Source organism: Flavobacterium sp. KMS (assembly GCF_000813005.1).
In the GTDB taxonomy this organism is placed as follows: Bacteria; Bacteroidota; Bacteroidia; order Flavobacteriales; family Flavobacteriaceae; genus Flavobacterium.
Window position 1 is genome coordinate 115,344 of record NZ_JSYP01000001.1, and the last position, 115,343, is coordinate 230,686.

General features: G+C 32.8%; 89 protein-coding genes. 36 read left to right on the forward strand and 53 right to left on the reverse strand.

Features of this window, described 5'->3' with window-relative positions; all coding sequences use genetic code 11:
• Nucleotides 1-3: 3 nt before the first annotated feature.
• Nucleotides 4-1,164: an MFS transporter gene (locus OA93_RS00515; RefSeq protein ID WP_039111130.1), complete on the reverse strand. Its 1,161-nt coding sequence runs from the start codon at nt 1,162-1,164 to the stop codon at nt 4-6.
• 276 nt (nt 1,165-1,440) lie between these two features.
• Here OA93_RS00515 and OA93_RS00520 point away from each other — a divergent pair, with 276 nt between their 5' ends.
• The 4 genes from OA93_RS00520 to OA93_RS00535 all read left to right on the forward strand — a co-directional run bounded on the left by OA93_RS00520 (nt 1,441) and on the right by OA93_RS00535 (nt 8,728).
• Entirely contained in the window at nt 1,441-3,861 is a 2,421-nt protein-coding gene (locus OA93_RS00520) for a TonB-dependent receptor (protein ID WP_039111131.1), read from the forward strand.
• A 46-nt stretch (nt 3,862-3,907) separates the two neighbouring features.
• A complete protein-coding gene (locus tag OA93_RS00525) occupies nt 3,908-4,630 on the forward strand; it encodes a DUF4198 domain-containing protein (protein ID WP_039111132.1) in 723 nt (240 codons plus the stop codon).
• A 211-nt stretch (nt 4,631-4,841) separates the two neighbouring features.
• Nucleotides 4,842-7,097: a TonB-dependent siderophore receptor gene (locus OA93_RS00530; RefSeq protein WP_039111133.1), complete on the forward strand. Its 2,256-nt coding sequence runs from the start codon at nt 4,842-4,844 to the stop codon at nt 7,095-7,097.
• Between the two features lie 317 nt (nt 7,098-7,414).
• Nucleotides 7,415-8,728 (forward strand): amino acid permease, encoded by a 1,314-nt coding sequence (locus tag OA93_RS00535; protein WP_039111134.1) that lies wholly within the window; start codon nt 7,415-7,417, stop codon nt 8,726-8,728.
• Nucleotides 8,729-9,085: 357 nt separating this feature from the next.
• On the opposite strand, the gene OA93_RS00540 is transcribed toward OA93_RS00535, so the two are convergent.
• The gene (locus OA93_RS00540) at nt 9,086-11,719 is read right to left on the reverse strand and encodes a valine--tRNA ligase (protein ID WP_039111135.1); all 2,634 of its coding nucleotides are present in this window, start codon (nt 11,717-11,719) and stop codon (nt 9,086-9,088) included.
• A 240-nt stretch (nt 11,720-11,959) separates the two neighbouring features.
• Between OA93_RS00540 and OA93_RS00545 the strand changes: the two genes are divergently transcribed.
• Entirely contained in the window at nt 11,960-12,343 is a 384-nt protein-coding gene (locus tag OA93_RS00545) for a DUF1573 domain-containing protein (RefSeq protein WP_035619044.1), read from the forward strand.
• A 363-nt stretch (nt 12,344-12,706) separates the two neighbouring features.
• On the opposite strand, the gene OA93_RS00550 is transcribed toward OA93_RS00545, so the two are convergent.
• The 4 genes from OA93_RS00550 to OA93_RS00565 form a co-directional block, all read right to left on the reverse strand.
• Nucleotides 12,707-14,830 carry an OmpA family protein gene (locus tag OA93_RS00550; RefSeq protein WP_052259349.1) on the reverse strand — a complete coding sequence of 708 codons (2,124 nt, stop codon included), beginning with the start codon at nt 14,828-14,830 and terminating at the stop codon, nt 12,707-12,709.
• Nucleotides 14,831-14,840: 10 nt separating this feature from the next.
• Nucleotides 14,841-15,776 carry a type IX secretion system membrane protein PorP/SprF gene (locus OA93_RS00555; protein WP_039111136.1) on the reverse strand — a complete coding sequence of 312 codons (936 nt, stop codon included), beginning with the start codon at nt 15,774-15,776 and terminating at the stop codon, nt 14,841-14,843.
• A 23-nt stretch (nt 15,777-15,799) separates the two neighbouring features.
• Nucleotides 15,800-18,439 (reverse strand): T9SS C-terminal target domain-containing protein, encoded by a 2,640-nt coding sequence (locus OA93_RS00560; protein ID WP_039111137.1) that lies wholly within the window; start codon nt 18,437-18,439, stop codon nt 15,800-15,802.
• A gap of 151 nt (nt 18,440-18,590) precedes the next feature.
• On the reverse strand, nt 18,591-19,913 hold the full coding sequence (locus tag OA93_RS00565) for an aspartyl protease family protein (protein WP_039111138.1): 1,323 nt from the start codon (nt 19,911-19,913) through the stop codon (nt 18,591-18,593).
• 121 nt (nt 19,914-20,034) lie between these two features.
• Between OA93_RS00565 and OA93_RS00570 the strand changes: the two genes are divergently transcribed.
• The 6 genes from OA93_RS00570 to lgt all read left to right on the forward strand — a co-directional run bounded on the left by OA93_RS00570 (nt 20,035) and on the right by lgt (nt 32,675).
• Nucleotides 20,035-21,231 carry a pyridoxal phosphate-dependent aminotransferase gene (locus OA93_RS00570; protein WP_039111139.1) on the forward strand — a complete coding sequence of 399 codons (1,197 nt, stop codon included), beginning with the start codon at nt 20,035-20,037 and terminating at the stop codon, nt 21,229-21,231.
• A 321-nt stretch (nt 21,232-21,552) separates the two neighbouring features.
• Nucleotides 21,553-28,647 carry a T9SS type A sorting domain-containing protein gene (locus OA93_RS00575; protein WP_039111140.1) on the forward strand — a complete coding sequence of 2,365 codons (7,095 nt, stop codon included), beginning with the start codon at nt 21,553-21,555 and terminating at the stop codon, nt 28,645-28,647.
• Between the two features lie 412 nt (nt 28,648-29,059).
• Nucleotides 29,060-29,731, forward strand: coding sequence for a GTP cyclohydrolase I FolE (gene folE, locus OA93_RS00580; RefSeq protein ID WP_039111141.1), 672 nt, complete (start codon nt 29,060-29,062; stop codon nt 29,729-29,731).
• 137 nt (nt 29,732-29,868) lie between these two features.
• On the forward strand, nt 29,869-31,350 hold the full coding sequence (cysS, locus tag OA93_RS00585) for a cysteine--tRNA ligase (protein ID WP_039111142.1): 1,482 nt from the start codon (nt 29,869-29,871) through the stop codon (nt 31,348-31,350).
• Between the two features lie 83 nt (nt 31,351-31,433).
• Nucleotides 31,434-31,682, forward strand: coding sequence for a membrane protein insertion efficiency factor YidD (gene yidD / locus OA93_RS24400; RefSeq protein ID WP_082001743.1), 249 nt, complete (start codon nt 31,434-31,436; stop codon nt 31,680-31,682).
• 63 nt (nt 31,683-31,745) lie between these two features.
• Complete coding sequence (gene lgt / locus OA93_RS00590) at nt 31,746-32,675, forward strand: prolipoprotein diacylglyceryl transferase (RefSeq protein ID WP_039111143.1); 930 nt, start codon at nt 31,746-31,748, stop codon at nt 32,673-32,675.
• Nucleotides 32,676-33,141: 466 nt separating this feature from the next.
• Here lgt and secDF read toward each other — a convergent pair whose 3' ends face one another.
• The 8 genes from secDF to OA93_RS00630 form a co-directional block, all read right to left on the reverse strand.
• Entirely contained in the window at nt 33,142-36,120 is a 2,979-nt protein-coding gene (secDF, locus tag OA93_RS00595) for a protein translocase subunit SecDF (RefSeq protein WP_039111144.1), read from the reverse strand.
• Between the two features lie 224 nt (nt 36,121-36,344).
• Nucleotides 36,345-37,280: a malate dehydrogenase gene (gene mdh / locus OA93_RS00600; protein ID WP_035619016.1), complete on the reverse strand. Its 936-nt coding sequence runs from the start codon at nt 37,278-37,280 to the stop codon at nt 36,345-36,347.
• A 122-nt stretch (nt 37,281-37,402) separates the two neighbouring features.
• Nucleotides 37,403-39,346, reverse strand: coding sequence for a DNA topoisomerase (ATP-hydrolyzing) subunit B (gene gyrB / locus OA93_RS00605; RefSeq protein ID WP_039111145.1), 1,944 nt, complete (start codon nt 39,344-39,346; stop codon nt 37,403-37,405).
• A gap of 257 nt (nt 39,347-39,603) precedes the next feature.
• A complete protein-coding gene (gene asnB / locus OA93_RS00610; protein ID WP_039111146.1) occupies nt 39,604-41,220 on the reverse strand; it encodes an asparagine synthase B in 1,617 nt (538 codons plus the stop codon).
• 161 nt (nt 41,221-41,381) lie between these two features.
• A complete protein-coding gene (gene asnB / locus OA93_RS00615) occupies nt 41,382-43,058 on the reverse strand; it encodes an asparagine synthase B (RefSeq protein ID WP_039111147.1) in 1,677 nt (558 codons plus the stop codon).
• 223 nt (nt 43,059-43,281) lie between these two features.
• Complete coding sequence (locus OA93_RS00620; RefSeq protein WP_039111148.1) at nt 43,282-43,731, reverse strand: hypothetical protein; 450 nt, start codon at nt 43,729-43,731, stop codon at nt 43,282-43,284.
• Between the two features lie 228 nt (nt 43,732-43,959).
• Complete coding sequence (locus OA93_RS00625; RefSeq protein WP_039111149.1) at nt 43,960-45,732, reverse strand: TonB-dependent receptor; 1,773 nt, start codon at nt 45,730-45,732, stop codon at nt 43,960-43,962.
• 88 nt (nt 45,733-45,820) lie between these two features.
• Nucleotides 45,821-48,835: a tetratricopeptide repeat protein gene (locus OA93_RS00630; protein WP_039111150.1), complete on the reverse strand. Its 3,015-nt coding sequence runs from the start codon at nt 48,833-48,835 to the stop codon at nt 45,821-45,823.
• Nucleotides 48,836-49,072: 237 nt separating this feature from the next.
• On the opposite strand from OA93_RS00630, the gene OA93_RS00635 reads away from it, so the two are divergent.
• The 3 genes from OA93_RS00635 to OA93_RS00645 are packed head-to-tail and all read left to right on the forward strand — an operon-like array spanning nt 49,073 to nt 51,572.
• Entirely contained in the window at nt 49,073-49,756 is a 684-nt protein-coding gene (locus OA93_RS00635; protein ID WP_039111151.1) for an ATP-binding cassette domain-containing protein, read from the forward strand.
• Nucleotides 49,756-50,640: a glycosyltransferase family A protein gene (locus OA93_RS00640; RefSeq protein WP_039111152.1), complete on the forward strand. Its 885-nt coding sequence runs from the start codon at nt 49,756-49,758 to the stop codon at nt 50,638-50,640. The genes OA93_RS00635 and OA93_RS00640 overlap by 1 nt, the downstream gene beginning before the upstream one ends.
• 5 nt (nt 50,641-50,645) lie before the next feature.
• Nucleotides 50,646-51,572 carry a glycosyltransferase family A protein gene (locus OA93_RS00645; protein WP_039111153.1) on the forward strand — a complete coding sequence of 309 codons (927 nt, stop codon included), beginning with the start codon at nt 50,646-50,648 and terminating at the stop codon, nt 51,570-51,572.
• Here the strand turns inward: OA93_RS00645 and OA93_RS00650 are convergent.
• Together OA93_RS00650 and OA93_RS00655 are read right to left on the reverse strand one after the other, a co-directional pair.
• A complete protein-coding gene (locus tag OA93_RS00650) occupies nt 51,555-51,971 on the reverse strand; it encodes an FdtA/QdtA family cupin domain-containing protein (RefSeq protein WP_039111154.1) in 417 nt (138 codons plus the stop codon). The two genes, OA93_RS00645 and OA93_RS00650, sit on opposite strands and share 18 nt — an antisense overlap.
• Nucleotides 51,964-52,785, reverse strand: a complete 822-nt coding sequence (locus OA93_RS00655) for a glycosyltransferase family A protein (protein ID WP_039111155.1) — start codon at nt 52,783-52,785, stop codon at nt 51,964-51,966. The genes OA93_RS00650 and OA93_RS00655 overlap by 8 nt, the downstream gene beginning before the upstream one ends.
• Nucleotides 52,786-52,827: 42 nt before the next feature.
• Between OA93_RS00655 and OA93_RS00660 the strand changes: the two genes are divergently transcribed.
• Entirely contained in the window at nt 52,828-53,958 is a 1,131-nt protein-coding gene (locus OA93_RS00660) for a glycosyltransferase (RefSeq protein ID WP_039111156.1), read from the forward strand.
• Between the two features lie 33 nt (nt 53,959-53,991).
• Here OA93_RS00660 and OA93_RS00665 read toward each other — a convergent pair whose 3' ends face one another.
• From OA93_RS00665 to OA93_RS00695, 7 genes are all read right to left on the reverse strand, one after another.
• Nucleotides 53,992-54,888 (reverse strand): hypothetical protein, encoded by an 897-nt coding sequence (locus tag OA93_RS00665; protein WP_131474438.1) that lies wholly within the window; start codon nt 54,886-54,888, stop codon nt 53,992-53,994.
• Nucleotides 54,889-54,911: 23 nt separating this feature from the next.
• Nucleotides 54,912-56,351, reverse strand: a complete 1,440-nt coding sequence (locus OA93_RS00670; RefSeq protein ID WP_039111158.1) for an MBOAT family O-acyltransferase — start codon at nt 56,349-56,351, stop codon at nt 54,912-54,914.
• 72 nt (nt 56,352-56,423) lie between these two features.
• Nucleotides 56,424-56,789: a hypothetical protein gene (locus tag OA93_RS00675; RefSeq protein ID WP_039111159.1), complete on the reverse strand. Its 366-nt coding sequence runs from the start codon at nt 56,787-56,789 to the stop codon at nt 56,424-56,426.
• A 12-nt stretch (nt 56,790-56,801) separates the two neighbouring features.
• A complete protein-coding gene (locus OA93_RS00680; protein WP_039111160.1) occupies nt 56,802-58,076 on the reverse strand; it encodes an O-antigen translocase in 1,275 nt (424 codons plus the stop codon).
• A gap of 2 nt (nt 58,077-58,078) precedes the next feature.
• Nucleotides 58,079-59,179 (reverse strand): DegT/DnrJ/EryC1/StrS family aminotransferase, encoded by a 1,101-nt coding sequence (locus tag OA93_RS00685; protein WP_039111161.1) that lies wholly within the window; start codon nt 59,177-59,179, stop codon nt 58,079-58,081.
• Nucleotides 59,176-60,123 (reverse strand): GNAT family N-acetyltransferase, encoded by a 948-nt coding sequence (locus OA93_RS00690; RefSeq protein ID WP_039111162.1) that lies wholly within the window; start codon nt 60,121-60,123, stop codon nt 59,176-59,178. Before OA93_RS00690 ends, OA93_RS00685 begins: the two co-directional genes overlap by 4 nt.
• Nucleotides 60,124-60,155: 32 nt before the next feature.
• On the reverse strand, nt 60,156-60,761 hold the full coding sequence (locus tag OA93_RS00695; protein WP_039111163.1) for a trimeric intracellular cation channel family protein: 606 nt from the start codon (nt 60,759-60,761) through the stop codon (nt 60,156-60,158).
• 178 nt (nt 60,762-60,939) lie between these two features.
• Here OA93_RS00695 and OA93_RS00700 point away from each other — a divergent pair, with 178 nt between their 5' ends.
• The 6 genes from OA93_RS00700 to nudK all read left to right on the forward strand — a co-directional run bounded on the left by OA93_RS00700 (nt 60,940) and on the right by nudK (nt 68,299).
• Complete coding sequence (locus OA93_RS00700; RefSeq protein ID WP_039111164.1) at nt 60,940-61,737, forward strand: RNA methyltransferase; 798 nt, start codon at nt 60,940-60,942, stop codon at nt 61,735-61,737.
• A 10-nt stretch (nt 61,738-61,747) separates the two neighbouring features.
• Nucleotides 61,748-63,292, forward strand: a complete 1,545-nt coding sequence (locus OA93_RS00705) for a serine hydrolase (protein ID WP_039111165.1) — start codon at nt 61,748-61,750, stop codon at nt 63,290-63,292.
• 219 nt (nt 63,293-63,511) lie between these two features.
• On the forward strand, nt 63,512-65,734 hold the full coding sequence (locus OA93_RS00710) for a RelA/SpoT family protein (protein WP_039111166.1): 2,223 nt from the start codon (nt 63,512-63,514) through the stop codon (nt 65,732-65,734).
• A 92-nt stretch (nt 65,735-65,826) separates the two neighbouring features.
• Nucleotides 65,827-66,282 (forward strand): transcriptional repressor, encoded by a 456-nt coding sequence (locus tag OA93_RS00715; protein WP_035618963.1) that lies wholly within the window; start codon nt 65,827-65,829, stop codon nt 66,280-66,282.
• A 106-nt stretch (nt 66,283-66,388) separates the two neighbouring features.
• Nucleotides 66,389-67,660, forward strand: a complete 1,272-nt coding sequence (locus OA93_RS00720; RefSeq protein ID WP_039111167.1) for an adenylosuccinate synthase — start codon at nt 66,389-66,391, stop codon at nt 67,658-67,660.
• Between the two features lie 57 nt (nt 67,661-67,717).
• Nucleotides 67,718-68,299 (forward strand): GDP-mannose pyrophosphatase NudK, encoded by a 582-nt coding sequence (gene nudK, locus OA93_RS00725; protein WP_039111168.1) that lies wholly within the window; start codon nt 67,718-67,720, stop codon nt 68,297-68,299.
• A 10-nt stretch (nt 68,300-68,309) separates the two neighbouring features.
• Here nudK and OA93_RS00730 read toward each other — a convergent pair whose 3' ends face one another.
• From OA93_RS00730 to OA93_RS00765, 8 genes are read right to left on the reverse strand one after another with little or no spacing between them, the layout of a single operon-like run.
• Entirely contained in the window at nt 68,310-69,029 is a 720-nt protein-coding gene (locus OA93_RS00730) for a sulfite exporter TauE/SafE family protein (RefSeq protein WP_052259328.1), read from the reverse strand.
• A 5-nt stretch (nt 69,030-69,034) separates the two neighbouring features.
• The gene (hypD, locus tag OA93_RS00735; RefSeq protein ID WP_039111169.1) at nt 69,035-70,111 is read right to left on the reverse strand and encodes a hydrogenase formation protein HypD; all 1,077 of its coding nucleotides are present in this window, start codon (nt 70,109-70,111) and stop codon (nt 69,035-69,037) included.
• Nucleotide 70,112: 1 nt separating this feature from the next.
• The gene (locus tag OA93_RS00740; RefSeq protein WP_052250167.1) at nt 70,113-70,739 is read right to left on the reverse strand and encodes an FKBP-type peptidyl-prolyl cis-trans isomerase; all 627 of its coding nucleotides are present in this window, start codon (nt 70,737-70,739) and stop codon (nt 70,113-70,115) included.
• 3 nt (nt 70,740-70,742) lie between these two features.
• Nucleotides 70,743-73,016 carry a carbamoyltransferase HypF gene (gene hypF / locus OA93_RS00745; RefSeq protein WP_082001745.1) on the reverse strand — a complete coding sequence of 758 codons (2,274 nt, stop codon included), beginning with the start codon at nt 73,014-73,016 and terminating at the stop codon, nt 70,743-70,745.
• A gap of 3 nt (nt 73,017-73,019) precedes the next feature.
• On the reverse strand, nt 73,020-73,535 hold the full coding sequence (locus OA93_RS00750; RefSeq protein ID WP_240474642.1) for a HyaD/HybD family hydrogenase maturation endopeptidase: 516 nt from the start codon (nt 73,533-73,535) through the stop codon (nt 73,020-73,022).
• Nucleotides 73,536-73,543: 8 nt separating this feature from the next.
• Entirely contained in the window at nt 73,544-74,311 is a 768-nt protein-coding gene (cybH, locus tag OA93_RS00755) for a Ni/Fe-hydrogenase, b-type cytochrome subunit (protein WP_039111170.1), read from the reverse strand.
• 15 nt (nt 74,312-74,326) lie between these two features.
• Nucleotides 74,327-76,063 carry a nickel-dependent hydrogenase large subunit gene (locus OA93_RS00760; protein ID WP_039111171.1) on the reverse strand — a complete coding sequence of 579 codons (1,737 nt, stop codon included), beginning with the start codon at nt 76,061-76,063 and terminating at the stop codon, nt 74,327-74,329.
• 19 nt (nt 76,064-76,082) lie between these two features.
• Complete coding sequence (locus OA93_RS00765; protein WP_039111172.1) at nt 76,083-77,210, reverse strand: hydrogenase small subunit; 1,128 nt, start codon at nt 77,208-77,210, stop codon at nt 76,083-76,085.
• Between the two features lie 196 nt (nt 77,211-77,406).
• Here OA93_RS00765 and OA93_RS00770 point away from each other — a divergent pair, with 196 nt between their 5' ends.
• The 5 genes from OA93_RS00770 to OA93_RS00790 all read left to right on the forward strand — a co-directional run bounded on the left by OA93_RS00770 (nt 77,407) and on the right by OA93_RS00790 (nt 81,264).
• Entirely contained in the window at nt 77,407-77,748 is a 342-nt protein-coding gene (locus tag OA93_RS00770) for a hydrogenase maturation nickel metallochaperone HypA (protein WP_039111173.1), read from the forward strand.
• A gap of 6 nt (nt 77,749-77,754) precedes the next feature.
• Entirely contained in the window at nt 77,755-78,621 is an 867-nt protein-coding gene (hypB, locus tag OA93_RS00775; protein WP_039111174.1) for a hydrogenase nickel incorporation protein HypB, read from the forward strand.
• A 4-nt stretch (nt 78,622-78,625) separates the two neighbouring features.
• Entirely contained in the window at nt 78,626-78,862 is a 237-nt protein-coding gene (locus tag OA93_RS00780; RefSeq protein ID WP_039111175.1) for a HypC/HybG/HupF family hydrogenase formation chaperone, read from the forward strand.
• Between the two features lie 9 nt (nt 78,863-78,871).
• Nucleotides 78,872-79,888 (forward strand): hydrogenase expression/formation protein HypE, encoded by a 1,017-nt coding sequence (gene hypE, locus OA93_RS00785; RefSeq protein ID WP_039111176.1) that lies wholly within the window; start codon nt 78,872-78,874, stop codon nt 79,886-79,888.
• A gap of 179 nt (nt 79,889-80,067) precedes the next feature.
• The gene (locus tag OA93_RS00790) at nt 80,068-81,264 is read left to right on the forward strand and encodes a hypothetical protein (protein WP_039111177.1); all 1,197 of its coding nucleotides are present in this window, start codon (nt 80,068-80,070) and stop codon (nt 81,262-81,264) included.
• 62 nt (nt 81,265-81,326) lie between these two features.
• Here the strand turns inward: OA93_RS00790 and guaB are convergent, their stop codons facing one another.
• The 5 genes from guaB to OA93_RS00815 all read right to left on the reverse strand — a co-directional run bounded on the left by guaB (nt 81,327) and on the right by OA93_RS00815 (nt 86,308).
• Nucleotides 81,327-82,799, reverse strand: a complete 1,473-nt coding sequence (gene guaB / locus OA93_RS00795; protein WP_039111178.1) for an IMP dehydrogenase — start codon at nt 82,797-82,799, stop codon at nt 81,327-81,329.
• A gap of 245 nt (nt 82,800-83,044) precedes the next feature.
• Entirely contained in the window at nt 83,045-84,445 is a 1,401-nt protein-coding gene (locus tag OA93_RS00800; protein WP_039111179.1) for a DUF5723 family protein, read from the reverse strand.
• Entirely contained in the window at nt 84,442-84,993 is a 552-nt protein-coding gene (locus OA93_RS00805; protein WP_039111180.1) for a hypothetical protein, read from the reverse strand. Before OA93_RS00805 ends, OA93_RS00800 begins: the two co-directional genes overlap by 4 nt.
• Before the next feature lie 94 nt (nt 84,994-85,087).
• Entirely contained in the window at nt 85,088-85,420 is a 333-nt protein-coding gene (locus OA93_RS00810) for a hypothetical protein (protein WP_039111181.1), read from the reverse strand.
• Between the two features lie 21 nt (nt 85,421-85,441).
• Complete coding sequence (locus OA93_RS00815; RefSeq protein WP_039111182.1) at nt 85,442-86,308, reverse strand: hydroxymethylglutaryl-CoA lyase; 867 nt, start codon at nt 86,306-86,308, stop codon at nt 85,442-85,444.
• A 359-nt stretch (nt 86,309-86,667) separates the two neighbouring features.
• On the opposite strand from OA93_RS00815, the gene OA93_RS00820 reads away from it, so the two are divergent.
• Both OA93_RS00820 and OA93_RS00825 read left to right on the forward strand, forming a co-directional pair.
• On the forward strand, nt 86,668-87,279 hold the full coding sequence (locus tag OA93_RS00820; protein WP_039111183.1) for a hypothetical protein: 612 nt from the start codon (nt 86,668-86,670) through the stop codon (nt 87,277-87,279).
• Nucleotides 87,276-87,989: a DUF3307 domain-containing protein gene (locus OA93_RS00825; protein ID WP_039111184.1), complete on the forward strand. Its 714-nt coding sequence runs from the start codon at nt 87,276-87,278 to the stop codon at nt 87,987-87,989. The genes OA93_RS00820 and OA93_RS00825 overlap by 4 nt, the downstream gene beginning before the upstream one ends.
• Here OA93_RS00825 and OA93_RS00830 read toward each other — a convergent pair.
• Nucleotides 87,975-88,994 carry a quinone-dependent dihydroorotate dehydrogenase gene (locus tag OA93_RS00830; protein WP_039111185.1) on the reverse strand — a complete coding sequence of 340 codons (1,020 nt, stop codon included), beginning with the start codon at nt 88,992-88,994 and terminating at the stop codon, nt 87,975-87,977. The genes OA93_RS00825 and OA93_RS00830 overlap by 15 nt on opposite strands.
• 155 nt (nt 88,995-89,149) lie before the next feature.
• Here OA93_RS00830 and OA93_RS00835 point away from each other — a divergent pair, with 155 nt between their 5' ends.
• On the forward strand, nt 89,150-90,289 hold the full coding sequence (locus OA93_RS00835; RefSeq protein ID WP_039111186.1) for a formylglycine-generating enzyme family protein: 1,140 nt from the start codon (nt 89,150-89,152) through the stop codon (nt 90,287-90,289).
• Nucleotides 90,290-90,414: 125 nt separating this feature from the next.
• A complete protein-coding gene (gene pepT, locus OA93_RS00840) occupies nt 90,415-91,692 on the forward strand; it encodes a peptidase T (protein ID WP_039111187.1) in 1,278 nt (425 codons plus the stop codon).
• A gap of 132 nt (nt 91,693-91,824) precedes the next feature.
• Here the strand turns inward: pepT and OA93_RS00845 are convergent, their stop codons facing one another.
• Both OA93_RS00845 and OA93_RS00850 read right to left on the reverse strand, forming a co-directional pair.
• Nucleotides 91,825-92,781, reverse strand: coding sequence for an aldo/keto reductase (locus OA93_RS00845; protein ID WP_039111188.1), 957 nt, complete (start codon nt 92,779-92,781; stop codon nt 91,825-91,827).
• Between the two features lie 180 nt (nt 92,782-92,961).
• Nucleotides 92,962-93,564 carry an HdeD family acid-resistance protein gene (locus OA93_RS00850; protein ID WP_039111189.1) on the reverse strand — a complete coding sequence of 201 codons (603 nt, stop codon included), beginning with the start codon at nt 93,562-93,564 and terminating at the stop codon, nt 92,962-92,964.
• A gap of 292 nt (nt 93,565-93,856) precedes the next feature.
• On the opposite strand from OA93_RS00850, the gene OA93_RS00855 reads away from it, so the two are divergent.
• Nucleotides 93,857-94,363 carry a C40 family peptidase gene (locus tag OA93_RS00855; RefSeq protein ID WP_039111190.1) on the forward strand — a complete coding sequence of 169 codons (507 nt, stop codon included), beginning with the start codon at nt 93,857-93,859 and terminating at the stop codon, nt 94,361-94,363.
• 175 nt (nt 94,364-94,538) lie between these two features.
• Here OA93_RS00855 and OA93_RS00860 read toward each other — a convergent pair whose 3' ends face one another.
• Together OA93_RS00860 and OA93_RS00865 are read right to left on the reverse strand one after the other, a co-directional pair.
• Nucleotides 94,539-96,119: a L,D-transpeptidase family protein gene (locus tag OA93_RS00860; protein WP_039111191.1), complete on the reverse strand. Its 1,581-nt coding sequence runs from the start codon at nt 96,117-96,119 to the stop codon at nt 94,539-94,541.
• Nucleotides 96,120-96,280: 161 nt separating this feature from the next.
• Nucleotides 96,281-96,688, reverse strand: a complete 408-nt coding sequence (locus OA93_RS00865; RefSeq protein WP_039111192.1) for a DUF1573 domain-containing protein — start codon at nt 96,686-96,688, stop codon at nt 96,281-96,283.
• Between the two features lie 170 nt (nt 96,689-96,858).
• On the opposite strand from OA93_RS00865, the gene OA93_RS00870 reads away from it, so the two are divergent.
• The gene (locus OA93_RS00870; RefSeq protein WP_039111193.1) at nt 96,859-98,121 is read left to right on the forward strand and encodes a HAMP domain-containing sensor histidine kinase; all 1,263 of its coding nucleotides are present in this window, start codon (nt 96,859-96,861) and stop codon (nt 98,119-98,121) included.
• Complete coding sequence (locus OA93_RS00875) at nt 98,118-98,807, forward strand: response regulator transcription factor (RefSeq protein WP_039111194.1); 690 nt, start codon at nt 98,118-98,120, stop codon at nt 98,805-98,807. The genes OA93_RS00870 and OA93_RS00875 overlap by 4 nt, the downstream gene beginning before the upstream one ends.
• A gap of 329 nt (nt 98,808-99,136) precedes the next feature.
• On the opposite strand, the gene OA93_RS00880 is transcribed toward OA93_RS00875, so the two are convergent.
• The 7 genes from OA93_RS00880 to OA93_RS00910 form a co-directional block, all read right to left on the reverse strand.
• A complete protein-coding gene (locus OA93_RS00880) occupies nt 99,137-101,368 on the reverse strand; it encodes a radical SAM protein (RefSeq protein ID WP_039111195.1) in 2,232 nt (743 codons plus the stop codon).
• Between the two features lie 126 nt (nt 101,369-101,494).
• Nucleotides 101,495-102,019, reverse strand: coding sequence for a hypothetical protein (locus OA93_RS00885; protein WP_039111196.1), 525 nt, complete (start codon nt 102,017-102,019; stop codon nt 101,495-101,497).
• Between the two features lie 35 nt (nt 102,020-102,054).
• Nucleotides 102,055-102,744: a peptide chain release factor H gene (gene prfH / locus OA93_RS00890; protein ID WP_039111197.1), complete on the reverse strand. Its 690-nt coding sequence runs from the start codon at nt 102,742-102,744 to the stop codon at nt 102,055-102,057.
• Nucleotides 102,732-103,337 (reverse strand): hypothetical protein, encoded by a 606-nt coding sequence (locus OA93_RS00895; protein ID WP_039111198.1) that lies wholly within the window; start codon nt 103,335-103,337, stop codon nt 102,732-102,734. Before OA93_RS00895 ends, prfH begins: the two co-directional genes overlap by 13 nt.
• A gap of 14 nt (nt 103,338-103,351) precedes the next feature.
• On the reverse strand, nt 103,352-104,743 hold the full coding sequence (locus OA93_RS00900; RefSeq protein ID WP_039111199.1) for an RtcB family protein: 1,392 nt from the start codon (nt 104,741-104,743) through the stop codon (nt 103,352-103,354).
• A gap of 8 nt (nt 104,744-104,751) precedes the next feature.
• Nucleotides 104,752-105,528 (reverse strand): hypothetical protein, encoded by a 777-nt coding sequence (locus tag OA93_RS00905; protein WP_052259330.1) that lies wholly within the window; start codon nt 105,526-105,528, stop codon nt 104,752-104,754.
• A 555-nt stretch (nt 105,529-106,083) separates the two neighbouring features.
• Nucleotides 106,084-107,361 carry an MFS transporter gene (locus tag OA93_RS00910; RefSeq protein ID WP_039111200.1) on the reverse strand — a complete coding sequence of 426 codons (1,278 nt, stop codon included), beginning with the start codon at nt 107,359-107,361 and terminating at the stop codon, nt 106,084-106,086.
• Between the two features lie 320 nt (nt 107,362-107,681).
• Between OA93_RS00910 and bshC the strand changes: the two genes are divergently transcribed.
• The 3 genes from bshC (at nt 107,682) to OA93_RS00925 (ending at nt 111,284) form a co-directional block, all read left to right on the forward strand.
• Nucleotides 107,682-109,271 (forward strand): bacillithiol biosynthesis cysteine-adding enzyme BshC, encoded by a 1,590-nt coding sequence (gene bshC, locus OA93_RS00915; protein ID WP_039111201.1) that lies wholly within the window; start codon nt 107,682-107,684, stop codon nt 109,269-109,271.
• Between the two features lie 157 nt (nt 109,272-109,428).
• Nucleotides 109,429-110,700, forward strand: coding sequence for a DUF5009 domain-containing protein (locus OA93_RS00920; protein WP_039111202.1), 1,272 nt, complete (start codon nt 109,429-109,431; stop codon nt 110,698-110,700).
• A 164-nt stretch (nt 110,701-110,864) separates the two neighbouring features.
• On the forward strand, nt 110,865-111,284 hold the full coding sequence (locus tag OA93_RS00925; protein WP_039111203.1) for a nucleoside-diphosphate kinase: 420 nt from the start codon (nt 110,865-110,867) through the stop codon (nt 111,282-111,284).
• A 106-nt stretch (nt 111,285-111,390) separates the two neighbouring features.
• On the opposite strand, the gene OA93_RS00930 is transcribed toward OA93_RS00925, so the two are convergent.
• The 5 genes from OA93_RS00930 to ftsY all read right to left on the reverse strand — a co-directional run bounded on the left by OA93_RS00930 (nt 111,391) and on the right by ftsY (nt 115,144).
• The gene (locus tag OA93_RS00930) at nt 111,391-112,110 is read right to left on the reverse strand and encodes a hypothetical protein (protein WP_039111204.1); all 720 of its coding nucleotides are present in this window, start codon (nt 112,108-112,110) and stop codon (nt 111,391-111,393) included.
• Between the two features lie 305 nt (nt 112,111-112,415).
• Nucleotides 112,416-112,889 (reverse strand): hypothetical protein, encoded by a 474-nt coding sequence (locus OA93_RS00935; protein WP_039111205.1) that lies wholly within the window; start codon nt 112,887-112,889, stop codon nt 112,416-112,418.
• Nucleotides 112,890-112,906: 17 nt separating this feature from the next.
• Nucleotides 112,907-113,203, reverse strand: coding sequence for a DUF721 domain-containing protein (locus OA93_RS00940; protein ID WP_039111206.1), 297 nt, complete (start codon nt 113,201-113,203; stop codon nt 112,907-112,909).
• Nucleotides 113,184-113,627 (reverse strand): hypothetical protein, encoded by a 444-nt coding sequence (locus tag OA93_RS00945; RefSeq protein ID WP_039111207.1) that lies wholly within the window; start codon nt 113,625-113,627, stop codon nt 113,184-113,186. Before OA93_RS00945 ends, OA93_RS00940 begins: the two co-directional genes overlap by 20 nt.
• 563 nt (nt 113,628-114,190) lie before the next feature.
• Complete coding sequence (ftsY, locus tag OA93_RS00950; protein ID WP_039111208.1) at nt 114,191-115,144, reverse strand: signal recognition particle-docking protein FtsY; 954 nt, start codon at nt 115,142-115,144, stop codon at nt 114,191-114,193.
• Nucleotides 115,145-115,343 lie beyond the last annotated feature (199 nt).

Genomic DNA, 115,343 nt, shown 5'->3' on the forward strand with positions numbered 1-115,343 from the left:
AAACTATTCGTTCTCCCCGATCTTATTGACCATAAAAATCATAAGTCCGCCTAGACAAGCCATAATCAAGAAGGCCCATTTCATGTTTAGAAATTCGGATATAAAACCAACCATTGGTGGCACTATTAAAAAACCAAGATATCCAATAGTCGAAATAGAGGTTAATGCTGAGCCATTACTCAAGGTTTTTGATTGTCCGGCAATACTAAAAACCAACGGAACAACACAAGAAACTCCAATCCCAATTAAGAGATATCCAAATATTGTTGGGTAAATAAAAGGGAATAAAAAGCAAATTAAAAATCCTATTGTGATAAAAATTCCGCTGTAAAACAAGATGCGTTTTACACCTAGTTTTTGTACTGCATAATCTCCAAAAAAACGACCTAAAGTAACAGCTGTCATAAAAAACACAAATGCTGCCGTAGTAAGTTTTGAAGAAGCGTGTAATACATTCTGGAAATATATTCCGCTCCAGTCATACATCGTATTTTCGCATGCCATCGAAACAAAACAGATTAAAGCAAACTTTATCAGGTTTTTATCTGGCATCGAAAAGAATTTCTTTTTATCCGGAATTGGTTCTGTATGAATACTCATTGGGTAAAAACAGGCTGTAATCGCCATCATAGCAATACTTATTCCTAGTAAATGATATGATGCTGCAATATTTTGAGCCACCATAACATATCCTAAACCTGCTCCTGCAAATCCTGCCAAACTCCAAACGGCATGAAATCGTGTCATAATCGATTTTGGATACAGTTTCTGAACTTCTAAAGCTTGTGCATTCATAGACAAATTAAGGATGTTCCGCGAAGCTCCAAATATCAATAGGATAATTACCAACTGCCAAACAAAAGCGCTAAACCCAGGTAATGCCAAAACAATATTAAATAAAACTGCCCCAAGAAGCATACAATACCTACTGCTGTATTTATTTAATAACTTTCCTGTAAATGGCATTGTAAACATTAAGCCTATCGGAAATGCAAATAAAACAGCTCCAAATTCTGCTTCGCTCAAACCTAATTGTGCTTTTATATTTGGGATACGAGACGCCCAAGATGAATATCCGAATCCTGATACAAAGAAAAATACGGTATTGGCTAGTCTAAATCCTTTTGGGGAATTCTGTAATTTCTTAAAATAAGATACAATCATCTTGCAAATTTCAATTTATAAAAGCTGCAAAATTAAGCTTTATTAAGTGTTATCCCATTGCTTACTGAAAGTAAAAGAAGTAACTACCTCATAAATAAAAATATAATTCGCCTATTTTTTTAATTCAATCTTAAAATTTTCATATAAATATTTCAAAATATTATTAATAATTAGTCTAAATAAGCATTGTTAAACAAATATTAAATTTTACATTTGCTGCATATTTCAAAAACCAAACACAATTTAAACCTAAAACTAAATTTTATATTTTAAATAATGAAATATCTAAACCAACAAATAACTAAAATATTATTTATTGTAGTTTTATTTTTCTTTGCAATAACAGCCGTTTCTGCTCAGGAATCTGGTAACATCAAAGGAAAAGTCCTTACAAACGACAACAAACCTGCCGAAGGAGTATCTATCTCTATTAAAGGGGTAAACAAAGCAACTATCGCAGATAATGATGGTGTTTTCGAAATAAAAAAGGTACCTGTAGGAACACAAACATTAATTATAACCTTGGTAGGATATAATGATGTTGAGCAAGAAGTTACTGTTGCTGCTGGAGAAACGATTACTACAAATGTTCAACTTACTTTATCTAATACGGAGCTAAACCAAGTTGTGGTTTTAAGTAATAAAAGTGCTTTTAAGACTAACAGAGTTTCATCATCACTTCGCTTACAATCGGCAATTATAGAAATCCCGCAAAACATTCAGGTTATTACTGGAAAATTAATTCAAGACCAACAAATTTATGATATGCTCGAAGGAGTTACTCGTAATGTGAGTGGTGTAACAAGGGTAGAACATTGGGACACTTATGCCAATATCATGATGAGAGGTAGCCAGGTTGCAGCTTTTAGAAATGGTATGAACGTAAGTACCGATTGGGGACCTCTTACTGAAGATATGAGTATGGTAGAACGTATTGAATTTGTAAAAGGACCAGCTGGATTTATGATGGCTAACGGAAACCCAAGCGGATTTTATAATGTGGTTACCAAAAAACCAAGCGGACGTACAAAAGGAGAAATGAATCTTACTTTGGGAAGCTTTGATATGTATAGAGGAACTCTTGATCTTGATGGAAAATTATCTAAGGATGGGAAATTATTGTATCGAATCAATGTAATGGGACAAATGAAAGAAAGTCACCGCGATTATGATTACAACAACCGCTACTCTATTGCGCCTGTATTAAAATATCTTGTTGACGATAAAACATCTATTACTTTAGAATATACTCAACAATTCTCGCAAGTAAATATAATTGGTTCTAACTATGTTTTCTCTAATAAACAGTTTGCCGAATTGCCTAGGAGTTTCACAACTGGAGAACCTAATTTTGATCCAACCAACATGAATGACAAAAGCATTTTGGCAATTTTAGAACATAAACTTGATCAAAATTGGAAATTCACTGCTCAAGGTGCTTATTTTAATTACAAGCAAGAAGGAATGTCGATGTGGCCAGCTTGGAATGCATTCGATCCAGATCCTAGCCTAGGCGTTAAAAGTGGTATTTTGCATCGTAAAGTTTCTATATGGGATGTTTTAGGAATAACCAAAACGGGACAAATGTTTGTAAATGGCGAAGTAAAAACTGGTCCTATAAACCACAAAATATTAGGTGGACTAGACATGAGCGATAAATTATATTATCATGACTGGAGCCAATCTGCGGATCTTAATGGTTATGATGCAGATGGAAACATTGTTCCTTTTGATATTTACAACCCGATACATGGAAATGTTCCTGCTGATAAAATGCCTAAATTCGACAGAAGCAAAGATATTAGAGAAAGAGGTGTTCAATACCAAAATGGATACACTGGTTTTTATGTACAAGATGAACTTGGAATGTTTGAAGATAAACTTCGTGTAACAGTTGCAGGGCGTTATACAACTTTAAAAACTTCAACTGCTTATACAGGTTCTTTTAAAGATAGTAAATTTACTCCACGTTTAGGAATTAGTTATTCTATCGATAAAAATACTGCCGCTTACTTTGTAAGAGACGAAGCTTTTACCGAAAACTACGGAACCGACTGGCAAGGGAATAGTTTTGACCCTCAAACAGGGACAAATATAGAATTAGGATTAAAAAGAGATTGGCTAAATGGAAAATGGAATTCTGTAATTTCGGCTTACCAAATCACTAAAAATAATGTACTAACTGCAGATCCTGAACATTCGACTAGTGCTAAACAATATAGCAGACAAAGCGGACAACAAAAAGTAAAAGGATTTGACCTTGATATTAGAGGGCAAATTATTCGTAATGTAGATGTAGTTATCAATTATGCCTTTACCCAAGCAAAAGTTACTCAAGATTCTGATCCCGCTTTAGTAGGTACACAAGTTCCAGGTACATCAAAACACATCCAAAACACTTGGATTAATTATAAAATGGATCACGGTGCATTAAATGGTTTTGGACTTTCATTAGGATACCAATATCAAATAGACAGATCTCCTTGGTTTGTATCTAATAGTTCTCAACAAAACTTACCAGATTATTTCCGTTTAGATGGTGGTGTTACTTACCAAAAAGGAAAAATCTCTTTTAACGTAATAGTAAACAACATTTTAAACAAATATCTATATTCAGGAGGAATCTATAACGGTTACTATGATTGGCAAACCGAAGCAGGAACCAATGCACGTTTAACTGTTGCCTATAAATTTTAATCCCCATAAAAATTAAAAACAAAAATTAACTTAAATATTTTACATCATGAAATTAAGCTCTTTAAAAACGCTATTAGTATTATTAACCCTTATACTAAGCCCACAATTATTTGCTCACGCTCTTTGGATCGAAACTAAAGCAACTGGAACAAAAGGGAAACCACAAGAAATTTCAATATACTTTGGTGAATTCTCAGATAATGATATTACTCCTGCTGCTAAATGGTTTTCTGATTTAAAAGATTTCTCTTTAGTATTGATAAGCCCATCTAAAAAAGAAATCAAATTAACTCCAACAGCTTTAGAGAAAAAATACCAAGCCTTTTTTACTCCAGAGGAAGATGGAGTTTATACAGTAGTAATGCAACATACTGTAAAGGATGTATACGGTACAATGAAATTAGATTATAACTCAAGCGCCAATGTTGTTGTTGGGAACAAAACTGCAGGTAATAATGCTACAGCAAACAAAAATACAATCGGTGTGTTTTCTGAAAGTGCTGATGTAGCTAAGAAAAATGTAAAAATATCTGGATTTGCATTATATGAAGGTGCTGCTGCCAAAAAACAAAAAATTAAAGTAATTGCTCCAAACGGTTGGGAAAAAGAATTATATACTGACGAAAAAGGACAATTTGAATTCACTCCTATTTGGTCTGGTCAATATATGGTAGAATTTGCTCATACAGAAACAAGTGCTGGAGAACACAATGGAAAAAAGTATGACGAAATCTGGAAAATGGCAACTTACTCAATTGAAGTTAAATAACTTAATTCCTTAAAAAGGAGTTTTTATAGCATCTTTTTATATAAAAAAAGTAAAACCTTGTTTGTATAAACAAGGTTTTGTTATTTATACGCTAAACCAAACCTTAAAAATTTGTTAAAAACTATGCGTAATTAATCTAAATAAGCTTTGATTATTCAATCATAGACATTACTTTTGCGGCGTTATTTTTTTTTATTCCAAATAAACAAACATGAAACATATTTTATTGCCTACTCTAGGCTTATTATTCGGTCTAACAGGTTTTGCACAAGGGAGAGCAAACACAGTCGAAAATCGTGATACTGCCACAGCAATTACTGATACTGTAAAAAACAAAAAAGGAGAAATTCTTAACGAAGTTGTAATTACAGCCAATAAACAAAGAAAACCCGTAACTGCAGTACGTTCAGGCATCAAAGTTATGGATCTTCCACAAAGTGTACAAGTAATAGACAATGTAGTAATCGAACAACAACAAGCTATTAGATTAAGCGACGTAATAAAAAATGTAAATGGAGTTTATGTAGGATCAGCTCGTGGTGGTGCTCAGGAATCTTTTTTCTCCAGAGGTTACGATATGTCTACAAATAATATGTTTAAAAACGGATTCCGCGTAAACAGTGGAGTTATGCCTGAAGTTTCTTCTCTTGAAAAAGTAGAAGTCTTAAAAGGAGGCTCGGCTTTATTATTTGGAAATGTTAATCCAGGGGGAATCTTAAACATGGTTACCAAAGCACCTTCTTTTAAAAGTGGTGGAGAAGTATCTATGCAAATGGGAAGCTACTCATTTTACAAACCAACAGTTGATTTTTATGGCCCTTTAAGTGATGTTGTTGCCTATAGATTTACTGGTTCTTACGAAAATTCAGAAAGCTTTAGAGATATAGTAAAAAGAGAACGTTATTACATCAATCCCTCTTTCTTATTTAAAATAAGTAATAAAACAGACATTACATTACAAGGAGATTATTTGCATGATGATTGGACTCCAGATTTTGGAACAGGTGCAATAGATAAAGATATTGCTGATGTACCTCGTAATAAATATTTAGGCGCATTGTGGTCTAATGGAACGACACAACAAACTACTATTTCGGCATTATTAAATCATAATTTTAATGACAATTGGAAATTCAATTTCAATACTTCATTCCAGAATTTTGACAGAAAATCTAAAGGAACTGAACGTGTCTCAATTGATCCTAAAATACCTAATTACGTTTATGGTGACTGGAACAGACCATTAGGACAAAATAAAGCTTTAGAACAAATAATTGGTGAGCAATTTAGTTTACAAGGAACTTTTAATACTGGAAGAGTAAAACATCAATTATTTACAGGAGTTGATTTAGAGAATTCATATACACAAGCATTTACATATGCTTTTAATCCTGCAATCTATGATAAGATAAATATTTTTAACTTCAATTACGACCAAGAGAGGACTGACATCCCAAATGCAGATATCACAAAGATTGTAAAAACAGATACAAATCGTTTTGGTATTTATTTCCAGGATTTAATTTCAATCACAGAACAGTTCAAAGTTTTAGCAGGATTACGTTGGTCTTGGCAAGAAGCAAAAGCCGAAACGCAACAACTTAATGTAAAAACTAAGCAACTTGAAACTTTACCAGAAGTTGCTCCTTTGACTGATCAAGCATTCTCTCCAAAAGTGGGATTAATTTATCAGCCTACTAAAGACATGTCTTTATTTGCAAGTTACTCAAGCTCATTTACTCCAAATATAGGATTTACATATAATAACGAACCTCTAGATCCTTCAATTATTGATCAATATGAAGTTGGTGTGAAAAAGGATTTTTGGAACGGAGCATTAAGTACAAACATTACTGTTTACCAAATCACAAATGATAATTTAGTTCAGACTGCTGAGCTAAATCTTGATGGTACACCTAACACAAATGCTAACCTAAAAGTGTTAAGTGGAGAAACAAAAAGTAAAGGTATAGAGATTGATATTACAGCAAGACCTGTTGACGGTTTAAGCATCATCGCTGGTTATAGCTATAATGACATGCGTTATACCAAAACATCTGGAAAACCTGGAAGTTTTGTAGAAGGAGACCGTTTGGCAAGAACTCCAGCAAATACTGCTAACTTAAGCTTTTTCTATACATTACAAACTGGCTTGTTAAAAGGTGTTTCTATTGGAGCAATCGGAAATTATATCGGAGATAGAATTGGTGGTTGGAATAGCCAATATGTTGAAGTTGTTGACCCAAATGACTCTACAGCCAAAATACTTACAATCAACGACAGAGAAATTCCTTTAAAAGGATATACTACAATTGACGTATCAGCAGGTTACGAATGGAACAAATTCTCAATCTTATGTAAATTATCAAATATTACAAACGAATTAAACTATACAGTTCACGAGAATTATAGTGTGAATCCAATTGCACCTCGTCAAGTAATGACAAGCTTAAGATATAAATTCTAAGAAACATTTAGTTTCTCTTAATAAAAACCTTTTTCTGAAATTTTCATTTAATGAAAATCAGAAAAAGGTTTTTGATTTTAGTCAAATATAAATATTCAACCAAGGTTAGCTTTAAACTCAGAAATTAGAAACTAGCATCGAACGTTTTTCCCGCTTGCATTCTTGTTTTTACTAGCTTAATTCCTATTCCTTATCATAAAGATTCAACCTCGTTTATTACTAAACGAGGTTTTTTGTTTTAAAGAAAAGTACATTTAATTATATTACTTTTGCCAAGCAAATAATCCGAACCTCAACATCCGACAAAAATTCTAAATATGATAGACTCCAAAAAGAACCAATTAAAAAAAAGCCTTGGGCTAAGTTTTAATATTGCGGTATTAATTGGAGGTACTATAGGAGTTGGAATTTTGCGCACACCGGGTACAATTGCGGGATTATTAGATAATTACTGGCTCATTATAGCTTCTTGGCTTTTTGGAGGATTGTTTGTCTTAATTGGAGCCAATTCCTATGCCGAACTAGCTACTATGCTCCCTAAAGCTGGAGGATCCTATAATTATATAAAAAGAGCTTTTGGCAACTATGCAGGTTTTCTCTCGGGTTGGTTTGATTATATTACCAATGTAATTCCGCCTGCTTTTTACTGTATTGTTATCAGCGAATATATCATTATTTTATTTCCAAGTCTGCAAAACTACTCAACAACAATTGCCATCTCATTATTAATAGCATTTGTATTATTACATTTAAGTGGCGTAAAAAATGGGAGTATTATCCAACAAATTACCAGCTTCATTAAAGTGATTTGTTTTGTTGCCTTAGTGGTTGCTTGTTTTATGTATTCGGGAGTAAAATTAGCTCCGATTCAAAAAGATAATTCAATCTTTCAGATTGGTATTTTATTTGGATTATTTAAATCACTTCAGCTTATTATCGGAACATATAACGGCTGGAATAGCGTTTGCTTTTTTGCAGAAGAAAATGATGATCCGAGTAAAAACATTCCGAAATCATTATTTAGCGGCGTACTGCTTGTAATTGCTATTTATGTTTTAGTAAACATTGCTTTTTTACATGTTTTACCACTTGAAACTGTGGCAAAATCTAATTTGGTTGCTGCCGATGTGGCAAATATTATCTTCGGAAAAAATGGTGCTATAATAGTAACAGTCATTTCTATTTTTTCTCTAATTAGTATCTTGAATGCATTCATGATGATACCGCCAAGAATTTTATACGGATTAAGTCGTGATGGTTTTTTTATCAAAAAAGGAACTGCGGTAAACAAAGGAGGAACTCCAATTGTTGCTCTTTTGGTTTCCTCATTATTTAGTTTATTCTTAATTTGTATCGGCTCGTTTGAAGTCTTATTTTCCTTTGCAGCCTTCACCTCTATTATTGTTTGGGGATTAGCTTATTTTTCGCTTCTTAAACTAAGAATTTCAGAACCTGATTTACCAAGAACTTATCGTTCTTTTTGGTATCCATGGACTACTATTTTGGCTATTTTGGTATCGTTAGCACTATTAATAGGATTTATATATAGCGATCCTAAAAGCTTTATAATTATAGTTGGTATCACCTTGATTTCTTATCCTTTATTTTTGGTTTTGACTAAAAAGAAGTAAAAGATTCATTTATATCCATATATGGGCATAAACTAGTCATTTCTAACAAAGTATATAGAACCTATTTTACACGTTCCCAATACTCTCAAACTTGTCTTTCTGAGGTACGAAGAATCTCCATAAGTAGCTCCGCATAGAAAAGAATTCAATCTTTATAGAGTTTCTCGCGGAGATTCTTTGTACCTCAGAAAGACAATATTGTGTCTACTTTATAGAATTACTTGCTGAATTGCTCATGGCGTTACTTCCTAAATTCATTTTCACTTCTTTTCTCCTACTATAAAAACAAATAATAGCAAAAAAAAGAGAGACTGTCTTTAAGGGACAGTCTCTCTATATTAAAAGAAAATCTAGTTCTTATTTCAAACCAGCAATACTTTGCTCAATTGTAGCAATTTTTGCTAATGCATCTGCTTCCTTTTGTTTTTCGTTTGCCAAAACTTTCTCTGGCGCACCTGCAACAAATTTCTCATTTGCTAATTTAGACTGAACCGATTTCAAAAATCCTTGTGTATAAACCAACTCTGCAGTAAGTTTCGCAATTTCTTCTTCAACATTAATATTTCCTGTTATCGGAATAAAATATTCATTCGATTTTACTCTAAAAGATAATGCTCCATCTACTTTATCCGAAACATATTCTAATGAAGTAATGTTCCCTAATTTGGTTACAACCGAATCAAAATAAGTAGAAGCTTTATCGTTGTTTACAATTTTTAATTCGATAACATCTTTAAACGGAATATTCTTGTCTTTACGAATTGTTCTTATTCCTGAGATTACCTCGCTTGTGTTTTCAAAATCAGCAATTAATTTAGCATCAAATGGTTTTAATTCTGGCCAAGTCGAAACTATCAAGGCCTCTTCTGGAGTTCTGTCAGCAATTATATGCCAAATTTCCTCCGTTAAGAAAGGCATAAACGGATGCAACAATTTCAAGTTGCTTTCTAACATTTCTATTGCTTTCGCAAAAGTAGCACTGTCAATAGGTTGTTGGTATGCTGGCTTGATCATTTCAAGGAACCAAGAACAGAAATCATCCCAAACTAATTTATAAATCCCCATTAAAGCATCAGAAATTCTATATTTCTCAAAATTATCTTCAATGTCAACCAATGTTTGTTGCAATTTAGCTTCGTACCATTCGATTGCTACTTTTGATGATTCTGGTTGCGGAATAGTATCCGAAACCTCCCATCCTTTGATCAATTTAAAGGCATTCCATATTTTATTAGAGAATCCTTTTCCTTGATTACATAATTCTTCATCAAACATGATATCGTTTCCTGCAGAAGCACTTAAAAGCAATCCTACACGAACTCCATCGGCACCAAATGTATCAATTAAATCTAATGGATCAGGTGAATTACCTAATGATTTAGACATTTTACGACGTTGCTTATCACGTACTAAACCTGTTAAATATACATTTGTAAATGGTTTTTCGCCTGTATATTCATACCCTGCAATAATCATTCTGGCAACCCAGAAAAACAAAATATCCGGACCTGTAACCAAGTCATTTGTTGGATAATAATATTTAAAATCTTCGCTTTCTGGATCCATTATTCCACCAAAAACTGACATTGGCCATAACCAAGAGGAAAACCAAGTATCTAGTGCGTCAACATCCTGTTTTAAGTCAGATGTCTTTAGTGAATCGTTAGATGTTTTTTCTTGAGCTAATTTTAAAGCGTCCTCGATGTTTTCTGCAACAACAAAATCTTCTTTTCCGTCTCCATAAAAATAAGCCGGAATTTGTTGTCCCCACCATAACTGACGAGAGATATTCCAATCGCGAATATTATTTAACCAATGCGCGTAGGTATTTTCAAAACGTTTTGGGTGTAATTTAATATCACCATCAACTAAAACAGATTTAATTGCTGGTTTTACTAAATCTTCCATTTTAAGAAACCATTGATCAGATAATCTTGGTTCAATAACTGCTTTCGTTCTTTCAGAAGTTCCTACTTTATTAAGGTGTATCTCAGTTTTCGCCAAAGCACCAATTTCTTCTAATTCTTTTGCAATCTCAGTACGAACTACAAAACGATCTTTTCCTTGATAATGCAATCCGAAACTATTAAGTGTAGCATCTTCATTAAAGATGTCTACAATTTCCAGATTATGCTTCTCTCCTAGCGCTTTATCATTCATATCGTGCGCAGGAGTAACTTTAAGACATCCTGTTCCGAACTCTACATCCACATATTCATCTTCTATAATAGGAATAACTCTTCCTGAAATAGGAATAATAGCTTTTTTACCTTTTAAATGTGTAAAACGCTCATCATTTGGATTAATACAAATAGCAGTATCTCCAAAAATAGTTTCAGGTCGCGTTGTGGCAACGGTCAAAAATTCCTCAGTTCCTTCGATTTTATATTTAAGGAAAAATAATTTTCCTTGCTGTTCTTCATAAATAACTTCTTCATCAGATAAAGTAGTTTTTGCCTCAGGATCCCAGTTTACCATTCGGTATCCTCTATAAATTAATCCTTTGTTATATAAATCTACAAATGATTTAATTACAGATGCTGACATATCTGGATCCATAGTAAACTTAGTTCTTTCCCAGTCGCAAGAAGCTCCTAGTTTTTTTAACTGATCTAAGATTACACCACCATATTTATCTGTCCATTCCCAAGCGTGAGCCAAGAATTCTTCACGAGTCAAATCATTTTTATTGATTCCTTCGGCTTTTAATTTAGCAACAACCTTAGCTTCAGTAGCAATCGATGCATGGTCTGTTCCTGGTACCCAACAAGCATTGAATCCTTTTAGACGCGCTCTTCTTATCAATACATCCTGAATAGTATTGTTAAGCATATGCCCCATGTGTAAGACTCCTGTAACGTTAGGTGGAGGGATTACAATAGTATAAGGTGTTCTATGATCTGGCTCTGAATGAAAATAATTATTTTTCATCCAATAGTCATACCATTTGTTCTCGATTGTTTTAGCGTCAAATTGTGCTGGAATTGTCATTTTATCTTGGATATGTTTTATCGTTAATTTGTTTAATTACTAAATTGTCTAATCGTTTTTACCTCAGCAAAATAACCGATCAGGCAGCTTAACAAATAACCCTTTTATACTTTGGTTTGATTTTTGTATTTATAATAGAGAACAAAAGTAAATAATTAAGTACACTATAAAAAGCGAATTAATAATTTGTGTATTAATTAAAAGAAAGTATATTTACTTAATAACTTAAAACAATTTCAAATGAAGAAAGCAGCCTCATTTATAGCAATCCTTATGGTAACAACCATCGGTCTTGCTCAAAACGGCCCAAAAATTGATTTTGCTGCCAAGGACAATACGATTGATTATGGTACAGTAAGTAAAGGTGATAACGGGGCCAAAGCCTTTGAATTTACTAACTCTGGAGATGCACCATTAATGATTACATCAGTACAGTCTACAGCAGGTATTAGTATTGTATCTAAACCAAGTGCGGCAATTATGCCTGGAAAATCAGGAAAAATTGAAGTTAAATTTAATATGGCTCCAGGGCCAATAAGAAAAACAATTACTGTAGAAACGAATGCAGTAAACTACCCTGAGGGTCGTGTAGCTTTAAAAATCAGAGGAGAAGTAGCGAACTAACGTTCAAATCAAACTTCTTATAAATACAAATCGCTTCCTAAAATTTTAGGAAGCGATTTTTTTTAGTTTGGCACGAATTGGCTACAAAGGAACGCAGATGAAACGGATTTTTAAAAACAATAGATAGAAAATCCGTTTTTATCTGTGTTTTCGCGATAGCGAATCCGTTTCATCCGCGTTCCCTTTTACGCGAAAACCAAACCTTTGTCACTTTGTACCTCAAAACCTAAGAGCCTTCTTTTGAACCTTTGCGGTTAAAATTTTTGCCACAGATTAAAAGGATTAAATAGATTTAAAGCTTTGCGAGCTTCGCGTAAACCTTTGCTAACTTTGCGGTTAGTTTCCCCACCAAATAAATAATTCTTATAAATTCTTAATCACAAATTCGCTTCGACGGTTTAACTCATGTTGTTCTTCGTTACAAGCATCATCGGTTTTACATTTTATGATCGGCACAGATTCTCCATAACCTTTGGCTACAATTCTCTTTGTATCAATCCCGGAATCTACCAGATATTCTTTGGTTGATTGTGCTCGTTTTTGAGATAAATCGGCATTGTACTTATCATTACCTCTAGAATCGGTATGAGAACCTATTTCGATAACCATATCAGGATATTTCTTCATTAATTCTAAAACTCTGTTTAAGATAACTTTAGATTCTTTTCTTATATACCATAAATCGTAATCAAAATAAATAGGATCGGTCTTGATAATTAATCGGTCTTTATCTCTTATAACATCTTTTTCCTGCGCAATAATCTTCTCTACTTTTTCTTTTTGATCTGTAATAGCTTTGGCTGCCTTCTCTTTTTTCTTGATTTCAGCTTGTGCAAGTTCATTTGCTTTAGTTTTTGCCTCTTTTACTTTTAAAGCTACCAACTCTAGAGCTTCTTTTTGTTTTTTCTGCTCTTCAAGTTCTTTTTCTTCTTGTTTTACGACCTCAAGAGATTTAAGCGCCATCGATGCATCGTTACTTTTCCCTCTTGTTTTATCAAGAACTAAGATTCTGGAATTACTCGTATAATTTTCTTTAGATGCCGATATTGTATAGGCTAACTCACAAGCTACTTTAAAATTAAACTTTCCATCGGCAGCCGTTACAATCGTACGCAATTGTTTGCTTTCTTCCTGCTGAAGTATAACCACCGCATTTTCTAGCGGTAATTTTGTATCAACATCGGTAATTATCCCTGCAATAAGTTGCTTGCAATCTTCAATCAGCAATGGTTTAATTTCATTTAACTGATAGATATCGTCACTTCCTTTTCCTCCTACTCTGTTCGAGGCAAAATATCCTTCTTTGGTATCTGAATCTATATTAAAAGAGAAATCATCTAAATTTGAATTTAATGGTAAACCTACATTCAAGGGTTTTGTAAATGTTCCCTCTTTAATCTCGGATACAAAAACATCGAGAGATCCGTAGCCCAAATGTCCATCAGAGGAGAAATAGAGTTTATTATCTTTTGATGCAAAAGGAAACTGTTCTCTTTTATCGGTATTTATTAATGCCCCTAAATTTTGAGGATTACCATACGCACCTTCGTTTATTGCCACCGAAAATATATCAAATGAGCCTAATGTTCCTGGCATATCTGAAGCAAAATATAATGTCTTTTCATCAGGACTTAAAGCGGGATGTTCTACTGAATAATTTTCGCTGTTAAACGGAAGTGAAATCACATTTTTCCATTTTCCTTTTACAAGCTCAGCTCTAAAAATCTGAAGATTCGAAATTTTATCATCGTTTTTTCCTCTTCGTCCGTTTTTATAATTATTTCGTGTAAAATAAATAGTTTTACCATCTTTTGTAAAAACAGCATTCGACTCGTGCATTCCTGTTTTTAATTCTTTTGCAAAATAATACGCAATTGAATCTCCTGCTTTTATCCTGTTTATAGATGCCGAAACTAGATTAAGGTACGTTTCATTATCCCATTTGTACATTTTATCAAATATTCCTGGTCTCTTTTTTACTGCTGCAAATACCAAACTATCTTTATATTTTACTGCTCCAAACTCGGAGTTTTTGGTATTTATCGCTAGATTTTTAATAATAAATCTCTCTCCAATAGCCGTAATATTCTCTAATTCTTTAGTAGCATTTTCAAAGTCTAAATAATCCTGACTGTTTTTAGAATAATATTGTTTTAAAACTTCATTTGCTTCTTCATAACTATTGGTCGCTTTAAGCGTATGGGCATATTTAAAATAGTAGTTTCTATCTAAATCCTTATCATAACTTTTAATCAGAAGTCTATAATATTGTTGTGCTTTCTTTAAATCATTGGTATAATAATACGAATCGGCTAAGTTTTTTATGGCTTCCGCCGAAGGCTTTTCGGAGACTATTTTTTCGTACAACGGAATAACTTCGCTGTAATATGTTTTATCAAAGAAACGTTTTGCTCGAGCCAAATCTTGATCTTGAGCATTTATAAACTGTATTGAAAATACGAATATAATAACTAGTAATTTTTTCATATTTTTCATTTTAAAAGAATCTTGGTGATTTATCATATCCCTTGCCTAATAAATCCAAGTCAAAAAGAAGCATAATCTCGTGCGTTCCAGAATTAAACTGTCCAAAATTGGTTGTGGTATAATCATAAGCATAACCTACTCTAATTGCTTTGGTAACGTTTACATTCATCAAGACACTTACTGCATCATCGACCCTGTAAGCAGCACCTAATTCAAATCGTTCGTTATACAAAACATTCGCAGTAATATCTACAGAAACCGGTGCTCCAACCACAAATTTTGACATAAAAGCTGGTTTTAGTTTGAACGCATCACTAAGCTGAAATACATATCCTGCAGTTAAAAACGTATGAATATCTTCGGAACCATACGCGTTTATTCCTGATTTCTCTTCGATATGTTTGGACTTCAATAAATTTGGTGCAGATAATCCAACATAAAATTTATCTGTAAAATAATAAGCTCCTAAACCTATATTGGGCTTGGTTACATTTACATTTTCTGCAAAAGCTAAATCGGTAGTAACATCCCCACTCTGAAGTTGAAATCCATTAAAATTAGTTTGCAAAGAAGTTAATCCCGCTTTTAGTCCTAACGACAGTTTATTGTTTCCTCCTAACTCTAGTATATAGGCAAAATCGGCATAGAAATTATTCTCTTTTTTGGCTCCATCACCTATATCATCAGATATTAATGAGGCTCCCACTTCTATTTTATCACTTAAAGAAGTATGTGCAAAAAAGTTAAATGTTTTAGGTGCGCCAACAGCTCCTACCCATTGTGTTCTATATAAAGTTCCTAAATTTAGCATTGCTGGTGTTCCTGTTGCATAGGCTGGATTCACAATACTCATATTATACATATAATGTGTGTATTCGGGATCTTGCTGCGCAGAAGCGTGAACTATATAGAAAAGAAAACTTATAATTAGTATTATTTTTTTCATCTGAAAATTATATTAAATAGGAATTATCGATTTAAATAAAGACGACCTTGCAAAGGCGATCTGTTATCTTTATTGAAATGGACAACATAAAAATAAACGCCATTTGGTGCAACTCCATCAATTACTTTGGAATCGGAATTCTTACCATCCCATTCTGGTTTATTTTTATTACCTGTAAACATTAAGTTTCCATATCTGTTATAAATTTCGAGTGTATAATCGGGGTATAAAAAGTCTATATCTGGAATTGTATAAGTATCATTTGTACCATCTCCGTTTGGCGAAAATCCGTCGGGAATGAAGAAATCAGCATACTCTTCTTCATTAGTACAATTTGTAAGTGAAACTTTTGCTATCAGCACATCATTAGAAAAACAATTTGTAGTGCTTGAGAAATCAAACCCGTAATAAGTTGCATTGTCCTCTAATAAAGTTGCTTTAGTTAACTGATTTCCATTGTCTGGAGCATCATACCAAACTACCGAAGCCGAAGCATTTGTATTATTAGATAAATCTGCAATTGTAGGGTTATTTATTCCACAAAAATCTTGTCCTTTAGGTATTAATACTGGTGCAGGTGTATCATTTACAGTAATAACACTTAAACTTTCTTGTGATACACATCCTCCAGGTGCTGTTACTTTAACATAGTAATTTCCCGATACCAATATGGTAGAGGCTGCTAAAGGAGTCGTAGCCGTGACTGAATCATACCACTTATATTGAGTTCCGTTTGGTACTAAATTGGCAACTGTTGCTTCATCTGATTTACAAAAAAACTGGGGATTAGTTGTTGGTGCAGTAGGAATAGCATTTATTAAAAAATCATCTAATAAGCCTGTAGGTGCAATACCGCAAGTAGTTTCATTATTGGTAACTTTTGTAATTGTAAGTCTGGTTGTACCTGTATTAAGGAGTAAATTTTGCGGAATTATAAAACTCGCTTTTACATTTGTTACTAATAAATTGATTGTTTGCGTCGTTGCCGAATTACTTCCCGAAATCGTGTACGAAATTGCGATATCTTTTAAAGTTCCTAATCCAGAAATAGTAACAGGGACAGGTTCATTTAAACAGAAATCATCTATTTGTACCTTAAAATTAGTTGCATTAGGCAAAGGCTTAACCACAATATTACCTATAACATTAGCTGTATTAGTACATTTAGTAACGCTATTTATAATCTTTGTAATTACCACAGAGGTATTTCCATCTTTACTAATTAAAGCTGCTGGAATTATAAAATCAGACACAACTCCATTAACAACAGTTATTGATGCTCCTTGGGCATTTGCAATATTGGCTCCGCTAAGTTTATAGACAATATCATAAGTTCCGTTTAAAAGTTTTGAAGCTCCGGTAATCTGTACTACAGCATTTTCTTTCTGACAGATTGGGTCAATTTTTAATTTTGCAGAATCTAAATTGGGAATTGGATAAACATTTAAAATATCCGATAGATTATCCACTATATTTTTACAAACACCTTTGTTCCATTCGGCAACTATACTCGTAATTTCAACTTTAAAAGCCCCAACTTCCTGAAAATTAACAGCCTCTAATGGAAAAGTTACTACACCATTATTAAAGATTACTGATTCGGTCTTAACTGATGTCGCTGTTGGTCCCGATATGGTATAAGTAATGTTATATTTACCATTCGGAATAACTTCTGGTCCTCTTGTAAGTGTTGCCAAATAAGTCGCACTGGCAATTTCGGTCTCACATATATCTGAATCAACAACAAGAGTAGCTCCTGTAAAATCTAAACTTTTTTCGAGTGTAATTACTGCTGATACCGATTTATTAGAACATGGCCTATGCCCATTAAGAGTTGGTGCTAAAACGGTATAAGTATACTCATAATCTCCTGCTCCCTGCGTATCAAATATTTTCTGAAGATTGACTTTATACCCTGGTGCTACTATCCCTGGACCACTCCATTCGCCTCCAGGATCTTGACCAACAAGTAAACCATGCAAATCAAAATTGGTATAAGTGGCTAAATCTGTACTTCCGCACAACAATAAATCCTTTGCGTTTCCTGGTTCGGGTGCTCTAACAACCGTTATCCATACCGTTACTGATGGTATTAGTAATATACAGCCGGGTACTGGAGGTACTGTATACGTAAATTTAAAGGTTCCTTGTAATCCTTTAATCGGAAATCCAGAGGGAACAATTTGACCTGCACCGTTAGTCCAGGTTCCGTTTTTATGTGGCCCCATAACGGTACCATTAAATGCTTCAAAAAGATTATAAATCTCTCTATCGCTACATGGCGTAGCATAAGGAGCTGGTACTCCTGCATAAGCCCCTATAGTAATTCTTAATTTCGCTGTAGTACTTACACATCCAGTAGTAGCTGGAACTGTGTAGGTAAACTGATAAACACCACCCCTACTAATATTTTGCGCATATAAAATACCCGTTATAGTATCTAGTTCTTGAGTGTTACTATCATCTGTCCATTTTCCTCCAGCAGTTGGATTACCATCTAATAATCCTAGTAGATTAATTGATTCATGTACTGGATTCTCAATATCACATATTTTTACGTCAGTATCTATACCTGCACATTGTGCAATACTTTGGGATGGTAATAAGAATAAAACAATAAAAAATAAAAGTATTTTTAATGCAACAAGGTAGTTTTTGACCATATATTATTATTAAATTTCTAATAAAACTAACAAAACAATTCCTTAACACCAAAAAAACATATTTATTTAGCAATTTAGCACCTAAAAACAATGTATTTTAACATATTAAGTATCAATATTCAACAATAACAATTATCAAAATCCAGGCGCCTTATAATTCATCTGTTAATTTAAAACGAAATTTAAAAATTTGACTCTCTCTCTCAACTTCTAAATTTATCCAAATATCATCTTCCGATTTTAGCAATGCATTTACTTGTTGCAAAGAGTATTTATAGGCTTTATTTCCGTTGATGCTAATAATAATATCTCCGCTTTTTAGACCTGAAAGCTCAGCAGCAGATTTTTTTCGAATATTAGCTATTTCAAAAACAGGTTTTAATTGAAATTTATATCTAAAATCATTACTCATTTTTTCTCCTTTAGAATCAAATGAATCTCCCATCATAGGGACAGTTTCAAGATGTACAGTTTCTTGTACCCATTGCAAGCCATTGTGCTGAATTATAATTCCGCTTTTATTATAAGTAAAAGGATGAGAGAAATCTCTATTTTTCTTGAGGTATATTTTTTTATCAGCATAGTCAAAAACCAATGTAAACCTTTTTAAGATCTCCCCTCCTACAGAACCTATCCTATCTGGAACCATCCTTACATTACGAATAGAACTTGAATCTGGAAAAGCAATTATAGGATTCTTAAAAGTAAAATCTCCAATAGAAAACGAAGAAACTCTGGCTCGCCTTCCCTCAATATCTCCACTAAATCCTTTTCCTAAATAATCTTCAAAGTTTTTCTTAGGTACTTTTATTCTTGAGTTTTGAAAAACCCAAAAAGCATCACTATTCCCAATATCAATTAAAAGTTTGGCAGGGGTTTCAATACTGTCTATAACTGCAGTAGAATAAAGATATGGTTTGGATTTCTCTATAGTAATAGGAATAGACTTGAATTTTTTCTCAAATTTAATTCGATTTTGTTCATTCGATTTAAAGACAATAATTTTTTTCTTTTGATAATTAATCTCAACTAAATTATTTCTAAAAAACTGATACCCTATAATACCATTTACAGGAATGCCTATATGAGAAGACAAATTAAAATCCTGATCCAATATTATATACAATAAATGATTTGTCGATTTTAAACCATTTATATCTAATGTGTTATTTGTCGATTTTAAACCTTCGATTGCTTCTTCGGCTCCTAAACCTCTAAGCCTTATTTTTTCGACATTAAAAAAATTTACTTCCTTTTTATCTTCTAAACTAAAAAGCACGGTGTCATCGACTCCAGAGTCTAATAAAAAATTTAATTCGACTCCATTTACCTTTATTGGTACAAATATTAAATTATTTATTAATTTAAAGGGAATACTAATCTTGTTAGTATGTCCATCGATAACAAATCCATCTTGTGCAAATGCAGTAAAGGTGACTATTTGCAAAAAAAACAAAGTAATTTTTCTTTTCATTAAGAGTATTTCTTATAAAAATACTAAAATTTTAGTTAATTAATACAAATAAGCATGTGCTAATATTGTTCACGTTAAATTCGAAAAAAAAATGCAAATTTGCACTTCAATAATAAAACACATGCCAACAATTTCACACAAAGGCAGAAACATGCCCGAATCACCGATACGTAAACTTGCTCCTTTTGCAGATCTTGCAAAACAAAAAGGACACAAAGTGTATCATCTAAACATTGGTCAACCGGATATCAAGACACCCGAAGTGGCCATCGAGGCGGTAAAAAATATTGATTTAACTATTATTGAATACAGTCCATCTGCCGGATATGAAAGTTATAGAAAAAAACTAGCAAAATTTTACCAACGCCAAAATGTAAACGTTAACTCAGAAGACATCATTGTTACTACAGGTGGTTCTGAAGCCTTATTGTTTGCACTGGCCACGATAACAGATCCTGGTGATGAAATTATTATTCCAGAACCTTTTTATGCTAATTACCATGCTTTTGCATCATCAACAAGTGCAACTGTAGTTCCTGTAATTTCTACAATCGAAAGCGGCTTTGCTTTACCAAGCATTGAAACTGTCGAAAAATTAATTACGCCTAAAACTAAAGCAATTTTAATATGTAATCCTGGTAATCCAACAGGTTATTTATATACTGAAGCCGAAATTAAACAATTGGCTACTTTGATTAAAAAACACGATTTGTATTTAATCGCCGATGAAGTTTATCGTGAGTTTTTATACGACGGAGACGATGTACATTATTCAGTAATGAATCTTGAAGATGTACAGCAAAATGTAATTATGGTCGATTCAGTTTCCAAACGCTACAGTATGTGTGGCGCAAGAATTGGTTGTTTGGTTACCAAGAACAAAGATGTTCTGGCAACAGTAATGAAATTTGCTCAGGCACGTTTGAGTCCGCCAACAATAGAGCAAATTGCCTGTGAAGCTGCTATAGACACACCACAAAGTTATTTTGATGAAGTTATATCTGAATATAAAAGTCGTCGCGATACTCTAATAACCGAGTTAAATAAAATTGATGGCGTAATTGTGACAAAACCAAAAGGAGCATTTTATTGCATCGCACAATTACCAATAGAAAATGCCGATGATTTTGCACAATGGCTTTTAGAGAGCTATGATTTAAATGGAGAAACGGTTATGGTTGCTCCTGCCGCAGGATTTTATTCTACTCCCGGAATGGGATTAAATCAGGTAAGAATTGCTTACGTCTTAAATAAAAAAGACTTAATTACTGCAGTAAACATATTAAAAGAAGCGCTTTTAGTTTATAACAAGAAGTAATAAAATAATCTTCAAATCCTTTAGCTAGGAATTCGCAAATTAGCCAATGTTAATTTGTGAATTCCTAGCTTTTTTTTATCCAAAATTTAAATCATAATCTTAAACAAATCTTGTTTACTAGATCAGTTACAAAAAAAAATTAATCATTCTGTGTGTTTAAATTTAACCTTATACAACAATCTTTTTATCTTCTGCTCTAAACGATACAATAAAAACTTATCATGTTACAATAAAAACTTATCTGGGAAAACACCACATGAGCATATTTATACCTTTGCACGATACTCAAAATATTGATTTACAACAAAATAACCAATCATCGTGAAAAAAAAACTATACCTTTTTCTTGCTTCACTGTGCCTCATTGGTGGCTACTTAAATGCCCAACAAAAGACACAGCTCCCTATCAAGGGCAGCTACAATGATGTTGCAATAACTACATCATCTAATGCTGTAAACTATACAAGTACCGGCTTATACTTAGAGGGTGGAACTACCTCTGCTCCAACCGAAACATACATCCGTTTCCAAGGAATTTCATTACCAGCAGATGCTGTTATACAGAGTGCTAATCTTATATTTTATGGAAGAAGTGCCAGTACAGTGGGCACAACCGTTACTATTTTTGGAGAAAGAGGTAATTCGGATGCATATCCTACCTCTACCGCAACAACCACCGCTACTTCAATAAAAGGACGTCAATACACATTCGATTCCGTAACATGGAATACCCCTGTTTGTGTAGCAAATAAAGAGTACACAACACCCGATGTAACAAACTTATTACAGGATATGTTTCCTGCAGGTGTAGGAAATGCCAATATATCTTTTAAACTCGCAGGAAATCAAAAAGGCTCATTTGTTATGTGGTCTTTTGACGGAAACGCTGCTATGGCTCCCAAATTACAAATAACTTTTACATCGGCTTACGGCACTTTTACAACTACCGTGTTAGCTAATACCGATGATGGTCGCGAAAATACCAATGGATCAATGTACCTAACAGATGGCTACATCAACCTAGGAGGAAGATCTGACTCTAGTAATAGTGTTGTAAGGTTTCCTGTTGTCGAAATACCAGAAAAAGCAGAAATATCAGAAGCTTACATAGAGTTTTATTCCTATGGAACAAGCCCTGCAAGTACCGTAAACATCTATACTGAATTAGCAAATGCTGCTACATACGCTACCACTTCTGGCAATGCTACCAAAAGAAACTATTCTGCAAACACAGTTAATTGGTTTACCGAGTCTTGGGTTGTGAACAATAAACTATATAGAACACCTGATCTTAAAAACATTATAGATGCAACTCGTCTATCGGGATGGCAATCGGGTCAAGCAATCGGATTTAAATTCGTCGGGCCTTTACTAAATAATGGAGCTACTGCATGTACCAATGAAATGGGTGCATCTTACAAACCACGTCTTGTAATAAAATACAAAACAGAAGGGAATGGTCCCAAAATCGAAACAAATCCGCTAAATGGAGTTTCAGCAAGCGTTATATCAACTGGAAATGATGATGCAAGAGAATATACCAATGGCAATATGGCTTTGGGAGATGGTTATATGCATTTAAGTGGACGTACTGATGGCAGCGACAGCGGTTTTATTTTTAGAAATACCCAAATTCCAGCAAATGCAGAAATCAAAGATGCTTATATCGAATTTTATGCATACGCCACAAGTCCTGCTACAACCGTAAATATATATGCTGAGAAAAGCAAAAATTTGCCTTACACAAATAATCCTAAAAGCATAACGGCTCGCGAGTATACCAATAACAACATTCAGTGGGCAACCGAAGCATGGACTAGTGATTTGGCAAAAAACCGAACTCCTAATCTAAGAAATGTTATCGACGAAATCCGTTTAAACGGATGGAAATCGGGCGAAAATATCGCATTCAAATTCAATGGAACTGGCTTAAACGATGGAGCAAGGGCTTATGCATACGAGGGATCAACACTTTACAGACCACGCTTAGTCGTAGAATATGTTAACAACGGTGCGGGCCCAAGCATAGTAGTTGACCCAAACGAAATACAAACCTCTGCCTCGATTGTGTCTACAGGAAATGATGACGGAAGAGAATATACTAACGGTAATATGGCTTTGGGAGACGGCGCTATCTTTTTAAGCGGACGTACGGATGGCAGCGACAGTGGTTTTACTTTTCGCAATACCCAAATTCCAGCAACTGCAGAAATTAAAGAAGCATATATCGAATTTTACGCTTACGCCACAAGTCCTGCTACAACAGTAAATATATATGCCGAGAAGAACCAAAAATCACCTTACAGCTATAATCCGAAAAGTATTACGGCTCGCGAATATACCACTAATAACATTCACTGGGCGACTGAAGCCTGGACTACCGATCTTGCAAAAAAAAGGACCCCTGATCTGAGAAATATCATAGACGAAATTCGTTTAAACGGATGGAAATCAGGCGAAAATATTGCATTTAAATTCAATGGACAAGCTTTAAATGACGGTGCAAGAGCTTACGCATACGAGGGATCTACACTTTATAGACCACGTTTGGTAGTTAAATATGTTAACAACGGCGCAGGGCCAAGCATAGTGGTTGACCCGAACGAAATACAAACTTATACCACGTTTGTGAATACAGGAAATGATGATGGAAGAGAATATAACAACGGTAATATGGCTTTAGGAGACGGTGCTCTCTTTTTGAGCGGACGTACCGATGGCAGCGACAGCGGTTTTATTTTTCATAATACCCAAATTCCAGCAAGTGCAGAAATCAAAGAAGCTTATATCGAATTCTACGCTTACGCTACAAGCCCTGCCACTAGCATAGATATATATGCCGAGACGAGTCAAAAACTGCCTTATACATATAGCCTTAAAAGCATTACAGCTCGTGAGTATACCAATAACAAAATCAACTGGGCAACTGAAGCCTGGACTACAGATCTTGCAAAAAACCAAACTCCTAACCTTAGAAATATTATTGACGAAATTCGTTTAAACGGATGGAAATCAGGCGACAATATTGCATTCAAATTCAATGGACTAGCCTTAAACGATGGTGCAAGAGCTTATGCATACGAGGGATCAACAAGCTACAGACCACGCCTGGTGATAAAATATGCTAACAACGGTAAGGGACCAAGAATTGTCATTGATCCAACCGAAATACAAACTTCTGCCTCGATTGTAAATACAGGAAATGATGATGGAAGAGAATATACCAATGGTAATATGGCTTTAGGAGATGGCGCTCTCTTTTTAAGCGGACGTACTGATGGCAGCGACACTGGTTTTACTTTTCGTAATACCCAAATTCCCGCAAATGCAGAAATTAAAGATGCTTATATCGAATTTTACGCTTACGCCACAAGCCCTGCTACAACCTTAGATATATATGCTGAGAAGAACCAAAAATCACCTTACACATATAATCCTAAAAGTATTACGGCTCGTGAATACACCAATAATAAGATTCACTGGGTAACCGAAAACTGGACTACCGATCTTGCAAAAAACCGAACTCCTAATCTTAGAAATATTATTGACGAAATTCGTTTAAACGGATGGAAATCGGGCGAAAATATCGCATTCAAATTCAACGGAATAGGCTTAAATGATGGTGCAAGAGCTTATGCATACGAAGGATCTTCATTTTATAGACCACGTTTGGTAATAAAATATGCTATTAACGGTGCAGGACCAAGTATAGTTGTTGACCCGAACGAAATACAAACCGAAGCTTCGATTGTAGCTACCGGAAATGATGACGGAAGAGAATATACCAACGGCAATATGGCTTTGGGAGACGGCGCTATGTTTTTAAGCGGACGTACTGATGGTAGTGACAGCGGTTATATTTTTCGCAATACCCAAATTCCGGCAAATTCAGAAATTAAAGATGCATATATCGAATTTTACGCTTACGCCACAAGCCCTGCTACATCTGTAGATATATATGCCGAGGTAAACCAAAAAATGCTTTACACATATGACCCTAAAAGCATTACGGCTCGCCAATATACCAATAATAAAATCAATTGGGTAACTGAAGCTTGGACTACTGATCTTGCAAAAAAACGAACTCCTAATCTTAGAAATATTATCGATGAAATTCGTTTAAACGGATGGAAATCGGGCGACAATATCGCATTAAAATTCAATGGGCTAGGCCTAAATGATGGTGCAAGAGCTTATGCATACGAAGGTTCCACGCTTTATAAACCACGTTTAGTGGTAAAATACGCTAATAACGGTGCAGGGCCAAGTATAGTGGCTGACCCTACCGAAACACAAACCTCTGTTTCGATTGTAACTACTGGATACGATGATGGCCGCGAGAATACTAATGGTAATATGTATTTAAGTGATGGTTATTTATCATTGGCTGGGCAATCCGATTCTTATAAAACAGGGATTCGTTTTCAAGCTGTTGAATTTCCTACTAATGCCGAAATAACAGAAGCATATATTGAATTTTATGCCTATGGTTCAAGTAATGCAACTACGGTATCTATAAAATCTGAGATTGGTGATGCGCAAACTTATTCGACAATAAAAAATAATATATCGAGCCGAGCTTATTCTGAAAATACCGAATTATGGAATACGGATACACGTGCTGATTACGCACAAAACCGTACGGTGGATATTAAAAAACTAATAGACGAAAACCGTTTAAGAGGATGGGAAGCAGGACAAAGCTTGGCTTTCTTATTTGAAGGCAAAGGCGTATCGTCTAACTATGCTCGTGTACGTTCTTACGAAGCTGGTAATATGTACAGACCTCGTTTAGTAATTAAATACAAAGACAATCAAAAAGGACCAAATGCAGCATCTGTAATTAGTGCGCTAAATAATGTAATAACTACCCCATCGCAAATGACTGGACTTGTTATTAACGAAGTATCAGCACAAGGTACCATAGATCAGAAGGAAGACTGGATAGAGATATATAATAGTCTTGATAAAATGATTCTTATCGATAGTAATGTTTCGGTATCAAATAAAGACACTAAAAAAGATCTTAATATACTAAAAAACATTCTTGTTCCTGCTAAAGGTTTTGCTGTACTAATAGCAGATAAAAAACCAGAAAAAGGAGACTTCCATCTTAATTTCGATTTAAAAAATACAGGAGGCACACTCTATTTATCGACTTTAGTAGGCAAAAAGACAACTGCTTTGGATGAATTAAAATACTTAGAAACTCCATATAATACAAGTTACGGACGAAGTACAGATGCGGCATCTACTTTAGCGGCTTTCATCAATCCTACATATAATCTATCTAATAGTGTGGGGCAACAAGGATTGGCTTTATCGTTCAGTAAAGAAAGAGGCGTATATCCAACAGGATTTGATGTGACTATCACTGCTCCAGCAGGTACTACAATTAATTATACACTAGACGGTAAGTTTCCTTCAAAAACAGTTGGAACAAAATACACCATTCCTGTTTCTATAAAACAATCTTGTGTACTTAAAGTATATGCTTATGACGCAACTGGTAATTCGGGAGTAGCATCCCACACTTACGTATTGCAAGACAATTATAAGAACGAGTTACCTACCAGTTATGCGCAATGGTATAATAAAACTTATATCTTAACAGCCGACGAATATTCAAAAGCAATAGCTGAATTACCTATCATTTCTATATCGACAGACGCAGAGATATCTCCTCTTTGGGTACAAGGCTCGTTTGAGTATATAGATAAACATATTTATAGTGACCATGCTAACTTTTTCTCAAATTCTACTACGAAACAGTTTGGACAGGCAAGTCTAGCACAATATAACGGCGGAGTTAAATTTAAATTCAACAAAAACGCAGCCGTTAAAAAAGCAAATTACCCTTTCTTTGATACCTATCCTGGTGAAGTTTATCCTACTACAAATAAGATACAAGTTATCTCATTGAAAGAAGGACAAGATGGTCCTCAGAATAATATTTACAATACTGGTTACTTACGTTTCGACGAGAAGATAACAATGAACCTTAGCAAAGAAATAGGTAAATATGCACTAGACACTCGCTATGTGAATTTCTTTATAAATGGTAAATACAGAGGCGTTAAGACCATGAGAAACGACTTTAGTTCCAATAACTTAGAAGAAGTATTTGGAGATGATGCTGATAATTACACAACCGTAAATTTACAGGATGGTAATTTTCCAGGAGGTGTTGTTGAGGAAGGCGATGGTAGTACTGCCATTTGGCAAAATATAAAGAAACTCGCAGCAGCCAAAGATTTTCAAGGTTTTAAGAATTGGGTAGATGTTGAAGACTTAATCAAATTCCAGATTATGTTTATGTTTACTGATACAGAAAACGAAGCAATTGCTATAGTACACAACTATGCACCGACTTTCATGAAAGCCAAAATGAATATAAATGATACCGATGGTGCATTTTTTGGAGGATTCACAGCCCCTACTTCAACAACAACAATGCCTGCAATAGGTTTTGCTGGTGGTGGAGGTAATTACAAACAAAAATGGATTTTAAATGATTCCAGATTAGGCCCTGGTGGCTTATTCGGCAACTTCATGGGCTCAAATACGAATCAAACTACGGGTAACCTCGAATTTAAAACACTCGTAAAAGATTATGTACAGGCAGCATTTGGAGATTCAAAAAGTACGGTTGCAGCTCCTCTTTCTGTGAGTAATGTACAGACTAAGATAAAAACTACAGTGACCGAACTGAATAATGTGTATAAACTGGACGCAGCTTATATGTCTTATGACAGAGAAGTCTACAATTATTGGAAAAATATAGATGTACCCAGAGTAATAGCTCAAGTACCTGAAAGGGTATCTTATTCATTGCAAAAATGGCAAGAATACAATATGGTTCATACTTTGCTGGCAGCACCATTTGATACAACTGTTACAGGGCATATTACAATTAACAATCCTAATACAGGAACACAAGTGTATTATACGACCGATGGTTCAGATCCTATGGGCAAAGATGGTGTTGTTTCTCCATCGGCATTTCTGTACGATGCAAATAAAGGTATTACACTTTCTACGGGGACTTATTCGTTGGTATCGAGAGCTTTTACCACTAATAACTGGGGGCCTTTGTCTAAGGCAGACGTAAAAGGTAGCCTAATGACTAAACGTTCGGCAGCAAATATTTCGGAAGAATTATTAAATACCGAAGCTCAACATGTAATTATTTACCCTAACCCTGCTTATAACGAAATTAATGTAAACTTAGAGAATACAGCTTCTGTAAATTCAACTATGAGTATTTACTCTATCGATGGAAAACTGGTACAGAACAATACCTTAACAAGTCAATCTAATACTGTAAATATTGGAAATCTAAATTCTGGATTTTATATTATAAAGATTGTAAATGGCAATGGTACAGTAAGTACACATAAGTTAATTAAAAAATAATAAAGATTTCTTCTTTTTGAGAAATGTAAATGAAGAAAACTTCTCTGATTAAATTCTGAGAGGTTTTTTTATAAATCTGCAGTAGGTTTCTATTCCAGATTAAAATGAGATTAAACCAAATGCAAATTACATTTATCTTGAACAAAGAAGAATTAATGGGCAGAGTTAATACTTTAAAACAAAACATTTTAGCCTATATTGCTAAAAATAATAGACAACAAAAGAAACAATTAGTTAATAAAGTGTGAATGATAACAACAATCAAAAGTTGTTGTCATTTCTGTTTTAGGCAACTACGTGCATCTAATCTAAAAAGTGAAGATTAAATAGTAGAAACGATAGAAAATGTTTCCCTTTTATTAATTATCTTTACGCACTCAAAAAGATATACCCAATATAATAGTAGTTTTTAATGATAAATAACGAAGATTTTTTAGACGAAATAGGTGACAATCATATCGGTTCAAGTGCGCAAAATCCAATCAGAGAAGATGCTTTTGCAATTACTGACGATGAAAAAATAGAAAAAATAAAGAAAGATGTTGAAAACATTCTACTTACACTTGGAATGGATTTGACTGACGACAGTTTAAAAGGTACTCCAAACCGAGTAGCAAAAATGTTTGTCAAAGAAATCTTTGGCGGACTTAATCCTATAAGAAAACCAAAAGCATCTACTTTTGATAATAATTATAAATATGGCGAAATGTTGGTTGAAAAAAACATTACGCTTTATTCTACCTGTGAACACCATTTATTACCAATTATAGGAAGAGCTCATGTTGCTTATATTTCTAACGGAAGAGTAATTGGTCTATCAAAAATGAACCGAATTGTTGAGTATTACTCAAAAAGACCTCAGGTTCAAGAGCGATTAACTATGCAAATCGTTCAGGAATTACAAAAAGCTCTTGGTACTGAAGATGTAGCTTGCGTTATTGATGCAAAACACCTTTGCGTAAATTCAAGAGGAATTAAAGATATCGAAAGCAGTACAGTAACATCTGAATTTGGTGGTAAATTTAAAGATCCTCAAACAAGAAGAGAATTTTTGGATTACATTAAGTTAGAAACACAATTCTAGTTTATAACATCTTTTCAAACTATATTTATAACCTAGCCCTGATGGAAGTGACATCCTTTTTCTGGCTCCTTTAGCCAGTAAAAGATATAGCGAACAGCAGGAATAGCTTCAAATAAACAATCAAACAGTAAAAAAATATGCCTTTATATACAAGTCAACATCTAAAAATATACAATTCACTTTCGGGTGAAAAAGAAAATTTCAATCCTATTCATGAGGGAAATGTTGGAATGTATGTTTGCGGCCCTACAGTTTACAGCAATGTACACTTAGGAAATGTTAGAACTTTTATGTCTTTTGACGTAATCTTTAGGTATTTTTCGCATTTGGACTATAAAGTGCGTTACGTAAGAAATATTACTGATGTTGGTCATATTGTGGATGATGTTGACGAAGGTGAAGATAAAATTGCAAAAAAAGCGCGTTTAGAGCAATTAGAACCTATGGAAATTGTACAGCGTTATACTGTAGATTTTCACGATATCCTTAAAGCTTTTAATTTTTTACCTCCAAGTATTGAACCTACAGCTACTGGTCATATTATTGAACAAATTGAGATTGTCAAAAAAATAATCGACACAGGAATAGGCTACGAAGCTAATGGATCTGTATATTTTGATGTTGTAAAATATAACGAAACCAATAATTACGGTATATTAAGCGGACGAAATATCGAAGATATGTTAGCCAATACTCGTGATCTTGATGGACAATCGGACAAAAGAAACCCACAGGATTTTGCTCTTTGGAAAAAGGCAGAACCACAACATATAATGAGATGGCCTTCGCCTTGGAGTGATGGTTTCCCTGGTTGGCATCTTGAATGTACAGCAATGAGTACCAAATATTTGGGTAATCATTTTGATATTCACGGTGGCGGAATGGATTTAAAATTCCCACACCACGAATGTGAAATTGCACAAAATGAAGCTTGTACAGGTCAAAGTCCAGTAAATTATTGGATGCATGCTAATATGCTTACCTTAAACGGAAAGAAAATGGCAAAATCTACTGGAAATAATATTTTACCAGGCGAGATTTTGAGTGGTGAAAACACTATCCTTAGCAAACCTTTTTCTGCTTCGGTAGCTCGTTTTTTCATGTTGCAGGCACACTACAGAAGCATTTTAGATTTTTCGGATGATGCAATTGTTGCTGCCGAAAAAGGATATAAACGATTGATGGAGGCTATGGATTCATTGGATACAATTGTTCCAAGCACTTCTTCTTCAATTAATATAGCAAGTTGGAAACAATTATGCTACGATGCCATGAATGATGATTTTAATACTCCTATTTTAATCGCACAATTATTTGAAGCTGTTCGTTATGTCAATTTATTAAAAGACAATAAAGAAACCATAACTTCTGAAGACTTAAACAACCTATCAACTGCTTTACGAGCTTTTGTATTTGATGTTTTAGGATTAAAAGACGAGAAAATGTCTGACTCTAATAATGATAAATTAGAAGGTGTTGTAACTATGCTAATCGGAATGAGAAATCAAGCCAGAGCCGATAAAAACTTTGCTCTTTCTGATCAAATCAGGGATCAATTGATTGAACTAGGTATTCAATTGAAAGATGGTAAAGATGGAACTTTATTTAGTGTTCAATAAAGAGTTTTTAGTACTCTGCATATGAACATTAGAAAATAGTCTTGTATTGATATTTTTAATAGCGACACTGAATTACTGAGCATATGATATCAAAAATATTAATATATCCATTTGTTTTACTCGTTCGGTTTTACCAGAATGCTATTTCTCCATTCACTCCGGCAGCTTGTCGTTTTGAGCCAACCTGTTCGAGTTATATGATTGAAGCATTACAAACCCATGGTTTATTTTATGGCGGGTATTTAGGCATCAAGCGAATATTGAGTTGCCATCCGTGGGGAAGAAGTGGCTACGATCCTGTTCCTGAAAAGAAATGCAATCACAAACATTAACTTTTTATAAAGTATAACTTTACTTTAAATATTTATTTTTACAAAATAAAAATATATTACTACATGATACACGCTTTAAACATTGTTTGGAATCCTTCGGAGGGAATTGATTTAGGTTTTTTTATGATTCGTTATTACAGCCTAATGTTCGTAATTGCTTTTGGATTAGGATGGTACATAATGAAACAAATTTTCGAACGTGAAAATGAACCAATCGACAAATTAGATTCTTTATTTATCTGGACTGTTTTAGCTACTTTAATTGGAGCACGTTTAGGTCACGTATTATTTTACGATTGGGAATATTATAGAAATCATATTTCTGAAATCTTTTTACCATTCCGCTTTAGTCCAAATTTTGAGTTTACAGGATACCAAGGATTAGCTAGTCATGGTGCAGCAATCGCAATTATAATTGCAATGTACTATTACAGCAAAAAAATATTAAAACGTCCTTTGTTATGGATATTAGACAGGGTGGTAATTCCTGTTGCCAGTGGAGCAATATTTGTACGTTTAGGTAATTTCTTTAATTCAGAAATTACAGGAAATGAGACCGACTCTATTTTTGGAATTCGTTTTTTGCATGAATATTTCAGCAAAAATGATGCAGTAAACAAAACTCAGATTGCCAATCCAAAAGACGCATATACTGCTATTGCTACAGATCCAAAATTTGCCGACTTATTAGCACAAGTTCCCGTAAAACATCCAGCACAATTATATGAAGGTTTTTGCTACATCTTTGTGTTTGCAATCCTTTACTATTTATACTGGAAAACAAATGCAAGCCAAAAACCTGGATTTTTATTCGGTTTGTTTCTAGTTCTTTTATTTGTAGTTCGTTTTATAGTCGAATTTGTAAAAGGAAGTCAAGGCGGTTTTGAAAACGAATTAGGCTTGTTTTCAACAGGACAATGGCTAAGTATTCCCTTTATAATAGTTGGAGCTTACTTTATGATTAGAGCCAATAAAAAAGCCTTAAAAAGCTAAATAAAATATACTCAATAAGAAGACCCGATACTTTCATATGAATGTATCGGGTCTTTTTTTTTACTTCAGCATTAATTACCCATTTCAGAAACTTAGCATTCCTCCTATTTTGAATTTTACTCTCAACGACTTCGCCAGATAAGCTGTCTTTTAATTCCCCCTAAGAAAGCACATGCCTTTTCTATTAACGAGCTACTTGCAAAGATTCTTCCTGCAGAAAGATAAGATTGAGTTGTATTATGAATGAAATTAGCATTCCATACTACTCAAAAGCTCAAGGCTTTTTACTATTTCAAATATTAATTATTCTTTACCCAACCTCTTAATCCTTTGTGACCTTTAACCTTTGCTACTCATACATCACTAATCTTTTATCTCTTTACCCCTTTGAAACTATATTTTTTTCACAAAAAAAAAGGATTCAATTTTCATTGAATCCTTTTTAAATATATAGTTATAAAAACTGTTATGCGTTTTTATGTCTTTCTTCAATTGATAATTTATCAGCTGCAGAAATAGAATCTACCAATACTGGAGTTGCAATAAATAACGAAGAATATGTTCCTACGATAATACCTACCAACATAGCGAAGATAAATCCTCTAATTGATTCTCCACCAAAAATGAACATGATTAATAATACCACAATCATTGTTAATGAAGTATTGATTGTTCTTGACATTGTTGTATTAATAGAGTCATTTACAATTTGTTCAAAAGAACCTTTTGTTTTCCCTGCTAAGAATTCACGAACCCTGTCAAATACAATTACAGTATCATTCATCGAGTATCCAATTACAGTAAGGATCGCCGCAATAAAGTGCTGATCTACTTCCATACCAAACGGCATGAATTTGTAACATAATGAATAAATACCTAATACGAAGATAACATCATGAGCAATAGCTGCAATCGCACCTAAACTAAATTGCCATTTTCTAAAACTAATCATTAAGTATAAGAACACAATTGCCATTGCTCCAAGTACAGCCCAATATGCATTTGTTTTAATATCCTCTGCAACAGTAGGTCCAACTTTAGAAGCTTGTAAGATACCAAGTTTCTTACCTCCATTACCTTCGAAAGAGTTAACAAACTTATCATAAGTTAATCCTTCAGAATAGTGCTTTTTCAAGTTTTCAAACAATAATTTGTTTACTTCCTCGTCAGCTTTAATACCGTGCTCTTCTACTTTATATTTAGTAGTAATTTTTAATTGGTTATCACTACCAAAAACTTTTGCTTCGGCACTACCAAAAACTACTGCTAATTCATCTTTAACAACTTCTGCCTCTACTGGTTTTTCAAAACGTATTTGGAATGTTCTTCCTCCAACGAAATCCACACCTTGATCAAGTCCGTTAATACATAATGATGTAATACTCACTACAACAACGATACTTGAGAATAAATACGTCCATTTTTTAGCTCCTAAGAAATTAAAATGGAAGTTGTTAAACATATTTTTAGAGAAATTAGTAACGAAAGTTAAATCATTCTTTCCGCTAATATTTCTATCAATAAATATTCTAGCGATAAAAATAGAAGTAAATAAAGAGGTTATAATACCAATTAACAATGTAGTAGCAAATCCTTTAATTGGTCCTGAACCAAATATAAATAATACCGCTCCTGTTAAAATATGTGTAACGTTTGCATCTGTAATAGATGACATTGCACCTCTCCAGCTATAAGAAGTTTTAATTGCTTCATCAAGTGTTTTACCTGCTCGCAATTCTTCTTTTGCTCTTTCATATATAATAATGTTCGCATCTACTGCTGTACCCATTGTTAATACGATACCTGCAATACCAGGTAAAGTTAGAACTGCACCTAAACTTGCCAAAATACCGAATAAGAAAAGTAAGTTAACTGCTAACGCAAGGTTTGCATACCAACCAGCTTTACCATAATAAATCATCATCCAAAGAGATACTAAAAGTAATCCTACAATAGCCGATGTTGTTCCATTATCAATAGCCTCTTGTCCTAGGGATGGTCCTACAACTTCTGACTGAACAATATCTGCAGCAGCAGGTAATTTACCAGCTCTTAATACGTTAGCTAAATCTTTAGTTTCTGTAACATCAAATACACCTGAAATCTCAGATCTTCCTCCTGAAATTGGACCACTAGAAACTCCTGGAGCTGAATATACGATATCATCAAGAACGATAGCAATATTACTTTTTTGAGTATAAGCTCTACCTGTTAATTCTTCCCAAGCTCTTGCACCTTGACTGTTCATTTGCATAGAAACAGCTGGTTTACCCATTTGGTCAAAAGTATCTTTAGCATCAGTTACAACACCACCGCCCATTGCAGCAATGTTATCTCTATTTCCTTTTAAAGCATATAATTCTACAGCTTCAATTTCTTTACCTTTTGCATCTTTAATATCTGTTGGTTTTCCCCAAACAAATTTTGCATAATGTTGATCAGCACCTAATAATACTCTGATATCTGGTCTTTTTAAATAACCGTTTACAACAGCAGTATCTTTTGGAGAGAAAAGACCTAAAACTGGTCCTCCACCCTGACCTAACATTTTGTCAAATAAAGGATTGTTTCCTTTTTTAGTAGCAAGTGAATCTTTACCACCTGTAAGTAAATCATTTAATGAATCTTTTACTACAGCTTTAGTTTCAACTTTATTAACTTCGGTTTTCTTTAAGGCATCATTAGCAGCCATTAAGAAATTACCCATTTCTTCAATTTTGTAAGTCTCCCAAAACTCTAATTGAGCAGTACTTTGCAATAATTTCTTGATTCTATCAACATCTTTCGCACCTGGAAGTTCAACAAGAATTCTTCCTGTTTCTCCAATTTTTTGAATATTAGGTTGAGTTACACCAAATTTATCGATACGTTTTCTTAGTACACCAAAAGCACTTTCTACAGACTCATCAACTTTTCTTTTGATAACTTTTTTCACCTGAGCATCACTCATTTGAAAATCGATACCACCTTCACCTTGCAAACTTCTGTTAGCAAAAATTTCTGGAGAAGCTAATCTTACTGTTCCATTTGAGTTTGCCTCAAAAGCTTCAAAAAACGCATCTAAATACGTTTGATTTCCTTTTAGATTTGCAGTTGCATCAGCTAATGACTTATTAAAAACTGGATTTTTAGAATTATTAGCCAATCCTTTTAAAACATCTTTAACTGAGATTTGAAGAATAACGTTGATTCCTCCCTCTAAGTCAAGACCTTTATTGATTTGCTTTTCTTTTACTTCATTAAAAGTAAAACTAGTAAATCCTAGATTGAAAACTTTTTCTTTACCAATAGAATCCAAATATTTTAATTCTTTATCAGGATTATCTCCTGCAAAAGATTTCGCATCACTTTTTACTTTATCAGCGACAAAAGTGAAGGAAAGTTGGTAAATACTTACCAATGCAAATAGAATTGCGAAAAATTTAATAAGTCCTTTATTCTGCATTATTACTAAAAATTAATTATGTTTTATAGTTTGTTTTGTTTTAAATTCCACAAAATCAAGCTGTTAAGCTGTTTTTTATATCTAAATAACGGAATCACGAATTACATTATTTTTTTTAAACCGAGCAAATATATAATTAACGAAAAGATTAACCAATTTATTTATTAATTAATCTCAAAAAAAAGACTGCAAAAGTGCAGTCTTTTCCTATTTACTCGTAAATCTTATACTAAAATCGATTTTAAAGCGTCATTCATTCCTCTAACCGCATCGGCGCTCTTTGCAAATAATGCTTTTTCCTGATCATTTAATTTGATGTCTAAAATTTCTTCTACACCATTCTTACCAATAATACATGGCACACCAATGCAAATATCATTTTGTCCGTACTCGCCTTCAACAAAAACAGAACATGCAATCATTTTCTTTTGGTCATTTAAAATACTATCAACCAAATAAGCAACAGAAGCACCCGGTGCATACCAAGCTGATGTACCTAAAAGTCCCGTAAGCGTAGCTCCTCCTACCATAGTATCGGCTGCTACTTTTTGTAAAACTTCTTCTGAAAGAAATTCCGTTACTGGAATCCCGTTATATGAAGCCAAACGTGTTAACGGAATCATAGTTGTATCACCATGACCTCCAATTACCATAGCCGAAATATCATTGGCTGGTTTATCCAGAGCTAAAGATAAATAGGTTCTAAAACGAGAACTATCAAGCGCTCCTCCCATACCTATAATTCTATTTTTTGGCAATCCTGTTGATTTCAATGCTAAATAAGTCATTGTATCCATAGGATTTGAAACTACAACAATAATAGTATTTGGCGAATGTTTCAATACATTTTCTGCAACTGTCTTCACAATTCCTGCATTGATTCCAATTAATTCTTCGCGTGTCATCCCTGGTTTTCTAGGAATTCCTGATGTAATTACTACTACATCACTACCTGCGGTTTTAGAATAATCATTTGTTACCCCAGATACTTTGGTATTAAAACCTGTATTTGTAGCACATTGCATAATATCCAAAGCTTTACCTTCAGCAAAACCTTCTTTGATATCCAACAATACTACTTCGCTTGCAATTCCTCTATAAGAAATAACGTCTGCACAAGTGGCTCCAACGTTTCCTGCTCCTACAATGGTAACTTTCATATTTTAAAATTTATTCGGTTATTAGTTAATTTTTTTTTCGGGTTAATTGTTTACTCTAAATCAATTTACTTAGCTGCTAATATAAGCAACAGTCAATTAAAAATATAAACAATTAAACTTTTTTAAGCATCAATTTTTGCATAAACTGCATTTTTCTCGATAAACTCTCTACGTGGCGGAACCTCATCCCCCATTAACATAGAGAAAACTCTATCAGCTTCTGCTAAACTATCAATTGTTACCTGACGTAATGTTCTGAAACTTGGATCCATTGTAGTTTCCCACAATTGCTCTGCGTTCATCTCTCCAAGACCTTTATAACGTTGAATTGCAGCACTTCCGCCCATTCTTTCGTTAGCTTGATCACGTTGAACATCATTCCATGCATATTCTTTTTTATTTCCTTTTTTAACCAAGTATAAAGGTGGAGCAGCAATATATACGTGCCCTTCCTCTATTAGCTCTTTCATAAAACGGAAGAAGAATGTTAATATTAAAGTAGAAATGTGGCTACCATCGACATCGGCATCACACATAATAATTACTTTATGGTAACGTAGTTTTTCTAAATTCAATGCTTTACTATCTTCAGCAGTACCAACTGTAACTCCTAAAGCTGTAAATATGTTACGAATCTCTTCGTTTTCAAACACTTTATGATGCATCGCTTTTTCAACGTTCAAAATCTTACCACGTAATGGCAAAATTGCCTGAAATGCACGATCACGACCTTGTTTTGCAGTTCCACCCGCCGAATCTCCCTCGACAAGATATACTTCGCAACGTGCTGGATCTTGCTCAGAACAATCTGAAAGTTTTCCTGGCAATCCGCCTCCACCCATTACGGTTTTACGTTGTACCATTTCACGTGCTTTCTTAGCAGCGTGACGTGCTTGAGCAGCAAGAATTACTTTTTGAACAATGATTCTAGCATCATTTGGATTTTCTTCCAAATAATTCTCAATCATTTCACTCACAGCCTGACTTACAGGCGAAACAACTTCTCTATTTCCTAGTTTAGTTTTTGTTTGCCCCTCAAATTGTGGCTCAGCTACTTTTACCGAAATAATTGCCGTAAGTCCTTCACGGAAGTCATCTCCAGAAATATCAAACTTTAATTTGTCTAACATTCCAGAAGCATCTGCATATTTCTTTAACGATCTGGTTAATCCAGTTCTAAAACCTTGCAGGTGCGTTCCTCCTTCGTGTGTATTAATATTATTTACATAAGAGAAAATATTCTCTGTATAACTTGTATTGTAAATTAAAGCTACTTCTACAGGGATTTCTCCTTTTTCATGATCCATAGAAATAACGTGTGCAATAATCGGCTCACGATTTCCATCCAGATAACGAATGTATTCTTTTAATCCTTCGTCAGAATGGAATATTTCTGTTTTAAACTCGCCTTTCTCATCAACTTCTCTTTTATCAGTAAATGTAATTGTGATTCCTTTGTTTAAGAAAGAAAGCTCACGCATACGAGCTGACAAAGTATCATATGAGAACTCTGTAGTTTGTGTAAAAATTGTTTCGTCAGGATAAAAGGTTACAATAGTTCCTCTTTTTGTAGTTTCTCCAATTTGTTTAACCGGATATAAAGCTTTTCCTTTCTCATATTCTTGCTCATATACCTTTCCGTCACTACTGTGAACAGTTGCACGTAGGTGATTTGACAAGGCATTTACTACCGAAACCCCAACACCGTGCAAACCTCCGGAAACTTTATATGAATCTTTATCAAATTTACCTCCAGCACCAATTTTAGTCATTACAACTTCTAATGCCGATACACCTTCTTTTTTATGTATATCTACTGGGATACCACGACCATTATCTTCTACACTTACAGATCCATCTTCGTTTATCGCAACACCTATGGTATCACAATGCCCTCCCATGGCCTCATCAATAGAGTTATCTACTACTTCATAAACCAAATGATGTAGTCCTCGAACACCCACATCTCCAATATACATCGATGGACGCATTCTTACATGCTCCATTCCCTCTAATGCCTGAATACTATCTGCTGAATAATTGCTCTTCTTGATTTCTTCGCTCATATAATTTATTCTAAAAAATGTAATATTTGTCTAACACGCAAATATATAAAAACGCAAATTATATATCCGTTAAAATACCATTTAAAGCACTTAAGTTATTAACATATTATTAAAAAATCAAGTTTTTAAAAGCATAAAAAACAAAAACCCTAACTCTTATAAACAACAAAATTCCAAAACACACATTAAAAATGTTGTTTTGAAATTTTGCTAATTGACTTAATTAATATTTCTAACTCAAAATGAAACTCGTTTTACTAAACTGCAACTCCCGATTTAGCAATTTCTGTATCTGCTTTTACATGTGCTGCATTTGCTCTACCACTTGGATCTTGGTTTTCTTGCCATTTTGGAATCCATTTTCTAACAGTTTGCGCTGCGCTAACCTGTGGGTAGTATTTATGAAATATTGATCTGTAAAAATAAGCTTCTTTTGTAGTTGGTGAGTTATAAGAAAACTCAACCGCTGCTCCAGCCAATTGTTCATCTGTAACTTTAGATGAACAATACTCTATTAATTGATCAATCCAGTTGTAACCTACTCCATCAGAAAATTGTTCTTTTTGTCTCCACAATACTTCTGCAGGCAAATATGGATCTTCTGGTGTATCAAAAGCTTTTCTTAAAATATATTTTTCTCTACCATCGTACGTTTTAGGCTGTTTTTCTTCTGGTTTGACACGAACTGCCACATCAAGGAAAGCTTTGTCTAAAAACGGAACCCTAGCCTCTAATCCGTGAGCCATAGTTGACTTATCTGCTCTTAACAAATCGGCAGTAAATAATTTTTGAACTCTTTCGATTGTTTCTTTTTGAAATTCTTCAGCAGATGGAGCATTTCTAAAATATAAATATCCTCCAAAAATCTCATCTGCTCCTTCTCCTGAAAGCACTACTTTTATTCCCATATCAGTAATTGCTTTAGATAAGAAATACATTGGCGTACTTGCACGAATTGATGTTACATCGTAAGTTTCCAAATGCCAAACTAATTTATCTAGAATTTCAATCCCTTGCTCTATCGTAAAATGTATTTCGTGGTGCTCAGTTCCTAAAAACTCAGCCACTTTTTTAGCCGCTTTTGCATCTGGAGCATCTGCATCTAATCCGATAGAAAATGAATGTAGTTTCTCACCCCTTTCAGCCAATAATCTTGAAGCAATTGCCGATGTTAAAGATGAATCTAACCCTCCTGAAAGTAATACTCCGATTGGTACATCACTCATTAAACGCTTACGAGTTGCCTCTGTCAAAGTCTCTCTGATTAAGTCTAAATCTAAATTTTGATCTGCCTTTAAATAATCTTCATATTCTGGTTGGTAGTATTTTACAAATCCTGTTTTTGGCGTATAATAATGTCCTGGAGGAAAAGTCGAAAATGACTTACATTGATCTGCAATAGGTTTCATTTCTGATGAAAAATAGATTCTTCCTCTTTCATCCAAGCCATAATACAAAGGCTTTACTCCTAACGGATCTCTTCCTGCAATAAAATCATCTCCATCGATCACTACAAAAGCCCAATCTCCATCCAGCATGTTACAAAAATCATAACCAAACTCTTCATACAAATGAACAATTACTTCTGAATCAGACTTTGTTCTAAAAGTATGCCCTTTTAAAACACCATCTCTTAAAGCCTGATGATTGTATATTTCACCATTATGAACCATCCAAGCAGAAGATGTTCCCTGGATAGGCTGTTTTCCCGAATGTAAATCTATAATAGAAAGACGTTCATGACTCATGATATGCCCTTTTTCCATTATATGCAAATCACTTTCATCTGGACCACGATGTGACATTCTTTCTGAAAGTTCTTTTACAAGTTGCGGGTCTTTTCCTTTTCCAATAATGGTTAATATTCCACACATAACTATATATTTTTAATACTTTTAAAATTTTGCGATAACAAATATGGTTAAAATTTCTTTTCAACCCATTGAATCAATAGTTTTATATTCACAAAGAAAACGTTCTCAAAATTGAGAGCGCTTTCTTTTATATTATTTCATTCTAAAACAATTGCTCCTTTTTATGCTTTAACATAAGCATCATCATGAACACTTGCAACTGCTCTACCTGAAGGATCATTCATGTTTTTAAATGCTTCATCCCATTCTAATGCAATTTTTGTACTACAAGCCACACTTGCTTCCTGAGGCACACATAAAGCAGCTGCATCACTTGGGAAATGTTCCGCAAAAATAGATCGATAGTAATACTCTTCTTTAGAAGTTGGCGTTTGCAAAGGGAATTTATATTTTGCATTCGCTAATTGTTCATCCGAAACTTCTTTGGCTACCACTTCTTTCAAAGTATCAATCCAACTGTATCCTACTCCATCAGAAAATTGCTCTTTTTGTCTCCATGCTACACTTTCAGGCAACATATCTTCAAAAGCTTTACGAACAACCCATTTTTCCATTGGGTGTTCTTTGTTGATCATTTTATCTTGTGGGTTGATGCGCATCGCAACATCCATAAATTCTTTGTCTAAGAATGGCACACGACCTTCGATTCCCCATGCAGCTAAACTTTTGTTTGCACGCAAACAGTCATACATATGCAATTTACCTAGTTTACGAACGTTTTCTTCATGAAATTCTCTTGCGTTTGGCGCTTTATGGAAGTACAAATACCCTCCAAATAATTCATCTGCACCTTCACCAGACAACACCATTTTAATCCCCATTGACTTAATAACTCTTGCCATTAACCACATTGGAGTTGATGCTCTAACTGTAGTTACATCATACGTTTCTAAGTTGTAAATTACATCACGAACAGCATCTAAACCTTCTTGAATGGTGAATTTAATTTCGTGGTGAATTGTTCCGATATGTTTTGCTACTATTTGGGCTGCTGCTAAATCTGGCGAACCTTCTAATCCTACTGAGAAAGAATGCAATTGTGGATACCAAGCATCTGTAGTATCATCAGACTCTATACGTTTTTGCGCAAATTTTTTGGCTACAGCCGAAGTAATAGACGAATCTAAACCTCCTGAAAGTAAAACTCCGTAAGGAACATCACTCATTAATTGTCTGTGAACTGCAGCTTCTAACGCTTCTTTAATCGCAGGAATACTAGTCTCGTTGTCTTTTACTGCATCATACTCCATCCAGTCCCTTTTGTACCATTGTACAAATTCGCCGTCTTTGCTTGTCATATAATGTCCTGGAGGAAACAACTGTATTTTTGTACAATATCCTTCTAAAGCTTTCAATTCTGAAGCTACGTAAAAAGTTCCGTGTTGATCCCATCCAATATATAACGGAATAATTCCCATATGATCACGAGCAATAAAATACTCATCTTTTTCTACATCATATATTGCAAATCCGAAAATACCATTCATTTCGTCTAAAAAATGAGGTCCTTTTTCTTTATAAAGTGCTAAGATAACTTCGCAATCACTTTCTGTTTGAAAGTTATATTTCCCTTCGAATTGTTTACGTAATTCTCTATGGTTGTATATTTCGCCATTTGCAGCCAGAACTAATTTCTTATCTTCAGTAAACAAAGGCTGTTTTCCTGAAGCAGGATCTACAATTGCCAAACGCTCATGCGACAAAATTGCTTTATCATTACTATAAATACCACTCCAATCTGGTCCGCGGTGGCGAATGATTTTAGACATTTCTAATACTTGAGGTCTTAAGGTTTCTGCTTTTTGTTTTAGGTCAAAGGCACATACTATTCCGCACATAACTATATATTTTTGATGTTTTGTTTATTTTGATAAGGCAAATATGCGATAACAGTTACATATACAAAACACAAATAGCTGTTTTAGTTGTAAATTAAAACCAAAACAAACTATTTACAATAAAAATGTAATTTTTAATATACAAAAAACAGAATGCTGGTTATAGATTTTAATTTGAGCACATTAAACCAAAGTAAGTCACGAATAATTGAAGCGTTTAAGCCTAGCAAATACTCTCTATTATGTAATGAGTTGTATTAATATCAAATTCAAAACCTACAGCATTCCCCATTAATTTACTCCCAAGTGGAGATTGAGGAGATAATGCAATTACATTAATACCATCGATAGTTATTTTTGGCAGAGCAACACTTAGATACAAATAAATACCGTTTGCCTGAACCAAACTCCCTACAATAATAGTAGAAGCCACAGAATCAGCATCTATTCGATCCAAAATAGCTTTTTGACTAATTGCTTCTTTTAATTTATTGGTTAGTTTTTCCTGTTCGATATGCATCATCGACAAAGCTGTTTCGTGCTTATCACCTGCCGAACCTTTGGCATCATTTTTAGAATCCTCGGTCAATGCCGAAATCATGTCTTTAAAAACATCAATTCGATCCTGAACCATTTGTAAATAATAGGCGTGTATTTTTTGCTTGAAAGTCATAATAAAATATTAACCGCAAAGGGCGTGAAGTTTTACGCAAAGGTCGCAAAAAAGAATTTATTTAATATGAACTTTGAGGAGTTAACCACGAAGAACGCAAAGTTTCACACAAAGACCACAAAGAAGTGTTTATTTATTAGATTATAGATTAACATTAATTAAAAAGCAAAATTCGCTAAATCTTAAAAAAGATCTAGCGAATCTTGTATTCTTTTTGGTTAAATAATCCTAAAAATCGAATTTATAATTAGCTCCACCCATAATCTGAAAACCTTGAACTGGGTAATTCAACCATCTTTGGTAAGCTTGATTAGTAATATTATTTGCTTTTAAATAAAATGTTAATCTATCGCTATACTTATATCCTACATGAGCATTTAAATCAAAATAACTTTTTAATGTAATCGGGCTAGCATCAATAGCTAAACTGGCATTAACTTGTTCGTCTTTTCTTTCTCCTACATAAAACAAATTGAATCCTGCGTACCATTGTTTGGTAATATTAAAATCAAGATTAGCACTTAATTTCATTGTTGGCAAATTCCAAGCCTCGCTTTGATGATCATTACTGTAGCTATTAAAAGTTCCGTTGATTCCAAAAGAAACATTCTCTGAGAAATCAGCTTTTAACTCTCCGTAAAAACGCATTGTTGTCATATCATCATATACAACTTGAAATGAATTTCCGAAAGCGTAATTTTCATTAGTTATATCTTCTGTATAGTCATTACTCTTAAACAAAGCTTTGTTTCTTTCGTTTACATAAGATCCCTGAACTTTATAACTTACATTATTAGCTAGTTTTCCTTTTAACCCAGCAAAAATATTGAATTGCATATCCGTTGGATTAATATTTAGTGTTGGTGATAAAAACGGGTTTTGATCTACAAAATCCATATAGGTGTTTTGTTCTAAATTTCCTTCTGCTCCAGCATAAAAAATCATTAAATCTCCAACTACTTTATACGAAGCAGTTACATTTGGATACACTAAAATCTTACTATTACTATTTTCATTATCTAAACTATAAAACAATTTAGCTCCTAAATTAAGCGTCCAATCATCTTGTTGCATTACAAAACTTGGTGATAATCCGAAATTGGTAAAACCGTATTTTATAGGCTGTAAGTTTGTTTTCTCATAATTATTTTCAAAACTTCCACCAACATAATCTACAATTACATCTGTATTTATAGACTGATCCATTATTTCGACTTTAAAAGATGGCTTTATATAAAATCTATTTTCAGAAGATTTTAAACCGTCCGAAAAATGACTGTACTTCATACTTGCCTTAGTAAAAATACCATCACTAAAATCGATATTTCCGCCAAGATTAATTCCGTTATACGAATGCTTTGGACTTATACTATTAATTAATATCCCGCGATCTTGTGGAGTTAAGGTAGAACCGAAATCTACTGGTAAACCATACCAGTTATAAATCTGGTTTTGATATCCTAAATCAATATTCCAGGACATATCTCTATTTTTTACTCCATAAATTAAATCTAGTGATGTATCGTAAAATTTATCATTTAAATCTACATCCTTAATACCTCCTTGCGAAGATTGATGCTTGAACATTCCTGCTATATAATCATTGTTTCCTAATTCCTGCGCTACAAATAATTCGGCATTTAAATTACCGTAATTACCAACTCCTGCTGTAGCATAATTAGTAAATAAATGTTCTTTTTTAGCTTTATCAACCAGTTGAGCATTCCCTTTTGAAGGTGTAAAAGTAGATGCTACCGGAAAAGAAAAAATGGTGTATTTAATCGTTTCTTTAGCAGCATTCCCTTCATCATTTAATGATGGAATCTCTTTTACTTTAAAGGCATCCGAGATTGTAGGCGAATATGCTTTTACCACATTTACTTCCTCGGTACCAATTGTTTCTTCTTTCTTTTTTGTTTCGTCTTTTTTCTGTGCTAAAGTCAACTGAGAAGTTAGCAACAAAAGAAAAGCGATATGTTTATTTTGGAAATTGATTTTCATATTTTATTTTTTTGAGAGCAAAGATTAAAGAGAATAGACTTATCTATTTTTCTTGTCTCTATAATCTATACTCTTTTTGCTCTATTTTCTACTTTGTAATCGATGAATTCGTTTTAGACTCTTCTGCTTTTATAGCACTTAATTCTTTTTCAGCTTCAGAAACTACATCTGGATAAGCAGTGAAATTCTGAATTACATTCTCTAAAATATAAGTTGCTTGATAACTATCTTTTAAGCCATAGAAATTCTTTGCCATTAATACCAATCCTTTGGCTCCAAAATATTTGAATGATGAATAGTTTTTAGCTAGTTTTTGTACCGCAGCATTAGAAGCATCGTACTTGTTCTCTTTATTTTTAAAGTAAGCATCATAATACAATGATTCTGCTGCCAACTCTCCTTTGGATGTTGTAGCCAATTTTGCGTAAGCCGTTTTAGCTTTATCCTCATCTCCAGATTTAATTGCTGCTCTTGCTACAATAATTTGCGCATCGCTTTTTACATTTTCATCCGTTTTTGGGTTTTGCAATACTTTTTCTGCATAGACAACCGAGTTACTATAATCGTTTTTATCATAATAACACTTCATCAAATTAGCTTGTGCAAATGTTTTATTTTGCGAAGAATCTCCTTCGTTTTCTATACGAGATAAAACCGGAATTGCTTTATCACAATCTTTAGCTTTTAAGAATATCTGCGCTAAACGCATTAAAGATTGCTCTGTATATTCACTACGAGGTTGCTCGATTACATATTGATAATTAGGAATAGATTTACTCTCAGAACCTTCGGTAGTATAAGCTTGGGCTAATTTAAAATTTGCTTCTAGCGCATGGATTCCTTTTGGAAATTTGCTTACGTAATTACTAAAACCGACAATAGCTTGTTTGTTATTATTTTGCTCATATTGTTTTATTGCCCCTTCGAAAGTATCATTATCTAAATCGGCATCTGTAACAGCTACAAAATCTAGCGTACGTACCCAAGTAGCATATTCATCTACTTTACCATTATCTACATAAATTAATCTCGCTGTAGAAACTGCTTCAAGAGCTTCGGGAGTTCTAGGGAAATCGGCAGCTACTTTTTTAAATTTCACCAAAGCCAATTGATCTCTATCAGAGTTATAGTAAATTAATCCCTCACGCAAAATAGATTTTGCAGTGAAAGCTCCATTTTTAAATTCTGCAACCAATTGATCATACGTTTTAATTGCCTGCTCTGTTTTTTTCCCGGCAGCATACGTATTTGCAAGCTCAAACATGGCATCGTCACGATATTCTGATTTTTTGTACATCTGAAGAAACCCGTTAAGTTCTTCGATTTTTTTATCATTTTTATTCATAAAACCATAACAAATGGCTTTTTGAAAATAGGCATAATCAGCATCGACACCTTTAAATGTCATAACTTTAGTATAAGCTTCCATCGCCGAAGTATACTTAGAAGTTACAAATCGACAATCGGCTAATCTTAAATAGGAATCATGTAATCTTGAAGCATCATCTTTGGTATTATCGATTTGAGCCTGAAATGAATTTGCTGCATTATCATATTCTTTTAATTTAAAATAAGTGTAAGCGATATTATAATTCACATTTTTAAACTCAGGAGTTGTTTTGGCTGCTGCCAAACCTGCAAATTGCTTATAACTGATTAATGCGTTTTTAAAATCTTCATTAAGATATTCCGTTTCTCCTTTCCAGAAAGTTGCACGAGCTGTAAACTCCGGGCTTTTTTGTTCGTTAAGAGACTTAATAAACATCTTAGAAGCTTCCTGATAATTGTTATCATTATACAGTTCTAAACCTCTGTAAAAAAGCACTTTTTGGTAAGCTAATCTATTTTCTGGAGATTTATTTTTCTCTAATAAAGTTAGTGCTTCACTGTAGTTTTTAGAAGAAATATAAGAGTCTATTAATAATTTTTCAACTTCAGATTTACTGGAGTTATTTGGATATTTCTTTAAGAAATCAAGCAAAACTGCTGGTACAGTTTGGTATGAATTCCCGATTTCGTAACTCAGTTTAGCGTAATTTAAACTTGCGTCTTCTTGGATTGCTTTATCAAAATCCATTTCGGCAGCATTTTTAAATGCATTTAATGCTTGTTGCTTTTTATCGGTATTTAAATAACTCTGACCTAAGTGGTAATATGCATTTTGCGCCACGAAGTCTTTTCCTTCAATGATTTTATTGAATTGCGAAATGGCATTTTCATAATCTTTTTGCTGATAATAAGCATATCCTAATTGATAAAAATCGGTATTATTCCATTTTCCCTTTTTACCTTTATATTGTACTAAAAACGGAATCGCTTTATCATACGCTTTTAAATTAAAGTAACTTTCTCCGATAATCTTATTCAGTTCCGATTTTTCGATTTCATTAGATTTTGGCATTGCTTTTTGTCCCAAATCGATTGCTTTTTGGAAATTACCTAATTTAAAGTTCATATCAGCTTGATAATACGAAAGTTTTTCTTTGTATTTTTCTTCGCCCGAAACCTCATCAAAATACTTAGTAGCTTCTTTGTAATCATCACCTTCATAAGCCATGAAACCCAAATAATACTTGGCTTGTGAACCATATTCGGGAGAATTTACCACTTTATTAAAGTAGATTGTTGCTTCTTTTTTCTTTTTAGAATTAAAGTAACTATATCCTTTTTGGAAGTTGAATTTATCCAAATCACTTTTACTCATATAGTTCTCATCTACACGATCAAACCATTGCAATGCTTTTGGGTAATTGGCCTGATCGAAAAAATAATGAGCAACTTCTATATATGCTTGATTTTGCTTGGTACTTATTGGGTAATCTTCAACAAAACGCTCCATAAGTTCATCAGCATTTGGCTGATTGGTTCTTATAGCGCAATTGGCGATGTAATAAGCACAGTCTGCCTTTACTTCTTCTCTCGTCTCTTTTTCTTTTACTTTTTCAAAAATAATCTGAGCCGATGTATATTGTTTGTCATTATATAAGGAAAGTGCTTTATCGAAATCCTTTAGATCGTAGGTGTAAATAGCCGACTTTTGTGCCGAAACCTTAATCGATAAAAGAAGAACTAGTATAAAAAATAACCGTGAAAGTCTATGCATTGTGATTTTAATTTAATATTCAAATGTATCATTTTCTACTGGGTATAACGAAACCGTTTTGGTATTTATTATAAACAAAAATCCAACTATCATGATTTAACACACTTATAAAACCCAACAACCACACACTTATTGTCTTAAATAATGACATATAAAGGACTATTTCCTTAAATGAGGAAAATTTATTTTGAATACAGCCGTTAACTTATTACTTTTACCATTCAAATTAATTTTATCATGTCACAAACCGTACTGTCTCTTAAAGATGTAACTATTTATCAAGAAGGAAGAAAAATTTTATCTCACGTAAATTTAGAAGTTAAACACGGTGAGTTTCTTTATATCATCGGAAAAACAGGTTCAGGAAAAAGTAGTTTCATGAAAACTTTGTATGGTGATTTACCTTTAACTGAAGGAGAAGGTCATATTGTTGATTTTGATTTGGCAACTTTAAAAGAGAGTGAGATTCCATATTTGAGACGTAAAATCGGAATTGTATTCCAAGATTTCAAATTACTTCCAGACCGTACTGTAAAAGACAATATGCTTTTTGTACTAAAAGCAACTGGATGGGTTGACAAAGAAGGTATGGAACGCAAAATTGACGAAGTTCTTGATAAAGTTGGTATGAAAGAGTTTACTCAAAAAATGCCGCACCAACTTTCTGGTGGTGAACAACAACGTGTAGCAATTGCAAGAGCTTTACTAAACGACCCTGAATTTATCCTTGCCGATGAACCTACAGGAAACTTAGACCCACAAACAAGTTCAGAAGTTCTTGAAGTTTTAAGAAACATCAACGCACTTGGAAAAACTGTTATCATGGCAACTCATGATTATGCTTTACTAATGAAATTCCCTTCGAAAACATTAAAATGTGAAGATGCCAGGATTTTTGAAGTTGTTCAGAGAACGGTGTAATGCTTTCTATTCTTATTCCTGTTTATAATTACAATATCTGCCCTCTTGTTACAGAGCTACATAAACAATGTTTACAATCTGGAATCGAATTTGAAATTATTTGTTTAGATGATGCTTCCTCTCAGTTTTTAACTGAAAATCAAAAAATAAATCAATTAACAAACAGTTCTTATGCTATTTTAGATAAGAATATTGGAAGAAGTGCTATCCGGAATTTATTAGCTCAGAAAGCCAACTTCGAGGATTTGCTTTTCCTGGATGCTGATACGTTACCAATTCATTCTAATTTTATTACTAATTATATTCTTCAGATAAATAAAGATGAAAAAGTCATTTATGGCGGAATTCAATACCAAAAAGAAGAACCAACAAAATCTGAAATTCTAAGATGGATTTACGGTAAATCCAGAGAAGCATTATTGGTAGAAAAAAGGCAAATAAACCCATATCTTTCGTTATTAACATTAAACTTTCTGATAAAGAAATCAATCTTTAAAAAAGTGTTTTTTAATGAAGAAATTCCAAATTTAAGACATGAAGACACCTTATTTTCTTTTGAATTAAAGCAAAATAACATCAAAACAATTCATATTGACAATCCTGTTTATCACTTAGGAATTGAAAGCAGTGAAACATTTTTAAAAAAATCAGAAGAATCGGTTATAGGTTTAAAATACTTAGTCGACGAAAAACTTATAGGTGTAGAATATGTAAAACTTTCGTATTATTACCAAATAGTAAAAAAGTATAAGCTCTCTCTTTTTTTAGAGAAGCTATTTTTAATATTTAAATCATCGCTAAAGAAAAATTTATTGAGTGATAATCCGTCACTTTTTATCTTTGATCTATATCGATTGGGTTATTATTTCACTTTGAAAAAATAAAAAATATGGCATTTTTTTCAGTAATTATTCCGTTATACAACAAAGAAAATTTTATCGGAAAAACGATGCAAAGTATCTTGAATCAAACTTTTCAGGATTTTGAAATTATTGTTGTGAACGATGGATCTACTGATAGAAGTGAAGAAAAATTAATTCAATTTCAAGATTCCAGAATTCAGTATTATCACAAAGAAAATGCAGGCGTATCAAGTGCAAGAAATTTAGGAATAGAAAAAGCTTCTGCTAATTATATTACTTTCATAGATGCAGATGATTACTGGTACCCCGATTTTTTAAAAGTGATGTATGAAAATATTACAAATCTCTCAGATTATAAAGTATTCTCAGCTGCTATTGAAGTAGACACTTCAAAAAAAGTAATTCCATCACAATATTCTATTATAAAAACTGGCGATTATGAAATCGTGAATTATTTTAAAGCAAGTTTAAAAGAAAGTGTAATATTTACTTCATGCGCTGTGTTTGACAGAAGCATTTTTACAGAAATAGGAAATTTTGACACTAATATAAAAAGCGGCCAAGACACTGATTTATGGGTTAGAATTGGACTAAAATATCCTGTCTTATTTACATGGAAAGTATTAGCACGTTATGTATACGATGAAAACAGTCTTTCTAAAAACACAAATTTTATTGCTAGCAAAATGGATTTTACAAAATTTTTAGAGTATGAAAAATCAAATTCTGACTTAAAAAAATTTCTTGATTTAAATCGGTTTTCTTTAGCTATAAAAAGTAAGATTGCAAAGGAAGATATTCTCTTCAAAAAACACTGCGAAGACATTAATTTGCAAAATTTAAATTTAAGAAAAAGAGTTTTACTAAAATTACCTGCTTCAGAACTAGTTAAGCTGATTAATCTAAAAACAAAACTTGCACATTTAGGTGTAGGTTCATCTGTTTTTAAATAACCTAAACTTTTTATATTCCCGAATATAATCATCTTCGTTAAACTCATCAGAAGATAATACCAAACAAACTGATCCAGAAGAAAAATTTCGTAATTCTCTCCAAATTCCAGGAACAATAAGTAAACCGACATTAGGTTTATTAAGCGTTACCGTTTTTATTGATTTTCCATCTTTCAAAACTACATCAAAACTACCGCTTAAGGCTATCAAAAATGCTTGTTGCTCTTTATGTGCATGGCCTCCTCGCTTACTCCCACTAGGAACATCATATAAATAATACACTCTTTTAAAATTAAATGGAATAGTTTCTCCTTCAATAACCGAAAGATTCCCTCTCCTGTCTTGAATTTTAGGAATTTCAATTAATTGAACATCAGAATTGGCTGTTACTTTATGCATTTGTTAATTCTTTATATTTATAAATTCCTGCTAGTCCCTTTTTATATTTTTTAATAAAATCCGCTTTATTGATATAGTTATTCGCTATTAAAAACAACATATATTTAAGTAACCATAAATATGCGAAATTTCCTTTTACTTTATAATACAAAGCACTTCTTGCAAAAATTAAATTATCAGCGCCAGCATCTTTTCCTGAAGATACTAGAGGATGGGAAACAATTATTTCCGGACTATAAATCATTTTTATTTTTTGTGTCAAAGAATTTCTTAAAAACAAGAATTCCTCAGCAGTTTCAAAGAATGAACCTAATCCAAAATTTTCATCAAAACAAATCTCATTCTTTCTAATCTCTTCTACTTTAAAAGCTATTTCAATAGAACTTACATCCCAAATACTTTTAAAATTATGCTCAAATTTCTTATAAAGTTTTTTTTCTGGATAAGACTTACCTACTCTTATGTGGTTAAAGGTAATAATTGCTGCTTCTTGATATAATATAAAAGCACCTAAAACAGATTCTATTACATTATCGTAAAAAACAACATCATCATCCGAAATAAGACAAATATTTTTTATCGCATTTTTAATTGCAATATTTCTGCTTTTTGATAAGCCACTTTCGTTACTATTTATTACCCTTACTGAATTATATTCTGATAGTAAAATTTCAGTTTTAGATTGATTAACTATCAATAAATTAAAATTAGAAAAATGTTTAAAAGGAAACATTTTAAGCAAAAAATCAAAATTGCACCTATCTTTGGTAGCAATTAAAATCTCTAAGTCATTTTCCGAAAAAATATTTGACATTTTCATATATTTAGGTAAATATAAATATTTCTATTAATAATAATGAGAATACTCTTGATAGGCGAATATAGTCGATTGCATAATTCCTTAAAAGAAGGATTAGAGTCATTTAATCATGAAGTTAAAATTATAGGCACAGGTGATAGTTTTAAGCAATTTCCTGTAGATTATTCTATTTCCCCAAAGTATTTTTTCTCAAATAGATTTTGTGTTTTTTTAAATAAAGTTCTATTCAAAATCTTTCACATTGATTTACAATTACTAGAAAAAGGTATTCGGTTTTGGTTTTTCTTACCAAAACTAAAAAATTACGATATTGTACAATTGATTAACTCAAATGCAATTGAAACCTATCCTTTCCTATCAAAATACTTATTAAAAAAAATATTCAACCAAAATGGAAAAAGCTTTCTTCTTGTCTGTGGTGAAGATACTCCTATAATTGATTTTTTAATGAGAGATACATTGAAATATTCAATTATGACTCCTCTCTTAAAAAATTCAAAATTAAAATCTGATTATAGATTTTCATTAAAATACATGAAAGATAGCTATCGAAATCTGTTTGATTTTGTTAGCTTAAATGTTTTAGAAATAATTGTTTCCGACTTAGACTATAAAATTCCTTTACCTGAAAAAAAATTAATTCCAAACCCTATAAATACAACTAAAATCTCTTTTGAATCTCTAATTATTAATGAAAGAATTATCATTTTTATAGGAATAAACAAAGGGAGTTATATAAAAAAAGGAAGTCTTTTTTTTGAAGAAGCCCTTGAAATTATCAAAGAAAAATATAAGGCTAAAATAGAAATCATTACTGTAGAAAGCGTTCCTTATAATGAATACATTACCCTATATAACAAAGCACATGTTGTATTAGATCAAGTTTACGGATATGATCAAGGTTACAATGCTCTTGAAGCAATGGCCAAAGGAAAAGTTGTTTTTACAGGAGCCGAAAAAGAATTCATGGAGTACTATAATCTTGGAGAACGTGTTGCTATAAATGCACTACCCGATGTAAATTATTTGGTAGATGAATTATCTTTTTTAATTGAAAATCCCGAAGAAATAATAGCTATAGGAAAACGAGCCAGAGCTTTCATAGAGAAAGAACACAACTACATAAAAATAGCTGAAAAATATCTGGAAATTTGGAATAAAAATTAAACCATTTTTTATATAACTAATTATTAGTGTATTTTAATTATTATCTAAAAAAGTACTTACAATTAAAGAACACTTCTCTGCTCCCTCGGTATGTAAATGATCCGGGTCATAAAAATCATTGTTTGTAAATCTGAAATCATTAAATAAATTCAGGTATCTCACATTTGAATTTCTGTTTTCAAATAATTTAGCAGTTTTAACAATCTTATCTAATTTAAACTTATTCACCCTTACAGAATATGCCTTAGAAACTGGCATTGTTACTAAAATCACTTCAATCTCTTTTTCTTTACATTGGTGGATAATTGATTCTATTCTGGAAATATTTTCAGAAAAATCAAATAAATTATCCTCGTGCCTTCTTATTGTATTAGGCGCAATTTCATCTATATTTAAAAATCGTTTTTCTTTAGTATAATTAATCCCAAAACCATTTACATCACAATCAATAACTGTCCCTTCGATAAAATAGCTATTTACTAATTTTATATTTTTATTAAATGGTCTTGTAGATGATAAAAAATAATTACCATAATCAAACTTAGAAATTATTGGAACATTTAAATCCATATAACTCTTATAATAATATTTTCTCCAACTATCTTCTTCAGTATCTTTCAATTGACTTAAACTTGTATACTCAATATTTAAGATAACATATTTTAGTTTTTTAAATTTATTAATATGCTTTTCAAATAAAAGCTGATCAAAATACAATGTTTGACTAATATTAGACAAATTAAATGTCTGTTTATCAAAAAAATATGGATTCAATCCATAAAAAGTATGAGAGTTTCCTAAAATCAATACCTCGGTTGTATCATATCTCTTTTGAATATTTGCATTTTTTAAGGTATAATTATTTGGAACTAATCTATAAAAACATTCTATAAGAGACAATACCAATAGTATTGGTAATAAAAAAAACATCAGGTTTTTAATTAACTTTTTCATCAAAATTGAAAATATATAAATTGTAAATCCTTACCAGAATAATACAAAACCAACATTACCAAAACATAATAAAATCCTATTCTAATTGGTTTCATCCAAGTCAATCCAAATTTTTCAATTGCAAAATAATCTTTTCTTCCTCTCCATTCAATACACATAAATAAAAATAAAAATCCAATTATTGTTTTAGGAAATATTTCAGGAAAAGTAAACAATGTATGAGAAAATATTTTAGATATATATAAAAAAGCATCCTCTATAGTATTGGATCTAAAGAAAATCCTCGCAAATGAAACTAATCCAAAAGTCAAAATAATATTAAAAAAGACTTTACTATTTACAATAAAACCATTAGTTGAAACTATTTCAATATTTTTTCTGTTTTGATGGAGTAATACCAAAGGTAGAATGTATAAAAAATTAATAAAACCATAAACTATAAAGGTCCAATTGGCTCCATGCCAAAAACCTATTAACATAAAAACGATAAAAACATTCCTTACCTGCTCCCATTTAGAGCCGCGAGAACCTCCTAGTGGTATATAAACATAATCTCTAAACCAACTTGATAAAGAAATATGCCATCTTCGCCAAAATTCGGCTATATCTCTTGAAAAATACGGATAAGAAAAATTTTGTAATAATTCAATTCCTAATAATCTAGCAGTTCCGATAGCAATATCTGTATAACCAGAAAAATCCCCATAGATTTGGAATGAGAATAAAATTGCTCCAATAACCAATGTACTTCCTGAAAAATTAGACGGATTATCAAAAATTAGATTAACATATTCTGCACAATTATCTGCAATAATTACCTTTTTCACTAATCCCCATAAAATTTGCCTTAATCCACAAACAATATTTTCATAATTAAAACTTCTCTTTTTTTGGATTTGTGGCAAAAGATGCGTGGCTCTTTCTATCGGACCGGCAACCAATAAAGGAAAAAAACTAACAAATAAAGAATAATCAATTATACTTTTTACTGGTTTAATTTTGTTATTATAAATATCAATTACATATGATAACCCATGAAAGGTATAAAATGAAATTCCAACTGGTAATATTATTTGCAATGTCCAAGTATTAATCTTAAGTCCTAAGACTGAAAAAAGTTCCGAAAAATTATCGATGAAAAAATTATAATATTTAAATAAACCTAAGAAACTCAAATTAAGAATTATACTTAACCAAAGCCAACGCTTTTTTATAGAAGTATCACTTACATTATCATATATTTTTTTTCCTATATAAAAATCTAAACCTATAGAGAAAGCTAATAAGAAAGTAAATCTCCAGTCCCAGCAACTATAAAAAAACAAACTAGCTAACAATAAAAACAGATTTTGCAACTTTAAGCTTTTATAAAACACAAACCAGTATAACACAAAGACTACAGAAAAAAAAAGTGCAAAACTTAAAGTATTAAATAACATATTTTTATTTTATTAAACTAAATCCTTCACTTACAATAAAACCAGTGTACATATAAAAATTTAAAAGGATTACTAATCTATTTTCTCATAATATTGATTTAAATCTTTAAATAAATCAATTTTAATGTTCCCAAAAAAATGTAGTCTATTAATCGATGTTCGAAATGGCATAATTGAGCTACTATTAGGTTCTAATGAAATTTCTGTTCCGCCTAAAGAATGATACAATTCATACTTTCCTTTTCCATAATATCTACTAATAAATGTGCCATTATCCAAAAGAACTAACTTATCAGAAACATGAGGATTATCCGTTATGAAACCATTTTCATAATTTCGATTAAAATAAGTCCCTACAATCATCTTCTCAAAGAAAAAACTATTAAAAACATATAGAATTATAAATATAAGAGAGAAAATTTTTATTGTTTTTTTCATTACATCAATTTATTAAACCAAACTTTTCCTAAAATAAACACACAATACTAGTAAATAAAGAAAACTACCTAGAGCCTGCGCCATAACAACTCCTTCTATTCCAAAATTATTAATAAAGCATAAGCTTAAAAAATACAAAGTCATTAATGATAATAACTCAGTAACTATAAACGCAGTTGTCATTTTTTTTGCAAAAAACTGAAAGCCTAAAATAAGAGAACAAACCTTAAAAACATCACCTAATAATTGCCAGAAGAACAAACTCTCTACAGGAAGAAAATCTGATGTAAAAAGTAATTTTATTATAAAGAAACGCAAAAAATAAATCACCGTAACTCCAATAATAAAAATAGGTAAAATCGTTTTATAATAACTCCAGAATATTGATTTCGATTCTTGATTATTTTTGGCAATTGCTAATCTCGGCAAAAAATAAACACTTAAAATAGTCGAAATAAACATCATATAATAACTTGAAATACGAGTCATAGTTTCCCAATAACCTGCTTGATTTATTCCAAGATTTTCTATCACATTATTTCGGATTGCTAAGAAAACCAAAGGTCCAAAAACTGATGAAACCAAAGCCATTAAAGAGTATGAAGACAAATTTTTTATGATTTTAAAATCGAACTGACCAAATCTTACCATCTCAAAAAAAACTATCTCTTTATTGATAAAATAAAATGTTGCAAAGAACAACAATGCAGGCGAAATTACAACAGCCAATAAAGCCCCTAAAGTTTTTAATTGAAAGATTAAAAGCAATGAAACTAATAATCCTATAATATTACCAATACAATTAATCCAAATTACTTTTTTAAATTTCCCCAAGCCATTAATTACAGCAAGCAAAAAAACCGAAATAGCATACCAAGGTAACGTTAAAGCCAAAATTTTAAATACCAACGAATATTCATAATTATATCCGAAAATTCTACTGTTCCAAAATGAAGCTAGAAAAAATAAAAGTCCGCTTAAAACAACAGCAATAACAAGTAGTGAGATAAAAACTGTGACTATTATTTTTTGAAGTTCTGTTTTATTCTTTTCATTTTCAGCAACGTATTTTACAATTCCGCTTTGAAAACCCAACGTTGAAATACTCTCCAGTAAAGTCATAAAATTACGAAGATTCCCAACCAATGCCATCCCACTTGGCCCAATAAAAACTGCTAATAATTTTGATGTAATTAGTCCAATACAAATTTTCAATATTACACTCAAGCTATTTAAAGAAGTAATTTTAAATAGATCTGTTTGAGCATATTTTTTAACGAAATTCAAGATTAATATTTATTTAAAATCTCAATAATAAAACTGACTTCCTCATCAGTCAAAACTGGACTTATTGGTAAACTTAAAACCTCATTATGCATTTTTTCGGTAATAGGAAAAGGCAACTTATTCCATTGTGGTAATGCCTTTTGCTTATGTGGCGGAACGGGATAATGAATCATGGATTGAACATTATTATCTAATAAATAAGTTTGCAAATCATTCCTGTCCTGAGTTCTAATAACAAACAAATGAAAAACATGATTATCTGAGAAATCCCAAAATGGTAGAATTATTTTCTTATTTTTTATTTCAATCAAATATCGCTTAGCAATAATTCTGCGTCGTTCATTTTCTGCATCCAGATTTGGTAATTTTACATTCAAGAATGCTGCTTGCAATTCATCCAGTCTCGAATTTACACCTATAAAATCATTATAATATTTTATCTCGGAACCATAATTACGAAGCGAAAACAAAATCTTAGCCAACTCAGAATCATTCGTCGTAATTGCTCCACCATCTCCCAAAGCACCTAAATTCTTCCCAGGATAAAAACTGTACGCTACAGCTGAATTCTGATCGCTCATCGCTGAAAGCTCATTGCTGACGGCTCCATGTGATTGCGCAGCATCTTCAACAACCAAAAGATTATTTTTGTTTGCAATCTCATTTACAGCATCCATTTCGGCTAATTGCCCGTATAAATGAACCACTAAAATTGCTTTAGTTTTAGATGTAATCTTTTCCTGAATTAAATCAGGATTAAGATTATATGTTTCTAACTTCGGTTCAACCAAAACAGGAACTAAATCGGCTTGCAAAATAGCTAGAATACTGGCTATATAAGTATTTGCCGGAACAATGACTTCATCTCCTTTTTGTAGTTTCCCTAACTGAATGTATGCTTTAAAAATTAAGATTAATGCATCTAAACCATTTCCTACTCCTATACAATGTTTTGCACCACAATAATCCGCAAAAGACGCTTCAAATGCTTTGACCTCTTTTCCTAGAATATACCAACCATTATTTAAAACCGTTTCAGTTTTTTCCTGAAATGATTTTTTATACGGCTCGTTTATTTTTTTTAAATCTAAAAAAGAAATCATAGTATTATTTTATAAAAATCCTGATTATAAACTGAACATCCTAACTCTTCTTTTTGCTTTAAAAGCCCTAGATTATATCCTTTTTCGTTATCATCTCCCACAATTCCCATATCAAAGAAAAGCTTTCCCTCTTCTTTATATTTCTGTATCAAGTTAATAAATAAAAAATCTAATGCTCTTAATTCTTCTCCTTTTCTTGTTGTTGCTCCATATTGTGATTTTACAACCGCATCAGTTTCAAAAATAGTTATTCCTGCAATAATTTCATCTTCATAATACACTGAGAACTGTTTTATATTATTTGGAAAATTTTGCTTTAGCAAAGTGATTTCTATACAATTATGTACAGGTTTCGCATTATGCTTTTCTGACAATCTTGGCTCAAGAACCAATTCCCAGAAAGGTTTAAAATCTTCTTCTTCTATAATATCTAAATCCATTTCCTGGATTCTCCTAAAATGTTTTAATTTACTTTTTGAAATATCTAATGAAACCGACATGTTTATTGCCAAGTTCATTTCTTTCTTTTCTAACAAAGCACCTCTTTTAAAGATAAAAAAATCAACTTCACTATTTCCATCTGGAAGATAAAAAGCCGGAATTGGTTTATAATAGAATGTTTTTATTTCATTTTGTCTTAAAAAAGAGAAAAAGGCATCTAAAATCAATTCTACTTCTGTTCCTTTTATTTTTTTTAAATAAACCAAACCTCCATAAGTCAATCCTTGATGAGAATAAACAACATCATTGACTTTATTAGCTGGCAAAACCGAAACTAATTTTTCATTATCATAAACCAATAAGGAGAAATCCTCGAATCGGTCTTTATGATATTCCATAAAATCACGATGAAACAAGAAAGTAGCATTTTTGGCTTGACCGATAAAGTCATTCCACTTTTCATAATCTGTTTCCTGATATAATTTTACGGTATAGTTTTTCACGATTTATTATTGGAATTCATTAGAGAAATCATTTAGCGTTTATGCTCTAAAGCTGGCAAATACCATTTGTATTTTACAGCCATTAATCGAACGATAATAATAACAACGCAAGTTACGAGGTACAAAATATCATCATTGAGATTCAATTTTTTCAATGCAAAAAAAACAATTCCGCCTAGAATACAAATGGTAGCATAAATTTCTCTTCTAAAAATCACTGGAATCTCATTGCATAAAATATCTCGAGTTACTCCTCCAAAACATGCTGTCATAGTACCTAGTGCAATACAAATTATAGGATGTAAACCTGTAATTATTCCTCTTTCCAGACCTATTAACGTAAAAACTCCCAAGCCAATAGTATCAAATAAAAACAATGATGTTCTTAGTTTATCAAACTTTTTTCTAAAAATAACAGATAAAATAAATCCTAAAATAATAACATACACATACTTTAAATCAAGCATCCAGCCCACAGGTGTTCTCCCAATTAAGACATCACGCACCGTTCCCCCACCTACTGCAGTAACAAAGGCAATTATAAAAACCCCAAACGGATCCAATCTTTTATTCATTGCCGTCAACGCGCCAGACATTGCAAATGCCATTGTCCCAATGATATCTAATAAACTAAACATTTATATGCTTTTAAAATGAAATGAAATTCTAGTATTCTGACAAAAATAAAGAAATCCCCATTATAAATAGGTGCTAACCCCAATTAATAAATTGTAGCCATTTTGAAAAAATAGTATTGAATTTAAAATTTAAAAAATCTTATTACCTTAGCCACTTACAAACTCAGCACTTTTTCCCTTGAAACAAATTACTTCGATACAAAACCCATTTATAAAATCATTAGTGTTATTGCAAGAAAAAGCAAAAGCACGTAAACAAACCGGAACGTTTTTAATAGAAGGAAAACGCGAGATTTCATTGGCCATAAAAGGCGGTTATGAAATAGAAACGATTTTGTTTTTACCCAAATTAATTTCAGAAAATGAAATCAATAAATTAACCGGAAAACAAGTTAATTTAATCGAAATCAATAAAGAAGTTTATCAAAAGCTAGCTTATCGAGACACAACCGAAGGTGTTTTGGCTATAGCCAAAACCAAATCGTTGCAATTATCTGATTTAAAATTATCTGATAATCCATTAATTCTTGTTGCCGAAGCTCCTGAAAAACCAGGAAATATTGGTGCATTATTACGTACTGCCGATGCAGCAAATTTGAATGCTGTAATTATTGCCAACCCAAAAAGTGATTTATACAACCCAAACATTGTTCGCTCAAGTGTAGGTTGCTTATTTACCAATCAGATTGCAACGGGAACAACTTCTGAAATTATTACTTTTTTAAAAGAAAATAAAATCAATTTTTACTGCGCTACATTACAAAACTCAACTTCATATCACACACAGGATTTCACTACTCCAACTGCTTTGGTTGTTGGTACTGAAGCCACTGGATTAACACAGGAATGGAGAGATGCAGCGACACAAAATATCATTATTCCGATGGAAGGTGAAATAGACAGCATGAATGTTTCGGTTGCAGCAGCCATATTAATTTTTGAAGCAAAAAGACAACGAGGTTTTAATCAATTATAAAATTTAAAGTATGAACTATAAATTATCACTTTTAACACTATTATTCGGTTTTACGGTTTCTGCACAAATCACCAATCAAGAAGTTGATGCACTGGTAGAAAACACTCTAAAAACATTTAACGTTCCTGGAATTGCTGTTGCTATTATTAAAGATGGAAAAATCGTTCAGGCTCAAGGTTATGGTGTGAAATCTATCATAACAAAAGAAAAAGTCGATGCAAATACCCTTTTCGGAATTGCGTCTAACAGTAAAGCTTTTACAAGTGCTGCCCTTGCAATGTTAGTTGATGAAGGGAAGATAAAATGGGATGATAAAGTGGTAAAATATCTTCCAAATTTTAAGATGTACAATGAATACGTGACGCAAGAATTTACGATTCGTGATTTATTAACTCACCGCAGCGGACTTGGTCTTGGAGCAGGAGATTTAATGATTTGGCCTGACGGTAGTGACTTTACTGCACAAGATATTACCCAAAACTTACAGTATTTAAAACCTGTTTCAGGCTTTAGAACCAAATACGATTATGACAATTTATTGTATATCGTTGCCGGCGAAATTGTGCATGTGGTAAGCGGAAAAAGCTGGTGCGATTTTGTTGAAGAACGCATCATGAAACCATTAGAAATGAATCATAGTGCAGCTTCATTTTTGCGTTTAAAAGACTCCACAAATATTATTGCTCCACACGTACCTATTGACGGAAAATTAAAAGTGATTAGCAGATATAAAAATCAACTTTTTGATGCAGCTGCTGGTATTTATTCAAGCGTAAATGACTTGAGCAAATGGGCAATTATGCAAATGAATAACGGTAAATATGGATCTGACAATAAACAATTATTTTCAGAAAAAGAACATGACGAGATGTGGCAATTGCAAACTATTATCCCTGCAAGAACCAGAGCTCCATATAATACTCATTTTAGCGGATATGGTTTAGGCTGGTTCCTAAGTGATGTAAAAGGATACAAGCAGGTTACTCATACTGGTGGATTAGAAGGCATTGTAACTCAGGTAACTTTAATTCCCGAGCTACAATTAGGAATTATCGTCTTAACAAATCAGCAATCTGGCGCAGCATTTACTGCAATTACAAATACTATAAAAGACAGCTATTTAGGCATTAAATCTGAAGATTATGTTGCATTATACAGCAGCAAAATGAAAGCAAATGAAGAAACAGCAGACAAAGTAACCGATGAAGTTTGGGCAACTGTTGCAAAAAACAAAAAGGATAAACTAAAAACTGATTTTACCAAAATTACTGGAACTTACAAAGACAATTGGTTTGGAGAAGTTACCATTACAGAAAAAAAAGGAAAGGTATATTTTGCTTCTAAACGTTCTCCACAATTAGTAGGTGAAGTATTCTTTTATAAAGATGGAAATTATGTAGTAAAATGGGATAATGCCTATTTTCATGCAGACGCACACCTTTTCTTTAAATATGATTCTAACGGAAAAGCTACTAATTTAAAAATGCAAGCAATCTCAGAATTAACTGATTTCAGTTACGATTTTCAAGACTTAGACTTTATTAAAATTCTGTGAATTTTATAGGTTCAGAGGAACAAAGGTATAAAGGAGCAAAGGGGAAAAACTTTGCAGAATTTGGCGTCTCTTTCTGAAACTTTGAAATAATCATTTTTTAGATAAAATCGTCAATCTCTCCTTCTAAAATCTAAAGTTAGAAATCTAAAATCAATACCCCATTCCCTTGTGTATATTGAAACTTATTCTTATTTTTAGGGAATTGAACCAGGCGAATATATGATAGAGATAGATATTGAAAAAGAGAATAAAGCAATTGCACAGGAATACAAAGAATTACTTCGAATTAGTTATCAGACTTTAAGTCCTACAGATAAAAAACTAATCCGAAAGGCTTTTGATGTTGCTGTTGATGCTCATAAAGAACAACGACGAAAATCAGGTGAGGCGTATATCTTTCATCCTATTGCTGTTGCAAAAATTGTAGCTTCCGAAATTGGTTTGGGAGCCACCTCGATTGCTGCTGCCTTATTGCATGATGTTGTCGAAGATACTCCACTGACTGTTCAGGACATTGAGCGCTTGTTTAATCCCAAAGTAGCACAACTTGTAGAGGGATTAACTAAAATTTCGATGGTTCAAAGAGATTTAAATGCATCAATGCAAGCGGAAAACTTCCGTAAAATGATCCTTACCTTAAATGATGATGTTCGTGTTATTTTGATAAAATTAGCCGACCGTTTGCATAATATGCAAACTATGGATTCGATGGCTGAATACAAACAAACCAAAATCGCATCCGAAACATTATACATTTATGCTCCCCTTGCCCACCGATTGGGATTATACAACATTAAAACTAAACTTGAAGATTTAGGATTAAAATATACCGAACCAGAAGTTTACAATGATATTGTAAGTAAAATTCGCGAAACCAAAGAAGAACAAGATGCTTACATCAAAGACATTTCTGATGTTCTTAAAAAATCTATGGATGAAGAAGGAATTGATTATATTATAAAAGGTCGTCCGAAATCTATTTATTCTATTCGAAGAAAAATGCGTGCGCAAAACGTAAGCTTCGACGAAGTTTATGATAAGTTTGCACTTCGAATTGTATATAAATCGAATCCCCATGACGAGAAATTTCTTGCCTGGAAAATATATTCTATCGTAACAGACCATTACAGACCAAGCCCGAGCCGATTACGCGACTGGATTTCATCGCCAAAATCTACTGGATATGAAGCTTTGCACATAACAGTAATGGGACCAAAAGGTCGCTGGGTCGAAGTACAGGTTCGAAGCGAACGTATGGATGAAATTGCCGAAAAAGGATACGCAGCACATTACAAATATAAAAACGGAGCTACAGAAGAAAGTGGTCTGGATGTTTGGCTAAACTTACTTCGTGAAGCTTTAGAAAATTCTGAAACCAATGCGGTAGATTTTGTCGAGGATTTTAAAATGAATTTATATTCAAAAGAAATCTTTGTATTTACTCCAAAAGGAGAAATTAAATCATTGCCAAAAGGCGCAACCTCATTAGATTTTGCTTTTAGTATTCACTCCGAAATAGGAATAAAAACTCGTGGAACTCGTGTTAACGGACGATTAGTTCCTCTTAACTACGAATTAAAAAGTGGTGATCAGGTAGAAGTTATCACTTCTCAAAACCAAAAACCAACCGTCAACTGGCTGGATTATGTTACTACATCCCGAGCTAAAAATAAAATTAAAAACGTTTTAAACGAAAACACCAAAAAGATTGCCGAAGAAGGGAAAGAATTACTTACTCGCAAACTTAAACACTTAAAAATCACGATTAGCGAACAAGTTATAAACGAGTTGGTTAACTTCTTTAAACTCAAAACGAGTTTAGATTTATTTTACAGAGTTGGTGTTGGTGCAATCGAAAATCAGCAATTAAAAGATTATGCTGCCCAAAAAGGTAACACGTTTATTAATTTCTTCAAAAACAAAATAAAACGTAATAACAGCAATACAGCTGATACCGATATTCATAAGCCTGAAATCAGCAGTAATTATGATATGTTGGTTTTTGGAACTGAGCACGATAAACTAGATTATAAATTATCTCCATGTTGTAACCCAATTCCAGGAGATGATGTTTTTGGATTTGTAACGATAAACGAAGGGATAAAAGTTCATAAGAAAGACTGTCCTAATGCCATCGGAATGCAATCCAACTATGCGTATCGTATAATGACTGCTAAATGGATTGATTCATCTCAAGAAGAATTTAAAGCTATTATCAATATTACAGGAATGGATGTTTTAGGACTTACAAACCAATTAACAAAAGTGATTTCTAACAACATGAACGTGAACATTCAGAGCATCTCTTTGAGTACCGATGCCGGGATTTTTCATGGTCAGATTGCAGTAATTGTACGAAATAATTCTATACTCAAGAAAATGATTAATAATATCAAAAAAATTGATGGTGTAGATAAAGTAACCAGAGAATATAGAACATAAGTGTCTGAATTTTCACGATTAAACATTTGAACGTGAAACTTTAAACAGGAAACTTTTATTCATTTAAAAATAATAAATTATCTTTGCAGGATATGACACTCATTTCAACTGACAACAACAAAAATCAAGAAATTGTAAAAAATGTTTTTACATTATATCTTGAACAAAAAGGGCATCGTAAAACACCTGAGCGCTACGCTATACTTCAGGAAATATACGATAGTGAAGAACATTTTGATATTGAAAACTTGTATATCAAAATGAAAAACAAAAATTATCGTGTAAGTAGAGCCACTTTATATAATACAATCGAATTATTATTAGATTGTGCTTTGGTTCGTAAACATCAATTTGGGCAAAATCAAGCCTACTACGAAAAATCGTATTTTGACAAGCAACACGATCATATCATTATGACTGATTCTGGTGAGGTAATCGAATTTTGCGACCCTAGAATTCAGACCATAAAAAAAACAATCGAAGAAATATTTGATATCGAAATCACGAATCATTCCTTATATTTTTACGGAAACAAAAAACAGAAATAGACAATCGCTAAAAAAGATTGTTCTCGAAAATATTTAAATAAAAATAGATAACAAATTAATCTGAGCAGGCGGTAAAAACTGCCTCGACATTAAAATTAAAAACAGAATGACCGTAGATTTATTACTAGGATTACAATGGGGAGATGAAGGTAAAGGGAAAATTGTAGACGTTCTTACCTCTAATTATGACATTATTGCTCGTTTTCAAGGTGGACCAAATGCAGGACATACTTTAGAATTCGACGGAATAAAACACGTTTTAAGAACAATTCCATCAGGGATTTTTCATAAAAAGTCTATTAACATTATTGGTAATGGAGTTGTAATTGACCCAGTGGTTTTCCAAAAAGAAATTGAAGGTCTAGAGAAATTTAATTTAGACATCAAAAGCAAATTAATTATATCTAGAAAAGCACACTTAATTTTGCCAACACACCGTTTACTTGATGCAGCTTCTGAAGCATCAAAAGGAAAAGCAAAAATTGGTTCTACATTAAAAGGAATTGGTCCAACTTACATGGACAAAACTGGTAGAAACGGTTTACGTGTTGGTGATATCGAATTAGAAGATTTTAAAGAGCGTTACAGAGCATTGGCAGACAAGCATGAAGCTATGATTGCTTTTTATGATGTTGCTATTCAATACAACTTAGCAGAACTTGAAAAAGAATTCTTTGAAGCTATCGAAGAACTAAAAAAATTAGATTTTATTGATAGTGAAGAATATATGTACCAAGCTCAAAAAGCTGGTAAATCTATTTTATGCGAAGGTGCTCAGGGATCTTTACTTGATGTAGATTTTGGAACATATCCATTTGTTACCTCATCTAATACTACTGCTGCAGGAGCTTGTACTGGTTTAGGTATTGCGCCAAACAAAATTAAAGAAGTTTACGGTATTTTTAAAGCATACGTTACTCGTGTAGGTAGCGGTCCTTTCCCAACTGAACTTTTTGACGAAGTTGGAGCTACAATGGCAAAAATCGGAAACGAATTTGGATCTGTTACAGGAAGACAAAGACGTTGTGGATGGTTAGACTTAGTAGCTTTAAAATATGCTGTTCAAGTAAATGGTGTTACACAATTAATGATGATGAAAGGTGACGTACTTTCTGGATTCGAAACTTTAAAAGTGTGTACTGAATACAACTACAAAGGACAAAACATTTCTCATTTCCCTTATAATATTGAGCCAGAAAATGTAACTCCTGTTTACAAAGAGTTTAAAGGATGGCAAGCTGATTTAACTGGAATGACAACTTATGATCAATTACCAATTGAATTAAAAGAATATATCGAGTTTATCGAGAAAGAAGTCGAAGTGCCTATCAAGATTGTTTCTGTAGGTCCAGACAGAAAACAAACGATACTTAAATAAAAACATTAAACGCTCTGAAATCCAGGGCGTTTTTTTTGCCAAAAAAATATTTCACACATGAGCAATCCTAAAATAAATATAACTGAGACTAAATTATTATCTGATAATTGGTATGTATTAAACAAAGTAACGTTTGATTATCAAAAGAATAACGGAAAGCAGGAAATCCATTCTCGAGAAGTATATGACAGAGGGAATGGCGCAGCAATATTACTTTATAATTCTGAAAAGAAAACTGTAGTCCTTACAAGACAGTTTCGCATGCCAACTTATCTTAACGGAAATGAATCTGGAATGATGATTGAGGTTTGTGCTGGACTTTTAGACAAAGACAATCCTAAAGAATGTATCATCCGTGAAACGGAAGAAGAAACCGGATATCGATTAAAGAATGTAGATAAAGTAATCGAAACCTATATGTCACCAGGATCGGTAACCGAAATTCTATATTTGTTTACAGGAGAATATGACGAAAGCATGAAAGTTAGTGAAGGCGGAGGACTGGATATCGAAAATGAAAATATCGAAGTACTAGAAATGACTTTTGACGAAGCTTATAATATGATTGCAACTGGAGAAATAAAAGATGCCAAAACAATTTTATTATTGCAACACGCCAAGATAAAAGGATTAATTTAATATTTGCTCCTTATGCAAAAAAGTTTTCATACACTACTTTAAATCCATAAGCAATACAAAGCAGCGAGGAAATTATAATTAATACATATTGTAGTTTTTGAGATTTGAGTACATTTTTAGCAAAAGGAATACTGAACAATCCAGAGGCTAAAAACATCCCGAAAATTGAACCCAATCCAAAAACTAAGATATACATTAATCCTTCTAAAACCGTTTTCATCTGAGAGATTACTAATACGACCAAAGCGCCACTACCCGCCAATCCGTGAATTAATCCTACACCAAATGCTGCCCGATATCCCTTAGATTCATCTGGATGTTCATGCTCAAACAAATCTATGGGATGAGAATGGGTATATGTATGAGAATGCAAATGGGTGTGAGTAACGCCATTACTATGGGTATGTTCATGTGAATGCGTGTAGGTATGAGTATGGGTATTTTTTTTAAATAACTTAAACAAACGAAAAACACCTAGTATAATCAACATTAAACCAACAGTTCCTTCAAGATAACTAAAAACACTCTCCTTTATAATTACCTTAAAACCAATCATAACAACACCTATCACAAAAATGGTAAGGGTATGTCCTATTCCCCAATACATCCCATCTTTGGCAGCTTTCTTTATATTTTTTCTATTAGTTACTAAACTATTAACAGCCAATAAATGATCCATTTCAAGAGCATGTTCTAATCCGGCATAAAGTGTTATTATTATTCCAATCATAACAACTACAAATAATTATAATATGCAGCACAAGCCCCTTCGGAAGAAACCATTGGTGCTCCTAATGGATTAGACGGTTTGCATTTTTTCCCAAATTCGGGGCATTGGTTTGGTTTTTTAGTTCCTCTTAAAATTTCTCCTGCAATACAATTTTGGTCAGTCTTTTTATTACTACTGTTAATCGAAAATCGAGAATTAGCATCATATTTTCTATAGTTTTCTCTCATCACCAATCCACTATTTTCGATTACGCCAATACTTCTCCACTCTTGATCTCCAATTGTAAAAACAGTGTCTACAACCTCTTTAGCTTTTACATTCCCTTCTTCTTTTACTAGTCGGGTATATTGATTCTCAACTTCAAATTTTCCTTCTTCTAATTGTAGTACAGCATGATAAATAGCCCGAAGCAAATCGGCAGGTTCAAATCCAGAAATTACAATCGGAATTTTATATTTTGCAGAAATGGGATAATATTCTTCCAGCCCTACTATTGTACATACATGTCCGGCTCCCAAAAAAGCATCAATAGTACAAAACTCATCAGATAAAATAGTCTCCATAGCAGGCGGAACAAGTACATGCGAGACTAATAAACTAAAATTGTCCAAGTCTAATTTTTGAGCATGAATTACTGCTAAAGCAATACTTGGAGCTGTCGTTTCAAATCCTACTGCAAAAAATACAATTTCTCTATCAGGGTTTTGCGCAGCTATATTTACCGCCTCCAATGGGGAATATAGAATACGTAAATCTCCCCCTTCTGCCTTAGCTTGCAACAGACTTTGAGAAGAACCTGGTACTCGGGTCATATCCCCAAATGAACACAAAATTACATCTTGCTTCATCAATTCTATTGCCTTATCTATTAAAGAAATTGGAGTTACACATACAGGGCAACCAGGCCCATGAATCATTCTTATGTTTGAAGGCAATAAATCCAACAAACCGTTTTTTACTAATGAATGCGTTTGTCCACCACAAATTTCCATTATATTCCAAGGCTTTGTGGTTATTTTATGCAATTCGGTAATATACTGTTTTACCAATTCAGGATTTCTATACTCTGAGAGATACTTCATATCAAACAATATTTAAAAGTTCAATTATAAAAACTAAAGTTGAATTGGGCTGAATCATCGGAGGTGCTCCAATTTCGGCGTATGCCAAATGATGTGGGATATAAACTTTCCAGCGAGAGCCTTCTGGCATTAATTGCAATGCTTCTTGCCAACCCTGTATAGTCTGCAATAATTTAATTTTCTGCGCACCAGTTTCTTTAGTCGAATCAAAAACATTTTTATTCAGCAAATAGCCTTCATAAATAACATTTACAGTATCTGTTCTTTTAGGAATACTTCCATTTCCTTCAACTAAAACTTCGTATTGCAATCCACTTGAAAGCGAAATTATTCCTGCTTTTTTAGAATTTTTATCCAAAAATTCTTTTCCAATTTCTGCATTCGTAATCTTCAATTCTTCTTGTAAAAGTGCTACATAATTATTAAAGATCTCGATAGATCGTTTAGGAGAAATCTTTGAGCTTGCTTTTCCAAATACAGATTGCATTCCGTCTACAAAATCTTCGTATTTTATTTCGTCAAAACCTATATCTTTTAGACTTAATGCCATCACCACTCCCGCAGAATAAGAGATTTTATCTTTCTCTTCTGTTTTACCAACATGCCCTAATAATTCTAAAATATCCATGATTTATTTTTTTATATGTAAATAGTAATTGAGTTGTCCAAATGAAATATTTTCGTCATTGGGAGAAACTATTTTATGAAAATGAAGTTTATATTTTGGTTTTAAATGATCAACAATCAAATCTATAAGTACTGAGTTTTGGAAAACTCCTCCGCTAAATGCTAATTCTTTTGCTTTTGAAAATTTTGCAACTTTTTCAATACATTTCACCAAAGTATAATGAAAATTAAGAGCGATAATTTCTATATCAACATTCTTTTTACGAGCTGTAATAATTTGCAATAAAATTCTTCTTACAGGAACCAGGTTGGTAATTATCTCATTTTTTAAATAATCTTCTAATTCTAAAACAGGTTTATTATATCCTCTTTGAGCCAAATTTTCAAGATATAAACCTGCTTCCCCTTCAAATGATATATTATCCGGAAAACCTAAAGTAAAGGCAACAGCATCGAATAATCTCCCCATAGAGGATGTTTTTATTTTTGCGAGCCCTATCTCATTTTTATAAATTTTCAATTCATTTTCATCAAAAAAATTTCGAAAAAAAGTATTATTTCCACTTATAGAAAATGCAGCAATTTTTGGATTTTTTGACATTTTATCTCCCATAATCCATGGATAATATTCTAAATGACCAACTCTTTTAATCTTATTAGCATTGTAACGTAGAAACTCTCCTCCATAAATTTCATTTTCATTTCCAAAACCCATTCCATCCCAAATAACACCTAAAACATTGTTTCTTTCCCATAGCTTTTTCTCTCCTAAAATTGCTGCAAAATGAGCTTCATGATGTTGAACTTTCAGAATTTCTTTTTGATTTTTTGTATCTGTAAAATCACTAATAATTTGACTATTATGATAATTTGGATGTTTATCACAAATAATAACCTCTGGCAAGAAATCAAAAATTTGCAGATACTTTTTTATTTTTTTATCAAATCGATCATAAGCATCATAATTACTTAAATCTCCATTATATTCACTAACATAACATTGATTGTTAGGACTAATTGTAATAGTATTTTTCAAATCTCCGCCTAAGCAAAGTATTTTTTGATTGGTATCATTACAAAAATCTGTTTTAAAATTTGGAGCAAAACCTCTGGATCGTCTCAAGATTATTTTTACTTTGTTCTTTTCCGAAAATTTAATTACACTATCATCTTGAGGATGTTCTATCTCTAAATTATGATGGAGAAAAAAATCTGTAATAGGTTTTAAAATAGTCGTAGCCTCTTTTTCGTTTGTACAAATTGGTGCCCCGTGAAAATTACCACTAGTAGCTATTAAAGGAGCATTAAAAACAAATGAAATTAATTGTAAAATGCCTGAATTAGGAAGCAGCGCTCCAATTGTTCTCATTTCTGGAGCAATTTCACCTACTGCCAGATTGCTTTGATCTTTTAAATTTAAAATAACAATAGGTGCTTCAACAGATTTTAATTGTTTCTCTTCTATTTTATTACAATTCAAATTAGCAACAACCTGACTGAAATTTGGAAATAAAACTGCAAAAGGTTTTTTTAAACGTCTTTTCCGACTTCTGAGTTCCATTATAGCTTCTGAGTTCCTAGCATCGCATAGTAATAAATATCCCGAAATATTTTTTACAGCTATAATTTTCCCTTTTTTTAATTCATCTGAAATACGTTTGAAAATTTGCAAATTTGTACCTATAATTTTCTGATTTTCTTTATCAGTAAAAGAAAGTTGAGCCCCGCAATCGGGACATGAACTTGTTTGCGAATGAAAACGAATATCTTTGGGATTACGATATTCTTCAGAACATGCTTGGCACATTCGGAATTCATTCATGCTCGTATTTTCTCTTTCAAAAGGGAATTTCCTGGTGATAGCGTAACGAGGACCACATTGTGTACAAGTAGTAAAAGGGTAAAAATAACGTTTGTTCTCAGAATCTATAACCTCATCTTTACAACTTTCGCAAATTGCAAAATCTGGTGTTAAAGGTAAATTTGCCGAAATATTTTCTGCTGTTGGTTTTATATAAAAAATTTCAAATTTTTCTTTTGTAGTAAATTCTGAAATCTTAATCGCTGTTATTTTAGCATTCTTAGGATATTTTTTTTTAATCGTTTTGTGAAATTCAAATACTCTTTCGGGCTCTCCACTTGCTATTATAATCACCCCCAATTCATTATTTGAAACATAACCAGTCAGTCCAAATTCAGTAGCTAAATTATAAACAAAAGGGCGGAAACCAACACCTTGCACACGTCCAGAAATGATTATTTGAAAAGAATGATTCAAGGTTTAGTTTTTATTAAAATTTTCAATTAATTGAATAATTTTTTCTGTTACTTCTTTTATCGCACCATCGACTTTTGGAGAAAGCTCCATAAGCATTGGTTCCATTTTAGAAATCGTAATTGTGTACAAATAAATTTCGGGCATCGTATCAAGCATAGTCAAAATTTCGACCATGTCCTTTAATCCAAAATTATGACCACTTAAAGAAATCGGAAAATCATTAGAAAATCTGGGTGTTAAGAGTGTAATAGTCCCTTCTTCTTTTCCATCCATTGTTGCATCTACAATAATTACTTTTTTATGGTTCTCAATGCAGGGAATTAATGTAAATCCTCCTGTTCCTCCATCAATAAAAGAGATATTTTCGGGAAAATCGGTCTTCTCAATCCTGTTAATAAAATGTACTCCAACACCCTCATCCCCCATTAAATAATTACCAATACCAAGTACTAAAATTTCATTTCCATTAGAATGAAACTCATCATATTTATATGGCATATTGACTTTTTCTGTAATCATCTTTACTGTTATATTTTTTTATTTTCTTCTTGATTTCCAGTATTTATCACAACTTCTTTTACATCGTCGGCAATTTCATCTTTTCTAACCCTTTCGGTTCGTACAAATTTATATCCACTTACCATAGCCGATGTCTCACCTAATCCTTCCAACCAATCATGAAAGAATACTAAATAAACATGAACGATTGCAAACAAGATAAAAGTCCAGGTAGTAATATGATGAATAGTCCTAACATTAAAATCTCCTCCTAACAAGTTTACTACCCAACCAAACATCTTTGGTAAAAACCAGGTCGATGTGGGAGCATACATTGCAAACCCTGTCGCTATCATAACAAGTCCCATAAAAAACATAACCAAATAAGAAGCTGCAGCGACACTATTATGTCCTACAGCTCCTGTAGGGGAATTATTTGTTTCTTCATTTTGCAAAAAAATATCGTATTTAATAACGTGCCACATCCTTTTAAATCCTTCTTTCTTAAAAGGAAGAAATACACGCCAATTAGCATATTTATTCCCTTTGAAAGCAAAATAAACCCTCAAAATCATCACTGCTACCAATAGATAGGCACATATAAAATGGATTTCACGAACGTAGCCAAACCAAAATTGTTCTGTAGCTTCTTTGCTGGAGATAATTCCGGGCGGATTTGCAATAATAAATCCTGTTGCGACTAATCCTGTAATAGCCCAAGCATTTACCCAATGAAAAATACGCACGGGTAATTGCCATATATAAGCTCTTTTATAATCGTTGGTTTTTGTTGGCATGCTTTACAATTTAAATTAAGAATTACAAATTGTGATATCGTTTACTTCTTTAATAATGTCTCCATTTTCATCGTATAAATGAACTGCACAAGCGATACAAGGATCAAATGAATGTATCGTTCTAATGATTTCTAATGGTAATTCTGGATTTGCAACTGGTGTATTTAGCAAACTACTTTCGTAAGGAGATCGTTGCCCTTTTGGATCTCTGGGAGAAGCGTTCCATGTCGATGGAACTACTTGTTGATAATTAGCCACTTTTGCATCTTTTATAACAATCCAATGGCTCAAAGCGCCTCGTGGTGCTTCGACAATACCTACTCCTTTAGCCTCTTTTGGCCAGGTAGACGTTTCCCATTTTTCTGTATTTGCGATATTGGTATCTCCTTTTTTAATATTCTCAATTAAAGTATCAAAAAATTCCAGATTCCAGTTTGCCACTAATTTTGATTCTAAAGCTCTGGCGGCAGTTCTTCCTAAAGTCGAGAATAGTGCTGCGGCTGGAACTTGCAATTTTGATAATGTAGAATCAATAGTTTCTTTAAATTCTTCTCTTCCGGACGCATATCCAACTAACATTCTAGCAAGCGGACCTACTTCCATCGCATGACCTTTCCATCTTGGTGTTTTTATAAAACTGTATTTTTCATCAACATTCAAATGTGTATAAGGTGGTTTAGGACCTGTGTAATTTATTTTCGTTTCTCCGCTCCACGGTTGTCTTCCTAAATTACCATCTCCTTCATAATCATACCAGGAATTATTTACATACTCTTCTACTGTTTTTAAATCTCTTAAATCTAAGTCATGAAGTTTAGATAAATCTTTATTCAAAATAACTCCCGACGGGAATTTAAAATTAATATCGTTTGTATTATTATGCCCCTGCATTGGGAATTCTCTAGAAGACATAAAATTATGAAACCCTCCAATAGCCCCCCAGTCTTTATAGTATCCTGCAATGGCAAGAACATCTGGAACATATACTTGTTCTACAAATTGTTTTCCTTCTTCTAAAAGTTGTCTTACGTGGGCAAGTCTTTCTGCATTTAGTCCACTTGCATCATCAAGGTTAATAGAGCAAGCCATTCCGCCAACTAAAAAATTGGGGTGTGGATTTTTACCACCAAAAATAGCATGCACTTTCACAATTTCTTTTTGCCACTCTAAGGCTTCCAAATAATGTGCAGTTGCCATTAAATTAACTTCGGGTGGTAGTTTCATTTGTGGATGTCCCCAATAACCATTAGCAAAAATTCCTAATTGACCACTCTCTACAAATTTTTTCAGTCTTTTTTGTAAATCCGAAAAATAACCTGGTGAACTTTTTGGCCAATTTGAAATAGATTGTGCTATTTGAGAAGTTTTTACAGGATCTGCGTTCAAGCCACTTATTACATCTACCCAATCAAATGCGTGGAGATGATAAAAATGAACTACATGATCATGTAAGTATAAAGCTCCTAGCATAATATTACGAACCATTTCTGCATTTGGAGGAACTACAATTCCAAGTGCATCTTCAACAGCCCGTATTGATGCGGTAGCATGGGAAGCTGTACAAACCCCACAAGTACGTTGTACAAAAGCCCAAACGTCTTTTGGATTCCTGTCTTTTACAATGTTTTCAAGACCTCTAACCATAGTTGAAGATAAAAAGGCTTCTTGTATAGTTCCATCCGAAATTTCTACTTCGGCTCTAAGATGTCCTTCTATTCTAGTAATTGGGTCTACCACTATTCTCTCTGCCATTCTTTATTTTTTTTATAGATTATAAATCGTCTAAGTGTTTTTCGTTTTCAGTTGCCTGATTAATTCTTTGATTTAGCTCTTTTCGTTTTGATACATTAGAAAGGATGGCATGAACCCCAATACCTGCAGCAACTCCCCCAAGGGCAATTTTACCTATTGTATCGGCATTTGCTTCTATATCTCCCGCTGATACAGAGGAGTCTCTCGAATAAAAACTTCCTGCGTCCCAGAAATCTTTGGCACTACAGCCTAAACAGCCATGCCCGGATTGAATTGGGTAGCTTACTCCTCCATTCCATTTCATATTACCGCAAGCATTGTAGGTACTAGGTCCTTTACAACCAACTTTGTATAAGCAATATCCTTTTTTTGCATTCTCATCATCAAAATTTTCGACAAATAATCCTGCATCAAAATAAGGTCGGCGATAACAACTATCATGAACTCTTTTAGAATAAAATGCTTTTGGTCTACCTGCATTATCTAGTTCTGGCAATTTCCCAAAGGCAACAATATGTACAATAATACCAGCCATTACCTCTCCTATAGGAGGGCATCCCGGAACATTGATAATTGGTTTATCGGTAATGATTTTATTTATAGGTACTGCTCCTGTAGGATTCGGTTTTGCTGCTTGTACACAACCAGATGTTGCACAACTTCCCCAAGCAATTATCGCTTTTGCCCCTGCAGCAGATTCTTTTAGTATATCAACAGCGCTACGGCCTCCTATACAACAATAATTTCCGTCGGCACCAAGAGGTATAGAACCTTCAACACAAAGAATGTATTCTCCTTTGTATTTATTCATTGTTGCTTGTTTAGCTGCTTCGGCTTGATGCCCAGAAGCGGCCATTAGCGTTAGCGTGTAATCTAATGATATTTTGTCTAAAATAATATCGGCAACAATAGGATGATCCGAACGAATAAACGACTCACTACAACAGGTACACTCCTGAAAATGTTCCCAAATAACGGGTAATCTGGGTGTCCTTTCTAATGCTTTTGTGATCTGTCCTATTGCAGAACTTTCTACACCCATATATGCTCCTATATATGCTACAAATTTTAAAAAATCTCTCCTACTATAACCTTGTCTTTCGATACTATTATAATAGGTCTCATTCTTTTTGACTTTATCCTCCATCCTTAAGTTAGTTTTTAAAACACTTCATGGTCTATTTGATTTAGAATACTCAACATTGCAGACCAATACTTTCATTAAATATCAATACTTCAAATTTTATTTTATTTTTCCTACAATTTTATGATAATTATCATGTTCTGAAAGGTTTAATAAACTTAAATTGATCCCTAAATTTTGTCCTAAAAGCAAATTCAATATGCATGAACTTTCTATTGTCTCCTCTATTGTAAAAACTGCTCATCAAGAAGTAGAGAAAATAAAAGGAAAAAAGGTCTTAGAAATTTATCTCGAAATAGGAAAATTATCTGGCGTCGAGATGGATTCTTTTCATTTCGTATGGCCATTGTGCACTAATAACAGTGTGCTGGATGGTTCCAAATTATTTGTTGAAGAACCTGTCGGGAGGGCAAAATGCGCAGAATGTAATCACACCTTTATTATCAAAAAAATATTTGATTCCTGCCCCAATTGCAACAGTCCTTTTAAAGAAATTTTAGAAGGGAAAGAACTAAAAATTAAAAAATTAATTATAAAATAGAAAATTATGTGTACCACCTGCGGATGTAGCTCTGATGAGAATGAAATAAGATATACTAAAATGGGCGAAAAACAGAATCATTCTAGCAATAGTAATTTTCATCATCACCATCATGATAATGAACTACAACATGATCATGAACATGACCACGAACATACTCATGACCATAATCATAGCCACAGCCATCATAGTCATAGTCATAGTCATGATCATAGTCACGAGATAAGTGTGATACAATTAGAAAAAGATATTTTACATAAAAACCAATTAACTGCCGAGAGAAACAGAGGTTTCTTTGAAGCTTTAAATATTTTCTCAATCAACCTGGTGAGTTCTCCCGGATCAGGAAAAACATCATTACTGGAGCGAACAATTACTGATTTAAAAAGTAAAATAACTTTTTCAGTTATCGAAGGGGATCAACAAACCACAAATGATGCTGACAGGATTCACAAACTTAATGTTCCTGTAATTCAAATAAATACTGGAAAAGGATGTCATCTTGATAGCGAAATGATCTCGAGAGCTGTTAAAGAATTGAAACCTAAACAAGATTCGATTATGATGATTGAAAATGTTGGAAATCTAGTTTGTCCAGCGATGTTTGATTTAGGAGAATCTAAACGTATTGTAATTATATCTGTGACCGAAGGTGAGGACAAACCCTTAAAATATCCTGATATGTTTTATGGTTCGCAAATATGCATTATCAATAAAATAGATTTATTACCATATTTAAAATTTGATTTAGAGAAATTAAAAGAATATGCCAGAAAAGTAAATCCTCAATTAGAATTCTTTGAAGTTTCGGCCACATCTGGAGAAGGGTTAGAAGCATGGTATACCTATTTAACCCAATCAATAAACCAATAATAGTATGTGTTTAGCAGTCCCTGGTCAACTTAAAAAAGTAACAATGCAACTCGATGAAACTTTTAGAATTGGAAACGTTTCATTTGAAGGAATTATTAAAGAAGTCAATCTAACGCTTGTTCCCGAAGCAAAAGAAGGCGATTATGTTTTAGTACATGTTGGTGCTGCTATAGGTATTATAGACGAAGAAGAAGCCAAACGTACTATGGCAGTTTTAAAGGAAATGGGGGAAGAAATTTAAATTCTAAAAATGAATAATTCTAAAAATTCAGAAGCAATTTATCTACATCACGGAAGCGGTGGAGAACACATGACGCAATTATTAAATGATGTTATTTTAAAGATTTTAAAAAACGATATTTTAGATGTTCGACATGATGGCGCCTTTATAAATTTACATGGACATTTTGCCTTTTCTACTGATAGTTATGTTATTTCTCCCATTTTCTTTAAAGGAGGAAACATTGGAGAGCTTGCTGTAAACGGAACCGTAAATGACCTCTCTATGTGTGGAGCAATTCCTAAATATCTCTCTTTATCATTAATAATTGAAGAAGGTTTTAGTTTAGACGAATTTACCCAGATTATTAAATCTATAAAATCGGCTGCCGACAAAGCTGGCGTTTTTATTGTTACCGGAGACACTAAAGTAGTTGAAAGAGGAAAAGGAGATAAAATTTACATTAATACTTCTGGAGTTGGAATTGTACATGAAAAAGCAGATATAAAAATTGGAAATATTCTCAAAAACGATGCTATACTTATAAATGGTCCTATAGCATCACACGGAATGGCAATCATGTCGGAACGAGAAGGTCTTCAGTTTGACAGTGATATATTGAGTGACACCACAAACTTAAACGAAATTACACTTGAATTAATAGAAAAATATGGTGCTAAAATTCATTTTCTAAGAGATGCAACACGTGGAGGTCTAGCATCGGTATTACACGAAATTGTAACTGAATGCCATTTTGGAGTGAATCTTTATGATGAAAATATAAAAGTAGAAAATCAAGTAAATAGTGCCTGTGAATTACTGGGTTTAGATCCCTTGTATGTTGCCAATGAAGGCATATTTGTGTGTATTGTTGATGCTGAAATTAAAGACGGAGCTTTAGCAATTTTACAAAAAACGGACCCTTATGCTTCTTGCATAGGTTTTATAACCGAGGATCATCCTTTAAAAATTATCACCGAGAGTGCATTTGGCGGTAAAAGAGTTTTATCTCCATTAATTGGGGAACAATTACCTCGAATTTGTTGATTGGTTAAATTAATATAATACTCATCTTGTAAATTATTTATTAAGATAAAAAACTAAATTTACTATTTTAAAATATGATACGATAATGATATACTTATCTTAAGTAGAATCATTTATACCGTAAGAATATCTTAATATTACAATCAAATAGTAATTTTAGTTTAAATCAGTAAATCTTAATGAAACAAAAAACAACTATCTTCTTATTCCTTATATGTTCAGCTGCTAACTTATTTTCACAACCAAAAAAAGAGACTTATCATTTTAAAGAAGATATAAATACATCTATTGAAAAAGATACTGTCGCATGGAAATATCAATCAGGAGCTGTTTCTTACTCTATGAGTGGCTACTATCAGGAAGCTCTAGAAGCTTGGGATAAAAACGGAGCTACAATACCAAAAATAACAAAAGAGGATAGTTTATATTTTAAATCGTTTAAACCAAAAAATGCAAAAGAATATATTATAAATCGTTCTAAAAGTGAGCAAGTTGTCATAATAAATGAAGCTCACAATAATTCAAGACATAGAGTATTTACCACTTCTTTATTGCAAGAACTTTATAATAATGGCTATTGTTATTTAGGCATAGAAGCGCTTTCGGATAGCTTAATAAATACAACTAAATTTGCTATAGAAAAAACTGGATTTTACACCAAAGAATCACAATTTGCCAACCTAATACACGAAGCGATAAAAATTGGTTTTACATTATTTAATTACGAATACACTTCTGAAAAAAGAATAACAGGAAAAGAAAGAGAAATAGAACAAGCTTTAAACATTTCTAAAATAATAAAAGCAAATCCAAACGCTAAGTTTCTAATTTACTGTGGATATGATCATTTAATAGAAGGTGTTCCCAGAATTAAATCTTGGGAAAAAGCAATGGCTGGAAGATTAACCGAAATGACTGGGATAAACCCCTTTACTATTGATCAAATTTCAAGTTCAGAGAGAGGACAATTAAAGCTTAACAATCCTTACATCCAAATGGTTAATCTGGATTATCCTGTGATTATGATTAATGACAATGGTGAAACATTTAACGGAAAAATCAACAACGATACAAAAATTGACTGCTCCATAATACATCCTATTACCAAATATAATAATGGCAGACCGAATTGGTTAACTTTATCCGGAGAAAGAAAAACATATAAAATTCCAAATTCTATAATAACCGAATATCCGGCATTAGTTTTAGCATATAGAAATAATGAATTTGAACAAAACGGGATTCCCGCTGATATAATCGAAATTTCAGATAAAAACCAGATAGGAAATCTAATCTTGAGCAAAGGAGATTATAAAATAACAATTAAGAATAGACAATACAATATAGTAAAAGAGTATTTACACCAAGTTAAATAAAAGAATAAAAGGCATAAGATTTTAGTTTCTTATGCCTTTTGTTTTATATAGAAATCTCTTGATTATCTTGAGTAATTTGGAGCTTCTTTGGTAATTGTAACGTTATGAGGATGACTCTCTGTGATTCCGCTAGAAGTGATTCTAACAAAACGTCCTGACTCTTGTAATGTCGGAATATCTTTTGAACCGCAATATCCCATTCCTGCACGAAGTCCTCCGATAAACTGAAGCATACTTTCGTTTAATTCTCCTTTGTAAGGAACACGACCTACAATTCCTTCTGGAACTAATTTCTTAACATCGTCTTCAACATCTTGAAAATATCGATCTTTTGATCCCGTTTGCATAGCTTCAACAGAACCCATTCCGCGGTAAGATTTGAATTTTCTTCCTTCGAAGATAATCGTTTCACCTGGAGATTCTTTTGTTCCTGCTAGTAATGAACCTAACATTACACAATCGGCTCCTGCAGCAATAGCCTTAGGAATATCTCCTGTATAACGTATTCCACCATCGGCAATTACTGGTACGCCAGATCCTTTTATTGCTGCAGCAACTTCTAATACTGCCGAGAATTGAGGAAATCCAACACCAGCAACGATACGTGTTGTACAGATTGAACCTGGTCCAATACCTACTTTTACACCATCGGCACCATTTTCTACTAAATATTTAGCAGCTTCTGGAGTTGCAATGTTTCCAACAATTACATCTATTTGTGGGAATTTTGATTTTACTTCTTTTAAGGTATTTACAACACCTTCTGTATGTCCGTGAGCGGTATCAATGATAATGGCATCTACTCCTGCAGCAACTAATGCTTCTGCTCTTTGAACTGCATCACCAGTAACTCCAATTGCGGCAGCTACTCTTAAACGACCAAAAACATCTTTATTAGCAATTGGTTTTTGGGTAAGTTTAGTAATATCTCTAAAAGTGATTAATCCAACTAGTTCATAGTTTGCATTAACAACTGGTAATTTTTCTATTTTATGACCTTGTAAAACTACTTCGGCTTGCTCTAATGAAGTTCCTTCGGCTACAGTTACCAAGTTTTGACTTGTCATAACTTCAACAATTGGTCTTGTTCCATTTTTTTCGAAACGTAAGTCACGGTTGGTAACAATTCCTTTAAGGATTCTGTTTTCGTCAACGATTGGGATTCCACCAATTCCGAATTCTTTCATTGCCATTTTAGCATCTGCAATTGTAGAACTTAATGGTAATGTAACTGGATCGATAATCATTCCTGACTCAGCACGCTTTACTTTACGTACTTTGGCAGCTTGTTGCTCGATGGTCATGTTTTTATGCAAAACACCAATTCCACCTTCTTGCGCCATAGCAATTGCCATTGAACTTTCGGTAACGGTATCCATAGCAGCAGATACGATTGGAACGTTCAGTGTAATGTTTCGAGAAAATTTTGATTGGATACTCACTTCGCGAGGAAGCACATTCGAGTAGTTAGGTACTAATAATACATCGTCGTAAGTTAAACCTTCGCCGATAATCTTGGAGTTGTGTGCTATCATGGTGCAATTTCTAGTTGAATTGCGTGCAAATATAGTGAATAAATTGAAAACTTTTACATTATACTATTCAGAAATTTTTAGTCCCGACGCTTCGGGATAAATTCCTATAGTTAATCTCTATTAAAAAAAGCTCCTGAAATCTACCTCGTTCCTAGCCCGGATAGCAGCGGAAATCCTTTATTGTTTTCCTTTAAAACAATAAAGATTATAGCGAATAGCCGGATTAGCTTCTTATAAAAAATAACTTAATAGTATTCAGAATTTTCTTTAAAAATAAAATTAAGTCCAAATTGAAACGTAGCACTATTGGCTTTTGTGATATCCTTGTATTCCAGAATATTATCGACCATGGCGTATAAATTGAACTTACCCAGATTTGTTGAAAGTCCAAATCCTATGTTTTTTGAAGAAAAAGAATCTATGGTGTAAGTTGCTTTTACTTGAAGATTTTCAAAAAGAGTACGTCTATAAAAAGCCGTCAAAGCTACCAATGGTGTTCTTGGTGTAGACATTGCAAATAATTGCGCTCCTACCCCATTAAGATATTCAGTTTCTCCTTTTGACACACAATTACATTCTTCGTCGGATCTGGATTCACCGAAAGAATACTGAAATGATGCATTAAATTTTACTGGTCGCCAAGTAGTGTATTTACCATAAACTGTGTCACGCGGAATTGCTGCTTCGAACTCATCGAATACATTTTCTGGTTTTTCGGGATTGGTAAAATTAGGATTTACTCCTTCATATTGATAATACCCCTTATAAGTAATCGTTTCGACATCTTTGCTGTGGCGAATAAAACCAACATCGATTACACTTGCTGTGAGCTGAATATTTTTTTTAGGATAATAGGTTATTCCTGCATCAAAACCAAGTCCTAAATTTCCACCCAAAAAAGTGTTTTTTGCAATATCCGAAGCTACGCTTCCATTATAATCATCTTTACGAAATTCGGCAATTCCAGAGGTTTTTAATTCTAAATTAGAAGATATAATTTGATTATACATTGTTGTATTAGAGTTTCCTGTATAAATATATCCCGAATTCTTGGTAGTGGTCGCATTTAATCCGCTAGAATACAACTTTGCTCTACCTCCTAAAACTAATTTATCACTTACTTTTTTATGATATCCTACATGAAAAACAGAAATTACTTCGGCCTTGGCGGTTAACTGACTTAAATCAAACGATTTTCCGATATAATTTTTATTTCCATCTAATGCTAATAATGCCAAATCTTTAGGTACATACATAAAAAAATCGGCTTCTTGATACACTCCAAATGAAACGTAAGCTTTACTTTCTCTGCCTCCAACCTTGAATCCTCCTGAAAACAATTCGACTTGCTGATTAACAGAAACCTTATCATTTTTGGACGCTTTGTTTACTGCATTTCTCAACTTGGTATTAAAGTCGACTCCATTATTTGCAAATAAATCGTAAGCCGAAAAACTGCTTGAACCAAGATTTGCCGAAATACCAGATAACAATGGGACTCCAAAATAATACTTATACGAAATATCTGTTCCTGGATTTACAAGCAACGATTGCGGAATTGAAGAGAAATTATACAACACTTGTTTGTTCTGTGCCAATCCTGAAATAGTCATTGCCAACAAGAAAATTAAATAGATTTTTCTCATTTTATTTCGAAGTAAACAGTTGCTCCCGAACGTAATTTTAATCTTCCTGGGCTATCTGGAGTTAATGGAGTTCCTGGCAACATGGTAATTCCTATTTCTAGTTTAACTGATTTTTTTAATAAATCTAATGTCTCATTTTCAAAAACATCTGTATACTTTACAATATTTGGTGTGTTTGTATAAGCTGGAACATCTATTTCGGTATGATGAACCGCCTGATTATCGACATCAAGAAAAACAAAATTAACTATGTAGGCTCTAGCAATCGTATTATCAATTTCGAAATTGAACTCGGCTTTCTTTAAATTGTCTCTAAAAAAACTATCTCTAAACACATCGAAATCCTGCACGTTAAAAACAACATCTTGTTCTTCTCCATTATCAACAAATGTATTTGCCTTAACATCAAAATAGGTTAAATTGGCAACAAAAACAGGCTCTAATTTAAGATCTTTGGTTTGGTCAAAATCTAAATCACTAGCGCACGAACAAAACAATAACGCAACGATTATGAGCCTGAAAAACATATTATATTGATATAATTTCATTGCAAAATTATTTTAATTTGATGTAATGAGCACAACGATTTTTAATTGTTAGTTATTACTTAGAAATGAGGTGTTTTTTATTTTGTTAGATAAACTATTCTTCCGAATCTTTTCTCGCTATTATACTTGGATTCAAGACTTCTTCAAGATTTCCAATATTTAATAAGTCAGAAATTGTCTTTTCTATGCAGCTTCGGGTTAACTCCTTGACAAATAAATCTGGTGGAATTTGATACAAACCATTAAGATTATTTCCTTCTTTTTTATCTAATTCGACAATAGTTTTCAAAAAATTATAAGTCCAAACATTTAGCCCATAGTTCCTTCCATCTTTCATATAAATATGGATATTACTAAACTCATTATCTATTTCCCAATTATCTGGATCTACTTCTTCAAACTCTAACCAAAGTTCAAAATCTTTCATGAAATTATTTTGAATTATGTATTAATGATATGCTCCAAATAATTTAGACGCTTCATTATAAGCACTTTCAAAACTCATAGCTCTTACATTGGTATCTTGTTTTTGTGCTGTAAAATACGATACCATTTTTTCTGTTGGCATATTCCCTGTTAGTTTATCGGTAGCCATTGGGCATCCTCCAAAACCTTGAATCGCTCCATCAAAACGGCGACAACCTGCAAGGAAAGCAGCATCTATTTTTTCGAACCAAGTATTGGGTGTGGTATGCAAATGTGCGCCAAACTCGATTTGAGGATATTGTGCAATTAAATTCGAAAATAAATACGTAATAATATCTGGAGTTGAACTTCCTACGGTATCAGAAAGCGAGAGTGTTTTCACGCCCATTTTGGATAATCGCTCTGTCCATTCACCAACAATCTCAACATTCCAAGGGTCACCATACGGATTCCCGAATCCCATCGAAAGATAGGTGATCACTTCTTTGTTATTTTTGTCGGCAATTTCTAATATTTCCTGAAGCGTAATTATAGATTCGGCTATAGTTTTATGTGTATTTCTCATTTGGAAATTCTCGGAAATCGAAAATGGAAATCCTAAATACTGAATCTCTTTATGCTCCGAAGCTATTTCTGCTCCTTGTGTATTGGCTATAATTGCTAATAATTTACTGGTAGTTTGAGACAAATCTAGTTGTGCCAAAACCTCAGCAGTATCTTGCATTTGCGGAATTGCTTTTGGAGAAACAAAACTCCCAAAATCAATGGTATCAAAACCTACTCGCAATAAAGACTGGATATAAGAAACTTTATTCTTGGTAGGAATAAATGTTTTGATGCCTTGCATAGCATCTCGCGGACATTCGATAATCTTAATTTCTTTACTCAAAGCAGTTCTGTTTCTGAATGCTAAGTTACTGTCTTTTTTATATAAATAAAAAATATCTTCCTCGTTTATTTTATTACATAAAAAAGTAATAACTACAAATATTACATAAAAACGTAATAATAAACAATATTCCTTATATTTGTAATATTAAAACTCCTATGAGTAAAGTTAATCGATTTGAGCATTTATAATAAATGTGGGCTTCTCCCGTCCCGAAGTTTCGGGATCGGGACGCTCAGCCTGACAAACTTTTATATGTCCACCTGAGCCGAGTCGAAGGGACATTTTATAATAGGTAAACCAAAGAAATGTAGCCAATTGAAACAAAAAAGCTATTTAATTTTTAATTATATTTGAATATGATAAGCGTAATCACAGGGGATATTATAGGTTCCAGACAACTAAAATCCAAAGATTGGATTGAGAATTTAAAAAAACTATTTTCTCAATTCGGCAAAAATCCGAGCGAATGGGAGATTTATCGTGGTGATGAATTCCAGATAGAAATTAAAAATCCTGAAGAAGCTCTATTAGCAACTTTATTGATAAAAGCCTATTTGAGATCTATAAAACTGGATGCCAGAATGAGTATTGGTTTTGGAGACAAGACCTATACAGCAAAGAAAATATCCGAAAGTAACGGAACTGCTTTTGTAAATTCCGGAGAACTTTTTGAAACTTTGAAAAAACAAAAAACAACTTTGGCATTAAAATCCGGAAACCTTGATTTTGATACAAAACTCAATTTAATGTTACGTTTAAGTCTTACTTTTATGGATAACTGGCTGGTTCCTGCTGCTAAATTTATAGTGATTGCAATTCAGAATCCAACATTATCACAGGAAGGAATCGGGATAAAATTAGGTATTAACCAAGCAGCCGTAAGTCGAAGACAGAAACGTGCACAATATGATTTAATGATGGATCTAGACCAATATTTTAGATCACAAATAAAAGAATTTACTTTATGATACTATTTGTAAAATTATTTTTGGCACACCTACTTGGTGACTTTATATTTCAGCCTAATTCGTGGGTTATTGATAAAGAAACCAAAAAACAAAAAAGCATTTACCTATATATACATATAGCCTTGCATGGTATTATAGCCTGGATTCTGGTTGGCGAATTGTCCTTTGGATGGTATGCGCTATTATTAGCAACAACACATGGTTTTATTGATTTTTTAAAACTTCATTTCCAAAAAGATACTACCAAAAGAACTTGGTTTATTGGTGACCAAATTGCACATTTGATAGTTTTGATAGCCATTGCATTTTTATACAGTCAGCAAAGAATATACTTGCATTGGCTTAACAGTCAATTCTGGATTATAGTAACGGGGGTTTTATTTTTAACAAAACCAACTTCTATTTGTATCAGAAACCTGATCTCGATTTGGACTCCCGAAAATAAAAATGGAACCGACGATTCTCTTGCCAATGCAGGAAATTACATTGGCATACTAGAACGTCTATTTGTATTTTGTTTTATAATCACCGGACATTTTGAAGCCATTGGTTTTTTACTGGCAGCAAAATCTATTTTCAGGTTTGGCGATTTGAAAGAAGCCAAAGATCGTAAACTAACAGAATATGTTCTTATAGGAACTCTTTTAAGCTTTGGTATTGCATTACTTACTGGCTTGATCGCTCAAGTTATGTTATTACAAACCTTTTAAAATCTCTTTGTTTATTTCTTTAATCAAAGCTGGACCTTCGTAAATAAAACCTGTGTATAACTGAACCAAACTTGCACCTGCATTTAATTTTTCGATAGCATCTTGTGCAGTATGAATTCCTCCTACTCCTATAATAGGAAATGCTTTGTTGCTTTTTTCAGAAAGAAAACGAATTACTTCGGTTGATCTTTGGGTTAACGGTTTACCCGACAAACCTCCCATTTCTTCTTTATTTATCGATTGTAACCCATCTCTGGAAATAGTAGTATTGGTTGCGATTACACCTGCAATTTGGGTCGTTTTTATAATATCGATAATATCCAATAATTGCTCATCGGTTAAATCTGGAGCTATTTTTAATAATATCGGTTTTGGTTTTGCATGCGTTAGATTTTTATTTTGTAACGTTTGCAATAATTGCGTCAATGGTTCTTTATCTTGTAACGCTCTTAAGTTTGGCGTGTTTGGAGAACTTACATTCACCACAAAATAATCTACATGATTAAATAAGGCATCAAAACAAATGATATAATCATCGACTGCATTTTCATTTGGAGTAATTTTGTTTTTCCCAATGTTTCCACCAATTAAAACTCCTTTATTTTGCTTCAAGCGTTCTACAGCTTCGATAACACCACCATTATTAAATCCCATACGGTTAATAATTGCCTGATCTTCTTTTAAACGAAATAATCTCTTTTTAGGATTTCCTTCTTGTCCTACTGGTGTTACAGTTCCTATTTCTATAAATCCGAAACCAAAATCTGAAAGTTCTTTATATAGTTTAGCATCTTTATCAAATCCTGCTGCAAGACCAACCGGATTACTGAATTTTATCCCGAAAACTTCTCGCTCTAATCGAGGGTCATTTTCTTTATAAATTGCTTTTATAATCGATGAAACTCCTGGTATTTTTGAAATAAATCTAACAAATGAAAAAGTAAAATAATGGACTTCTTCTGGATCAAACCTAAAAAGTATCGGACGAATAAGCAATTTGTACATAAGTGTGTTGTTGTTTTTGTGGGTGCAAATTTAGCTATTATATGCTAAAATGCACCCAATTTATATAAAAAAACAACTTCTTAATTTGATCTGTTCTAACTTTTTATTGTATTTTTATTGTTGAAAACACAAACTATACAAAAACAGTCGAATTAATGAAAAAAATAAACAAATATTGGTTATTTGGAACAATAGCCGCTGGTATTCTATTTATTAGCTTTGGCTATGCAAAATTTATAAAGCCAACTACAGAAAAAACAACTCAGGATTGCAATGAAGTTCAAATGGTTTCATCAGAATCTAAATTTGAACCTACAATCGTTAATAAAAAAGCAGCTCCATCCAAAGCTCCAAAAGGTATGGTTTGGATTCCGGGTGGAGAATTCTCGATGGGAAGTAATGTTGCCGACGAAAGTTTGTGTAGTATAAAAGGAGTTACCAAAGATGCCGCCCCAATACATCGTGTATATGTAGATGGGTATTGGATGGATGAAACTGAGGTTACTAATGAACAATTTGAGCAGTTTGTAAAAGCAACTGGATATATAACCGTTGCCGAACAAAAACCTACGAAAGAAGAATTTCCTACCGCTAACGAAGAAGATTTAATTACTGGATCTGTCGTATTTACTCCTACTCCAACATCTGTAAACTTAAACAACTTCCTGCAATGGTGGTCTTACGTAGGCGGAACAGATTGGAGACATCCTCAAGGACCAGAAAGTACAATAAAAGGAAAAGAAAAATACCCTGTTGTACAAATCGCTTATGAAGATGCTACTGCTTATGCAAAATGGGCAGGAAAAAGACTTCCTAGCGAAGCTGAATGGGAATTTGCAGCAAGAGGCGGCAAAACAGGAGAATTATATGCTTGGGGAAATACTTTAAAACCTAAAGGAAAGTTCCAAGCTAATATCTATCAAGGTCATTTCCCTATTAAGGATGGTGATACTGGTGAAGATGGCTTTAAAGGAATTGCGCCAACAGCACAATTTGCCCCAAATGCATATGGATTATACGATATGGCAGGAAATGTATGGGAATGGGTTAATGACTGGTATAGCGTAGATTATTACAAATCATTATCAGAAAATGGCAATGTTGCTAAAAATCCTCAGGGACCAACTACAAGCAATGATCCATCTGAGCCAGGACAGCTAAAAAAAGTACATCGTGGTGGTTCATTTTTGTGTACCGACCAATATTGTACTCGCTATATGGTAGGTACTAGAGGAAAAGGCGAAGTACGATCTGCAGCAAACCATCTTGGGTTTAGATGCGTTAAAAGCATTTAAAAAACAAAATTAACACGAAAAGGATTCTACTTAAATAGAATCCTTTTTTGTTTACAATAGGATGTTTTAATCTAAAATAAGACAGCTAAAAAAAATGTCTATATTTGTTGCTTAAAAAAATAAAAATGCAACATATTATAGATCGATTTATTAGTTATGTAACAATTGATACAGAGTCTGATCCAAATTCACAAACTACACCAAGTACTCCAAAACAATGGGATCTTGCTAATAAACTTGTCGAAGAACTAAAAAACATCGGTATGCAGGATGTTACTATAGATGACAAGGCTTATATAATGGCAACTTTACCAAGTAATGTAGAACATACTGTTCCTACTATTGGTTTCATCTCACATTTTGATACTTCTCCAGATTTTTCGGGAGCTAATGTAAAACCACAAATTATTCCTAATTATGATGGTAAAGACATTGTATTAAACGCTGAGCAAAACATAATTCTATCTCCAAGTTACTTTAAAGATTTATTACAATATAAAGGGCAAACCTTAATAACAACCGACGGAACTACTTTATTAGGTGCCGACGATAAAGCAGGAATTACAGAAATTGTTTCGGCAATGGAATTCCTAATTAAAAACCCAGACATTAAACACGGAAAAATTAGAATTGGTTTTACACCCGATGAAGAAATTGGTCGTGGAGCACATCATTTTGACGTAGATAAGTTTGGTGCCGAATGGGCTTACACCATGGACGGAAGCCAAATTGGTGAACTTGAATATGAAAACTTTAATGCTGCTGGTGCAAAAATTACTTTTAAAGGTAAAAGCGTACATCCTGGTTATGCCAAAGGAAAAATGATTAACTCGATGCTTATTGCTAATGAGTTTATTAATGAGTTACCAAAAGGAGAAACACCTCAAGAAACTAAAGGTTATGAAGGATTTTTTCACGTACATCACTTAACTGGAAGTATTGAAGAAACTGTTCTGGAACTTATCATTAGAGATCATAGCGCAAAAAGATTTGAAAGACGTAAAAAACTGATTGAGAGAATTACGAAAAAAATCAATCATAAATTTGCCAAAAAATTCGGAGAACCAATCGTAATTGCCGAAATAAATGATCAATACTACAATATGAAAGAAAAGGTCTTGCCTGTAAAACATATTGTTGATATTGCAGAGAAAGCAATGAGAGAATTAGATATAAAACCATTAATAAAACCTATTAGAGGCGGAACTGATGGTTCTCAATTATCATACAAAGGATTGCCTTGCCCTAATATTTTTGCTGGTGGTCACAACTTTCATGGTAAATACGAATACGTTCCTGTAGAAAGCATGCAAAAAGCAACTGATGTTATTGTAAAAATAGCTGAGTTAACTGCAATTCCAGGTATTTTTGATGTGCCTGCAAAACCTGCAAAAAAGAAATAATTTTATTAGGCTTAAGCCGAAAAACAATAAAAAATCCCAATCTGAAAATTTTTAGATTGGGATTTTTGCTTTTAATTTTAGATTGAAAACTGCAACTGAATACTAAAAAATTATACATCCTCTACAGTACTCCTATCCTAAAATAGTTTCAATTGCTTTTAATTCCTCTTGAGAAAAATCAAGATTTTGTAAACTATCTATATTGTTATTTAACTGTCCTACTGAGCTTGCGCCAATTAAAACTGATGTAATTCGATTGTCTTTTAATAACCAAGCCAATGCCATTTGTGCCAAAGACTGATTTCTGTTTTTAGCAATTTCATTTAGAGCAATTATCTTTTGCACTTTTTGTTCTGATACTTCCTCGAGTTGCAAATGTCCATTCGGATTTGATGCTCTGGAGTTCTCTGGAATTCCTTTCAGGTATTTATCCGTTAAAAGCCCTTGTGCCAAAGGTGAAAACGCGATGCAACCTACTCCTTTTTCTTCGAGAACATCTAGTAAACCAGCTTCGGCTTCACGTACAAACATCGAATATTTTACCTGATGTATTAAACAAGGCGTACCTAATTGTTTTAAAATTGATGCTGCTTCTCGAGTTTGTTCCGCATTATAATTAGATATTCCAGCGTACAATGCTTTTCCGCTTCTTACAGCATAATCCAAAGCCATCATCGTTTCTTCCAGCGGAGTCTCAGGATCAAAACGATGCGAGTAAAAAATATCTACATAATCGAGTTTCATGCGCTTTAAACTCTGATCTAAACTTGATAGCAAATATTTACGAGAACCCCAATCACCATAAGGTCCGTCCCACATTGTATAACCAGCTTTAGTAGAAACTACGATTTGATCACGCATGTTTCCTTGAAAATTGTGCCACAATATTTTCCCGAAATTTTCTTCGGCAGAACCCGGAACTGGCCCGTAATTATTAGCTAAATCAAAATGCGTAATTCCTTTATCAAAAGCCTCTTTGATAATACTTTCACCATTTTCAAAATTATCTACCGAACCGAAATTATGCCATAATCCCAAAGAAATTTGCGGCAATAACAATCCGCTTTTTCCGCATCTATTATATTTCATTTTTTTGATTTAAAGATTGAAAATTAAAGAATTTAAAAGCACAAAGCACATAAATTCTACTTTTGTAAAAATAAGAAATCGAAAGTATTATACAATTAATTTATACTAATTGAAAATACTTTCGATTTATAGTTTTATGCTTTTGGCTCATTTTCCTAATAACCAAAAAAACACTAATCTTTATGAATTAATTTTATCTTCTAAATCATGTAACCTTTCGGGGATATCATGTATTTTTTTCAACTTGAAAGAGAAATAAATATAAAAAACACCAATTGCTATAAAAGCAAAAGCGGTCCAATATACTAGCGAAAGTCCTGCAAAAATAGGATTCCACAATAATATAAATGAAAATATAATCCCTAGTATTCCTAAAGCTACAAGATTTCCCCAATCAGGCACGGCATAACTCTTTAAATCAAAAGCAATAACTATTGCCATTATAGATCGGAATAAAATTACAAATCCTACATATAATGGAAGTATAGTAATAGAAATTAACGGGTTAGAGATTAATAATATCCCTACAATTAATCCTAAAATTCCTGAAGCCAATGTCCAACCCCAATTATCAATTTTTTTTCTGTTAGAAAGTGCAAAAATAATTTCAAAAATTCCACTTCCCAAAAACGAGATACTAAAGATAAGCACAAGGGTTAAATAAGCTGCTAAGGGAGTTATAAAAGACCAAATTCCGATTCCCACAAAAAGCAACCCCACTAATAATGGAATGTACCAGTAATCAATAGCTTTTTTTACTTTTTTAAATAAAGAATTTTCCATAAGTATATTTTTAAATCATGCCTACTCTATAAAGTTTTCAGCTTACCTTTAATGGTTAACCTCATCATAAAGTAGCTATATTTAAGCTGTTTTATTACGAAGTCTCTCAAAGATAAGAAATAAAAACCCCTATTTATAAAAAATAACTCACAAAGCAGTCTTTAATTCTTCTCTTAAATAAGTTTATAAATCCTATTCAAAAAATGCTTTCCAACCCTTTGATCTACCATTTCTTTGATATTAAAAAGTAACCACATATCTTTATAAATTAAATTACTTCCCTCTCAAAAAAATGAAATCCCCAATTTATATATTATTTGCAGCAGCTATTTTATTCTCTTCTTTTACTATAAAGAAAGAAGAAAAAATTAGAATAAATCAAGTTGAGAAAATACAAACCGCAATAGATAGAGATTCTATTATTACATATTCTAAACAATATCTGGGAACACCTTACTTATATGCAGGGAATAATCCAAATAAAGGTTTTGATTGCTCCGGTTTTGTTAATTATATTTTTAAACATTTTGATGTGAACGTACCGCGGAGCTCAAGCGGTTATAAAAGTCTGGGAATTACTAAAAAAGCCGAAGACTTTAAAGTTGGAGACGTCTTAGTTTTTTACGGTTACAAGAACAAAACTATAGTTGGGCATGTAGGAATCATTTGTGAAGCCAATGGTATGAAATCAAAATTCATACATGCCTCTTCTGGCAAAGCTGGTAGTGTAACCATTAGTAATTTGGACTCCGATCATTATAGCAAGCGCTTCTATAAGTGTATTAATGTATTGCCCTAAATAACGTTTTTGTTGCAAATCTTCACTAATTAAATTGTGCTAATTTAGGATTGCCTAGAATAGAGCGCGGATGACACGGATTTATCAAAATTTATAAAAGAGAAAAAAATCTGTGTTTATCTGTGTTTTCGCTTTAGCGAATCTGTCTCATCCGCGCTCTATTCTACACAAAACCTTATTCTTCTGTAAGTAGCTTTATAAGACTTTCATCTCTTTTATAAATGTCTTTATAAAAATTCAAATTCCCATCACGATCTACCCAAGCGGTAAAATAACCAATATAAACAGGGATTTTCTTCTTTAGCGTATACCAACTTTCTTTACCTGTATGCATTGCTTTATCAATTCGCTCAGGAGTCCATTTAGGATCTTGTTTTAATAACTCAATTGCAAACTCTCTTGGTTTTGCTACACGCACACAACCATGACTAAAAGCTCTATTTTCTCTTTCGAACAAACTTTTTGCAGGAGTGTCATGCAAATAAATATTATTTGAGTTTGGAAATAAAAACTTCACTAAACCAAGCGAATTATTTTTTCCTGGTAACTGACGAACAGCTCCATTATTCCATTCCAGATTTTTCTTTGCCAAATAATTTTTGTCTTTGGCCATTCCTGGTTTAATCTCTGAATTAATGATACTTGTAGGGACATTCCAATACGGACTAAAAACAATATAACTCATCATTCCGCTAAAAATAACAGTTTGAGTCATCATTTTTCCCACAACAACAGCCGATACAAAAGCAATTTCGTTATCACGAATTAAATACAATTTAAACTCCGGAATATTAACTTCTATATATTCTTTTCCTTTTTCGAGTTCAGGATCAATCCATCTACAACGCTCCATATTAGCAATTATGGTTTTAATCCTGTCAGATACCGGAATATTCATTTCTGCAATATGCTCCGATGTAATTTTCCCATTTACAGTATTCCCGTTGTGTGATTGATAATTTTTAACCCCTTCGACCAAAACATCATCAAAAACTAAACTCTTATTATCCTCTTTAAGGTTACCAGTTATAAACAATCGCTCTCTGATTTGCGCAACAGCAAGTGCTGAATCTCCTTTTTTTAGACTTTTAAAATCATCACCTGCCTCAATTGATTTCCAACCTCCTTTTTTTTCAATTTCTCTATATTGATGAAGTGCATCACGAAGTTTGTAATACTGGCTGAACATTTTGTTCTTTTTGTCATCACTTATAGTAGATTTTTTATAAATTGAATCTGTAAAAACCTGATAATTCACTTTTTTACGAGGTAAAAGCCATTCTAATGATTTAGTTGTTTTTTCATCTACTCCAGAAACTTTCTGAACATAATAAAAGTATAAATTTGTAATCATTAAATCTGTATCGACCTGCGATAATTGGTTTTCTGAAGTATGCTCAAAAATAGGACTAATCTTGTCACTATAAGGAAAATTAGCTTTTAAACCTTCCTGATCCAATCCGTTATACTTATTAAATAATGTATGTGCGAACTCTACAATACCTTTATTGTCCAACCACAATTGAGTAGACTTATTTTTCTTGTATAATGCCAAAACATCATTCTGGAATTTCAGCAATTTAGGGTATGCTTGATAAAAAGTAATAACGCTCGAACTATCTATTGTAATTTTTAATTCGGGAACTACTTTCTCTGAAGTGTTTTTTGACTCTCCTTCTTTCTTTTCTGACTTTTTATTGCAAGAAATAGTAGCCAAAAAAATGGCAACAGCTACAAGTGGATACAAAACTTTCATAATATATTTTTTAATAAAAATAGAAAAGTTTTAGTAGAAACAAACCATTTATAAAAATTTAATCTTTGCTTTACAATCTACCTATAATTACTTCAGAAATAAACATAAAAAAACTCCAAACAAGTTGAGTTGTTTGGAGTTCAGAGATATAAAACTACTTATTATAAAACTATCCCTTTCAAAGTAAGTACTTTTGGTGTTGTTTCTGCACTTGTTACAACTGTAACAGTTTTAGAAAAAGCACCTTTATTGGCAGCATTGTATGTTGCTGTAATTTTTGCCGATTTTCCAGGAAGAATTGGTTCTTTTGTGTAATTTGTTGCTGTACATCCACATGACCCTTGAACACTTGTAATAACTACAGCTGTTTTTCCTGTGTTTTTAAATTCAAAATCAATTGCTTTTGGTACATTCTGAGGGATCTGTCCCACATCAATCGTTTCAGCTTTCCATGCAATTCCTGCTGCAGCTACAACATTATTTTCTACTAATGATTGCACTGGAGCAATTGCAGAAAAAGACATTAATCCTAATGTAAATACTAATAATAAAGGTCTGATAATTTTCATAAGTCTAAAATTTAAATGATTATTTGGTTTTTCATATTTTGAACATTACAAATGTAAATCACATAAAAACGGAACGCTGTTAATCGATCTCAAATGTTTGTTAACGACTTGTTAATCGCTATATTTAAAGATATTTTTGATTAATATTACACCTTGAAAATTCTATTTAAGTGAAAATAAACAGACTCAACAGTATTATCCTTCTGGGGTTTATAGCAATTATCGGCATATTGGTCGCACAATTACTATGGACCAAAGAAGCTTTTATGCTTGAGCAAAAAAAACTGAATCAGAAAACACATATTGCGTTACTTGAAGTTGCCAAAAAATTACATGAAAGTAGTAGTAACGAATTACCTGCACAAAGTCCTATCCAGAAAATATCTAATGACTATTATGTTGTAAACATCGAAAATGATTTTGAACCGGATATCTTAGAGTTTTATTTAAAATCGGAATTCAAAAAAATGAATATTACAACCGATTTTGAATATGCTATGTACAATTGTCAAAGCAACGAAATGGTTTATGGAAATCATGTTTCTTTATCCAAAAATTCAAAAGAAAAACAGTCAGTTTATTTCCCGAAACACAAAAATCTAGTCTATTACTTCGCTGTTCGTTTTCCTAATGAAACCAGCTATATCTTCAGTTCCATGCGTTTTTGGTTTGTGCTTTCGATAATGCTTATTGTCATTTTACTCATTTACATCTATTCGATTTTTACGCTTTTACAGCAAAAGAAATACTCTGAGTTACAACGCGATTTTATCAATAATATGACCCATGAGTTTAAAACACCTTTGGCTTCTATTTTAATCGCATCTAATTATTTAATTAAACAGAATCCGATTAAGGAAGACAAGAAACTCGAAAAATATACCGAAATCATTATCAGTCAAAGTGGCAAATTAAACAATCATATCGAGAAGATTTTGAGCATTGCAAAGTCTGATTACACCCCTTTGGAGCTCGAATTAAAAGAGATTTCAATTATTCCTGCTATTGAGGAAACAATAGAAAACATCAAGCTAAAATATCCCGAAACTGATATAAAAATTGAGTCAGTCGCTACAAATTATCATATTGTTGCCGATGTTTTTCATTTTACAAACATTGTTTACAACCTTCTTGATAATGCCATAAAATATTGTGATACTAAACCAAAAATCACAATTCGTTTAACTACTGAAAACCAGCTATTAAAAATTGCCTTTATAGATAACGGAATTGGTATTGCTAACAAAAATATTTCTTTTATCTTCGATAAGTTTTATAGGATTCCAAATGAAAAAAGTACGCAATCTAATGGTTTTGGATTGGGCTTGTATTATGTAAAAAAGATTTGCAACTTGCATCAATGGAAAATCAATGCTATTAACAATCCCGAAAAAGGGATAACCATAACCATCTTAATTCCGTACAAAAAATGAGTATTTTCAAAATTCTTTACACTGAAGATGATGAAACCTTGGCGTTTCTTACCAAAGATAATTTGGAACAAAATAATTATGAGGTAACACATTGCTGTGATGGAGAATTAGGCTTGGAAGCCTTTAATAAAGGGGATTTTGATATTTGTATTTTGGATATTATGATGCCAAAAATAGACGGATTTGAACTCGCAACCGAAATAAGAAAAATCAACTCCGATATTCCTATTATTTTCCTTTCGGCAAAAACACTAAAAGAAGACAGAATAAAAGGATTGCGATTGGGTGCCGATGATTATCTCGTAAAGCCTTTTAGTATTGAAGAATTACTCCTGAAAATTGAAATTTTCTTAAAGCGTTCGCAAAAGAATGACACCATAGATAAATCGGTTTATAAAATTGGGAAATACCATTTTGATATTCAAAATTTCATTTTATACAATGAAAATGAAAAAACAAGTCTTACACAACGCGAATCAGAACTTCTGAAGTTGTTTATCGACAACAAAAATACCGTTTTAAAAAGAGAACAAATCCTTACTTCTCTTTGGGGTGATGATGATTATTTTATGGGACGAAGCTTGGATGTTTTTATTTCACGCCTACGCAAAATCCTAGTAAACGAAAAAGGAATTGTTATCGAGAACTTACACGGAATTGGGTTTAGGTTTAAGGTTGATTCTTAAGGTGCAGAGGGACAGAGCGACAAAGGTTCAAAGGAAGTTACTAAGGTTCTGAGGAACTAAGATTAAAAAGTAAAAGCTCAACAGTTATTACGCAATGCCTGTAGAGACGCACCGCAGTGCGTCTTCTCAATATAATTCTACAACGATTAAAACTAATCGTTATCTATCTTACCCTGACTTGTTTCGTCTATTTGCTAAACATCTCAATTTTATCATCCTGAACGTCCCAATCCCGAAACTTAGGGACGGAAGAAGGACTTTTTATGTAATCCAACAATAAAACTTTGTGCATCTCTGCGATTCTCTTTGTGAAACTTAGCGAAATAATTTTACAACACCAACAATCCAAATTCCCTTAAAGTATTTACAGGTTTAGAATACCAAAACAATTCAAAGTCCTCAAAATTGGTTTCGAAATCAGTTTTTATCTCCTGAAATGTATAGGTTTTAGTTTTAGAAGAAGAAATTTTCTGTAGTATTTCAACTAACCATTCTCCTTCATTTTTATTTGTCTGAACACTGAAGCTTTCTTTTTTATCATGAAAAGTAAGCGTTAGCATTTCCCATGAATTTCCTTTTTTAGATTTGGTAAAAGCTTCTGTAAAAGGCTTTCCTCCCAGCCAAACAATTTTGGCAGTAGGTTTTATATTAAAATCTTCAGATTCTTGTAAAGCATCATAAATAAAGTCAGATCCAATTTTCGTTTTAGGAATTTTAAAATCAAACCAATCCTGAAGCTCATAATCAAAACAAATTCCATGCATAAAATTAAATAGTGATTTCTTTAATCCAAAGCTGAATTTATCATGATCTATTCCTGTTTTATCGGTATAATTAATATCGTTATTAGCAAAAGTCCCAATGGCTTCTGTTTCTTTAACCACTCCAAATTTTTCAGGATACATCCCAACTGGACTATGTGCTGTCATAGCAAACTGATGCCAAAATCCCGATTGTAAAACTCCTGCTTCAAACAACTGACGTACCATTTCAAGGCTATCAACTGTTTCCTGAACCGTTTGTGTCGGGTATCCATACATTAAATAGGCATGAACCATAATACCTGCTTCGGTAAAATTGCGGGTTACTTTTGCCACTTGCTCAACCGTAACACCTTTATCTATTAGTTTCAATAATCTATCCGAAGCAACTTCCAAACCACCCGAAACGGCAATACATCCCGAAGCTTTTAGTAACAAACATAAATCGGCAGAGAAACTTTTCTCAAAGCGAATGTTTGTCCACCAAGTAACTGCTAACTTTCTTCGAAGAATTTCGAGTGCCAAAGCACGCATAAGCGCAGGCGGAGCAGCTTCATCTACGTAATGAAAACCATTTTGCCCCGTTTGCTTCATCATGTCTTCCATTCGGTCACACAACAAACTGGCTGCAACAGGTTCGTAAACCTTTATATAATCTAATGAAATATCACAAAACGTACATTTTCCCCAATAACAACCGTGCGCCATCGTGAGTTTATTCCAGCGTCCGTCGCTCCACATACGATGCATCGGATTGACAATTTCGATAACCGAAATATACTTATCCAAAAGCAAATCAGAATAATCCGGTGTTCCAACCTGAGATTGTTTATAATCATGTCGTAACGAATTGTTTTTGTAAATAACTTTCCCGTCTTCGAGTAAAAAAGTTCTTTTATACTCATCAGAAACTTTCAATTCACAATTATCAACTATCAATTCAATAGGTACTTCCCCATCATCCAAAGTAATAAAGTCAAAAAACTCAAAAACACGAGCATCTGATAACGAACGTAATTCAGTATTTGGAAAACCGCCACCCATCGAAATTCTAATTTCGGGATGATGCTCTTTTACCCATTGCGCACATCTAAAGGCACTATATAAATTCCCAGGAAAAGGGACTGAAATTAAAAACAAAGTTGGTTTTACCGATTCTATTCTCTCTTTTAAAATCGAAATTAAAACCCTGTCAATATAAGTTGGCTCTTGTTGCAAAGCTTGGTATAATTCATCAAAAGAATTAGCACTTCGCCCTAAACGTTCAGCATAACGGCTAAAACCAAAATTCTCATCGACACATTCCACTATAAAATCCGAAATATCTTCAAGATATAATGTCGCCAAATGTTTTGCTTTGTCCTGAGTTCCCATTGTTCCAAAAGCCCAATCCAATTCTTCCAATTGTACAAATCGAGAAGCCTCAGGCAAAAAATCTTCCTGACAAATTTGCAATGCTAATGTTGGGTTCTTTCCTTGCAAAAAAGCAATAACAGCATCAATCGTTTTAAGATACTCATCTTGTAAAGCAAAAATACGTTTGGAGTTATCCGAGATTTTTTCAGCATCGACCAAATTTTGATTACTCTTACTTCTTACTTCTTGCTTATCTTCATAAACTTTAAACAAATTCTTCAATCCCTCTTTCGAAAACAATTCTAAAATCACTTCGATTCCTAAATCTGCCTGAACCGATTCTATATTTTTAGTATTTAGAAATCCTTTGATATAGGCAGTTGCCGGATACGGTGTATTCAGTTGTGTAAAAGGAGGAGTGATTATAAAAAGCTTAGTTTTCAAAGGGAAATGTTTTGTGCAAAAATAAGATATATTTTAAGGACTTTTTATAAAAAGATTTGGTGGTTGTTTTTACTGCTTTTTTGAATAGAAACAATAAAGGATGCCAATTACGACATCCTTTATTCTTTACTTATTTTTCTTTTTCTTCTTATCTGACTTACTTTTTCCAGAACCTTTATCAAATTTTTTATTTAATCTTTTTTCGGTTTCTTCAATACCATAATCATAAGCTGAATTTAAAGTTGCAAGTTTAGCCTCTTTCATTGCTTTCAAGGCTTTTTTAAACTCTTGTTGACTTTCTAAAAGCATCACTTTCTTCAGAAGAATTTCTGTTTTATTAATTCCTTTAATTGTTAATGCAAAATCAATCAACTTCACGGCTTCCTCATAATCTTCATTTAAAATTAAGGTATGAATGTAAAAAGTATACACTTCGATTGCATTAATATTAATCGAAATTGCCTGTTGAAAGTATTCTTTGGCTTCTTCATATTTAAATAACTGGTCGCTTAAAACCTGCCCATATAAACACAAAGCCATTGTATTTTTATCATCATAAGACAAAGCATAATCCAATGATTCGATGGTTTCTTCCAGCGAATATGGATAACTATCTAATGCCTGAAAAAGATATTTATCTACTGTTTTCATAGTTTATTCTGTTTAGAAATTCAGAGATTTAGAAATCAATCATTATCTAAATAATCTTCTCTTTTTAATCTTTGCCTTTCCTGTTTGTAATTTTTTGTTTGTTTTTGTTTTTTAAAATCTGAACCCTGAAAAACCCGAATTGGGTTTCCTCGCTGAATTTGCAATTGATTCATCCATTGAGCCTGAAATTCGGCTTTAAACTGCTTTACAGTTTCATCCTTAAACTTCTGTAATAATCTCTCTGTGGCTAGTTTTTTATTCTGATGCTGCGACCGTGAATCCATAGACACAACGCTTATTCCCGTAGGAACATGAGTTGCTCTTACAGCCGAACTCACCTTATTTACATGTTGCCCACCTGCACCAGAACTACGCATTGCCTGATACTGAATATCATTTTCAGAAATTTGAGTTGTTGTTGCTTTATCAATTTCAAAAATTCCGATAAACCAATTTTTACGTTTATGAAATTTCCTAAACTGACTCTGCCCTATCCATTGGATTGTTCCAATCCAAGAGTTTACAAACTCATTAAGATTATTACTCTCTAATAAAATTGTAGCCGTTTCGACCGTACCATTTTCAATTCCTGTTTCTCTCTGAAGCAATGTTGTTTTTATTTTATTATCATTTGCTTCTTCCAGAAAAGTCTTTAAAACCTGAGCCACAACCCAGCTACATTCTGCTGGGCCACGACCTGATGTTATTTGAATTATTTTTTCCATTTCTCTATAATTTTCAACAGTTTTTCTCTGTTCTTTGCTTCTTTTACAAATTTCGGAAGTCTGGAAACCATTGTCCCGTTACCACTTCCGTTATTGTTTCTTTCTCTTAAATCAGCTTTAATGTATCTCTCTAAGTAATTGATATGTTCCAAATTATAAGCCCAAAAAATTGATTGGTCAAATTCTTTCTGATACCATATTTCAGCATTAAAAGCACCTACTCTTTGTAATGATTTATCAGTATCTAACACAAAAGGAACTTCTTTTATATTAGGTTTAAACTCTTTTATCTCATTACATATTGAACATTTTAGCTTGATTGTTTCTGGTTTTTCATTTAGTAATTGCGACTCAAACTTTATCTTGTCTTCATTATTACAGCAATAAGTATCTACATAAGCAATGTATTTTACCATCCCTTCTTTTAAAGAATAATAGCAATTTTTACATTCTAAAATTCTTTTATCTCTATAATAAAGTTCAGATTCCAAAGCTCTCCTAACAACTGCTTGAGAAGCACATTTTGGACATTTTACCAAAATTTCATTTCCAAAACTGCCTAACCATTTATTTTCATCCTTAAACCTTTCCATTATCCAGAACTTGTTTATCTGTCCATTCTAACGATTTTTGGTGTAAATGTGCCTAACACATCCACCAACTCTACTTGATTGGCCATTACTTTATTAATGTCTTTGTACGCCATTGGCGCTTCATCGATATTGCCACCAATCAAGCTTACGTCGTTTGCTTTTAAGACTTTGTTAATCTCACTTTGCGTAAACGATTCCTTGCATTTTCTGCGAGAAAAAAGTCGTCCTGCACCATGCGAAGCTGAGTTTAAACTCTCCGTATTTCCCTTGCCCTGAACAATAAATCCAGGTGCAGTCATAGACCCAGGAATAATACCCAGTTCACCCGCATTAGCTGGAGTTGCCCCTTTACGATGTACAATAGCTTCTTTGCCATTTACCATTTCTTTCCAAGCAAAATTGTGATGGTTTTCGATTGTTACAACCACACGTTTACCAATAGCTTTGGCAATACGACGATGAATATCATCATGACAAGCCTTGGCATAATCACCAGCCAAATTCATAGCCAGCCAATATTCCTGTCCATCGTGCGTATTTAAATCCAACCAGGCAAGATGCTGCACATTTTTAGGTAACGGGCATTGTTTTGTTGCCAAGTATGTATAATGTTTAGCAATATTAGCTCCCAAACCTCTTGAACCGCTATGCGAAAGCACAGCAAAATATTCCCCTACACCAATTTTCCATTCATTAAGCGGGTTGGTAATTTTAGCAATTCCAAACTCTACAAAATGGTTTCCTCCTCCCGAAGTACCAAGTTGCTTGTAGGCTTTACTCAACAAACTTTTTATAAGCGGAATATCCTGAAACTCGCTTCGGCTAAACACTTCATGATCTGCTCGTATTGTATGTGTTTCATACATTCCAAACTTGGTATTATCTTTTAAGATTGCTTGTAACTGATGGTCTTTTCCTTTAAAAAAAGACGCAGGAATATCAAAAATTGACAAACTCATTCGGCAACCAATATCAACTCCTACTCCATACGGAATCACAGCATTATCTGTTGCCAGTACACCACCTATTGGCAGTCCGTAGCCAGAATGTGCATCGGGCATTAAAGCTCCAGCAACCGAAATTGGCAATTTTAAAGCATCGTATAACTGATATTTAGCTTGCTCATCAATTTCGTTTTCTCCAAATATGGAAAAAGGCGCTCTTGTATTATTAAGCTGATACATTCTTACTTGTACCGGATTTACCAATCCTTCAGCAACTTTACCCCAAGTACCATGTCCTGTAAATTTTTCAGGAGATAGCAAAACTTCTTTGGCTTCGTTTAATATACTCTCTTTTTTTTCTCGTTTTCTGTATCTGTTTATTTGCCCCAAGGCAATGTTGATACTATTATTTTTTGGAAAGCCTATTTTAATCAGGTCTTTTCCAGATAATTTATTTCCCATTATATTTTTTATCTTATGAGTTCTAATGACTCTTTATTTAGATATTCTATTTCTTTATAATATTCATCCATTACGGTATGAATCTGTTTGTTGGATAATGGATTTTGATATTTCAATTTCTTAGTATTCCATCTCCAATAGTTCACACTTCCGTGTGCAATTTTTATCATTGAATTTCGAAGAAAATGATTCGTGATATAATTACTTATCCTAGCAATTTCACTTTCCAAAACACCATCGACCATTTTAGTATGTGTTATCATATTTGGTCTCACACGCAATACATATCGCCAAGACTCATCAAATATATAATGGATCTTATAGCGTTTACAATTAGGACACCATCGTTCCCTTTTATAAAAATGTATTTTTTCTTTGTCTGTTAATGTTAGTTTTGGACTTCTCCATTCCGATTCTGAAAATTCTTTTACAATCTGAAGTTTCTCGACATATACATGCTTTCTTTTCCTCTTTTTCTTTTTCTTAAAAGATTTCTCAGAAGAATATTGCACCGTATTTATCTTCTCCAATAATGTTTTATAAAACAATGCTTCTTTAGATCTCGCAATATCTTCCCTAAGAACAAAATTGCGTTCCCATCCTTTTTGATAAGGTGTTGCCAAAGGCACTAATGGTAAAGCTCTACGCTTATGCAATAGCTCATCCTCGAACTTATCTAACTGAATTAATTGTTTCTCAAAATCTTTTTTAACTGCACTCTTCTTTTGCTTTTTTTTCTTCAAACGACTACACAAGATGTAATCATCTAAAAGATAATTGTCCATTTAAAAAAATTTAAATTATAGTTTTCCTGCCAAGTATTAGAAAATACAAGGCAAAAGCATTTTATCTCCAATAGATAAATTGAGTTCGGGGTATCGGGAATTTTTTGAAGTGTCTAGAATAAAAAAAGCCCGAAAGTTAATTTCCTTCGGGCTTGTTCATATATCTAAAATTGATTTGCTATGATTGCGAAAAGCCACGAAGACACATACCAACAGAATCTAATCCTGATGTGATGTTTTGAGAGGTAAAGTTTAATACAAACATTGTCTTCGTTATTAATTTGGTTAATGATTTATTTTCTGATGCAAATTTTGTGATTTTTTTTTGAAATAAACAAATTTTAAAACAAGTATTTTCTTATTTTAAAATTAAAACACTGATTTAAAACAAATTAAACTAAATTTTAAAATCAAAATAATCAATAATTTTAGTAATAAACTCTCTTATTCTTGCTCCAAAAACTATTAGATAGTTAAAAAAGCAACTGAACTTCGATAACTTTATAAAACATTTGGTTTACTAATACTATAAAAATTGTGTCAGTAGATTTCCTCTTAAAACTGATGTACTTTCTTAGAAATTACTAAAAATGAAACTAAAGATATTAAAGCAGCCGCAGTCAGATAAAATCCTACGTAGCTCAAGCCATAAGTTGTTGCCAGCCAAATTGCAATCATTGGTGCAAAAGCAGCACCCAAAATACCAGCCATATTAAAAGTTAAAGAAGCACCTGAATAACGAACTGTGGTAGGAAACAACTCCGATAAAAAAGTTCCCAACGGACCATAAGTAAACCCCATCAATGACATTCCGATACACACAAAAGCTGTTACCAAAATAGAATTTCCTGAATTAAGGAAATACGAGAAGAAAAAACCGAATGCTGCAATAGCGATCGTGGTAATAATTAGAATTTTTCGGCGACCAATTTTATCAGCAACCAAAGCTGAAATAGGAATAAAAGCAGCAAAAAACAATACCGAAAACAATTGTATCAATAAAGCATCTCTTTTAGTAAAACCTAAGTCTGATGTAGCCCAACTCAATGTAAAAACAGTCATTAAATAAAACACCAAAAAGGTTGTAATTGCAGATAAAGTTCCAAAAATCAACTGGTTTTTATATGATTTTAATAAGGTAAAAAATGGAATTTTAACTTCTTTCTGTTCTAATTTAGAATTTTCAAAAGCAGGGGTTTCACTGATTTTTAAACGAATATAAAATCCAACAATTACCAAAAGTGAGCTCGCTATAAACGGAATTCTCCATCCATAATCCATAAAATCTTCACTGGTCATTGTATCCGTTAAAATTAAAAAAGTTCCACCAGAAAGCAACAATCCTATAGGCGCTCCCAATTGCGGAAACATTCCATACCAAGCACGTTTATGCGGAGGCGCATTTTCTATCGCTAGTAAAACAGCTCCACCCCATTCGCCACCTAAACCAACTCCCTGACCAAATCGACATAACATCAATAAAATTGGTGCAGCGATGCCGATACTTGCATAACTTGGTAAAAACCCAATGGCAATTGTCGATAATCCCATGGTTAGCAAAGCCACGACCAAAGTAACTTTACGACCTATTTTATCTCCATAATGACCAAAAACAGCAGAACCAATAGGTCTTGATAAAAAGGCTATCGAAAAAGTTGCCAAAGATTCAAGGGTCGAATTAGTACTACTAGCACCCGGGAAAAATAATTGCGGAAACACCAATACAGCTGCATTAGCATAAATATAGAAATCAAAAAATTCAATTGTCGTACCTATTAAGCTCCCAAAAAGGACGTGTTTCAAGGAGTTTTCCTTAGTAGAATTATTTTTCATGCGGTTGATATGGTTTTTATGAAAATAGGATATAAAAATGACTCTAATTTTTGAAAATAACAAATATTAAATTCCCATTTTTTAAGAAATTAGTTTAAAAAATCATAATCCTCATGACCCCAAAAAGCCATCAACACATTCAAATTCTGTGAATTATTTTTCAAACAAATTAAAAAACAAGTATTTTCCTATCTCACAATTATTTACATGATTATCAATGATTTGCAACTATTTTTAAAATTCAAATCATAAGCAATAGTTAAATCCATTTTTAAGTACAAATTTTGATTAAATTTACAGCTATCAAAAAAACAATACTTATGCCAACCGACTGTATCAGCTACCAAAACTCAGGATATTTCTCAACTTTGATACATGATTATTTAGAACAAAAATCAGATTTAAAACCATTATATAATAATTTTCCAACACTGGAAAACTTTGAAAAACAAATTATCGAAAAGCAACAAAATTTCGATAATAACAACAGAATTCCATTAGTTTCGGTTTTAAAAGAGCAATATGCTAAAATCGAACTTTCGGATTCGACCAAACAAAATATCAAAGCCTTAGCGCTCCCAAATACATTTACAGTTACAACAGGACATCAACTAAACCTATTTAGCGGTCCCTTGTATTTCTTGTATAAAATAATCTCAACGATAAATCTTACCAACGAATTAAAAGCAAAATATCCTTCGCATAACTTTGTTCCCATTTATTGGATGGCGACAGAAGATCATGATTTTGAAGAAATTAATTATTTTAATTTTAAAGGTAAAAAGTTCCGATGGAATGCCGAAAGTACAGGTCCGGTAGGAAGATTATCAACTAAAGGACTTGAAGATTTTTTCGAAATATATGCTTTAGAATTAGGTTCAAGCATCAATGCCAATGTTTTGAAAAAAATATTTAAAGATGCCTATCTAAAACACAATAACCTAGCAGATGCAACGCGTTATCTTGCCAATAGTTTATTTGCATCACAAGGCTTAGTAATTCTAGATGCAGACAATGCCAATTTAAAACGTGCTTTTATTCCATACATAAAAGAAGAATTAGAATCTCAATCTGCTTATAAAGCCGTTCAGGAAACTATCGAAAAACTGAAAGATTATACAGTTCAGGTAAATCCGCGCGAAATCAATTTATTTTATATCGAAGATAATTTACGCGAACGTATCATTTTTGAAAACGGAAAATATAAAGTTAACAATACAAAAATTGAATTTTCAGGAAGAGAAATCTCTGATTTACTAGAAAGAAATCCCGAAAAATTTAGTCCGAACGTGATTATGCGTCCGTTATATCAAGAAATTATCTTGCCAAATTTATGCTACATTGGCGGAGGTGGAGAAATCGCGTATTGGTTAGAATTAAAATCATTCTTTGATACTGCAAAGATTACTTTTCCGATGCTTTTAATTAGAAATTCCGTGCTTTTGGCTACCGAAAAACAGGCAAAAAAAGCGGATCAATTAAATTTATCATGGAGCGATTTATTCTCAAAACAAAACAGTTTAATAAATAAGAGTACAAGAGAACTATCACCATTCTCCATTGATTTAACGCCTCAAAAAGAACTTTTGCATAAGCAATTCGAATATCTTTATGAATTAGCAAATCAAACAGACAAATCGTTTACTGGAGCAGTAAAAGCACAAGAAGTTAAACAAATAAAAGGACTCGAAAACCTTGAAAAAAGACTCTTAAAAGCACAAAAAAGAAAATTAAATGACATTTTGCAACGTATTACCGACTTGCAAAATGAACTGTTTCCAAATAAAAGCTTGCAGGAACGTCAAGCCAATTTTTCAGAATTTTATCTGGAAAAAGGAGAGGAATTAATCCCCCTTCTTATTAAAGAATTAAAACCATTAGAATCTAATTTTAATGTCATAACAATATAAAAGTTTGCTACGAATTTCGCTAATTCGCAGAAATTTGTAGCAAAAAAACAAAAGTAACAATCATAAGAAACAAATAACCACTTACCTCTTAGATTGTTACCCTCTAAACCAAATTATTAACTTTAAAAAACGAGAACTAACCTATTACAAAAAAATTATGACCAGAGAGCGCTTGATTTCACTAGATGTCTTCAGAGGATTAACTATTTTATTAATGACGATTGTCAATAATCCTGGAAGCTGGGACGCTGTTTATCCTCCTCTATTACACTCTGAGTGGCATGGCTGCACACTAACCGATTTGGTTTTCCCTTTTTTCATCTTCATAATGGGAGTAGCTGTTTCATTTGCAATGCCTACAAAAACTTTCGACAGTACTACATTCAACAAAATACTAGTACGCTCATTAAGAATGTTTTGCTTAGGAATCTTCTTTAATTTTTTTGCCAAAATACAACTTTTTGAACTCGACGGAATTCCGTTACTTATAGGTCGATTAATTATAACTATTGTGGTAGGTTATGCCTTAATGGGAAATTTTAGTTCTAAAGTAAAAAACATTCTTGCCTTTTCGATTCTGTTTATTTACCTCTTCTTGGCCTATAGCGGTATCGAAGCGTATCAAAACGTACGATTACCAGGTGTTTTACAACGTATAGCCATCGTATATTTTGTAGTATCACTTTTATACTTAAAATCAAACCAAAGAACACAGATAATAGTTGCTGTAATCTTATTATTAGTCTATTGGGCAATAATGGCTTTAATACCAGTTCCAGGAATCGGTGAAGCAAATTTTGACAAAGGAACCAATCTGGCTTCTTGGCTAGATAGTATCTTACTAAAAGGACATATGTATCGCGGAACTATAACTTGGGATCCAGAAGGTATATTAAGTACTATCCCATCCATCGGAACCGGAATTATCGGACTACTTATTGGTCAGTTATTACACCGTGCCATACCAAAAATTGAAATTGCAAAAAAAATGGCAATCGCAGGTATTGCTTTAATTATAGTTGCTCAAATCTGGAGTATCATTTTCCCTATTAACAAATCACTTTGGACAAGTACATACACATTATACACAGCAGGACTAGCAACTACTTGTCTGGCATTATTATATTACCTTATTGATATTTTAAACTTAAAAAAAGGAATCAAATTATTCTTAATTTGGGGCGTTAACCCAATGATTGTATTTTTCTTCTCCCAAATAATCCCACAAGGATTAGTAATGGTTCAGTTTGAGAACCCACATAGTCCAGGCGAACAAATCAATCTTTTAAATTATTTATATAGCTTTGGGATTGCACCATTTTTCAGTAATCCAATGTCAGCTTCCTTAGCAGGAGCACTAACTTATGTTGGAATCTGGACGTTTATTTTATGGCTTTTCTACAAGAACAAACTTATTTTTAAGGTTTAAATTTTAAAACTTGTATAAGACGCACTGCGGTGCATCTCTACTGCTGTACGTCATTACTCATAATTAATTATCATAAAGGTATTCTGGATAGTTATAATTATGAATTTATTAAATTCAATTCATAAAAAAAGTCTATTTTTGCACAAAATTTAATAAAAATAAAAATGGCAACAAATAGAACTTTTACAATGATTAAGCCAGATGCAGTTCAAAACGGACACATCGGAAATATCTTAGCAATGATTACTAATGGAGGATTTAAAATCGTTTCATTAAAATTAACTCAATTAACTGTAGCTGATGCTCAAGCATTTTATGCTGTTCACGCTGCAAGACCTTTCTACGGAGAATTAGTAGAATTTATGTCTCGTGGACCAATTGTTGCTGCAATTTTAGAAAAAGACAACGCTGTTGAAGATTTCAGAACTTTAATCGGAGCTACAAACCCTGCTGAAGCTGCTGAAGGAACAATTCGTAAAGCATACGCAACTTCTATCGGAGAAAATGCAGTTCACGGTTCTGATAGCGACGAAAATGCTGCTATCGAAAGTGCATTCCATTTTGCTGGAAGAGAGCAATTCTAATTTAGACTTCTTAGATAGTTAGATTTTCAGACTACTTAGACTGACTTAGATTAAAATAAAAACCCGCTTCAATGAAGCGGGTTTTCCTTTTTTGCTTATAAAAACATTAGAAATTAGCAGCACTCTTTTTGATTATTTTACTAATTTTTTGATCTAAATCTTTTAACAATTCGTCTAAAGCACTTTCGCACATAGGCAGTACTTTTTCAGGAGTTAAAACAGGAATTCCACCTACTATAACACCCGTTTTTTTAGAGCTTGCCCCTTCATTTATAGCAAATACTTTCTTTCCGGTTTTATCATACAAAGAGATTCTAGCATAAGCTTTCATTTTAACGGTTCCTGTTCCTCCAACAGCAAATCCTTTTACTAAAGTAAAATGTATTTCTGTAAATAAAACACCATCTGCAATTTCTTTAAAAATAGTAGCTGCTCCTACTTCATTTGCTTGACCAGCCGTTCCTTCATAAATATATTTATATCCTGGGTAATTTATTATAGTTTTCTCTCCTACTTCATCTTTAGCATATTTAGGGGAAAAATCAATGTATTCTTGTTTTTGAATCACTTCATTTTCAGGAATTAAATCAAATGGAAATTGTTTAGAATAAACATTAAAAAAAGCATTATGGTATTTCTCTAAAATAGGACTAAGATTAAAGCTTGGATTGTTGCCCAAATCAGCTATTGCAGCCAAACTGTTAAGCCCCAAATCAGAAAGATCAATTGTTTTGTCTGTGTAAAAACCAACAACCGCCACCTTTTTCTTTTGTGAATAGCTATTTAAAGCAAATAATACGGTTAAAATAAATAATACTTTCTTCATTTTTTTTCTATTTGATTGTTTATAATTATTAAAAAAATACTTACAATTCAAATATATCATAAAAAATCCATTCCTAAGACAGGAACGTTAATTTAATTTCAAGATTAAAATCTAATATTCGTAGTCCATTCAAAGATCTAAAAAAAAGTCTAAAACTAAACTACACTTCTGGCATAACTGCTTACGTAGTTACCACCAGTTGCTGCCATCCATCTTTTAAATAAATCTGATTGATTCTCGATTGAAGATTATTACCTAGTCATTTTTTGTAAAATAAAAACCCGCTTCAATGAAGCGGGTTTTGTTTATTTCAGCATTTCTGCACTTTCCTCCTTAGAAACATATACTTTCTCTCCTAAGTCTCGTATTTTTTCTCTTAAAACATCTTTTAGTTCGTTATAGTTACTATGATAAGAAGTAGAAATAGAAGCAATTCGTTTACCATTTTCGAGTATAAAAAGGAACTCTGCCATACCTTCTTTTCCAACCTCAAAAAGAACTATAAAACCGTCTAAATTATTAATTTCATATACTTTAGATTTTCCTAATCCAAAATAACGATTAACAATAATGTATCTATCATCAATAGTTAATTTATGCGCTCTTGTTCTAAACATTGTCAACCAAAAAAAGACAACAAGTAGTAAAAATAAAATAGGCAAAAACATTCCTGCTGTTGGAGAAGTAAAACTTAAATAAACAACCAAAGGCGGCAAAACAATTGAAACTATAGCAATAAAAACTGGAGGTGTTTTAAACTTAGACTTTATACTTATCATATTAATAACTTTTAATTTTAACGCAAAACTACATCTCGAACAACATCTCTTCGCAATTCCTCATTAATCATCGTAATGATTTTTGATTTTCCATGAGTGAGTTCCTCTCTTAAAACAGACGATGTAAGCTCTACATAAAGCGTACTTCCTTTTAAAACTACATTTCGGGTATAACTATTTACACCATTCCCCATCAGTTGTCGCCATGCCTCTTTTACATCAATCTGATCCATTCCGGGTTGGAGCTTATTTACCTGGATAATCCTTTGCAAAATATCCCCAACACTACTCTGATTATTTAGTCTTTTTGCCATTATCTATAATATTAATTGGTCCTGCTTTTTTATAATGATATTCTTTTTTCTCGGCGTTAAGCAGCACTAATTTATCGTCTGTTAAGGCAATTAATTCTTCCGTCCATTTTGTATAAGGAGTCGAATAATCTAAGAAAGCCTTACCGTCTTTAAATCTAACTTTTACCGTTTCGTGTAAATCGTTTGTCATAAAAGTTCCGTCTAATTGTGGCATTACTTTTTGACGAATACCGTTATTATCGGTCTCTATCTTAAAAAAGTCATAGCTTTCATTCATCCCGTAATCTTTATCTTCACCTTTATCAAAAACTACTTTTTCAATCTCCCAATATCCATTTAATTTAGCAATATCTGCAGGTTCTATTTTTTGCTGACATCCAACAAACAAAAATGATACTAAGAGAATTTTAAATACGTTTTTCATTATAAATTTTATTTTTTAGGAGCTATTTCCTGCTATCCGCTATATCTTTTTGTGGAAGAAAAATCCACAAAAAAGGATACCGCTTCAAATGAAATTCACTGAACTCTTATTAAAATAAAAATTCTGTGAAGTAATCAGGGCTAAAGCTTCACGGTACTATAAATATTTTATTTTTGTGAGTTACAAAGTTAACTTTATATAATTGATAAAGAAGAAAAAATTGCCAAAACCCATTAAACTATTTTATAGATTTTGATTTACTTATAAAACAAAAAAACCAACGAATACTAAAAGCATTCGTTGGTTTTTATATATTGAACAGACATTATTCTAATTATAAAAGTTTTATATCATAAAACCTTTAATCGAAAATTATGCTGCCAGATTATTTTTTTGTTTGGATTCTTCTAAGAAGACCTAAAAGAAATAAAATAACACCTACTACTAATAAAACGTAATACAAAGTTAGATTTTGTTCTCTAAAAACATTAGATAAAACAAAAGACAGGATACTACCAAAATAAAAATAAATCGGCGGGACATTATTAAAACTCATCTAAAAACTATTTAAAGAAACTATCTACGAACTCATATTTATTAAAAACCTGCAAGTCTTCAATTCCCTCACCTACACCAATATATTTTACAGGAATTTTAAACTGATCCGAAATACCTATCACAACACCACCTTTGGCAGTACCATCTAGTTTGGTTACAGCCAGAGCTGTTACCTCGGTTGCAGCGGTAAACTGTTTGGCTTGTTCAAAAGCATTTTGCCCTGTAGAACCATCCAAAACCAAAAGTACATCATGAGGCGCATCGGCTACAACTTTTTGCATTACACGTTTTACTTTAGTCAATTCGTTCATTAAATTGATTTTGTTATGCAAACGACCTGCTGTATCAATAATTACAATATCGGCATTTTGTGCTACTGCAGATTGTAAGGTATCAAAAGCTACAGATGCAGGATCACTCCCCATATTTTGTCTTACGATTGGCACACCTACACGATCAGCCCAAATTTGCAATTGATCAATCGCTGCTGCACGAAAAGTATCTGCTGCTCCTAGAACTACTTTATAACCGGCTTTTTTAAACTGATAAGCTAATTTACCGATTGTAGTAGTCTTACCAACTCCATTTACACCAACAACCATTAAAACATATGGTTTTGTTTGTATAGGAACTACAAATTCCGTCGCTTCGCCTGTATTAGTCTCTGATAATAAACCTGCAATCTCTTCTCGCAAGATTTGGTTTAACTCATCGACACCAAGATATTTATCGGCTGCTACGCGTTTCTCTATTCGGGTAATAACTTTTAGGGTTGTCTCTACTCCAACATCCGAAGAAACAAGAATTTCTTCTAAATTATCTAAAACGTCGTCATCAACTTTAGATTTTCCAGCTACGGCTTTACTTAATTTAGAGAAGAAACTGGTTTTAGATTTTTCAAGACCTTTGTCTAATGTCTCTTTTTTATCGGAAGAAAATATTTTTTTAAAAAAACTCATTTTTATATAGGTTGTTAGTTTTTCGAATTATTTAGATTTTTCTCACAATCTACAACAATTCTAAAGTTTAAAAAAGCAAAGTATCTTTAATTAACCCCGATTACTTCACATACTTTCCAATTTTATAGGAGTTCAGTGAACTACGTTTGTAGCAACATCCTTTTGTTCTGGTCCCGAAGCTCGGGACAAAACAAAAGAT

Bases quoted from the DNA above. Each gene is read 5' to 3' on its own strand.
- OA93_RS00830 (WP_039111185.1), bottom strand. From the start codon at position 88,994: ATGTACAAATTGCTTATTCGTCCGATACTTTTTAGGTTTGATCCAGAA.
- OA93_RS00800 (WP_039111179.1), bottom strand. From the start codon at position 84,445: ATGAGAAAAATCTATTTAATTTTCTTGTTGGCAATGACTATTTCAGGA.
- secDF (WP_039111144.1), bottom strand. From the start codon at position 36,120: ATGCAGAATAAAGGACTTATTAAATTTTTCGCAATTCTATTTGCATTG.
- OA93_RS00855 (WP_039111190.1), top strand. From the start codon at position 93,857: ATGAAATCCCCAATTTATATATTATTTGCAGCAGCTATTTTATTCTCT.
- OA93_RS00685 (WP_039111161.1), bottom strand. From the start codon at position 59,179: ATGATTTCTTTTTTAGATTTAAAAAAAATAAACGAGCCGTATAAAAAA.
- mdh (WP_035619016.1), bottom strand. From the start codon at position 37,280: ATGAAAGTTACCATTGTAGGAGCAGGAAACGTTGGAGCCACTTGTGCA.
- OA93_RS00875 (WP_039111194.1), top strand. From the start codon at position 98,118: ATGAGTATTTTCAAAATTCTTTACACTGAAGATGATGAAACCTTGGCG.
- OA93_RS00910 (WP_039111200.1), bottom strand. From the start codon at position 107,361: ATGAAAAATAATTCTACTAAGGAAAACTCCTTGAAACACGTCCTTTTT.
- OA93_RS00935 (WP_039111205.1), bottom strand. From the start codon at position 112,889: ATGATAAGTATAAAGTCTAAGTTTAAAACACCTCCAGTTTTTATTGCT.
- OA93_RS00565 (WP_039111138.1), bottom strand. From the start codon at position 19,913: ATGAAAAGAAAAATTACTTTGTTTTTTTTGCAAATAGTCACCTTTACT.
- OA93_RS00625 (WP_039111149.1), bottom strand. From the start codon at position 45,732: ATGAAAATCAATTTCCAAAATAAACATATCGCTTTTCTTTTGTTGCTA.
- OA93_RS00805 (WP_039111180.1), bottom strand. From the start codon at position 84,993: ATGAAATTATATCAATATAATATGTTTTTCAGGCTCATAATCGTTGCG.
- OA93_RS00895 (WP_039111198.1), bottom strand. From the start codon at position 103,337: ATGGAAAGGTTTAAGGATGAAAATAAATGGTTAGGCAGTTTTGGAAAT.
- OA93_RS00540 (WP_039111135.1), bottom strand. From the start codon at position 11,719: ATGACAATTCCAGCACAATTTGACGCTAAAACAATCGAGAACAAATGG.
- OA93_RS00640 (WP_039111152.1), top strand. From the start codon at position 49,756: ATGCTTTCTATTCTTATTCCTGTTTATAATTACAATATCTGCCCTCTT.
- yidD (WP_082001743.1), top strand. From the start codon at position 31,434: ATGATATCAAAAATATTAATATATCCATTTGTTTTACTCGTTCGGTTT.
- asnB (WP_039111147.1), bottom strand. From the start codon at position 43,058: ATGTGCGGAATAGTATGTGCCTTTGACCTAAAACAAAAAGCAGAAACC.
- OA93_RS00710 (WP_039111166.1), top strand. From the start codon at position 63,512: ATGATAGAGATAGATATTGAAAAAGAGAATAAAGCAATTGCACAGGAA.
- OA93_RS00905 (WP_052259330.1), bottom strand. From the start codon at position 105,528: ATGGACAATTATCTTTTAGATGATTACATCTTGTGTAGTCGTTTGAAG.
- prfH (WP_039111197.1), bottom strand. From the start codon at position 102,744: ATGGAAAAAATAATTCAAATAACATCAGGTCGTGGCCCAGCAGAATGT.
- OA93_RS00560 (WP_039111137.1), bottom strand. From the start codon at position 18,439: ATGGTCAAAAACTACCTTGTTGCATTAAAAATACTTTTATTTTTTATT.
- OA93_RS00825 (WP_039111184.1), top strand. From the start codon at position 87,276: ATGATACTATTTGTAAAATTATTTTTGGCACACCTACTTGGTGACTTT.
- OA93_RS00930 (WP_039111204.1), bottom strand. From the start codon at position 112,110: ATGAAGAAAGTATTATTTATTTTAACCGTATTATTTGCTTTAAATAGC.
- OA93_RS00695 (WP_039111163.1), bottom strand. From the start codon at position 60,761: ATGTTTAGTTTATTAGATATCATTGGGACAATGGCATTTGCAATGTCT.
- asnB (WP_039111146.1), bottom strand. From the start codon at position 41,220: ATGTGTGGAATATTAACCATTATTGGAAAAGGAAAAGACCCGCAACTT.
- OA93_RS00550 (WP_052259349.1), bottom strand. From the start codon at position 14,830: ATGAAAAAATTACTAGTTATTATATTCGTATTTTCAATACAGTTTATA.
- OA93_RS00545 (WP_035619044.1), top strand. From the start codon at position 11,960: ATGAAGAAAGCAGCCTCATTTATAGCAATCCTTATGGTAACAACCATC.
- OA93_RS00660 (WP_039111156.1), top strand. From the start codon at position 52,828: ATGAGAATACTCTTGATAGGCGAATATAGTCGATTGCATAATTCCTTA.
- OA93_RS00720 (WP_039111167.1), top strand. From the start codon at position 66,389: ATGACCGTAGATTTATTACTAGGATTACAATGGGGAGATGAAGGTAAA.
- OA93_RS00645 (WP_039111153.1), top strand. From the start codon at position 50,646: ATGGCATTTTTTTCAGTAATTATTCCGTTATACAACAAAGAAAATTTT.
- OA93_RS00570 (WP_039111139.1), top strand. From the start codon at position 20,035: ATGCCAACAATTTCACACAAAGGCAGAAACATGCCCGAATCACCGATA.
- OA93_RS00520 (WP_039111131.1), top strand. From the start codon at position 1,441: ATGAAATATCTAAACCAACAAATAACTAAAATATTATTTATTGTAGTT.
- hypB (WP_039111174.1), top strand. From the start codon at position 77,755: ATGTGTACCACCTGCGGATGTAGCTCTGATGAGAATGAAATAAGATAT.
- OA93_RS00900 (WP_039111199.1), bottom strand. From the start codon at position 104,743: ATGGGAAATAAATTATCTGGAAAAGACCTGATTAAAATAGGCTTTCCA.
- OA93_RS00885 (WP_039111196.1), bottom strand. From the start codon at position 102,019: ATGAAAACAGTAGATAAATATCTTTTTCAGGCATTAGATAGTTATCCA.
- OA93_RS00770 (WP_039111173.1), top strand. From the start codon at position 77,407: ATGCATGAACTTTCTATTGTCTCCTCTATTGTAAAAACTGCTCATCAA.
- OA93_RS00635 (WP_039111151.1), top strand. From the start codon at position 49,073: ATGTCACAAACCGTACTGTCTCTTAAAGATGTAACTATTTATCAAGAA.
- folE (WP_039111141.1), top strand. From the start codon at position 29,060: ATGATAAATAACGAAGATTTTTTAGACGAAATAGGTGACAATCATATC.
- OA93_RS00675 (WP_039111159.1), bottom strand. From the start codon at position 56,789: ATGAAAAAAACAATAAAAATTTTCTCTCTTATATTTATAATTCTATAT.
- lgt (WP_039111143.1), top strand. From the start codon at position 31,746: ATGATACACGCTTTAAACATTGTTTGGAATCCTTCGGAGGGAATTGAT.
- OA93_RS00750 (WP_240474642.1), bottom strand. From the start codon at position 73,535: ATGATTACAGAAAAAGTCAATATGCCATATAAATATGATGAGTTTCAT.
- OA93_RS00525 (WP_039111132.1), top strand. From the start codon at position 3,908: ATGAAATTAAGCTCTTTAAAAACGCTATTAGTATTATTAACCCTTATA.
- OA93_RS00790 (WP_039111177.1), top strand. From the start codon at position 80,068: ATGAAACAAAAAACAACTATCTTCTTATTCCTTATATGTTCAGCTGCT.
- OA93_RS00705 (WP_039111165.1), top strand. From the start codon at position 61,748: ATGAACTATAAATTATCACTTTTAACACTATTATTCGGTTTTACGGTT.
- OA93_RS00835 (WP_039111186.1), top strand. From the start codon at position 89,150: ATGAAAAAAATAAACAAATATTGGTTATTTGGAACAATAGCCGCTGGT.
- OA93_RS00620 (WP_039111148.1), bottom strand. From the start codon at position 43,731: ATGACTTTCAAGCAAAAAATACACGCCTATTATTTACAAATGGTTCAG.
- cysS (WP_039111142.1), top strand. From the start codon at position 29,869: ATGCCTTTATATACAAGTCAACATCTAAAAATATACAATTCACTTTCG.
- OA93_RS00810 (WP_039111181.1), bottom strand. From the start codon at position 85,420: ATGAAAGATTTTGAACTTTGGTTAGAGTTTGAAGAAGTAGATCCAGAT.
- OA93_RS00940 (WP_039111206.1), bottom strand. From the start codon at position 113,203: ATGGCAAAAAGACTAAATAATCAGAGTAGTGTTGGGGATATTTTGCAA.
- nudK (WP_039111168.1), top strand. From the start codon at position 67,718: ATGAGCAATCCTAAAATAAATATAACTGAGACTAAATTATTATCTGAT.
- OA93_RS00845 (WP_039111188.1), bottom strand. From the start codon at position 92,781: ATGAAATATAATAGATGCGGAAAAAGCGGATTGTTATTGCCGCAAATT.
- OA93_RS00630 (WP_039111150.1), bottom strand. From the start codon at position 48,835: ATGCATAGACTTTCACGGTTATTTTTTATACTAGTTCTTCTTTTATCG.
- OA93_RS00860 (WP_039111191.1), bottom strand. From the start codon at position 96,119: ATGAAAGTTTTGTATCCACTTGTAGCTGTTGCCATTTTTTTGGCTACT.
- OA93_RS00655 (WP_039111155.1), bottom strand. From the start codon at position 52,785: ATGTCAAATATTTTTTCGGAAAATGACTTAGAGATTTTAATTGCTACC.
- guaB (WP_039111178.1), bottom strand. From the start codon at position 82,799: ATGATAGCACACAACTCCAAGATTATCGGCGAAGGTTTAACTTACGAC.
- OA93_RS00925 (WP_039111203.1), top strand. From the start codon at position 110,865: ATGGCAACAAATAGAACTTTTACAATGATTAAGCCAGATGCAGTTCAA.
- OA93_RS00760 (WP_039111171.1), bottom strand. From the start codon at position 76,063: ATGGCAGAGAGAATAGTGGTAGACCCAATTACTAGAATAGAAGGACAT.
- OA93_RS00665 (WP_131474438.1), bottom strand. From the start codon at position 54,888: ATGTTTTTTTTATTACCAATACTATTGGTATTGTCTCTTATAGAATGT.
- OA93_RS00780 (WP_039111175.1), top strand. From the start codon at position 78,626: ATGTGTTTAGCAGTCCCTGGTCAACTTAAAAAAGTAACAATGCAACTC.
- OA93_RS00920 (WP_039111202.1), top strand. From the start codon at position 109,429: ATGACCAGAGAGCGCTTGATTTCACTAGATGTCTTCAGAGGATTAACT.
- OA93_RS00670 (WP_039111158.1), bottom strand. From the start codon at position 56,351: ATGTTATTTAATACTTTAAGTTTTGCACTTTTTTTTTCTGTAGTCTTT.
- pepT (WP_039111187.1), top strand. From the start codon at position 90,415: ATGCAACATATTATAGATCGATTTATTAGTTATGTAACAATTGATACA.
- OA93_RS00715 (WP_035618963.1), top strand. From the start codon at position 65,827: ATGACACTCATTTCAACTGACAACAACAAAAATCAAGAAATTGTAAAA.
- bshC (WP_039111201.1), top strand. From the start codon at position 107,682: ATGCCAACCGACTGTATCAGCTACCAAAACTCAGGATATTTCTCAACT.
- cybH (WP_039111170.1), bottom strand. From the start codon at position 74,311: ATGCCAACAAAAACCAACGATTATAAAAGAGCTTATATATGGCAATTA.
- OA93_RS00865 (WP_039111192.1), bottom strand. From the start codon at position 96,688: ATGAAAATTATCAGACCTTTATTATTAGTATTTACATTAGGATTAATG.
- OA93_RS00530 (WP_039111133.1), top strand. From the start codon at position 4,842: ATGAAACATATTTTATTGCCTACTCTAGGCTTATTATTCGGTCTAACA.
- OA93_RS00850 (WP_039111189.1), bottom strand. From the start codon at position 93,564: ATGGAAAATTCTTTATTTAAAAAAGTAAAAAAAGCTATTGATTACTGG.
- OA93_RS00820 (WP_039111183.1), top strand. From the start codon at position 86,668: ATGATAAGCGTAATCACAGGGGATATTATAGGTTCCAGACAACTAAAA.
- OA93_RS00740 (WP_052250167.1), bottom strand. From the start codon at position 70,739: ATGGATATTTTAGAATTATTAGGGCATGTTGGTAAAACAGAAGAGAAA.
- OA93_RS00515 (WP_039111130.1), bottom strand. From the start codon at position 1,164: ATGATTGTATCTTATTTTAAGAAATTACAGAATTCCCCAAAAGGATTT.
- OA93_RS00535 (WP_039111134.1), top strand. From the start codon at position 7,415: ATGATAGACTCCAAAAAGAACCAATTAAAAAAAAGCCTTGGGCTAAGT.
- OA93_RS00730 (WP_052259328.1), bottom strand. From the start codon at position 69,029: ATGATTGGAATAATAATAACACTTTATGCCGGATTAGAACATGCTCTT.
- hypE (WP_039111176.1), top strand. From the start codon at position 78,872: ATGAATAATTCTAAAAATTCAGAAGCAATTTATCTACATCACGGAAGC.
- OA93_RS00765 (WP_039111172.1), bottom strand. From the start codon at position 77,210: ATGGAGGATAAAGTCAAAAAGAATGAGACCTATTATAATAGTATCGAA.
- hypD (WP_039111169.1), bottom strand. From the start codon at position 70,111: ATGAAGTATCTCTCAGAGTATAGAAATCCTGAATTGGTAAAACAGTAT.
- gyrB (WP_039111145.1), bottom strand. From the start codon at position 39,346: ATGAGCGAAGAAATCAAGAAGAGCAATTATTCAGCAGATAGTATTCAG.
- OA93_RS00555 (WP_039111136.1), bottom strand. From the start codon at position 15,776: ATGAAAAAAATAATACTAATTATAAGTTTTCTTTTCTATATAGTTCAC.
- OA93_RS00650 (WP_039111154.1), bottom strand. From the start codon at position 51,971: ATGCATAAAGTAACAGCCAATTCTGATGTTCAATTAATTGAAATTCCT.
- ftsY (WP_039111208.1), bottom strand. From the start codon at position 115,144: ATGAGTTTTTTTAAAAAAATATTTTCTTCCGATAAAAAAGAGACATTA.
- OA93_RS00945 (WP_039111207.1), bottom strand. From the start codon at position 113,627: ATGAAAAACGTATTTAAAATTCTCTTAGTATCATTTTTGTTTGTTGGA.